Here is a 114035-nt window from a genome sequence, read left to right as displayed (position 1 = left end):
GCTTGCTGTGCAACCTTTGTGAGCGGCGTACTTCGCTCTTTGCGGCCCTTGCCGATGCATTGCACATGCGCACCGCGGCCGAGCATTACCGAATCTCGGTCAAGGTCGATGATCTCCGAGACCCGCAGCCCCGTTTGGGCGGCCAGTAACAGCAGAGTGTAGTCGCGGCGTCCCAGCCACGTGCTTCGATCCGTGCAGTCCAGGATCGCTTCAATCTCGGGCCTAGTTAGAAACTGAAGCTGCCGCTTGTCACATCGCTTGCTGGGGATCGCGAGCACACGCTGAATGTGGGCGCTATGTGCCGGCTCCTCGAACGCCGCATATCGGAAGAAAGAGCGGATGGCTGTAAGGCGGAGATTCCGGGTCCGCACCGAGGCGGATCTCTTCGTCTCAAGATCCTCCAGGAATGCGCCGATGAAGGGAGCGTCCAAATCCCGCAGCGTCAACTCCGATGGGGATCTCCCAAGGCGCGTCTGTGCGAACGCAAACAGGAGCCTGAAGGTGTCGCGATAGGAGGCGATGGTGTTAGAACTTACACCTCGATGCTTCATGAGCCGATCTGTGAACCACCGCTCGATCAGCACGGCCAGGTCTTTCGTGCGTCTCATGACCGTACCTCCCAGCGCTTATTCAATCGCCGTACGGCATGGTTCATCAGTTCCGGCGTGGCGGACAGATACCAATAGGTGTCGCGAACATTCGCATGGCCGAGGAAGGTCGAGAGAACCGGCAGCTCGCGTTCCACATCTTCGCCGGCGCGATGCCAGTTGATCAGGGTCTGGACGGCGAAACGGTGACGAAGATCATGAATCCGTGGGCCATCTCGTTTCCCCTCCTGCCGTAATCCGATTTGCCGAGATAGTCGCCAGAACACGCGGTGCACGTATTGATGCAGCAATCTGCCGCCCTGTTCGGCGACGAAGAAATAGGGACTACGCGGCGTACCAAGGTGTGCATCGCGTCGGGCGGCATAGCCTGAAAGGACAGCAATTGTCGTGGCATGCAGCGGCACCAGCCGTGACTTGCCAAACTTTGTCTCTCGGATGGTGAGGACGCCCTGGTCGAGATCTACATCGGCCCGGAGCAGGCTGAGCGCTTCGGAATGGCGCAGTCCGGCGACCGCTATCAGCCCGAACAGGCAGTGATATGTCCAGCGCCGCAGGGCGTTGGCCGGCGGCAACGACAGTGCTGCCGCCAGAAGTGCCTGAATCTCGACCTCACTATAGATGTAGGGTTTTGTCCGCCGTGCCGGCGCCACAGCGTCGCTCGGTGGCACTTCCGTCAAAGGATCGAAATGACTGAGGTGCTGGGCAAAGCAGCGCACATCAGCCAGTCGGATTGACCAACTCGGCTGCCGGCCCATCGAGGTGACCCACTCCATTGCCAGGTCCGCCGTGATGGTCTCGGCGCCGCGGGCTTCCATGAAAGCGACGAACTCCGACAATCGTTTTGCCGGACCGTCATATTTGTATCCCAGCCCTTGGCGCATGCCGATGTAGCGCTCAAGCGCGGTGCGAAGCCGGCTCATTGGACACCTCCCGGCCAGGGTAGGCTCAGTTCCCGCAGCTTCTCAATATCGAGCTTTGCATAGATTCTTGTACTGTCGATGCTTCGATGGCGGAGCAGTTGACCGATCTCGGCAAAGCTGGCGCCCGACCGCAAAAGGTCGGTCGCAAGGCTGTGGCGGAAAAGATGGGCACCGTGATGCGCATAGCCGTCAATGCCTGCCCGTTCGAGTGCCTGCTTCGCGATCATCGTGATGGCGCAGCCGGAGGCAAAGCCCACATGCGGCGCAAGTGTTCGCAAGAAGACTCGCCGACATGCCGAAGCTGGGCGCCCATGCCGGATATAAGCGACGATCGCTGTTCCGACGTCGTGACGCAGCGGCATAGTCGCTTGTCGTCGTCCCTTTCCGTGTACGAGGATCGTGCCCGACTGCCAGTCGATATCGTCAAGATTGAGGGTGGCCACTTCGCTGGCGCGCAAACCGAGCTTGGCGAGGATCATCAGAACCGCATAGTCCCGACGACCCATTGCCGTCGTCCGATCGCAGGCATCGAGAACCTTCTGGACTTTCTCGGGCGGCAGGAAGGTTGGAAGGCCGGCAAGTCGCCAGCGGCGGATGGACGGCACACAGTCAGCGAGCGGCGTCGAGATGAAGCCCTTCAGATGCAAATAGCGCAGGAAAGCACGCACAACCCCGCACATGGCTTTGCCACTGTCGGCGGAACCGTCGAGCGCATGTCGCTCGACATAACCGATAACGATCTCCGGGGTGAGCGCTGCAAACTCGTCTGCGCCGAAAGGACACACCTCCCGGAGAAATCGAAGCGACAGAAGCTTGTGGCTCCCCACTGTCGCGGCGGCGAGCCCTCTCTCATTCGAGAGATATTGCCCGAATACATCGACGATCATCTCGTGCTCACTGCGCTGAATCGGAAGCGCGGCTGGTATTAAGCCTTTCTCCCGTAACGCCAAAAGCAAGCGGCGGAGCGCCGATCGATCGCCCGAGTCGGGCTTCCAGTGTTTGAAACGATGCTCAAGAAAGCGGTCGGCGTGAACCTCATTCAAATCCTGCGGAGCATGTCCATTGCCAACATGCCAGTCCATCAGATCCCGAAACAGGCTCAGCGACCGCCACGTGCATTGCCGCCCCAAACCTTCGTTCGACATTTTGGCGGCGTAAACGCCCGCAAACTCCCGATACGGACCGTAGACCAGCTTCCGGTATAGGGCGCTGCGATTCAAATAGTCAGTTGCGTTCATGTGTCCTCTCCTTCGCGACAATTGCGACGGAGAGACCCTAAGCTATGCCGACTAGGCGGCCGCTATGGTGCTGGAAACGTTGGCAAAAAGTTGATTAATCGGCATAGTTCGCCGGTCGGCATAAACCTGCTTATGCCGCGCGCGGCATAAACACGTTTCGATCAGTGACAGGATGGCGGCGGCCCGTTCTCCGCCTTTTTCTGATCCGGCGAACAGCCAATTCTTGCGTCCGAGCGCAATGGGTCGGATGGCCCTTTCAGCGGCATTGTTGTCGATCTCGATACTGCCGTCATCAATGAAACGACAAAGCGATGCCCAACGGGAAAGCGCGTAGCGGATTGCCTCAGCTGTCCCGGATTTGTGTGGCAAGCGTTTGAGGTTATCGTCCAGCCACAATCGCAGAGCTTCGACCCTGGGCTTGCTATTTTCCTGTCGTGCAGCTTTCCGTAAGTGCGGCGGAGCACCCCGAATGGTCTTTTCGATGTCGTAGAGTTCGCCCGCCCCGGTCAAAGTGGGAGCCGCATACCGGCCCCCCGCGATACAGCATCGTTTCACGATCCGGGTGATGCGTATCGAGAGGCTGGTTCTCATTTTCGGCGGCTACCGACCAAAGCGCGTGGCCAGTAAATTTTCCCCATTCGATCAAGCATTTCGCTTGATTGCCAAACGACACACTCGGCGTCGCGGAGACCAGGGCTCGGTGACGCAACTGCAAAAGGGTGAACATTATGGACAGACGTTTCTATGTTGGCGTGTCGGCCGCGCTCTTTGCGGCCTTTGCCTTTTCGCTCAACTTCGTCGTGCCCTTCATCATCGGTGACTATTCCACCTTTGATTTTGCCCTCATCCGTCACGTCGTCTCGGCACTCGTCGGGCTTTACATTCTGTTTTCCGAGAAGGGTGTCATGCGCCACCTCACGCTTCGAAACTGCCTGCAAGCCATCTGGCTCGCCTTCGTCGGCTATGTCGGCTACTTCCTGACAGTGACGGGAGCGGCCCTCTTTGCCGGCCCAGTCATCGCTCCGGCCTTTCTCGGGCTGGTACCAATCGTATTGATGGTCATTGGCAATCAGCGTCAGGCATCATTGCCATGGCGATCCCTCATGGTGCCTCTGGCGCTGGTGCTGGTCGGCCTTGGTCTCGTCAATGGCACGGCATTCACGGCCGAAGGACTGGACTCTGTGCAATCATTGTGGATTGGCGTGCCGCTGGCGCTTGCTGCCGTGGGCCTTTGGGTCTGGTTCGCGCTTTCCAATCAGGCAGCACTCGCCGCACGGCCGGACATGCCCTCCGGCGTGTGGTCGGCGCTGATACTGGTTGGCGGCGGCGTCTTGATGCTGGCCTTCTATCCCATCGGTGCCGCGATGGACCTCTTCCGGCTTCCTACATTGGGATTCGGCTGGAGCGCTGCCGGCAACCTCTATGTCTGGGGCACAACGCTCGCGCTGCTGGCCACCGTGGGCGGCGTCTGGGCCTGGAATATTGCCTCACGCAGCCTGCCGGTTGCCTTGGCCGCGCAATTGATCGTCTCAGAGACTGCCTTCGGTGTGATCGGCGGACTTGTTGTGCATGCGCGCTGGCCAACTCCGATCGCAGTCGCCGGGGTTGTTGTCCTGATCGCCGGCGTCGTTCTGTCGGTTCGGATTTTCTATGATCGCCAATTTGCATCTGGAAAGACGGTGCTTGCGAACGAGTGACCCGCTGAATACTGGGCCAAAATAAGATCCGCTTTTACGCAAACATGCCGCCTCGCCAGTCCAATGCGTTGTCCGCTTTCAAGCCGCCGCTTGGCTGGGCTCTACGACTGACATGAGGGCGCAAAGCAGCCTTATCCTTCGACGACGAAAAAGTTCGCTTAGGTCAACCGGCCGCCCTTCACATTCAGCACGGGAGCCGCCTGCCGGCTCCCTGTCCAATACCATGGCGGCGGCGTCCCGCAGCTCGAGCGTTCGACGCTGCGGGTCGCCTCTCAGGCTTCAGATTTCAGCTTGCCACCGACCGCCCAGGAATCCTTGGCGATCTCCGTTATCAGGATTTCCAGCGATTCCGGCGGGCACGCCAGGGTTTCGACGGCGGCCTTGGTCGCTTCGCGCGCGAAGGCGCGCTTCTGATCGTCGGTGCGGCCGGGATGCATCTGCAGGTGAAGAATGGGCATGGTGTCTCCTTGGTCAGGTTGGTGGTGTCCGTCGTCTTGGCGCGGGCATCACGACCATGTTGTAAATTCCCTGGTTGATAAATAAGCTCCCGGTATCGTCATTCGAAACCAAGAGGTAGGCAATCGTGGACAAGCTGGCCGGCATGGCGATGTTCGTCAGGGTCATCGACAATGGCAGTTTCGCGGCCGCCGCGGAGATCGCGCAAGTGTCCCCTGCCATGGTTGCCAAGCACATCAAGACGATTGAGACCCGGCTCGGGGCGAAGCTGATCCATCGCACCACGCGACGCCATCAGCTCACAGAGGTTGGCCAGCTCTATTACGAGCGCTGCAAGCGCGCCCTTTCCGAAGTGGCGCTGGCCGAGGCTGCGGCGAGCGAGCTGCAATCGGCGCCGCGCGGCCGGCTTCGCGTGGTTGCGCCGGTCAGCTTCGGGACGCAAGTCCTGGTGCCGGCGCTGGTCGATTACCAGAACGCCTATCCCGACGTCAGCATCGAGCTATCGCTCGACAACAACGTCCATGATCTCGTCGGCGAGGGGTTCGAGCTCGGTATCCACATCGGTCCGCTCTCGGACAGCAGCCTCGTCGCCCGCCCGCTCACGCCCTACCGGCGGATTCTCGCTGCCTCGCCGGACTATCTTGCCCGCCATGGTCGGCCGGCCTCGCCGGAGGCTCTGGCGAACCATCTCTGCCTCGGCCACTCCTATTGGCGCATGCAGGATCGCTGGCACCTGGTTGGACCGGGGGCTGAAATGCGTGATGTATTGATTTCCGGAAAATTCTCGACCAACCAAGGGGCGGCGTTGCGCATGGCCGCGCTCAGCGGCGCGGGAATTACGCTTCAGCCGGAACTGCTGCTCGCCGCCGATATCGCCGAAGGACGGCTTGAGCAGGTGCTGCCGGAATGGTCCTACAAGCCTGTACCGATGTCCCTCGTCTATGCGCCGAACCGTCGGCCGACAGCGATGTTGCGGACGGCAATCGATTTCCTGGTGGAACGGTTTGGGTAGCGACGCTCGGTCGAGGCCGACATGGCTAAGGGGTTGTCTGCTCATCCATGTGGTTGCTATCCAAGCATACGTCATCGAGGTTTGACGAATTATCGGGTTCAGGCTCAGCGCGGAAACAATATTTATGGTAAAACCAGTAATTCTCGTAAACTGTTGCAAGCGCTTGGCGGCACTTTTGGCCGTCATTTCGCTATGCGGCTGTGACCCTATGCTTTAACATTTTGCCGATTTTGAGTTGAGCGGCGACTATAAAACGATAGCCAGCTGCGCAACGAAGTATCTGCCCAGCAATTTTTGGCTTCGCGAAAACCATGATGATGCGAAACAAGTGAGATTTATTTACCTCCCGCCACACAAAATGCAGACCATCATCGATGTTGTCCAAACGGGAGCTGGGCGGACTCACGTCAGCGTAACGGATTGGTCGATCGGAAACGGTATGGTTGATTTGTATAGGAGCTATTTCACCTACTGTGCGTCGACGATCGCTGGATGATTGCTAAGTCATAGAGACCATTCAGCTATTTGAGCTTAATAGCAATTGTGGTGAGTTTGACGAGAGGAGCAAACTCAATTGTCTGTCAGCGCTGGCAGTGTAGAACCGGCAATCAGCGGCGCGCGACCGGCTTCACGGCGGCGCGGCGCTGGAGTGCGCAACACGCGGCCGAGCAGTTGATGTCGGGGAAGTTGAAAAACTCAGCATTGTTGTTTGCAGCAGGGCCGTGATTCAATCGTCGCATCGATTTGCGGAGAATTGAGTGATGATGGCATGTCAGGAGGCTCCGGCGCAGCTCATCTACGACTTCAGCCTCGATGATCATGTCCCTTCCGACCATCTGCTGCGTGGCATCGTCGATGCCAGCCTGATCGCCGCCGACGCCAACAAGTGATGATCAGGAGTATGGAAATGAAAGAAATTGCATGGAGAAACGATGACGACGGGATGCTTCTTGGGGCCAGAGCCCACGATGCAAGATTGATTTCGTTGGAGTTTGTGAACCGTCACCGACTTCTTTTGACTTTAAGGAGAGTTGATGGAACGGAAGTAAAACTCTCGTATGAGGGAGTTCACGAAATTTCCCTGGGGCAAATTTGGAACGATTCGATAGTCATCGATATTTTCATCTGGAGCGTTGAATATGTGCCGGCTTCGCAGTCGGTAGACGTGGGATGGAACGCTTTGTTTCAGGGGCGGGCAGGCCTCCAATATCTTGAGGAGGATATAAGGAAAATAATCGATCGAGATGGGTCACAGTTTTTGTCCATCATAGGCTTTGTCCATGGCACATCAACGGCGGTGGTTTGCAAGACCCTGCGCATCGCAGAAGCTTGAGGGCGCCTATGGCAACGATGAGCCAGAGGCGGACGAGGACAGATCCCGCTTTGCCCCAAGAACGGTCCCAGATGAGGAGCGCCCGCCCGATCTGCCGGACACGGACGCGCCACTCCTTCTAATCAGGTTGCTTCGAGCACCATGTTGAGCGGGGTCTGGGCTGCGCGCCGGACATGTGTGAACCCGCCTGAGCGGATCACCTCCGTCAATCGCTTCTCTCCCGCCTGAGCGCCGAGCGCGAGTCCTGTCTCCTGCGCCAGGGAGGTGGGAACGCAGATCATCGTCGAGGCCGAGTAGTAGAGCCGCCCGACCGGGTTGATGTTGTCCTCGAGTGTATCCCCGGCGGTGGGCTCGACCACCATCCACGTGCCACCCTCCTTCAGCGCCTTTCTGATATGCGCCGCCGCGGTCTTGGGGTCGCCCATGTCGTGCAGGCAGTCGAAGCAGGTGATCAGATCGAAGTCGCTTCCGTCGAAGTCCTGCGCCCGGCCCACCTTAAAGTCCACGTTCGTCAGGCCATCTGCCCGGGCGTGGGCAGTCGCGGCCGCAATCGAATCCGCATGAAAATCGTAGCCGACGAACCGGGAATTGGGGAAAGCCTGCGCCATGAGGATCGTCGACAGCCCATGTCCGCACCCCACGTCGGCCACGGTCGCGCCCGCCTTTAATCTGTCGACGACGCCATCCAGCGCAGGCAGCCAGTCCTGCACGAGGGCGTTCACATAGCCGGGCCGGAACAGCCTCGCCACGGCGCAGAACATGCAGCCGGCCTGATCCCCCCAAGCCACGCCTCTGCCGGTCTTGAAGGCAGACTGGACCTTCGGTTGGTTTTCGACCATCGCGGCAGCCGTATCGAATGCGCCGATCAGGTTGACCGGGCTGTCGGGTTCAGCAAACACATAGGCCTGTTCGGGCGTGAGCGAGAACCGGCCATTCTCGTAATGCACATAGCCCGAAGCCGCCTGTGCTGCCAGCCACTCGCGTACATAGCGCGGCGCACATCCCGCGGCCTCGGCAAACTCGTCGGTAGTCGCCGGTCCGATGTCCCTGAGGGTCTTGTAGAGGTCGAGCGCGTCTCCGATCCGCACCAGCGGCACGCTGACTGCACCGCCAAGGTCGCCAAGGATGCGGCCCACGAGCTCATTGAGCGTAGTTTCGTTGAGTTGGGTCATGTCGGATTCCTCCTGATTGACGGGCGGCCTTTTGCCGATCGCGGTTCAAGGATGAGACCCGTCGCGCCTGACGGCATGAGACAGTTGTCCCGCGCAGTTGCGGATTCAGGCCCGGCAAAGGGGCGTTTGTCCCAAAGATGTCGGCGATGCAGCTCGCTACCTGGAAAGCGCCATGACGATCGCCTGCGAACGGTTATGCACGCCGAGCTTGCTGAAAATCACCGACAGTTGGTTGCGCACGGTCTTCACGCTCTTGCCAAGGCGGGCTGCGATCGCGCGATTGTCGAGCCCTTCCGCGACGAGGTCGAAAAGCGCCGCCTCGGCGGGCGTCAGACCGGCGTCGCGAACGGCGCGCGGTCGCACCGGTCGATCCTGCCCGAGGAAGGTTGCGAGTTCGGCATGGAAGACGGCCCAGGCCGGTTCGTCTGGCAAGAGCACATGGTTCTTGCTCTCGAGCGGTATGAAGCGTGCTCCGGGAATCGCGGCCGCAAGCTTGCAGCCCTGGTCGAACGGCACGCGCATATCGCCGCGGCTATGCGCAACCAAAGTCGGGACGCGAAGTGTCGTCGCCAGATCAAGCACATCGAGCCCCTGCATCTGCCAGAGCAGTTGCGCGGCAACGTCGGGTGCTGCCGTCACACGCTCCAGATCGCCCCACCATCGATGCTGTTCCGGTGTCCCGTCCGGAATGAAAAGGTTGGTAAAAAACCGACAGAACGCCGGATTGTCGCGGCCCCAGCCGATACGGATGAGGTTGACGAGCGTCTCGGCCTCCAAGCGCTCGGCCTCGGTCTGCGCGCGCGCCCGTGCACCCTGACTATAGGCATTCAGGAGCACCAGGTGTGACACCCGCTCGGGATGCCTCAGGGCGAATGCGATACTGAGGGCGCCGCCTTGCGAAAGACCGAGGAGGACGAAACGCGGTTCCTCGATGGAGGCTGCCACGGCATCGAGGTCCGCATGCCACGCTTCAACCGAAAGATCGGCGACATGCCGATCCGATAGGCCGCAGCCGCGCGGATCGTAGCGCACAAACCGGTTGCCGGCCGAGAGCGCCTGCAGCCATGGCCGCCAGACCGGGCTCTCGACATCATAGTCGACATGACTAAGCCAGTGAGCCGCCCGCAGGATCACTTGTCCCGTCCCGCACGATGCGACGGCTATCCGGGTGCCGTCGGCGGAGGCGCAGAACCGTATGGTCTGGCTGAGTTTCATCGGTCAAGATTAGCGCATCGAGAGGTTGCGCAACAGGTCCGTCGCGACGAACTTCGCGCCATGACGGACGTGTGGTCAATGTTGCCTACGAGGCGACCCTTGCGTTCGAGACCGTGCCGGCGGGAAGTTATTCGTTGGGGAATGTCCGGCTGATGAAGAAGCTCGGCGGCCTGCTCGGCGTTGCCCGAGACGGGAATGCGCTAATTGCGGTCACGGGAACCTATTGCGGCCTGAGGTTGTATTTTGAGATGGGATGATTAAATTAGCGGATAGCCGAAGGAGGATACAGGTGGCGCTATTAAGGTACGTTTCAATCTTTGCAGCGGCCTACTTTCTGGTGGCGCTCATAAGCATGGTGATTTTTGGAGAACCGCGGTGGGGAATTTGCTTTATACTTCTGCTGTTCGCCGAGTTTTCCCGTCTCTTTACCGTGTGGTTCAACTTCGCTCTGCGCGGAAAATAGCACCGACGGTATGGCAGCTTTGGGCCGAAAGCGGCGGATGATCTTGGGCTCCTGCGCAGCCAGCCTAGGCCTCAGGCGACGGACCATCCACCGTCCACCAGCAGGTTCGCGCCGGTGATCAGGCTCGCAGCCGGCGATGCGAGGAAGACCACGGCACCCACCACATCATCGGTTTCACCGATCCGGCCGAGTGGAATGTGACCGAGCGTCGCTTCGCGATTGTCGGCATCGGATAGAAATGGTGCTGTACCATCGGTGTGGATGAACGTCGGCGATACGGTGTTTACGGTGACATTATAACGTGCCCATTCCGCTGCAAGGCAGCGTGTGAGGTGATTAATTGCCGCCTTGCTCATGCAATAGATTGCCTCGCCGCGCAGTGCCACGGTGCCGGCCTGTGAGCTGATGTTGATGATCCGGCCGCCATTGCGCTTGATCATGTGGCGCCCCACGGCCTGCGTCATCAGAAAGGTGCCCTTGATATTGACATCGAGTATCTCGTCAAGGTCCTTCTCCTCGACGAGTTCCGCGAGATTGCCCGGAGCCACGCCGACGTTGTTGACGAGGACGTCGATCCGACCGAACGTCGTAAGCGCCGCGTCGACGGCTTGTGCGATATGGGCCTTGTTGGGAATATCCAGTTCAACAGGGAGAACTTTTCGTCCCGTTCCCTCGAGTTCGGCAACCAGACCCGCCGACGCCGCGACATCGCGGACCCCTAAAACAATATCGGAGCCTGCTCTGGCACAGGCAAGCGCGCAAGCTCGACCGATGCCACGGCTCGCTCCCGTCACCAAAGTCACCTTGCCCTCAAGGCTGAAGTCCGGCGCATTCTTCTGCATCATGATGCCTCCCCTCGATGAAGCTCATTTATGGCAGTGTCGGCGTGCGGATGCCAGATATTCTCAGCGTGCTGAGGAGCGTCCATTCGGGACGCGTGAGGTTTGCTTCGGCTCTGGGCCGGATAGCACCACAAGCAGACCTGCCGTTTTGGCGGTGTGCTAGTTGCGGCGCTTCGATGGGTGTAGACTGCCGATACTATTGCATGTTCATGCAAGGCAACAATGATGGGCACCCTCGCGCTCGACCGAAAGCTGCTCGCGATCCTCGCGGCGGATATGGTCGGCTACTCGAAGGCGATGGAGGCCGATGAGGCCGGCACCATCAAGCGACTGAAGGCCATCCGCGCCGAACTGATCAATCCCGCCATCTCCCAGCGCCATGGCACAATTATCAAGCTGATGGGCGACGGCGCGCTCGTCTCCTTCGATAGCGTGGTTGATGCGGTTGCCTGCGCCGCGGAGTTTCAGAATGTCGTGGCGGCGCGCAACGCCGACCTACCGGAGCCTGAGCGCATGGTATTTCGCGTCGGGATCAATCTGGGCGATGTGGCCTTGGTGGATGGCGATGTCTATGGGGATGGGGTGAATGTCGCCGCGCGGCTGGAGCATTTGGCCGAGCCGGGCGGCGTCGTGGTGTCGGGCACCGCATACGATCATCTCCAGGGCAAACTCGACTGGCCGCTCGATTTCGCCGGCGAGCAGCAGGTCAAGAACATCAGCCGCCCGGTACGGATGTATCGGCTGCGGCTCGACGGCAAACGGGCGCGTCGGCCCCTTCTCAAAATGATGCCGCGCTGGGCCAAGGCGGCTGCCGCGGCGATCGTGGCACTGGCTCTGGCAGGCGGCGGGGTCTGGCGGTTCTCGCAGCCCGAACCTTTGAGCGGCAAGCCGTCGGTGGCGGTGCTGCCCTTCGACAATTATGGCGGCGACGAGGCTAGCGGGCGTCTGGCCGATGGCCTGACCGAGGACATCATCACCGACCTCGCGCGGTTTCCCGAATTTGAGGTGGTGGCGCGGAATTCGACGGACGTTTATAAAGGCAAGCCCGTGGATGCCCGCCAGGTCGCAAGCGCGCTCCATGTAGGCTTTGTTCTGGAAGGCTCGATCCAGCGGCAGAGTGATCGGGTACGGATCACAGCACAGTTGATCGATGCAAAAGCCGGCCACCATCTTTGGTCGGAGAATTGGGACCGGCCCGCCGAGGACGTGTTCGCCGTTCAGACCGAAATCGCAGAGCAGGTCGCCAACCGCCTCGGCGGCGGAGTGGGACTGATTCAAGAGGCCGGGCGGGCGGCAGCCAAACGCAAACGGCCTGAAAACCTGAATGCCTATGATTACTATCTGCTCGGGTCCGAAAAGATTGAAAAGCTCACCAAGGCTGATGACGAGGAGGCCATCACCTTGCTCAACCGCGCCGTCGAGCTCGACCCGGGGCTGGCCCGGGCCTGGGTCGAACTTTACCATGCTCATGATCTGATGGGCGTGTTTGGCGTCGATCCCGAGAGCAACCGCAAGGTGGCCGCCGATGTGGCCGAACGCGCGGTGCGGCTTGATCCGAGCGACGCTGAAGCCCATGCGGTGTTTGGTATGAGCCTTGCCAATAAGGGCGATATGGGCCGCGGCAAGTCCGAATTCGACACGGCCCTTCGCCTGGCTCCGGGTTCGTCCGAAATCCTGACCTTTTACAGCGGCTATGCAGCACGCTTCGGTGAACCAGAACGCGGTGCTCAAATGGTCGACAAGGTCATGCGGCTCGACCCGAACTATCCGATGTGGGCGTCCAACTTCTTCGCACCTGCCTATTTTATGGCGGGGCGGTATGAGGACGCGGTGACGATGCTGGAGCGCATGACGCCTGACAACTACCAAAGGTGGACTTGGGTGGTGCGCAGCAGTTCGCTTGCGGCACTGGGTCGAACCGATGAGGCGCATGCTTCAGCTATGGAAACTCTCAAGCAGCACCCCGAGGTGACTGTCGAGAGCATGATCAGTGAGCCCGGCCTAAGCACCATCGAGCGCAATCGGTTCATAGAGACAATGCCACTCGCTGGCTTCCCGGCATGCGCCAAGCCCGAGGCGCTGGCGAACCTCGCCAAACCTGTGCGACTGCCGGAATGCGAGGCGGAGAAGGCCAAACCCCTCGGGCAGCCATAGAACAGCCCTGTGCAACGCGCGCGCCATATAAGAGGCCTTCTCTCGGCACGCTTTCTCAGCGACTTCCCCCGAACGAGCCTTCAACTGGACCAACCATTCATCTGGGATCAGTAGCCATGGAACGCGCAAAACCTACTCGTTGCGAAGATCGACTGCGTCAGAGGGAGCTTTGATCCGATCTCGCTTCGTCTCGAAGATTTCCGTCATCACGGGGAAGCCGGTTGGGGTGGCTCCAACGAACTGGCGGGTGGTTTTGATGATTTTTGAAGTTGCTGTAGAAATCACGACTTCTGATTTGGCGTTATAGCCATTTCTTGCCCAGTCCACCTGAAAAACCTTCACCGGCACAGCGCCATAGAGGCTGTCGGAAGCGTTCGAGCAATGCCGGAAAACTGCTCCGACACCATCTACAGTCTTGCGTAGCCCACGGTGTCGCAAATGCCATCTACCGAGCCCCTGTCGATCATAAGCGAAATCACCAATGAAGACTCGAATTTCGAGCAGGTCAAAAGCGCCCGTCGGCTGAACGCCGTAAAGCCGGTACGCGAAATTGCCTCCAAAGGTGCGCTCATAAGAACGGTTGACGAAATCACATGAAGGGTCTTCGTCTGGCAGACGGTCGAGCAAGCCGAAAGACCTATGGTCTTCTTGTGCGGCGGACTGCGATACGACCGACAAAATCACTGGGAGAATTAAAGCAACGATGCCGACGCGCATAGTGACCTTCACTTATTTTTGGCATGGCGTTTCCGAGCCGCCAGGAGCGACATTACTCCATCCAGCTTGCTCATCATTCACCGCGTCAGGCGTTTAACAATGGAAGAGAGAAACCTTAAGTAGCTTGCACGGGACTGAATTCGGCAACCGGTTGCCGCGTCTTACTCCCGGTCACCACTTTGATCGTAGCCAAGATTGCAAGCGTCCATGGCGAACGAACTCCGCTGTCACAGGCGCAATTGGGGTCTCAAATTACTGAGCAATCCGCGACGTCGGAGTCTCAATCGGGAAGGTCGACTTTGGCCTCAAGCAGACTACAAGCGCTCCAAAAGTGGACCTGTCGCCAAGGCCTAAAAGGCGTCGACCACGCTCGAACCTCGTGATCGCTGGTGGCTAAGAAGTGAGACAATTTGCCCACTTAACTATTACTCAAAAGTAATACATCCTCCAATTGACTTTTCAGAATCGCGGCTGTAATTGCTGTTCGAGTTTTGAAAATACAAGTTGAGTATATGCATCACCTCGGCGAAGTTGTAATACGACGACAAAAAGAAAAGTTGATTGAAATCGTAAGGAAATTTGTAAGCCGGGGACAGCCTTACGTTATAATGAACTTTCCATCAAATAAAGATCCTGGCCATCATGCGAGTTGGCTTGGATTGTCGATGGTATTGCGCGAAGTAACAGGGCGCCTCCCGGTGCTGACTGGCAGTACCGCTCAAAGTATAGATGAGATAAAAACAACACCAGGCGACGCTCCAATATTCATTTGCGGTTGGACCGACTTTGGAGACGCGCGGACGGGCAGGGATGATGTTCGCTACCGTTTGATGTGGAAATATCCGGATCGAACGATCATTCAGATGCCGCAAACGATTCATTTCGCGAACGAGTCCCTCAAGGAATACGCGAAACGTACGATTGGGAGGCATCGCAATTTTTTTTGCATGACGCGCGATGGTCAGAGTTTCGAGTTAGCGAAAGCCAACTTCGATTGTGATGTCGAGGCTGGCCCGGACACGGCATTCGGCATGGGAACGCTGAAACCGTTCGAAGCCGATCCTCTCAGGGTATTATATGTCATGCAGCCTCTTGGAGAGGACGAGGTTGATATAGCGAAAGCGCGAGCGATCGTTGATGGACCTCTTACCAATTGGATCAACGGTCCAAATAGTTTGTCGCGCATGCGCAAGTCGAGCGTCGTCAAGTCGGCGTTGCGGCATGGCTTTAGCCGCACAGAGATGATCGCCCAACATCGTGAGGATGTCGCGGCTCGATATGTCGATTACGGCGTGAAGATCCTGTCCGGCGCGCAACGGATCATCACCAACCATCTACACGGTCATATTCTCTGTCTTTTGCTGAATAAGCCGCATATCGCGGTTGCGAGGGACGGAAGCAATCTACACGACGTCATCGGTAGCCAGACTGGCGATAGCCCTCTGGTGGAGAAAGCGACAAATGCCGGTGAGCTTTTAGCAGCAATGTCTCGCCTGCCGTATGAGATGGGAGGAACTTGGTACAAGTCGAGCAAACCCATGAATCCAAGTCCCGCTATTCCCGCCCCCGATCTAATACCTCAACCCTCCATAGTCTGATTCCCGGTAGGAGCTCACTTTGTCGGTTTTACAAGACGACGATATTCTATTCAGCCATGTCAGTGAGAACCGATCCGCCGCAGCCGTAACCGGTGCCTTCTGGTCGGCGCTGAGCACGCTTATTCCGACAGTTCTGACCTTCGCTGTTTTTGTGGTGACGTCTCGCGTTCTCCAGCCCCAGGATTTCGGTCTTGTCGCGCTGGCATTCAGCATTGTGTCGTTTGCGGGCAGCTTTGGACCAACGGCATTTGGCGAAGCGATTATACAAAAAGCCGAAATCAGGCGCAGCCATCTGGATACGATATTCCTGCTTTCGCTCGCTTTTTCATTTTTGATCTATGGCGCTTTGTGCATAGCCGCTTCGCCAATCGCGGCCTATGTGGGGCATGAGCAAATCACACCCCTGATTTACATCATGGGATTGAAGGTTTTCTTCGACTTCACGGCCGTCGTTCCGAATGCAATTGTCAATAGGAAGATGTCGTTTCATCTGGTAGCCGTCCGCACTGTGATTGCGACCATCACTTCTGCCTGCATTTGCCTTGTTTTGGTTCTCGCGGGTTTCGGCTTGTGGGGGCTTGCGATTGCACAGATCGCGGCCACAGCGGCATCATGCGGCGCCGCTTTCTGGGGCGCCGGGTGGCGGCCCGGGCTTTACCTGAAGCGAGCAAGCCTCAACGAGCTGCTTCACTATGGGTTCTTTGCATCCGGCACTCGGTTTTTACAGACGATGAGCTTGGACAACTTGCTCATTGGGGTGCTCTTGAGCCCGGCAGCGCTCGGGATCTATAACTTTTCCAAGCGTTTGTTTGATATGATCAACAACGTCATCGCCGGTGGCTTAACATCTGTCACGCACGTCTTGCTTTCTTCATTGCGAGCCGATCCGAAGAAAGTGCGAGAAGCATTTCTCATGGCAACGTTTGGCTGCGCTCTGGTGTCCTACCCCGTATTCATTGGCCTTGCCGCCGTTGCCGATGATGCGATCACGACAATTTTCGGTGCACATTGGATCGCGGCCGTTTGGCCGGTTCGGTTCTACTGCGTCATAGGATTGATGGCTGGGATCGGCTACGTGCAGGCATCCTTGATCAAGAGCCAAGGAGAGATGGATTGGTGGTTTTACTACCAGCTGGCACGAAACCTCCTCACACTCCTGACGATCGCAATTCTCTATCCTTATGGCGTCACGACGATTGTTTTCGCCATAATGATCGAAGTTCTGTTGTTTTGGCCGATCACCAGCTGGAAGGTTTCGCAGCATATAGAGCTGAGTATCCCGGCATATCTGGCGCAATTCCTGCGGCCTACGATAGCCTGTGCAGGAATGGTTGCAGTCATTTTCCTCCTCCACGAATTGCTCATTCATTGGTCCCCGTATCCACGCTTGGCCGCAGAAATCCTTGCAGGCGGCATGGTTTACTGCGGCCTGATATTCGTTCTGTGCAGAGCACGTTTAAATATCTTGATCGGCAGTATAAAGCAGGCACGGCAGCGCAAAAGTAACAGGGGTGCGGTTGCCAACCCTGCATGATTTCCAGGCCCTACCCGCATAGACCAGTGTTGCGATTTGAAGGATCTGGTGCTCAAGCCGTCATCTGAAATTATGAGAACGGCGCTTCGGTGACGTTCTCATTCACCGCGTCCGAACGCCCCTCAGACCAACGCGTAATAGGATAATCCATAAGATGACTAGCCTCGACCGCGGTTATTCGCCACCGGCGATGGACGATGTAGGAGTCTCGGTTGCCGACCGCAACCGTTACTATACGCTCGATGCAATGCGCGGATTTGCCGCTATTTGTGTTGTCGCTACACATTTCCGGGAGAGCTATGCGCCTTCAGCCTATCTGGCAGTCGATTTTTTCTTCGTTCTCAGCGGATTTATTATCGCCGATATTTACGGAAAACGGCTCGCCCGCGGTCTGCTGTTCCAGTCGTTTATGGCGGCCCGCATCAAGCGCCTTTATCCGCTCTATTTGATCGGAATTTTGGTCGGCCTCACACAGATCATTCTGTTAACAAGCTGGGGGCTGAGAAATCAAAGTGTTATCGACCTGCTGGCGTCGACGACTGCGAACACGTTCTTTCTGCCCAGCCCAATGTATTTCCTTCAAGCGAACCCGATGCAAGGAATGTTTCCAATCAACGGTCCAGCATGGTCGATGTTCTGGGAACTGTTGGTGAATATAGTCTTCGCCCTGTGGCTTTTTCGGCTCTCTATCCGAGCCCTCTGCGGAGTTGCATTGGTCTCGGCTGCATTTTTGGTTTTTGTCGGTTTTAAATACGGTATGTTGAATATTGGCTGGGAGTGGCCCTCAGCGGTAGGTGGCCTGCCAAGGGTGATGTTTTCATTTACCGCAGGGGTCGTGATAAGCCGTCTATTCGGCGGCATGCCCGCTTGGAGGAAGGGCTGGGCCGCCATTGTGCCATGCCTTCTTCTGATGATTTGCATTGCGGCGCCGGTTCCTGTCGTGCTGCGGCCTTACTACGACTTGATGTTCGCGATGGCCTTGGCGCCGCTCATCGTAATGCTTGGCCTCTTTTTGGAGATGCCTGCAAAAGCAGAGGCGTTGGCGACGTGGATTGGGTATATCTCCTACCCAATCTACATCCTACATCGAGGTGCGATCGGCGTTTTCAAGCCGGTTGCGGCGTCGATTGGATTGAATAGCCCTCTCGCATTCTCAGTGTTTCTCAGCGCGGTCGTTTGTTTCGCTTATGTGACCGCTCGTCTCGTTGACAAAACGATGGCTACGCGGACCCGTCGAGCTCGATAACTTTTGCGTCGGCTTTCCCAGGTGTACCTACTTAAATGCATGGGGTGCGCTGGGAATAGTCGGTCAACCGCTCGTCTTGCAGCAAACCGCTTCGACGAACTTGTGTCGTCGATCAGCGGCGGGCGGGCGGCTTCGTGGCGGCGCGGCGCTGCAGCGCGAAACGCGCGGCCGAGCAGTTGATGTCGGGGACGAGATCGTAGGTCTGCTGGTAGAGGCTCTGCGCCAGCGTATTGTTGCCGCGATTTTCCGAGGCGAGGGCTGCGAGTGCCGTACGCTTGTAGGCCTCGACGATCGGCTCGGCGGCTTTTGCCAGCGCCGCGTCGTCAGACGGTTCGGCTGCAAGCGAAAGGGCGGCATAGGTTGCGTCGCCATCCCTGCCGACGCGGCCGCCGACAGCGCCGTTAAAGCTTTGCTCGGAAACCTGGCGCATGCGTCGGGCATTCTTGATGCATGTCGGAATGCGGCCGGCTTCCGCATTGATGCGCTCTGCCGTCGGGCCACTTTCCGCGCTGCCGCTGTCGGACAGGATCACGTAGCCGATGATACCGACGATGGCGAGATAGGCGACCCCCATGCCGGCCAGGAAGGCCGGCTGCTTGAGGAGCGACTTTTTCGGCTTGTCGTCACTTGCCTTGGAAGCCTCCTTCTTCGGCGCCTCCTTGGCGGCGGCTTTGACGACGAACTGGAATTCTACATCCTTGCCGAGACGGAAGCTGTCGCCGGCCTTCAGCGACGCCGTCTGCAACAATGCTTCGCCGCGCAGCATGATCGGGTTCAGCCCCATGCGGCGAATGATGAAGCCGCCGTCGCTCTGCCGCTCGATGCGCGCATGGATCGGCGCCAGGAACGGATCGTCGACGACGATATCGGCATTCGAAGCCCGGCCGATCGACATTTCCGGCCGGTCGAGCACATGGCTGCGGCTCTGGCCGCCGGGACCGGTCTGCAGAAGGCTTGGCTTGTTTCCGCGAAAGAAGGAAAAGACCATGATCAGAACATCCCACTCGACATCATCTCGACAATTGCCGGGGCCAGCACCAGAAGCAGGATCGACACGACGATCATCATCGCCGGCATGACGATCTTGGCCTTCAGCTTTTCACTGGCCCTGTCGGCCTTTTCCCAGCGGCGGAAGCGCAGGTCGCGCGCGTGTTCGCGCAGCAGCTCGACGCGGTTGCTGCCCTCGACTTCGCCCTGGATCACGGCGCGGATGACGCGGATGACCTCCTCGGCGGTCATACGGCGTTCCAGCCGCTGCAACGCCTCGATCATGCCGGTGCCGAGCGCCACGTCTTTCAGCGTCTGGTCGATCTCCTCGCTCATAACGGTACCGGGTGCCGCCTCGGCATAAAGCCTCAGGCTTTCCGGCAGGGTCGCCTGCGCCTGCTGCGTCATGACGACGAGATCGAGAAAATAGGGAAATTCGCGCGAGATGCGTTCCTTGCGGTCCTGCGCCTTGTCGTCGGCGACAACCCAGAAATAGATCGCCGGGATCAGGCCGAGGATCAGGCCGGCAACGAGCCCGCCGATCACGCTGCCGCTGGCAATGCCGAACAGCACGCCGAGCACGACGAAGCCGAAGAGGCTCAGAACCACGAGAAGCGCGATATATTCCCGCCCCGTCACGCCGCCGAACGGCCGGCCGCCATAGATCAGCTTCTGCTCCAGCTGCGCCCCGTAATCGGCCAGCAGCGGCTCGAAATGCGTCAGCACGAATTCAACAGGCGTGCGCATGCCGATGCTGTCGACGATATTCGGCGGCGGACCATCGCCGCCCGCAGATCGGCGCACCACCTGGATGCTGCCGAGCAGATCGCCGATCCACCAGACGAACAGTGCAGCGGTGATCCCGGCAAAGACGACGGCGATCGGGGCGAGGGGTATCTCGGACATCATACCGACACCTTCATCATCGAGCGCATCCAGAAGAAACCTGTGGCATAGAGAACGGCGCCGACGATCGCGATGACGATGCCGATGGCGTTGCCGAACACCTTGTCGATCAGTTCCGGCTGGCCGAAGAAGATCATCAGGATCATGAACAGCGCGCCGCCGTTGACGACGCGGAAATTCATGCGCGCCTGCGACGACGAGGTCGTGATCTTCTGATCGAGCTTCCAGATTTCCTTGAAGGATTTCGACATTTCCGTCAGCGGTTCGGAAATATCGCCGCCCTGGCGGGCAAAGAGACCGAGGGCCGCATCGACCATCTTGAAGTGCAGGCTCGGCACATTGCGGCCGTGGCGGTCGAGCGCCTCGACCAGACCGATGCCGAGCTTCTGTTCGCGGGCAATGCGCTCGAACTCGCGCGAGGCCGGCATCTGGCCGGTATCGGCCACCGCATTGACGGCTATGGCGAGCGGCTTGCCGGTGCGCACAGCCGAGACGATCTGGTCGACGGCATAAGGAAGCTGCGATTCGATCTGCAGCCAGCGGCGCTGCAGAAAATAACGGATCACGCCCTTGGGCAGGAAGATGGCGACCGGGATGGCGACGATGATGCCTGGGATAGGACCGAAGATCAGCGAGACCACCACGAAGACGACGATCGCCGTGATGCCGTAGGCGAGGATCATCGTATAAGGCGGAACGGCATCGCGCCCGAAGACCTGCGCCGCCTCGCTGGCGAGCGCGATGTCACGTTCGGTGGCGCGCAGCAGCGGCGCCGGCCATTGCACCGGCGCGCCCCAGACGAGCAGTCCCGCCGTCACCGCGCCGAGGGCGACCGTAAAAATCTGCAGAATGCTGATATCCATGGCTTCCCCCTCAGAGCAATTCCAGGAAAAGTGTGAAGTGCTTTTGCCGGGAATTGCGTAAAAACAAAAGCTTAGAGCGGTTCTGCGCTTCCGCAAAAACCTGAACCGCTCTAGACGAACATATCCAGTTTTTCGATCTCGCCGTCCTCGCCGAACTCGACGAGCTCGGCGACGAAGCTCGGCAGGTAGCCGGTGAAGGCATGCACGGCCTGGCCGCCGGCGCGGCCGACGAGATTGAAGATCGGCTCGACGATGATGAGGCCGGTATCCGGATCGATCCCGATCACCTCTGATATTTCGGTGACGGCACGCCGGCCGTTCGCCAGGCGGTTGAGCTGCACGACGAGCTCGACGGCGGCAACGATCTGCTGGCGGATCGCCATCACAGGCAGCGAGCTCTGGCCCTGCAGCACCATCACCTCCAGGCGGGTCATCATGTCCTGCGGCGTGTTGGCATGCGCCGTCGTCATCGAGCCGGCATGGCCGGTGTTCATCGCCTGCAGCATGTCGATCGCCTCCGCACCACGGCACTCGCCGACAATGATGCGATCAGGCCGCATGCGCAGCGCGTTGCGTACGAGGTCGCGGATGGTGACGCTGGTCTCGGACTCCGCCGTCTTCGGCCGCGATTGCAGATAGACGACATGGATGCCGTCGAGCTGCAGTTCCGACGTGTCCTCGACGGCAACGACACGCTCGCCGACCGGGATGAACTGCGACAGGCTGTTCAACAGCGTCGTCTTGCCGGAGCCGGTGCCGCCCGAGACGACGATGTTCTTGCGCGAGCGGACCGCGGCCTCGAGGAATGCGCGCATCGGCTCGCTGAGCGCGCCGGCGGTCACCAGCTTGCTGATATCGAGCCGCGACTTGCCGCCGAATTTGCGGATGGTGAGGCAGGCGCCCTTGACCGCCAGTGGCGGAATGACGGCGTTGACACGTGAACCATCCGGCATGCGAAAGTCGGCCATCGCCTCGCTCTCATTGATCGAGCGGTTGGAATCGACGGCGATGCGCTCGATCACCTTCATCAGTTGCCGCTCATTGGCGAAGGCGAAAGGGTACCGCTCCAGCAGGCCGAATTTTTCGACATAGATCTCGTCATAACGCGTCACCATGATTTCCGAGATGACGTCGAGATCCATCAGCTCGGAGATCGTCCCCCAGCGATACATCAGCTCCTCGATATTGGAGCGCAGGTGCATATGGGCGATCTCATAGCGGTCGCCGGCGTTGAACAGCGCCTGCCTGGACTGGAAGGCAGCGCTGAACCGGGTATCGAGCTGGGCGAAGTCCGAGCGGGTGGATTCGAAGTTGAGCTTGAGTTGCAGGGCTGAGATCAGCGCCTTGCCGACATCGAACAGGCGGCGATTGTCCTGCTCCTCGCGCGAGAGGCTCGCGGCATTCGACGAGGCATCCCGCCGGCCGGTGCGGGCGATGCGTTTTGCCAGCCACCGATAGACGGCGTTCTTGATGACGAGGATGACGAGATCCTGCGGCGCGCTGTCGAGCGCCTCCTTGATGAACATGTCGAGACGCTCGCGGATGCGGCTGCGCGTCTCCTCGCGGCCGAAATCGGAGGATTTTACCAGCCGGTCATATTGCGTGTCTTTTAGCAGTCGCTCATGGATCTCCATCTGCAGTGCCAGCACACGTTCCTGGTCCGGAAACTGCGTGACCGCGACGGGGGCCGCGGCCGGCTCGACGAGTTCGATCGTAACGTTCGGCACCCAGATCGACATGCCGGCCGAAACCGCAACCGGCGTGCCGGCTCGAAGCGGCTGATCGTCGACGCGCGTCGGGTTTCGCCCATGATGCTGCACCGACCAGCCCTGGCCCGACTTTCGCAGCACGAATTGCGGCGAAGAGACGTGGCTGCCGCGCAGCCGCACGACGCCCGCCCCGGCGGGCAGCGTCAGCGTGCTGCTTTCGCCGACGAAATAGGTCTCGTTCGCCGAGAGCGGGATCACCTCCCGACCGCTGCCGTCCTCATAGGAAATCTTCAACAGCATGGCTCATTCCCCCGCGACGCTCACATGCGCGTCCAGTTGATGCTCGGCAGGTCCTCGACGGTATTGTCGGCCGGATTGCGCAGCACCAGATTGAGGCTGCCGTTCGACTGGCCCATGGCAAAGATCAGCATTTCAGCTTCCGACGGCGTCACTTCGACGGTCACATTGTTGTACGTGCTATTGGCCTTGGTGACTGCACCCTCGGCCGTCGTCGCCGCGCCGACGGCCAGCACTTTGACATTCTGCAGGAAGGTGCGGGTGACGACGCGGGTGCGCGAGCTGATGCCGAGTTTATAATCTTGCGCTTGTTTGCGGTAGGCGTTGACATCGTTCTCGTCGGCCCCTGGATACTGGGTGAGATAATTCTTCAGCATCTGCTCGACCGGCGACTGTGGCTGCGCTGGAGCCTGCGGCTGTCCGGTCGCGGCCGGCGCCTGGCCCGGAACGGCAGGCTGACCTGGCACGGCAGCGGGCTGGCCAGGGACCCCCGGCTGGGTCGCAGCGGCCGGCGCCACGGGCTCGACCGGTTCGTCGACCGTGCCGATGATATCGACATAGCTGCCCGGCTCGACGAAATGCCCGACGGCCGCGGCCGCGTTGACGGGAAGGGTGAGCGCCCGTTTACCCGGCGCGATCATCGTCGTCAGGCGTCCACCGTCGGTATCGTCGAAATACTGGAAGAGCAGCACCGAGCCGGCCGGAATATCGCTCGCAGCCGTCCTGTCCTTCAGCCATTCCTGATAGGCGCTGGCCGCAGGCACCGCGAGCTTGGCGAGCGCCCCGAAGCTTTCCGGCAGCATCACCGGTTCGGCGAGCATGTCGGGCGTGATCGCCTGCCCTCGCGTGACCTTCCTGTCGGGCTGGAGCCGCATGAAGGCATAGGCCACCTGCTCGTTCTTGACGCTCTCGGTCCAGAAGTAGAGCAGAACGCCCGTGATGAGCCCGACGATGACGGCCGCGATGAGCTTCCAGTTCATGGTGTTATTCCTTCGACGAAGGGTTGCCTGATTTGAATGACCTCGACGGTCCGGCCGTCGGTCTTGCTGCTGGTGTAGAGAACATTGGCCTCGACGCTGCCGCGCCGGCCATAAAGCGCGGTGACCCCGCCGCGCTGGGCTGGCGGCGTCTCGATGGTGAAACCGTCGCGGACCAGAAGATCGGCGCGCTGATCCGACCAGCGCGAGGCGGTGAGTGTGCCTTTCGACACGACCGTGCGCGACGTGTGGCCCTTGTCGCGATCGCCGATATCGCTCAGCACTTCGACACCGGCCGGCGGACGCAGCGACATCGGCAGCTTGCTGACATCGGCTGGAGCCGCGAAGGCCGGCAGCGTCGAGGCAACATCGTCGAAGCGGCTCATCAGCACTTCGGTCATCGGCGCATCGGCGGGACGACGGATCATGATCGAGACACCAGGGATCGGCCCGTTTGCCGAAGGATTCTTGGGATCCTGCCGCCTCATATAATCGAGGGCTGCCTCGCCGTCGCCGTCGAAGAACCGAACCACCACCGCAAGATCGTCGCGGATCCGGCTCGTCTTCGGGACGATCAGCATGTTGGCGGCAATGACGGCGGTCAGCTCCTCTCTGTCGTTGCTCCTGGGCAGGGCAGGCCGGGTATTGACGGCCAGCACCCGCAGCCATTCGTCGGTGATATCGGAAATGCTGCGATCGCTCTGGTAGGGCGTGAATTCCAGCGGCTGGCCGTTGATGACAAGATCGCGCGGCGCGCGTTCCGGCGCGCCGACGATACCGGCCAGCATCGAATTTAGCGTCACCCTCAAATCCTTGTAGATCTCGGCGCGGCCCGGTGTGGCGACGGCGGCGGCGAGCCCGATGACGAGCGCCAAACCAAGGAGATGGTCAGCGAAACGGAAAGAGATGCGCGCGCCCTGTCTCATCCTATTTCGCTCCCGGAAAGACGCCGTCGAACAGATCGCCGGAATCGCTGGCTACATCGCGGATTTCCCGACGCAGGGTCGGATCGTAGCCGCGGCGCGTCGTATCGTTGTTGTGGGAGGCAAAGAGTGTTGCGTCGTCTACCGTAAACGCATCCTTCCAGCGGATGCTCCTGATCGTGTCGAGATCGTCGGAATCCCTGAACTTGTAGACGCGGTCGGCCGTCGCGGTGACGAGCTGCGGCTTTTCATTGGCGAGGTCGCCGACCATATCGCCGAAGTCGCGGCCGTCGCTCTTGAGGGTGTTCTGCACGTCGTCCCAGACAAAGGTGCGCTGCGGGTCGCCGTCGCCTTCATGCGACGGTGTGCGCGAACAGCTCATGGCGTCGCCCCCGGGCAGTGCCGGCAGGGTCGGGATCGGAAAGACGTTCGAGAAATCCGACGTGCAGTCCAGTCCATTCGCCTCGGCGAAGGCGGCGTTGCGCATCGCAACCATGGTTCCGACCTTCTTGGTGGAAATCTTGTTCGCGTGGATGACGAAAATCACGATCAGCAAGATGACCGGCGCGGCAAGCACGAATTCGATCGAGGCAAGACCGCGCCTGTCGCGGTGCAGCCGCATCAGCAGCCCGCGGCCCGGAGGACCGCCCATAGGCTCAGTGGGTGTTGACGGCAGCCCAGGCATTGGCTCCTCCCTGGTCGAAGACGCGGGTCAAGCCGGTAAAACTGTCGGCGGCCGGGCTCTGTTTGATGGTGTTCGAAACCTGGCCGATATCATCGGCCAGTGTGGCGGGGGCAAGCGATGCGAGCCAGTCCTGGGTGTAGAGATCGAAGGCCGTGTAATTGTGGACCCAGCTCTGCGCCAGCGCATAGGCGGATGGCGTCTTGTCCTTGAAGATGCGGATCTGCAGCCGGGCGCGAGGCGCGCGTGAAACGACCGCCAGGGTCTGATAGTCGTCCAGTTGCTCGCCGCCAAAGGGCGTGAAGTTGAAAGGGATGCGTCCCTTCAGCCAGTAGGGCTTCGGGAAGGAGACGAGAGGCAGATTGGCACCCGTCACGGAGATCGCGCCGCCCGCCGGGCCGCAGACCTGGTTCCAGATCATGTCGAACTTGCGGGTGAAATCGTTCTCGTCGGACGTCTGCGCATCAGAATACCGCGGCGGCACGTCGATCGGCAGCTGGAAGGGGTTGGTGATGCCGAAGCCGACGCCGAAGACCTTGTCTGCGAGCCAGAAGCTGACATCGAGCGCCAATTCTTCCCAAAAGCCGAGATCGCCGGCATATTGTTCGACAATCGCCTTGAACGGGATCTTGCTCAGGTAGGCCGGGCCGAAGGCTTCATAGAAGATGTAGAACTCCACCAGCGCATCGTCGACGCCGCTTTCGTGGTTGACCCAGTCGCGGATATGGCTGCCATCGACTCCGCCTGCCGTCAGCGGACCCTTGCCGTTGGGGAAGCCGCGGTTGGCAAACTCACCGCGCATGAGGAACGGGTCCTGTCCCTCCGTGCCATTGCTCATGGCGCGGCACATTTCAGCGTAGGCCGAGACGGGATTGATGCCGTCGCGATCCACCGGCAGGTTGCCGCCGGCACCTTCTCCTGCACCGTCGCAGGATTCGCACGGCGGATGGAACACGACGTGGTCCGACTTGTTCAGGCGCACCAAGTGCAGGGCTTCGTTGCCGACGCGCTGTGGGAAGCTCTCGACGAGGTAGTCGTTGAGATCGTTCATCGCATCGATGATGTCGCTGGACTTGTTGATGAGGCCCAAGGGGTCATATTTGATTTGCGCCGCCACCGTATATGCGATCGCTTTGGTGGCTTCCGTCGCCCGGAACCCTTGGAATGCCAGGCAAGCGCCGTAGATGATGCCGCCGACGATCGGGACCTTTTGCCAGCCGGGGCAATAAGGCATCGGCGGAAGCGGCGGCAGAAGCGACGCCGGCCCGAAGCCCTCTGTAAATGAATATTGTGCGAGCTTCGCCAGAATGGCGGTCGAACGCAGGGCCAGTTCCGCCGTCGTCAGCTGGAAGGCGACCGAGGTCGCCATGACGACGGTGGCCTGCGAGGAAGCGACGTTGTTCATCGCCATGATGTTGAGATAGCGGGCTTCCCAGTCCGCATGGACGAGCGCGGCGGCATCCGCCGTGTCCTGCGTGCGCTGCTTGTCATAGATCATCTGTCCCGTATTCAGGATCCAGACGATCATCAGTGCGAGCGCGATCGTCATGTAGAGGATGATCGGCGAAAGGAAGCCACGTTCGTCGCGGTGCAGACGTTTGATGAAGGTCGGTGTCATAGCAGGTTCACCTCCGCCGTCGAAATCGTGTAGTAGCGTCCGTCCTTCCTCTGGCCGCGGGCAAAGACCCAGCCGGCATATTCGAGCAGCAGGAAGCGCGCTTCCACCTTGGCGGTGACCGGCACGTGCGGCGAGCGGTTGATCGCGGCATAGAGCGCCATCGGCGCGCGATCGACGGTCACGGTGACGTTCTGCGGATCGAACATGTAGCGGGCCTGGTTGCGCATCGCGCGCCAGTTCTTCGAAAGGCCCGAGGCGTCGGCAAGGCTTTTCAGCGCCTCTTCCGGCGGCTGGCAGGCGCCGACGCATTTCAGCTGGTCGTAGGGTGCGGCCGGGATCAGCGCCAGGCGGGCGGCAAGATCGGCCTTGCCGGGTGCAGCGTCGTCATCGCAGGTCTTGGCGTCGATTAAGCTCCGGATGGTGATCGGCAGGGCCGGGCAGAAATAGACGCGGGCGCTGCGGGCCGCCGCATAGGCGGCATAGTGAGTGAAGAGGTGGTTCTTTGCCAGGATCGTGAACTGGAAGACCACGAACATGAAGAAGACGAAGACCGGCGTGACAAGCACGAAATCCATCATCGTCGTGCTGCCGGAGATATCGCCGTGAAGCTCCGATATCCGGCGCCGGCGGGCGGAAAGCCGCGGCAGCAGCAGCATCGAGGCAAGCAGCATCATGGCGATCGCAAAGGTACCGAGGAGCGCGCCGTGATCCTCAGGGATCCAGAAGGTCCGTGAGTGCAGGATCGAACTCCAGAAGGCACCGTCGAAGATGGGGCGTTCGAGTTCCGCGCGCATTGCCGTTACCTCACGAGTGAAAGAGGGGTGAAATCAGGCATGAAAAGGCACCAGAGAAGTCCGAGAGCAGCGGCAACGCCGAAGCGGACGGTATGATGGGTTTCGCGCGGCTTCAGCACTGAAGCGGCATCGCGAAAACCGGCGGGCAGAAGCAGGGCGAACAATCCGACCGTTCGGGCTAGCACGCTCCACTGAACACGCCGCGCCATGGAGAAAACAGCGATCACGCCACCGACCATGAGCGATGCAAGGGTGACGTCGATGGCGGGCCAGAGACCGAGAATGGCGCCGAGCGCCGCCATCAGCTTGACGTCGCCGCCGCCGCAGCTTCCGGCTGCGAAGGCGATGAAGAAGATCAAACCGGCTGCAAGGAGACCGGCAAAAGCCAGGCCGATCCCTGCCGGACCGCTTCCGATCGCCGCCAGCGCCAACCCGCCAAGCAAGCAGGGATAGGTGACGGCGTTCGGGATATGACCGTGACGATGGTCGAGCACCGCCGCGGTCATGGTGCAGGCGACGGCAAGAGCCGCCGCTGCAGGCATCAGGGTCAGATCATAGGTCATATCCATGACACTGATCCGCTTATTGACCCGGCTCAGGAATTCTCTCGGCATCCGAGAGCGCCGTGTTCTTTTCGTTGAACCATTCGCCGATCTGTTTGCCGAATGCGAGCAGAAGCAGCATCAGCGGAATGACGATCAGGGCAACGGCCAGGACGATCTGGGCCATGTCGCCGCGTTCGTCCTTGTGAAGTGCAATTGCGAGAGTCTTGAGTTTTCCAAACATCTGCGTATTCCTCGTTCCTAGGTTTGTTTCGGATCGAAGACCTTGGCGAAGATTAAGCAAGCATACGCTATCGATCCGAACCAGCACGTTGCTCGTTCCAATGACATTTTCTGCTTCAGCTTATCTTCCCCGACGGCCAACGCTTGTTGAGCAACACCATTAAGACCCAAGAGTGCGCCCAAGGCCAGCCCTCCGTCAAGCAAACGAAACGAAGGGTTCCAATTGTCTTGGAGGCATCACCGGCACAATCGCAGTTGACGTCACATTTTTTTAACTAACCGCTTGAACAAGTTGCGATTTTAGCTGCGCGGGCTAAGTTTTCGTCAACCGCGCAGGGCATCGTCTACTGCTCCATAATTGGTCAATTCTTTCAAGGCGATAGAAGAAACGGCGTGTTGTGCCCATAATGACTGCCTTCGCGGGGCCTAGCCATGGCGTTGTTTGGCGATCTGGATTAAGCTTTCGTCAAATGGTGGGTATCGCCCGCCAGTCGATCCGGAGAGAAAACGATGGAAACGATGAGCAGCATCTTAATACTTGGATTGGTCCTCATTCCACTGATGATGTTCTTTCCAACCGCGGTTCAAATGATGGCGACACTATTCGGGATGAGTACGGTCCTGGTCGGGATGCCGCTCTGATGAAAGCCGTTTCCGACGACGCTGCCGAACAGGCAACCTTCCAGGTCCTGACCCGGGCGCTGGACAAGCTGCTCGGGCCGATCCGTTTTCTCCTCGATGATCCGAGCGTTTCCGAAATCCTGATCAACGGGACATCTGACATCTTCGTCGAAAGGCGAGGCAAGCTCGAACGCGCCGATACGCGCTTTGCCAGTCGTGAGGACCTGGAATCGGCCGCACGCAGCATCGCGCAGTTCTCAGGCAAGCGGCTGACGCCCGAGGAGCCGAGCATCGAGGCCCGTCTGCCGGATGGTTCGCGCGTACAGATGATTCAGCCGCCGGCCGCCCGTACTGGGCTTTGCATCTCCATTCGCCGTTTCCTGAAAGAACATCGCAGCATCCGCGACCTCGTCACCCAGGGCAGCCTGACCGAGGAATCGCTGTCATTGCTGCAGGCGGCCGTCGGGCTACAGAAAAACGTCATCATCTCCGGCGGCACCGGCACCGGCAAGACGACGATGCTGAACGCGCTGTCGGAAGCCTTTGCCGACCACGAGCGCGTCATCGTCATCGAGGACACGTCCGAACTGCAGATCCGCAAGGAACACGTGGTCTATCTCGAAGTGACCAAGCCCGACCGTTTCGGTCGCGGCGGCGCCACCATCCGAGACCTGTTCCGCTCGTCGCTGCGCATGCGGCCCGACCGGATCATCGTCGGCGAGTGCCGCGGCGGCGAGGCGCTCGATATGATCCAGGCGATGACATCCGGCCACAGCGGCAGCCTTTCGACGGTGCATGCGAACACGCCCTATGATTCCCTGCACCGGCTGGAAACGCTGGCGCTGATGTCGGACATCGACATGCCGCTTCGGCCGCTGCGCGCCCAGATCGCCTCGGCGGTCGACGTCGTCGTGCAGATCGCCCGTTTCAAGCGCACCGGCCGGCGCCGGGTGATCGAGATTTCCGAGATCAAGGGTTTGAACAATGACGGCCAGTATATCGTCGAAAGCATCTACAAGCTCGAGGGCGACGGACATTCCAATCCCGATGGCGCACTGCTGTGGACCGGTGTCGTGCCAAGCTTTGCCGCCGATGCGGTCGAAGAGCTGCAAGGGGCGGAGCGCCCCGAATGGGTCGGTGCTGCCGCGCTGCATACAGCTTAAAAACGATCGAAACCCGGCTCTATCAGACGCTATCCTTTTCAGCGCTCGCCGCCATATGGGTAAGATCGTCCCAGAGGCTTTCGGCAAAGCTGCGCAGCGCCGTAAGCTCGAAGCTGTCATCGCCGGTGCGGACGATCTGCACCGAGAGATGACCGACCATCGTCATTACAGAATGGCCTTCCGGAAAGACGGAAGGATCGAGATCGACGGCAGTTCCCTTTGAAAGAAGCGCCCGCGAAGAGCGGCCGGAAACGCCGATACGCACGCGCCCGTGGCTCTGGTCCATGACGTAGGCCTTTCCCGCAAGCGCTGCGGCGAGAGTATCGAGGCTGGCCGGGACAAGCGGTTCGTCGCCGGCGACGAACCATTGCCGGAAGCCCGCCTTGCGGATCGAACTCTCAGCAAAACCCGCCTTCACCAATTCCGCGGCGAGCGCGGATGGCTCGATGGCGCCCAGCACATGCAGGAGATGGCCCTCCGGCAGGGCTGCCAGCCGGATGCCTGCCTCCGAGATGCCGTTATAGACCGTTCCGGCCAGAACCGGTTTATGTTGCGGAAGATCACGCATGGAGCTTCTCGTTTTCAGGATCGATGAAGACGGGATGGCAGAGCACCGCATCGGTGAATTCATTGCGCAGGCCGTTCCAGACCGTCACCTTTTCACCGATGCGTTCCGGCCCGCGCCTGACGAGCGCCAGGCCGATCGTATGGCCGAGCCCCGGCGAAAAGGCGCTTGATGTCACGTAGCCCTGGTCGTTTTCGAGCGTCGCCGCAACGCCGTCGGCAAGAATATGCGAGCCGGTGCGGAAGCCGGTCGCCGGATTAATCGGCTTGACACCGACGAGGCGCGGCCGCTCGGGATCCTGCAGGCCTTCGCGGGCCAGCATTGCCCTGCCGATGAAATCCGGCTTGGTGGCGGATACCATACGGCCGAAGCCGAGATCGCCTGGTGTTACCGTGCCGTTGATTTCGGCATGAGTGACATGACCCTTTTCGATGCGCATGACGCCGAGCGCTTCGGCGCCATAGGCGCAGATGCCATGTTTCTCGCCCGCCGCCATGATCGCGTCGGCAACGCCTTCGCCATAGCCGGCCGGTACGGCCAGCTCGTAGGCGAGTTCGCCGGAGAAGGAGATCCGGAAGAGCCGGCCCTCGAGCCCGCCGCCGAAGAGCGAGACCTTGCGAGCGCCCATGAAGGGAAAGGCCGCATCCGATATGTCCCCGTCGACGATCTCGGAGAGGATGGCGCGCGACTTCGGCCCGGCGACGGCCATCTGCGCCCATTGATCCGTCGAGGAGGCGAAGCAGACGTCGAGTTCCGGCCAGAGCGTCTGGGCACAGAATTCGAGATGGGTCAGCACACCAGCGGCAAGTGCCGTCGTCGTGGTCATGAAGAAATGGTCGTCACTGAACCGGCTGGTGGTGCCGTCATCGTAGATGAAGCCGTCCTCACGCAGCATGATGCCGTAACGCGCCTTGCCGACGGCGAGCTTGGCGAAACCGTTGCAATAGATGCGATCGAGGAAGGTCGCGGCATCCCTACCGAAGATTTCGATCTTGCCGAGGGTCGAGACGTCGCAAAGGCCGGCATTCTTACGGATATTCAGCACCTCGCGGTCGACGCTTTCGCGCCATGTCGTCTCGCCGGGGCGCGGGAACCAGGAGGAACGGTACCACAGGCCGGTTTCGATGAAGACCGCACCGTTCTTCTCAGCCCAGCCATGCAGCGGCGATTTGCGCGCCGGCTGGAAATGTTTGCCGCGCGACGCCCCGGTCAAGGCGCCGAAGGAAACCGGCGTATAGAAGGGCCGGAAGGTCGTCGTTCCCGCCTCGGCGGGAGACACGCCGCGCGCCTCGGCGAGAATGCCGATGGCGTTGATGTTGGAAAGCTTGCCCTGGTCGGTCGCCATGCCGCTTGTGGTGTAACGCTTGGCGAGCTCGACATGGCCGTAGCCTTCGCGGACGGCGAGACCCAAATCCTTGAGATGCACGTCGTTCTGATAATCGACGAAAGCCTTGCCCTTCGAGCCCTTGATCGACCAGAGCGGCTTTGCCTGTGCAGCCGTCTCGGACGCCGGAGCAAAGGCCGGCTCCGCCGATGCCAGACCGATCGCCTTCAACGCGGCAGCTGCCTTTGCGGCGCCATCCCCGAGGCAGGTCGCGGTTTGCACCATGCCGGCGGCCGAGCCGGCAACGGTCAGACCTTCCTGCTGGACAGGCGCCAGAAACGCCGAGGCCTCGTTCGACCATTGCGGTTTTGCACCGCGATGGCAGGCAAGATGAATGATCGGGCTCCAGCCGCCCGACATGGCAAGCGCATCCGCTTCAATCCGACGGGTGCCGCCTGCTGCCTCAACGCTGACGCCGCGCAGGTGCTTGCCGCCAATCGCATCGATGACCCTGGCGCCCTTCAGCACTTCGGCGCGACCCTGCCAGCTCTCGGCCGCATCGCCTCGGCTGTCGACGATCGCCGCGACCTTGAGACCGGCTGCTTCAAGATCCGCAGCGGTGCGATATCCGGCATCGTTGGTGGTGAAGATAACAGTGCTTCTGCCGGGCGCGACCGCCTGCCGGTTGAGATAGCTGCGCATGGCGCCTGCCATCATCACACCGGGAATATCGTTGCCGCCGAAGACGAGCGGCCGCTCCTCGGCGCCCGTCGCAAGGATCGCCTGGTGGGCGACGATGCGCCACAATCTTTCGACCGGACGATCCGGATCGGGCATCGCCACATGCTTCTGCACCCGTTCAACCGCGCCGAAGACATTGTCGTCGTACCAGCCGAACACCGTCATGCGCGGCAGGCGGCGCACATTCAGAAGTCCCTCCAGCTCGGCAAGCAGCTCGCCGAGAAGCGCGTCCGCCGGCTTGCCGTCGACAGAACCGCTGTCGGAAAGCAGGCTGCCGCCGAGTTCGGCTCCCTCATCGGCGAGGATGACGCGCGCACCGGCGCGGCCCGCGGTCAGCGCTGCGGCAAGACCAGCCGGGCCGGCGCCGATCACCAGCAGGTCGCAATGCGCCCAGCATTTCTCGTAGGTATCGGGATCGGCCTCGTAGGAGGCCCTGCCGAGGCCTGCCGCCTTGCGGATCACCGGCTCGTAGAGCTTTTCCCAGAGGGCCGCCGGCCACATGAAGGTCTTGTAGTAGAAGCCGGCGCTGAGGAAGGGCGAGAGCAGCCCGTTGACGGCGCCGACATCGAAGCCGAGCGAGGGCCAGCGGTTCTGGCTCTTTGCCGTCAGCCCCTGGTAAAGCTCGATCATCGTCGCGCGCGTATTCGGTTCGGTGCGCCCGCCGCTGCCTGTCGTCACCAGCGCGTTCGGTTCGGCGGCCCCCGCCGTCAGGATGCCGCGCGGGCGGTGATATTTGAAGCTGCGGCCGACGAGCTGGACGCCGTTGGCAAGCAGCGCCGAGGCGAGCGTGTCGCCCGGATGGCCTTCGAGCGGTCTGCCGTCGAAGGTGAAGCCGAGTGTTGTGGCGCGCTCGATGCGGCCGCCGGAGGAAAGACGGAAGCTCGTCATGCCGGTTCTCCGCCGAGCTTCGAAAGGGCGGCATCCCTGACGCCGTGGACCGCATGGGTGACGGTATCGCGTTCGACGATCAGCCAGCGGCGGCATCCGGAGGAGTGGTGCCAGTATTCGCTGTGCCGGCCTCTCGGATTGTCACGCAGATAGACATAATCGAACCAGGCCTCCGCACCGGCATCCGGCGCCGGCCTGATAAGGCCGGCATCGCCGCGGATCGAAAATTCCTCCTTGGGTCGGGCGCCGCAATGGGGACAGGAAATCAGGCTTGCCATCGTCGAAAGTCCTCAGTGCAGATTGGGCTGGGCGCCGACGCCCTTTTCGTCGATCGGGTAGCCGCGCGCGAAGCGGTCGAGCCGGAAGGCGCGGGCGGTCTGATGCGGCGCATTGCGGGCAATCAGATGGGCGTAGCAGAAGCCGGAGGCGGGCGTGGCCTTGAAGCCGCCATAACACCAGCCGGTGTTGAGATAGAGATTGTCGATATGGGTGCGGTCGATGATCGGCGAGCCGTCCATGCTCATATCCATGACGCCACCCCAGGAGCGCAGATACCGCACGCGCGACAAGGAAGGGATCATCGCCAGCCCGGCTTCGGCGACATGTTCGACCGAAGCGAGATTGCCGCGCTGGGCATAGGAATTGTAGCCGTCGATATCGCCGCCGAAAACGAGGCCGCCCTTGTCCGACTGGGACACGTAAAAATGCCCGGCGCCGAAGGTAACGACCGTGTCGATGAACGGCTTCAGCCCTTCGGAAACGAAGGCCTGCAGCACATGGCTTTCGATCGGCAGCTGCAGGCCGGCCATGTCGGCGACGACGGTGGAGTTGCCGGCTGCCGCAAGCGCCAGCTTGCCGCAGCCGATGAAGCCCTTGCTGGTCTCGACGCCGGTCACCTGGCCGTTTTCGCTGCGGATGCCGGTCACCTCGCACTGGGTGATGATGTCGACGCCACGCTGATCGGCGCCGCGCGCATAACCCCAGGCGACCGCATCGTGGCGCACCGTGCCGCCGCGCGGGTGGAACAGGCCGCCCATAATGGGGAAACGGGCATTGTCGAAATCGAGGAAGGGTAATTTCTGGCGCACCGCCTGCCTGTCGAGAAGCTCGGCGTCGACGCCGTGCAGCCGCATGGCGTTGCCGCGGCGCGTATAGGCGTCGCGCTGGGCGTCGGAATGGAAGAGGTTGAGCACGCCGCGCTGCGAGACCATGGCGTTGAAGTTGAAGTCCTGCTCCAGCCCCTCCCAGAGTTTCATCGACAGCTCGTAGAAGGGATTGTTGCCCGGCAGCAGATAGTTCGAACGGATGATCGTCGTGTTCCTGCCGATATTGCCCGAGCCGAGATAGCCCTTTTCGAGGACGGCGACATTGGTGACGCCGAATTCCTTGGCAAGATAATAGGCGGTGGCAAGACCATGGCCGCCGCCACCGACGATGATGACGTCGTAATGCGGCCTTGGCGCCGGGTCGCGCCAGGCGGGCGCCCAGCTTTTGTTACCGCGAAGGCCGTTCAGGAAAATCGAAAGAGCGGAATAGCGCATGGGTCAATCCGAAATGAACGGCTGCATGATGCCAGAAAGAAGCGGGTAGACTTGCACGTTAGGGACATAAATCGCTAAGAAAGAGACATGTCCTCACTTGATAGCAGAAATACCCAGACGATCGGCTTCATCCTTATCCCGGGATTTGCGCTGATGTCCTATGCCTCGGCGACCGAACCGCTCAGGGCGGCAAATCTCTTGGCCGGACGTGAGATCTATCGGCTGCAGATCTTCTCGCCCGATGGCGCCCCGGCGCTTTCCTCCTCGGGCGTCAGCGTCCCCGCCGAACCTCTGCCCGTCAGGGGCGCGGGGCTCGGAACGGCCTTCGTCTGCGCCGGCGGGTTGCCCCGCGACTGGCGGTATCCCGGCGTACTTGCCTGCTTGCGGCAGCTGTCGCGCGAAGGTGTGAGGATCGGCGGCATCTCGGGCGGCCCCTATCTGATGGCCGCTGCCGGTCTGCTTGGCGGCCGCGATTTCACCATCCACTGGGAGCATGCCGCAGCCCTTCTTGAAGCCTTCCCGGACCTCACGCCGCGCCAGGCGCGCTTCATGATCGACGGCAACCGGATTACCTGCGGCGGCGGCATCGCACCGCTCGACATGATGCATGTGCTGATCGCCGAGCGCATGGGGCCGGATTTCGCCCGCCGCGTCAGCGACTGGTATCTTCATACAGAGGTCAACGAACCCGCCGCACCCCAGCGCGCCTCGCTGGCGGAGCGTTATGGCGTTTATCATCCCGGCCTGCTCAGCGTTCTCGAGCGGATGGAGGAGACGATCGAGATGCCGCTCGAGCGTGCCGCCATGGCGCGCATCGCCGGCGTCACCACCCGCCATCTCGACCGGCTCTTTGCTGCCCAGCTCAATACCACCTTCCTCGATCAATACCGCAGGATCAGGCTACAGCATGCCCATCGTCTGCTGAAACAGAGCCCGCTTTCCGTCTCGGAAATCGCGGTGGCTACCGGTTTTTCCAGTCTGAGCCATTTTTCCCGGATGTTCCGTGCCCTCTACGGCATCGCTCCGCGCGAAGCGCGGCGGGAATAGGTTTTCTTCACGGTTGAGAAATTTTCACTATGACGATAGGGTTGTCTTGGACAAAAGAAAAGGCGGCAGTGGAAAACCCATGAAATCCAACCGTAAAGCGGCAGAGCAACCGGAACAGGCGCCTAGCGGACGCGCTCCCTTTTCCCAGGACCCGCACGCCGTTCGCGAGCCGAAGGAAAACAACCTCGAAATGGCGATCGGCCATGAGGTGCGCGCCTACCGCAAGAAACTCGGCATCACGGTCACCGATCTGGCCGCCGCCACCGGCATTTCGCTCGGCATGCTGTCGAAGATCGAGAACGGCAACATCTCGCCGTCGTTGACGACGCTGCAATCACTGTCGCGGGCGCTCGGCGTACCGCTGACTGCCTTTTTTCGCCGCTATGAGGAACCGCGCAATGCCGTCTTCGTCAAGGCGGGGCAGGGCATCGAGCTCGAACGGCGCGGCACGCGCGCCGGCCATCAATATAATCTGCTCGGCCATATCGACAACAATACCAGCGGCGTCATTGTCGAGCCCTATCTCATCACACTGACGGCCGATTCCGACACCTTCCCGACCTTTCAGCACGAGGGTATGGAATTTCTCTACATGCTGGAAGGCGTGGTCGTTTACCGCCATGGCGACCAGCTTTTCCAGATGGAGCCGGGCGACAGCCTGTTCTTCGATGCCGATGCACCGCATGGGCCGGAGCAGCTGGTGAAACTGCCTAGCAAGTACCTTTCGATCATCACCTATCCTCAGCGGAGCTCGAAAGGCTGACTTGCCTTAAAAGAAAAAATATTTCTTCCGAGTTGAAATCCCAAAACAGACCTGCTAGTCCTTTCTCAACACGAATGGAGGTCTGGTCATGTGCGGAATTGTGGGTCTCTTCCTCAAGGATAAAAGTCTCGAACCGGAGCTCGGCGCGCTCCTGTCGTCCATGCTGGTGACGATGACGGATCGGGGGCCGGACAGCGCCGGTATCGCGATCTATGGCGACGCCAGCGGCAACAATGCCAAGATCACCATCCAGTCGGCCAATCCGAAGAAGGATTTCGCCGGGCTTGAGGCCGAACTCGGCCAGGCGGTTGGCGCACCGGTCGCCATCCAGGTGAAGAGTACGCATGCCGTCATCACGCTTGCGAAGGACCTGCTCGACGCCGGCAAGGCAGCCGTTGCGGAACTGCGTCCGAACGTTCGCATCATGAGCAGCGGCGACGCCATCGAGATCTATAAGGAAACCGGCCTGCCAAAGGATGTCGTCTCCCGCTTCGCGGTCAATTCAATGGCCGGCACCCACGGCATCGGCCATACCCGCATGGCGACCGAATCGGCCGTCACGACGCTCGGCGCTCATCCTTTTTCCACCGGCTCCGACCAATGCCTGGTGCATAATGGCTCGCTCTCGAACCACAACAATCTGCGCCGCGAGCTGAAGCGCGAAGGCATGACCTTCGAAACGGAAAACGACACCGAGGTCGCCGCCGCCTATCTGACGGCAGAGATGGCCAAGGGCAAGAATCTCGGCCAGGCGCTCGAAGGCGCGGTGGATGACCTCGATGGCTTCTTCACCTTCGTCGTCGGCACGAAATCCGGCTTCGGCGTCGTGCGCGACGCAATTGCCTGCAAGCCCGCTGTCATGGCCGAAACGGACCAGTATGTCGCATTCGGTTCGGAATACCGGGCGCTCGTCAATCTGCCCGGCATCGAGAATGCCCGGGTCTGGGAGCCGGAGCCTGCAACCGTCTATTTCTGGGATCACCAGAAGGTCGCTTGACCGGCACCTCATGCGCATTCTCCAAGGGTTATTGAAACATGCCTGTCATTGATCTTGCCACTACGCCGTTACGCGAACTCAACAGCGCCCTGCACAACATCCAGAACGGATCGAACGATCTTTCCTTCGAAGTCGTCAATCCGCGCGGCAGCCATTCGGTTGCCGTCGGCATCGATGCGCCGGTCACGGTCGACGTGAAGGGGTCCGTCGGCTATTATTGCGCCGGCATGAACGACGGCGGGACCGTCACCGTTCACGGTTCGGCAGGTCCGGGTGTTGCGGAAAACATGATGTCTGGAACAGTCGTCATCGAGGGCGATGCCAGCCAGTATGCCGGCGCAACCGGCCGCGGCGGCCTCCTTGTCATCAAGGGCAATGCGGCATCGCGCTGCGGCATCTCGATGAAGGGCATCGACATTGTCGTTCATGGCAATATCGGCCACATGTCCGCCTTCATGGGCCAGTCCGGCCACCTCGTGGTGCTCGGCGATGCCGGCGATGCGCTTGGGGATTCGCTCTACGAGGCGAAGCTCTTCGTGCGCGGTTCGGTTAAGAGCCTGGGTGCCGATTGCATCGAAAAGGAGCTGCGTCCCGAGCATCTGACCAAGCTGGCCGAACTTCTCGAAAAGGCGGGCGTGACCGAAGTGAGGCCCGAGGAATTCAAGCGTTACGGCTCCGCCCGCAAGCTTTACAATTTCAATATCGACAACGCTGACGCATATTAAGGCGAGGGACCATCATGAGCTATCACAACCCCTATACCCCGCCGCGCAAGTCCGCGACCTTCGACGATTACACGCTGGCGGAAATCCGCCGAGCTGCGGCGACCGGCATTTACGACATCCGTGGCGCCGGCACCAAACGGAAGGTTCCGCATTTCGATGACCTGCTGTTTCTCGGCGCATCGATCTCGCGCTATCCGCTCGAAGGTTACCGTGAGAAGTGCGACACGTCGGTCGTCCTCGGCGCGCGCTTTGCCAAAAAGCCCATTCACCTGAAGACGCCGATCACCATTGCCGGCATGAGCTTCGGCGCCCTGTCCGGCAATGCCAAGGAAGCGCTCGGACGCGGCGCGACGATTGCCGGAACCTCCACCACGACAGGCGACGGCGGGATGACCGATGAAGAGCGCGGCCATTCACAGACGTTGGTCTACCAGTATCTGCCGTCGCGATACGGCATGAATCCCAAGGACCTGCGTCGCGCCGATGCGATCGAAGTGGTTGTCGGTCAAGGCGCAAAGCCCGGCGGCGGCGGCATGCTGCTCGGCCAGAAGATCTCCGATCGCGTCGCCAACATGCGCAACCTGCCGAAGGGCATCGACCAGCGCTCGGCCTGCCGCCATCCGGATTGGACTGGCCCGGACGACCTCGAAATCAAGATCCTGGAACTGCGCGAGATCACCGACTGGGAAAAGCCGATCTATGTGAAGGTCGGCGGCGCGCGTCCCTATTACGACACAGCGCTGGCCGTGAAGGCCGGTGCCGACGTGGTGGTGCTCGATGGCATGCAGGGTGGAACCGCCGCGACGCAGGATGTCTTCATCGAGAATGTCGGCATGCCGACGCTCGCCTGCATCCGCCCCGCGGTCCAGGCGCTGCAGGATCTCGGCATGCATCGCAAGGTGCAACTGATCATCTCGGGCGGCATCCGTTCGGGCGCCGACGTGGCCAAGGCACTGGCGCTGGGTGCCGATGCCGTTGCTATCGGCACGGCGGCGCTCGTTGCGATCGGCGACAACGATCCGCATTGGGAAGAAGAATACCAAAAGCTCGGCACGACGGCCGGCGCCTATGACGACTGGCACGAAGGCAAAGACCCGGCCGGCATCACGACGCAGGACCCGGAACTGATGAAGCGGCTTGATCCAATCGCCGCCGGCCGCCGTCTCGCCAACTATCTGAAGGTTATGACGCTGGAAGCCCAGACCATTGCGCGCGCCTGCGGCAAGAACCACCTGCACAACCTGGAACCGGAAGATCTTTGCGCCCTGACGATGGAGGCCGCCGCCATGGCCCAGATCCCGCTCGCCGGCACAAACTGGTATCCCGGCAAGGGAGGCTACTGATTTCTACCGGCCGGGCAGACGTCCCGGCCGTCTCGCATCCATAACCAAAGTGTCTCCAAGAAATCCAAAGGGGAACGAGAATGACACTGGACCTTGCTGCTTTTGCCAGAGACAAAGGCATCAAATATTTCATGATCAGCTATACCGACCTGTTCGGCGGCCAACGCGCCAAGCTGGTCCCCGCAGAAGCCATCGCCGATATGCAGAAAGATGGCGCCGGCTTCGCGGGCTTCGCAACTTGGCTCGATTTGACGCCTGCCCATCCCGACCTGTTCGCGGTTCCCGATGCTTCCTCGGTCATCCAACTACCCTGGAAGAAAGACGTCGCATGGGTTGCCGCCGACTGCGTCATGGACGATAAGCCTGTCGAACAGGCGCCGCGTGTGCTGCTGAAAAGACTGGTCGCTGAAGCTGCGAAAGAAGGGCTCCGGGTGAAAACCGGCGTGGAGCCCGAGTTCTTTCTCATCTCTTCTGACGGCTCGGTGATTTCAGACCAGTTCGATACAGCCGAGAAGCCTTGCTACGACCAGCAGGCCGTGATGCGTCGGTATGATGTCATTGCCGAGATTTGCGACTACATGCTCGAGCTCGGCTGGAAGCCCTATCAGAACGACCACGAGGACGCGAATGGCCAGTTCGAGATGAACTGGGAATATGACGACGCTCTTCAGACGGCAGACAAGCACTCTTTCTTCAAGTTCATGGTCAAGTCGGTCGCCGAAAAGCACGGCCTTCGCGCCACCTTCATGCCGAAACCCTTCAAAGGCCTGACCGGAAACGGGTGCCATGCCCACATCTCGGTCTGGGACATCGATGGCAAGGTAAACGCCTTCGCGGACAAGGAAATGGCCTTTGGGCTTTCCGCTCAGGGGAAAACCTTTCTCGGCGGCATCATGAAACACGCCTCCGCGCTTGCTGCGATCACCAATCCGACGGTCAATTCCTACAAGCGCATCAACGCGCCGCGCACGACATCGGGCGCGACCTGGTCGCCGAACACCGTGACCTGGACGGGCAACAACCGCACTCACATGGTGCGTGTGCCGGGGCCGGGACGTTTCGAATTGCGCCTGCCGGACGGTGCGGTCAACCCGTACCTGCTGCAGGCGATCATCATCGCCGCCGGCCTCGACGGCATCCGCAGCCAGGCCGATCCCGGCCGGCACTACGATATCGACATGTATGCCGAGGGGCATCTGGTGAAGGACGCGCCGCGCCTGCCGCTCAACCTGCTCGACGCGCTACGTGCCTATGATGCCGACGAAGGCTTGAAGGAGGCGATCGGGGCTGAGTTTTCCGCCGCCTATCTCAAGCTCAAGCATCAGGAATGGAATGCCTATTGCTCGCATTTCACCCAGTGGGAACGCGACAGCACGCTCGACATCTGAGTGGCTGGACGCCTCTGGCGCATACCTCCCGAAAACCGGAATCGATTTTCGGAAAGGATTATGCGCTGATTCAAAGTGATAGAGCGTCCTTGGCGCGTCTGAAAAGACGCGCGGCGCTCTATTGACACGCTGACGCGCGCCGGGGCGAACAGGCTTCGGCGTGATCGGACCTTGCACTTGATATGGCGAAGAAAGTGACAGCATGAAGAACTTCGTACTCACCGTATCCTGCAAATCGACACGTGGCATCGTCGCGGCGATTTCGAGCTATCTGGCCGACAAGGGCTGCAACATCATCGACAGCTCGCAGTTCGACGATCTCGATACCGGAAAGTTCTTCATGCGCGTCAGCTTCATTTCGGAAGAGGGGCTTTCGGGTGCTGATATCGACGCCGGCTTTGCTGCCGTCGCAGCGCCCTTCGAAATGGATTATGATTTTCACGACAGCGAGAAGCGCATGAAGGTGCTCTTAATGGTGTCGCGCTTCGGCCATTGCCTCAACGACCTGCTTTACCGCTGGAAGATCGGCGCACTGCCGATCGATATCGTCGGCGTCGTCTCCAACCATTTCGATTACCAGAAGGTCGTGGTCAACCATGACATTCCCTTCCACCATATTCCCGTCACCAAGGCCAACAAGGTGCAGGCCGAGGCCCGTATCATGGAGGTGGCCGAGCAGACCGGCACGGAGTTGATCGTGCTCGCCCGCTACATGCAGATCCTGTCGGACGAGATGTGCCAGAAGATGTCCGGCCGGATCATCAACATCCACCATTCCTTTCTGCCGAGCTTCAAAGGCGCCAACCCTTACAAGCAGGCCTACGGCCGCGGCGTGAAGCTGATCGGAGCGACGGCGCATTACGTCACCGCCGATCTCGACGAAGGCCCGATCATCGAGCAGGACACGGCGCGCATCACCCATGCGCAGTCGCCCGACGACTATGTCTCGATCGGCCGCGACGTCGAAAGCCAGGTGCTGGCGCGTGCCATCCACGCCCACATCCATCACCGCACCTTCATCAACGGCAATCGCACCGTGGTCTTTCCGGCAAGCCCCGGCAGCTACGCCTCCGAACGCATGGGTTGAGACGTGCATCGACAGTAGTAGCCTCGCCGCATCCGTCATTTAGAGCGTTAAGGTTGCGGCAGGTGCCATCAAAGTTTGGGAAATGCATGCCAGGCGGGCTTGCCACGGCGCGAAAGACTTATATAGTCAGGAAATAAATATTCCGTAGAGGAAACAAAAGGGAACGGACAATGGCTTTATCATGGCGTTTCTCCGTCTTGGCGGATCGGCATCGCGCTCTGGGATCGAAGCTCGAGGACTGGAGCGGCATGGGCACCGCCTGGACCTACGACAAGGACATGTCGGAAGAGCATGTCGCAGTCCGCACCAAGGCCGGCATCATGGATGTCTCGGGCCTGAAGAAGGTGCACCTGGTCGGCCCGCACGCCATCGCCGTGCTCGACTCCATCACCACCCGCGACCTGACGAAGATCTACCCCGGTCGGTCGGTCTATGCGACCATGCTGAACGACCGCGGCCACTTCACCGACGACTGCATCGTCTATCGCACCGGCCCGAATTCCTGGATGCTGGTGCATGGCTCCGGCTCCGGCCACGAGGAGGTCGTCAAGCAGGCGGCGGGCCGCAATTGCGCCGTGCTCTTCGACGATGACCTGCACGACCTGTCGCTGCAGGGTCCGATCGCGGTCGACTATCTCGCCAAATATGTGCCCGGCATCCGCGACCTCAAATATTTCCACCACATGCAGACGACGCTGTTCGGCGCACCGGTGATGATCTCGCGCACCGGCTATACCGGCGAACGCGGCTACGAGATCTTCGTGCGCGGCCAGGACGCTGTCATGGTCTGGGACCGGATCGTCGAGGAAGGCAAGGAAATGGGCATCATCCCCTGCTGTTTCTCCGTTCTCGACATGCTGCGCGTCGAAAGCTACCTGCTCTTCTATCCCTATGACAATTCGCAGATGTATCCCTTCGCCGATCAGCCGCCCGGCGACAGTCTCTGGGAACTCGGCCTCGACTTTACCGTCAGCCCCGGCAAAACGGGCTTCCGTGGCGCCGAGGAACATGCTCGCCTGAAGGGCAAAGAACGCTTCAAGATCTTTGGCATGCTGATCGATGCCGACGGACCGGCCGATCTCGGCGACGAAGTCTTTGCCGACGGAAAAAAGGTCGGCGTCATTACCTGCCCGAGCTATTCGTCGCTGACGCAGAAATCCATGGCGATTGCTCGTCTGGACGTTGACAAGGCGGTGCATGGGACGAAACTTGAAGTCCGCGGCAAGACCGTGATGGCAGGCGCCACCGCCCACACGCTTCCTTTCGACGATCCGGAGAAGAAGAAGAGGACCGCCGTAGGTTAAGGAGCACGCGAATGCTCGTTGCAGGCATCAAGAGCCGACCAGTCTACACGGGCCTGACCATCCAGCCGCGCGCCCGGCGGCACATTTTCGCGCTCGAAGGGGAGGGCGCCAAGGCTCTCCTCGATCAGCAGCCAGCGCTTGACGAAACGGCGCTTGCCCGCAGTGAAATCCTCTATGTCGCCCGCGGCTCTCAAGGGTCCGGCCTGGACGAGGCGCTGCGCCGCCTCGGCGCCGACATGTTCTTCACGGCGCCGACCATCGCAACGCTGCTCTTCCGACTGAAGGGTTCGCTGGCCACCGCACATATGGGCACGCGGCTCTATCTATCGGGCACGGAAGGCTTCATCGGCCAGGCAATGCTGGTGGCGCTCGATTACGGCATGGACCATGCCTCCGTCATCACCGAGCATCGCGGCTCGCTGGCCCGGCGTGTGCAATGCGTCCATTGCAAGGGCATTACCGACGACGTCACCACCAGCCCCTTTGCCTGCAGCCATTGCGGGCTGCCGCTTCTGGTACGCGACCATTATTCGCGCCGGCTCGCTGCCTTCCAGGGCGTCAATATCGACGCCGAAGAACCGGGCAGCGCGCCTGATCCGGAGGATTTGTTCCTTTGAGCGGTGGCACTGAAATTCCTGTCCGCGTGACGCGGATTACGCCGATCGCCGAGCGCGTCAAGCGCTTCCGTTTCGAGCGCCTTGACGGCAAGCCGATGCCCTATTTCTCCGGCGGCGCGCATATCATCGTCTCGATGAACGATGGCGGCCATATGCGCCGCAACGCCTATTCGCTGATGTCGCCGCCGCATGATTGCGCAGCCTATGAGATCAGCGTGCTACATGTCGAGGATTCACGCGGCGGCTCCACCTTCATGCATGAGAAGCTCAGCGAAGGCGATGAGCTGAAGGTCAGCTATCCCGTCAACCTGTTCCAGCCGGACTGGCGCGGACGCAAGCACCTTCTGATCGCCGGCGGCATCGGCATTACCCCCTTCATCGCGATGATGGAGCAGTTTTCCCGCGAGGGCGCCAATTTCGAGCTGCATTATGCCATCCGCACGCGCGACCGCGGCGCCTATTGGCAGCAACTCGTCGAGCGCTACGGCAGACATCGCATCAAGATCTATTGCGACGCCGAAGGCGGCGCTATCCCGTTGACACGCCTGCTCGACAGCCAGCCGCTCGGCACGCATCTTTATGTCTGCGGCCCGTCGGGGATGATCGATGGCGTGCTGAAAACCGGCCTCAACGCCGGCTGGCCGGAACAGAACTTGCATTCGGAACGGTTCCTGTCGTCGCTGCCCGGCAAGCCCTTCGCGATCGAGCTCCTGCGGTCCGGCAAGACCGTGAAGGTCGGCCATCACGAAAGCATGCTGGAGGCAATCGAGGCGGCGGGCGTCGACGCGCCCTTCCTCTGTCGCGGCGGCGCCTGCGGTCAATGCGAGACCGGGGTCGTTACCTGCAACGGCAAGCTGCTGCACCATGACGTCTATTTGACGAGCGAAGAAAAAGCATCCGGTCGCAAGGTGATGATCTGTGTTTCCCGCTTCGAGGGAAACACGCTGCATCTTGATCTCTAGCGGCATCGGAAGCGGAACAAGGAGACCGGACATGGCAATCGTCTTCAAGCAGGAAACCTTCCGGAACGATTTCAGCTATCGGAACAGCCCCGAGAACATCCGGCGTTTCCCGTTTCCCTTCGACCGCGACGAATACATGTATTCGGTCAACATGGAGCCGCATGTGCACGGCCGGGCGGGAACCGTCTACGAAAGTCTGATCGACGTCGACGAGCATTATGTCGCCGAGATGCACGACCGGGCGCTGGTGCTGAAGGAAGATCCGCTACGCTACCAGGCGCTGCCGCACATGATGAGCGCGCAGTGGGACACGCTCGAACTTTTGATGGAAGAGCAGGCGGCAGGGTACCCCGAACACTTCACGCTGATCCGCAACGGCGACCAGTGGCGCTGGATCAACCGCCCGCTCGGCATCGACGATAGCTTCACCTTCGGCGATGCCTCGACGCTGCCCTATGAGCCCTTCGAATATATCACCCGCCAGGCCCAGGGCGATTTCTGCATCGTCGACCAGCGCGACAGCAATCTCTGGATGGATGCCGGCATGGTGACGACGCAGGCCGACTGGTCGCTCGATTTCGATATCGGCATGAATTTCATGGAATGGCACGGACCGGTGCCGCTCGCCCACCAGATCGGCGTCTTCGACCGGGCGCTGAAATTCCTGCTGAACCTGCAGCAGGGCAAGCCGACACGACGCTTCAACTGGACGATGACGATCAATCCGCGGCTCGACACCAGCCCGGAGAACTATCACAAATGGGGTCCGGACCGCACGACGGTGACGCCGGAGAATGTCGGCGAAAAGGTGCATCTGCGCGTCGAATTGCAGAGCCTCTGGCGCCTGCCGCGCTCGAACGCCATCCTCTTCGTCATCCGCTGCTACCTGATGAACATGGAAGAGCTCGTCACCGTGCCGAAATGGGCGCGCCGCTTCCCGCGCGTGCTGAAGACGCTGCCGGCCGAGCTCATTGACTACAAGGGCCTCACCCGCTTCCGCGGGACGACGATCGACTGGCTTTCCAAATATGACGACGGGGCGCCGACCAGCCCCGGCATCTATCCGGACTGAGGCGGCGATGCACCAGATAAAACGACATAATCAAGAGGGGAATGCTTCATGACAAGAGTAGCCGTCATCGGTGCCGGTCCTTCCGGGCTGGCGCAGCTGCGCGCCTTTCAATCGGCTGCCCAGAAGGGCGCCGAGATCCCGGAGATCGTCTGCTTCGAAAAGCAGTCGGACTGGGGCGGGCTCTGGAATTATACCTGGCGCACCGGGCTCGACGAATATGGCGAGCCGGTCCATGGCAGCATGTATCGTTACCTCTGGTCGAACGGCCCGAAGGAATGCCTCGAATTCGCCGATTATTCCTTCGAGGAGCATTTCGGCAAGCCGATCGCTTCCTATCCGCCGCGCGCCGTGCTCTGGGATTACATCAAGGGCCGCGTCGAGAAGGCGAACGTCCGCCATTGGGTACGTTTCAGCACGCCGGTGCGCATGGTTCGCTTCAACGATCAGACGAAGAAATTCACGGTGACGGCGCATAACCGCATCGAGGACCGGATGTATGACGAGGAATTCGACTATGTCGTCGTGGCATCAGGTCATTTCTCGACGCCGAACGTGCCCTATTTCGAGGGCGTGAAGACCTTCAACGGCCGCGTGCTGCATGCCCATGATTTCCGCGACGCGCTGGAGTTCAAGGGCAAGGATATCCTGATCGTCGGCCGCAGCTATTCGGCCGAAGACATCGGCTCGCAATGCTGGAAATATGGCGCGAAATCGGTGACGACCAGCTATCGCTCGAAGCCGATGGGCTTCAAATGGCCGGAGAATTTCGAGGAGCGGCCGCTGTTGACCAAGCTCGAAAACCGCACGGCGCATTTCCTCGACGGCTCGACCAAGGAGGTCGATGCGGTGATCCTCTGCACCGGATACCAGCACCACTTCCCCTTCCTGCCCGACGACCTCCGGCTGAAGACCGCCAACCGCCTCTGGGCCGACAGCCTCTACAAGGGGGTGATCTTCGACAAGAACCCGCAGCTTTTCTATATCGGCATGCAGGACCAGTTCTACACCTTCAACATGTTCGACGTGCAGGCCTGGTGGGCGCGCGACGTGATGATGGGTCGCATCACCCTGCCATCCGAAGAGGAGCTGAAAGCCAATTTCGACATGTGGCGCGCCCGCGAGGAAACGCTCGAGGATGCCGAGCAGATGATCTGGTACCAGGGCGATTACGTGAAGGAACTGCTTGCCGAAACCGACTATCCCAACTTCGACATCGAGGGCACCAACCAGACCTTCATGGAGTGGGAACATCACAAGGCCCACAACATCATGGGCTTCCGCGACCATGCCTACCGGTCGCTGATGACCGGCAACATGTCGCCGACGCACCACACGCCCTGGGTCGAGGCGCTCGACGATTCCATGGAGGAATATCTGCGCAACTGATGAGGCGGACTGCATTGCCGGTGGAGGGTGTTCGTGCTCTCTTCCGGCATTGTGACGTGCGCCTTTTTAAATGAGACGACATAAATCCATCTGCAACTCTTCTCTTCGGATGTGGCCTTCATGGATTTTCAAACGAGCATTCTCGGGCGCATGAGTGGTTTTCTCTATCGCTGCCGTGCCGATGAAAACTATACGATGCTGGAGATGACCAACGGCATCGAGCGCATCTTCGGTTATCCCGCCGAGGAAATCATCGGCAACCGCACGCGGACCTTCACCTCGATCATGTACGAGGAAGACGTGCCTCTGATGGACGAGATCGTCGGACGGGCGCTGGAGAGGCGCACCGACTGGACGATGGAATACCGCATCCGTCACGCCATGGGCCATCTCATCTGGGTCACCGAGACGGGCGGCGGCATCTGGGACGAGAAGGGTGAACTTCTCTATCTCGAAGGCAGCATCATCAATATCGAATCACTCTATCAGCGAATCGATGACCAGACCGCCGATATGCGCGTCACCGCCTCGAAGACCAATGAGATCCTGCAATCACTGCGTTACCTGAAGCTGCTCGCCGTCAATGCCGGCATCGAGGCTGCTCGCGCCGGCACGGCTGGATCGGGCTTTGCCGTGCTTGCCGCCGAGATGCGCACGCTTGCCAACTCCTCGGAAGAGGCCGCACGCGCCATTTCCAACGCACAACGCAAGGCGGAAGGCTGAGCGTTACCCAAGCAGCGGCAGATTTGCGGCTCACCTTCGAAGCCGTATTATTAACCGTTCGGCGCTTCCAGCGATTGCAACGCTTTTCCAATGACTTGCGGTAATTCAGTGTGTGAAGAATCTGCTGTGATTGTCGGTAATGTTAAGGCCGCGTTAACTTTTTGTTAACCATAGCAGCGGTAGACATGGTCAACGATTTCTTCACATAGATGACCAAAGTGCTAACAGACGCTCGCTCTATCCGCATCAAGGGCCGCTCTTTCCTCGCGGTCATGCTGTCCCCGGATCTTCCGATCGATGATTGGTTGACCCGCCTGGACGATCTGGCCGCACGTTCGGCCGGCTTCTTCCTCGGACGGCCTGTCGTGCTCGACCTGACGGACCTGCAAATCGACCGGCCGCAGCTGAAGGACCTGATTGCTGAACTTGCCAAGCGCAATGTCAGCATCATGGGCATCGAGGGCGCGCGGCCTTCCATCCTCGGATCCGGCATGCCGCCGGCGCTCAAGGGCGGTCGGTCGGTTTCCGATATTGAGGTTCAGGCAAAGGAGCCTGTCGATCCGCCCGGCAAACCGGCGGTAGCAGAGACCCGCCCGGCCATGCAATCGATCGTCATCCGGGAGCCTGTGCGCTCGGGGCAATCGGTGATCTTTCCGGAAGGCGACGTCACCGTCATCGGTTCGGTCGCCTCGGGTGCCGAGGTCATCGCCGGCGGCTCCGTCCATATCTATGGCACCTTGCGTGGCCGAGCCATGGCAGGGTCCATCGGAAACGCATCGGCGCGGATCTTTTGCCGCAAGCTCGAGGCCGAGCTGGTTGCAATCGACGGCATCTACAAAATGGCGGAAGACATGGCCCCCAATCTTCGCGGACAGGCTGTTCAGCTCTGGCTCGAGGACGACGCGATCATGGCAGAGAAACTGATCTGACGGCAGCGCCGCGCGTCTCTTCGAGAGCCGCAAGAGGACGCTTTAACACTTTGAATTACTGGGGCCACGGCAAAGGAGAGACAATGATGGGGAAAGTGATCGTCGTCACGTCAGGCAAGGGCGGGGTTGGCAAGACGACCTCGACCGCCGCATTAGGAGCGGCGCTGGCGCAACGCAATGAAAAAGTCGTCGTCGTCGATTTCGACGTGGGCTTACGCAATCTCGACCTCGTGATGGGCGCCGAACGCAGGGTCGTCTACGACCTGATCAATGTCATCCAGGGCGACGCCAAGCTTACCCAGGCACTGATCCGCGACAAGCGGCTGGAGACGCTGTTCCTCTTGCCGGCCTCGCAGACGCGCGACAAGGACAATCTGACGGCCGAGGGCGTCGAGCGCGTCATCAACGACCTGAAGCGCTATTTCGACTGGATCATCTGCGACAGCCCCGCCGGGATCGAGCGCGGTGCAACGCTTGCCATGCGCCACGCCGATGTTGCCGTGGTCGTCACCAATCCCGAGGTCTCGTCGGTGCGCGATTCGGATCGCATCATCGGCCTACTGGATGCCAAGACCGCCAAGGCCGAGCGCGGCGAGCGGATGGAAAAGCACCTGCTGCTCACCCGCTACGACGCCAATCGCGCCGAACGCGGCGACATGCTCAAGGTCGACGACGTCCTGGAGATCCTGTCCATCCCGCTCCTCGGCATCATACCCGAAAGCATGGATGTTCTGCGGGCATCCAACATCGGTGCACCGGTCACGCTGGCAGACAGTCGCAGCGCGGCTGCGATGGCCTATTTCGACGCCGCTCGCCGGCTCGCCGGCGAGACGGTGCCGATCGCGATCCCAGAGGAAAAGAGGAATATTTTCGGCAAGATCTTCGGACGGAGGGCGGCATGAATATTTTCCGTCTTTTCAACAAGCAGAGAACCGCACCGGCCGCCCGCGAACGGCTGCAGGTCCTTCTCGCCCATGAACGTTCCTCGGCGGGGTCGGACCTGGTCTCCCTGCTGCGCGAGGAAATCCTTGCGGTGATCGCAAAGCACGTGCAGCTCGACCACGACAAGGTGCAGGTGACGATCGATCGCAACGAGTACGTCTCGACCCTTGAGATCGACGTCGAAATCCCGCTGAATGCAGCCGTGCAGGCCGCGTGAACGACAGCGCGCTGCCTGTTGCGACAACAGGCAGCGCTGACGGTCAGGACTTTCTGGCTTTGCGATTGGCGTAACGCAGGTCGCGTTCGGCCTTTCGGGCGGCTTCGTCCGCAATCACGCGAGCGATCCTGTCTTTGTCAGCCGCTTCGCGCGCGTCGGCATCGGCGCGTGCTGCGGCTTCGGCGGCGGCCTGACGCTCGGCTTCCGCGGCTTTAGCCCGCTCCAGTTCCTCAAGCTTCAGCCGTTCTCGCGCAGCACGCCGTTCTTCCCTGGCCGCGGCAATGGCTTGACGCTCCGCTTGCTTTGCCAGCCTTGTGGGTTCGGCCGTATCTTTGGCGGTGCGATACGCGTTGAGGAGAGCGGCCTTGGCTTCGGCAGCTGCGCTGCGGCGATCGGAAAGCTCGTTGTTTCTGGCGTTTTTCAAATCTGTTTCCTGACTGTTTGACTTCGACCCTAGAGCATGATGGGCGAAAAGTGTGCGCGGTTTTCGGACGACATCATGCTCTAACTCTTTAATAAGAACAGGATTCAGAGTTTAGGGCGATCCCGGCCTAAAATCATCCTGTTCTAAGGCGCCGCGCGTCTTCAGACGCGCAAAGGACGCTGCAATATTTTGAACTGCCGCATGTTTTATCCTGAAATCGAATCCGATTTAAGGAATTATGCAGCAGGGTCAGATTTTCTTTTTCCGCTTCGCGGCAGGGGCAGTCGTCGCTGCCAAGCGATCCTGCAATTCCTTGGCCTCACGGGCCTCGCGTAACCGCAAGGTTTTTTCCTCGCGGGCCCGCACTGTCGAGTCGATCTCTTCGACCGCGCGGCTTCGCTCCAAGAACTGCGATTGCACGTTTCCGAAGGCAATCTCCGCCTGCTTGCGTGATTTGCTGTGTGTCTCTGTCATATTCATCCCGGATTTTATTAGAGCGCCGCGCGTTTTTCAGACGCGCAAAGGACGCTGTAACACTTTGAATTACTGCATAATTCCTGAAATCGATTCCGCGTTTAAGGAATTACGCAGCAGCCCGCTGGCCGACTCAGCAAAAAGGCCAGGCAACGTGCCTGACCTCAATAGTATCATGCTTTCGACAGTGCCGGTACATCCGCGGTCAAAGGAAAGCTGATGTCAGTTCAGGCAGCTTGGAGATTGCAAGCGGACATTTTGCCCGACTTGTTATCGCGCTCAAGCTCGTAGCCGATCTTCTGGCCTTCGACGATTTCACGCATTCCAGCGCGTTCGACGGCAGAGATATGGACGAAGGCGTCAGCGCCGCCGTCATCAGGCTGAATGAAGCCGAAGCCCTTGGTGGAATTGAACCATTTAACTGTGCCAGTGGTCATAACAAACCCTTTCATAGCAATTGAACGACCGCACGTGCGGAAGCACGACGGATGATGGTCTCGATTTTGAAGAGGGAAGTTCGTCCAGGGCACGTTGCCAGCGTGCGATAACAAAAGTCAAACAAGCAATATCGACTACCAAGATATAGTCATTCAACCCAAATTTGTCAACTTTTAGTTTTTCAGGGCCATGCACTCAATATAAGGTTGCATCTCTATCGCATTGCGTGCCGCCGTTAAAACGTGCGGCTTCATCAACAGTACGAGAAACCGATCACCGTCCTCGACCCCAAAGCAGGCGTTACGAGCGCGGTCGCGTCTTCTGCGGGTCGTAATGCGAAAGCGGCACGATCGTCGCCGGCAGGCGCTTCTGGTGGCCGTCGAGCTTGCCGATCTCGACCTCGGTGCCGGGGCTTGCATGCATCACGTCGATGCGGGCGAGCGCGATCGTCTTGCCGAGGATCGGCGAGCGCGTGGCGCTGGTGATAACGCCGACCTGCGCCCGGCCGATATGGATGCAATCGCCATGGCCGACGGCCTCGTTGGACTTGATGTCGAGGCCGACGAGCAGATGGCGCGGATGCTCCTTGCGCCGGATCAGCGCCTCGCGGCCGATGAAATCGTCCTGCTTGGATTTCAGCGGCACCGTGAAGCCGATCCCGGCCTCGAATGGGTCCGTCTGGTCGGTGAATTCGTGATGGGCGAAGATCAGGCCCGCCTCTATGCGGACCATGTCGAGCGCCTCCAGCCCCATCGGCTTCAACCCGTGCGGCTGCCCGGCCTCCCAGACGGCGTCGAACACTGTCAGCGCATCCTTCGGATGACAGAAGATCTCGTAGCCGAGCTCGCCGGTGTAACCCGTGCGCGAGACGACGATTGGAACACCCTCGAAGCCGCCGATGCGGCCGACGGTGAAGCGGAACCATTCGAGCTCGCCGATCGTCGGTTGGCGCGGCGCCGTCCAGATGATCTCCTTCAGGATATCGCGGCTTTTCGGACCCTGCAGGGCGATATTGTGCATCTGATCGGTCGATGAGCGGACCCAGGCCTTGAAGCCCTTCTTCTCGGCCTGCTGACGCAGCCAGATGCCGCTGAAATCATCGCCGCCGATCCAGCGGAAGTTCTTGTCGCCGAGCCGGAACAGCGTGCCGTCATCGATCATGCCGCCGTTTTCGTAGCACATGGCGGAATAGACGACCTGGCCGGTCGACAGCTTGCGCACGTCGCGCGTCAGGCAATATTGCAGCAGCTCCTCGGCATCCGGCCCCGTCACCTCGAATTTCCGCAAGGGCGAGAGGTCGATGACGGCGGCGCGCTCGCGGCAGGCCCAATATTCCTCGACCGGCCCTTCGCTGGAAAAGCGGTTCGGCAGCCAGTAGCCGCGATATTCGGTGTAGTCCCGCGTCAGCGTGGAGAGGCGGGGATGGAAGGCGGTTTCGCGCGTCAGTTCGGCGTCGGCATCTGGGGTCATGCGATAAGCTACCGCTCGTGAGAATTTCTCTTTTCCGGAAAAGGTGCGGACGTGGATATCCGTCGGATCCCAGCCGTTCGCCGCGTCGATATCGTCAGGGCAGGACGAGGAGACGCAGACGAGGTCGGTCAGTGCCCTCATCAGCACGTAATCGCCGGGGCGCGACCAGGGCTCGTCAAGATAGAGCTGGTTGTTGTGGTCGATGTTGGTGTTGTAGAAATAGTTCAGCGCTTCCCAGCCCTTGCGGCCGGCAATGCCGTAGGGCGCCAGCACCGCGTTGAAATTATCCGTGCAGTTGACGTGGCCGGGATAACCCATGTCGTCGTAATAGCGCGAATTGCAGGCGGTCGCGAAAGCGTCGTGACGCCCGACCGTATCCTGCACGATCTCGACCAGCGGCTCGAAGTCGCGGTCGAAGGCCTTGGAGGGCAGGCCCGGCATCGGATAGCTGCGGCCGAGCAGCGTGCGGGTGACGGTGGAATCGAGCGCGAGCTCGAGACCCTTGTCGACCTTGCGGGCGGCAAAAGCCTGGAAATCGGTGCACTGGCGTCCATAGACATCGATGATCTGGATGAATTCGCCGGCCCGCACGAAGTAGGCCGCGGCGGTCGCCGCCCGGATGCGGATATCCTCGACGGGATCGGCGGCCGGTTCCGGCAGGGCAGAGGCATAATCGCGGATCAGCAGGCTGCGCTTGATCCTGATCTCGATCGGCGTCGCCGTATCCTGCGCCTCCGGCGACATGGCGCTAGCGGGTGCCGCAACGATCAGCAGGCCCTTCATGGAGATCGTGAATTCCGCCCGGCTGCCAGGCGTCGATCCGGCCCCGAAGATGCTGAGCGCGCCGGCCACGGCCAGATCGGCGCCGCGACGCTGAAGTGCTGCACGCGTGCGGGCAGCACTCTCATCCTCTGCCTGAAGTATGGCCTTCAAACCTTCGGCCGAATTGCTGAATGCCGTTCCGAGGCCGGCCGCCAGGAAGCGCCCTTTTTCATCGAGGAAAGAGATCTCGCAGACCTGTCCGCCCTCGCTGTCGATAACGCTGACGCGGTCGCCCGGCTCGACGCGCATAACGACCGATCCGCCGCCCTTTGCCCTGTAGCGCTCGGTTCCCTCCGGCAGGGTGGGAATGCCGGGATAGTGCACGAGGCTCGGAGCCGCCGGTCGCGGGCCAATCATAGCAGGATGAAGTTCTCGCATTGCGCCCTCTTGGGGATCCAGCATGCCCTCGGGCACCCACCCATACAGGTTACAAAATGCGCCACGAAAGTAAAGTCGAGTTGACTAAAAAGAAAAAATCTTCACTATGCATAAAGAGTTGAGACTCGGGGAATCCGTCGGGAACGCGGATCGCCAAAATCATCCGGGCGGGCTTGAGACTGTCAGGGAGACACGTTCAGGGAGACGTACAAAGATACGTCCGGAACAAATAGAATGGGGAATTTCACCGATGACAGACATTGTGGAGGCCGGGATTGCATCCGGCACCGAAGGTAAGCTTGTACGCGCGCTCGACTGGAAGGGCGCATTCTGGGTGGCTGCGGGCGTGCCGCCGCTCGTTCTTTTCTCCATCGGCGGCATTGCGGGCACGACGGGCAAGCTCGCCTTCGTCGTCTGGATCATCTCGATGGTGATGGGTTTCCTGCAATCCTTCACCTATGCCGAGATCGCCGGCATGTTCGCCAATAAGTCCGGCGGCGCTTCGGTCTATGGCGCCACCGCCTGGCTGCGCTATTCGAAATTCATCGCGCCACTGTCGGTCTGGTGCAACTGGTTTGCCTGGTCGCCGGTGCTGTCGCTCGGCTGCGCCATCGCCGCCGGTTACATCCTCAACGCATTCTACCCGATTCCAGCGGCGGATTCGCAGATGGTCCTCGATTGGATCTCCGCGCATGCCGCTTCCGTCACGGCCGATAGCCCCCGCGTCGCCGAATATATTGCAGCCCATGCAGGTACCACCCCGGATGACGCCGTCAAGGCATTGCTCGGCACCGACGGCGTCGCTGCCCTGACGCCAGCGATCCGCAGCTGGTCGCTCTTCAGCTTCAGCATTCCCTTCCTTGCCACCGCCAATATCAACGCCACCTTCTTCATCGGCGGCATCCTGATGCTGATCATCTTCGCGATTCAGCATCGCGGCATTTCGGAAACGGCAAGCGTGCAGAAGTGGCTGGCAATCATCGTGTTGGTGCCGCTGCTCATCATCGGCCTCTATCCGATCGTCAGCGGCCAGATCCTTGCCACCAACGTCACCGGTCTCGTGCCGCCGACGGCCGCCTATGCCGCTGTCGACGGCACCTGGAGCAACGGCGGCTGGACGCTCTTCCTCGGCGGCCTCTATATCGCCGCCTGGTCGACCTACGGCTTCGAGACGGCGGTCTGCTACACCCGCGAACTCAAGAACCCGAAGACCGACACCTTCAAGGCGATCTTCTATTCCGGCCTTGCCTGCTGCCTGTTCTTCTTCCTGGTGCCGTTCGCCTTCCAGGGCGTTCTCGGCCATGCAGGCATGCTGGCCCCCGGCATCGTCGATGGCACGGGTGTTGCCGAAGCGCTCGGCGGCCTCATCGGCGCCGGCCGCGTCGTCACCCAGTTGCTCGTCGTATTGATGATCATGGCACTCTTCCTTGCCATCATGACGGCGATGGCCGGCTCCTCGCGCACGCTCTACCAGGGCTCGAAGGACGGCTGGCTGCCGAAATATCTCGACCACGTCAACGAACACGGCGCCCCGACGCGGGCGATGTGGACCGATTTCGCCTTCAATCTCTTCCTGCTGGCGATCGCCTCGGATGTCGGTGGCTATTTCTTCGTGCTCGCCGTCTCCAATGTCGGCTACATCATCTTCAACTTCCTGAACCTCAATTCCGGCTGGATCCACCGGATGGATTCCGGTCATATCGAACGCCCCTGGAAGGCGCCGACCTGGCTGATCGGCCTCAACACCGTGCTGGCCTTCGTCAACGCGCTGTTTCTCGGCGCCGGTGCCAAGGTCTGGGGTTATTCCAATGCGCTCTGGGTCGGCTTCATCTTCGCCGCCCTGATCCTGCCGGTCTTCGCCTATCGCCACTATGTGCGCGACGGCGGCAAATTCCCAGCCGGCGCGATGGAGGATCTCGGCCTCGTCGGCCAGGATCTCGGCGTCAAGAAAGCCGGCATCCTGCCTTACCTCGCACTCGCCGGCGGCCTGGCGATCGTCCTGATCGCCAACGTGATCTTCCAGCTTCCGGCCTAGAATCGCCTCCCAAGCACAAAGGCCGAAAAGCCGCCATGGAAACATGGCGGCTTTTTCATGGACGGTCGTGGCGTCAGGCGGCCGAAGCCCTGGCGGCCTTGATGGCGGCCGCGTCGACATAGAGGCCGAAGCCGACAGCGATGCGATTCCAGCCATTGATGATGTTGATCATCACGGTGAGCTTAACCTGCTCCTCCTCCATGAACTGGGTGCGGAAATTTTTCGGTCCACGACTCCAGCGGCAGGCAAGATTGTCATGGAAATTGCTTGAAGGCGGGAACGGTCTGTAGGAAGACTATCGAATGGTGCGGATGAAGCAGGATGCGGGACGCATTCGAATCTGGCGCAACGACGCGTTAGCCGGAGTTGAATTGCTGCGCGCGTCGGGAACGCAGCATCACTTTCCGAAGCACTTCCACGACGCTTACGCAATCCATCTCCACGAACGCGGCACAATGGCGTTCCAATATGGTCAGCCTCAGGTGGCCCTGAAACCAGGCAACATCAATGTCCTTGCGCCCGGCGTCGTTCACATGTGCCTGCCGGCCGAAGAACAGGCGTTGAACTACCGCTGCCTGTTCGTTTCGCCTGCGTTTTTGCAGTACGCGGTGCTCGACCCGGGGGCGACGCGCCTAGCGCTGTTCGAGCGGTTGTTATGCCTTGGAGACCTCGAGCTTTTCCAAAGCCTTGGCAATGCGCATCGATATCTCGAAACTGACGATGACGCTTTTGAAGCCGAGACGCTGCTGACGAGCGGGCTCGCGGCGCTGGCCACTTACTCCGGGCAGCAGCCGCACGCAAGGATCGAAGCAGGCAGCGAGCCGCGGCACGTCACGACCATTCGCGAATTTCTGGACGCCAACTACGACAGGCGTATCGCCCTTGCCGATCTTGCCCGGCTGGTCAGGCTCAATCCCGTGTATCTCGTCCGATCCTTCCGCTCGTCTGTCGGGCTGCCGCCGCATGCCTATCAGAGGCAATTGCGACTGAGCCGGGCGCGGCAGTTGCTTCGGTTGGGCACGCCGCCGGCCGAAGTAGCCGAGATGGTCGGCTTCGCCGATCAGAGCCATCTCTCCCGCCTGTTCAAACAGACGACGGGCGTGACGCCCGCCGATTATGCGAAAGGTTTATAGCGTTCAAGACAGCAGGGTTTGCTTATGTGAATACTGTCTACTCTTGCGGTGACGACGGCTGGCTCCGGCGATGCGCCCGCAAGGCGATCGGGAAAACAGGAGCGGGGCGATTATCATGCCAACCCTCGGCAATATCTGGTTGTTTATCGGCGCTTCCTTGGCCCTGCTTCTGATTCCCGGGCCGGCGGTTCTCTACATCTTTGCCCGCTCGGTCGAGCAGGGCCGCCTCGCCGGCTTTGTTTCGATTCTCGGCATCCATGCCGCGACGCTGGTACATGTCATCGTCGCGGCGTTGGGCTTATCGGCAGTCCTGGCTTCATCGGCTCTGGCGTTCAGCGCGGTCAAGTATGCAGGCGCTGCCTATCTGATTTGGCTTGGGCTCAAGAAGATTTTCGGCCGAAGCGAGATTCCCGGCACCGAGACCGGCTTGAAGGCGTTCGGGCACGCGCGCCTTCTCCGCGACGGGTTCGTCGTCAATCTCTTCAATCCCAAGACCGCGCTCTTCTTTCTTGCCTTCCTGCCCCAGTTCGTCGAGGTGGACCGGGGTCACGCAGCGATGCAGATCGCGTTCCTGGGTCTGATCTACACCTGTCTCGGCATCATAACTGACGGCAGCTACGCATTCGCGGCCGGCACTGCGGGCGACTGGTTGAGGCGCAATCGCCGCTATCTCACAGCCGAACGCTATGTCAGCGGGGCCTTGCTGATCGGCCTCGGGTTGACGGCCGCTTTTGCAGGAAACCGAGGCAGCAGTCAGTCGTGACGCGAGCCGGCGCCGGTCGATCATCCTGAACCTGGGACATCCTGTCCGCTTCGGCGAGAAGCGGACAGGGTTCGTTCAATCAGAGCTGAAGGAAGGTTCAGCGGCCGCCTTCGATCTTGCGGTGGCGCTGGTTGATGCCGCCCTTGCCGTAGGGGTAGTCGAGTGGCTGAGGCGCGCTCACCTCATTGAGCCTCGCCATGTCGTCGTCGGAGAGCTTGAGTTTCATGGCGCCGAGATTGTCGGCGAGCTGTTCCGGCGTGCGGGCGCCGAGGATGACTGAGGTGATCGCCGGCTGCGCCGCCGTCCAGGCGAGCGCTACCTGCGCCATGCTGCCGCCATGCGCCTTGGCGATTTCCTCGACGACGCCGATGATCGCCCAGGTTCGCTCCAGCGCATTGCGCGGCGCATAGGATTCACCGCCGCGATTGGGGTTTTCACCGAGGCGGGTGGCGCCCGTCGGCATCTCGTCGCGCTTGTATTTGCCGGTCAGCCAGCCGCCGCCGAGCGGCGACCATGGCAACAGGCCCATGCCGGCATCCTGGCAGGCTGCGACGATCTCGAGCTCGATGTCGCGCACCAGCAGGTTATATTGCGGCTGCAGCGTCACCGGGCGGGTATAACCCCGCGCCTTGGCGATCTCCGAGGCCTTGGCGATGTGCCAGCCGACATAATTGGAAAAGCCGTAATAGCCGATCTTGCCGGAGGAAACCGCATCGTCGAGGAAGCGGAGCGTCTCTTCGATCGGCGTCAGCGCATCCCAGGCATGCATCTGGTAGAGGTCGATCTGCTCGAGGCCGAGGCGGCGGAGCGAATCGTCGAGCGCCTGGCCGAGATGCCGGCGCGACAAGCCGATATCGTTGGGTCCGTTGCCCATCGGAAAGCGCCCCTTGGTGGCGACGATCGCCTGGCGGGCCTCGGTCGGGCGCGCCTTCAGCCAGCCTCCGATGATCTCTTCCGATTTGCCGGCGCTGTAGACATCGGCGGTATCGATGAAATTGCCGCCCCAGGCGAAATAATCGTCGAGCAGCTTGTGCGAGGCGGCCTCGTCGGCCTCCGCGCCGAAGGTCATGGTGCCGAGGCAATAGGCGGTGACGACGGTCCCGCTGGGACCGAGCTTGCGATAGTCCATTTCTTCCTCCTCATGCGGATACCCGCAGCCGACACGCAAACGGTCGGGGTAGAAGCCGGGGCTCCTGCAATCAATGACAATATTGTGCTTGAGGCGGCCGCTTGCCGCCGGATGACGTATAGCGCCCCAGGCTGGGAGCACAGGGGCCGGGGGGAGCATAACCAATCCCGCCCGCGCGACAAGTGAGAAAAAAATATTCCTGCCGTCGCGGCCGGCGAGGATCACGGATTTTGCGAAAACGAGCCGGCGATCAGATCGGCTGCGGCGACGCCGGTCTCGTAGGCGCCGTGCGCCGTCGAATAACGCGACTTCGAACAGGCCTCGCCGGCAAAGAAGATCCGCTCGTCATGCGGCGCGGCGAGACGGCCGCGCAGATCGGAGGCGCCGGGTTCGGCATAGGAATAGGAGCCGCCGATATGGGGCGCTGCGGCCCAGGCCGACATTGCCGCCACCGACAGCTCCTTGCGGATATCCGCGCCAAAATGTGCCGCCAGTTCATCTCCGGCGAAGGAGAAGGCGGCCTCTCTGCCTTGCCCCTCCAGATCATGCGCGAGGTCACCGGCGAAATAGGCCTCGACGACGGGCGCGCCGAACGGCCGGAGCTGATAGGTGCCGGTTGCGCCGCGACCGGTGGAGCCGAGCATATGCGTATCCGCCGGCAGCGCCTGCTGATTTGCGAGCCTCAGGAAGAGCTTGTCGGCGAGCCCTAGGGGCAAACGGGCTGCGGCCTCGATCTTCTCCGGCAAAGGCGGGTCGAAGGCGATCTTGCCGGCGGCAAGCACATTCGTTGAAACGGTCACCACCACCGCGCGGGCACTCAGCACACCCTGGCTCGTCTCGATGCCGATGCGGCCGGCATGACGATGGTCGATGCGCGTCACCGCGGTGCCGAGCTTTGCCCGAACCGGCTTGCCGTAAAGCGAGACCAGCGTTCCATAGCCCTCGCGTACCCGCCAGTCAGGGCCGGGGCCGGGATCGTATCTGTTGTAATCGACGACCGACGACCGCTCCAGTTCGGCACCGGTGATATAGGTGCCGATCGCCCGGATCTGGCCATTCCAGGGGTTGCCGGGCTCGAGCATTTCGGCCATGGCTGCGTCATTCCCCTCATGGCTCTCGAGGCGCTCGAAATAGGCGCCGATCGCATTCCTTGCGGCATGCGCCTCCGCGCCATCCCGCTGAAGCCGCCGTCCGCCATCGTTCCAGGGTGCCGGCGTACGGTCGACCGTCAGTCCGACCTCGCCGGCGATCGCAGTCCAGGCATTGGTCCGCGCGCCATGCAGCCAGCCGCAGCCGAGATCGAGCGCGACATCGGCGTCAGGCAGTCCGACCGTCCAGGCGCGCCCGCCGAGACGATCGCCGGCTTCAAGCAGGAGGATGGAAAGATCCGGGCGGATTGCCTGCAGGCGACGGGCGGCGGCGATGCCGGCGGCACCGGCGCCGATGATGACGACATCCTCTTCGGCGCCCTTGCTGTTGTCACCCGGCATGAATTTTCCTTCGGTCGTGCGACGGTTAAGTGGAAAGGGTCGTCGTCTCAAGCCAGCCCCGCTTCGCTATTGCAGCTGCTCCAGCAGCCGCCGGAGTGCTGTCCGCAAATCGTCCATCTGCTGCTGGCTGGTCAAGGCAGCCCAGCTTTCATCGACGCTCCGGCCCGCCGCCATCGCTATCGGCCTGACCCCCTGGCCTTTTTCCGTCAGAAACACCAGCCGGCCGCGCCGATCGTTCGGATCTGGCCGGCGCTCGACATAACCCAGGCGCTCGAGTTCTTCGACAGCCTGCGTCATCGTCTGCTTACGCACACGGGCGAGCTTGGTCAGCTCGCTGACCTGGATGCCCTCGGGCCGCGCGAAAGTGAAAACGTTGGCATGCGGTGGGCGGATATCGCCGTAGCCTGCCTCATCGAGTGCCGCTTCGACGGCCTGCGTCCAATGCTGATGGACCAGACGCAACAACAGGCCAAGGGAAGAAGACGACATGAAACCCCGCGCAACAATATAGACAGGTAACTGTCTATATGATAAATGGACAGTCGCCTGCCTATATAGCACGAAAGCGCGGAGCTCCATATGCCGACCATCGATATTCTCACCTCGTTCATCTCCTACGAGGAACTGGGGGAGGGCGACCCGATCGTCTTCCTGCACGGCAATCCCACCTCATCGCATCTCTGGCGGAACATCATGCCCGTTATCGGGCCCGGCCGCTGCCTGGCGCCCGATCTCATCGGCATGGGACGATCCGGCAAACCCGATATCGGCTATCGCTATGGCGATCACATCGCCTATCTCGACGCCTGGTTCGATGCGCTTGACCTCGACGACGTCGTGCTCGTCGGCCACGACTGGGGCGGCGCGCTGGCATTCGACTGGGCTTCACGCCACGCCGAACGGGTGCGCGGCATCGCCTTCATGGAAACCATCCTGCGGCCGATGAGCTGGGAGGATCTGCCAGGCGGCGGAAAAGCGCGTTATGAACTGTTGCGGGGTACGGGAACCGGCGAGGCCAAGGTCCTCGACGAAAATTTCTTCATCGAACAGGCCTTGCGCGCGACCACGCTGAAAGGGCTCAGCGATGCCGATTGGGACGTCTACCGCGCCCCCTATCCGGACCGCGACAGCCGGCGCCCGCTGCTGGAATGGCCGCGCGCCATGCCGATCAACGGCGAGCCGGCCGATGTCGTCGCCAGGATCGAGAGTTATGACCGCTGGCTTTCCGCCAGTCCTCAAACTCCCAAGCTGCTGCTGACCTTCGACGGGCCTGCCGAAACGCTGTTGATCGGTAGCGAGATGATTTCGTGGTGCCGCGACACCATCGCCGGCCTGGAAATCAGGGGCTGCGGGCCAGCGCGCCACATTGCCCCCGAGGACCAGCCCGAGGCGATTGCCGCCGAAATCAAAAGCTGGATCGATCGGAATGGGCTCAGAACAGCACAGCGGAAGGTGGCGTCTCAGGCATAAAAATCAGCGTCTGCGTCACAGTGAATGCGACATGACAGACTGTTGCAATGTTGAGCCGGTTCATGGGTGGGATCAATCCGCCACTGTGAAGGTCCAATGCCACGTTTCGATCGACGACGCTTTCTTCTTGCCTGGCTGCGCGCGCCGCTGCGCATCACCTCGATCACGCCATCGGGCCCCCGCCTTGCGGGCCTGATGACCAAGGAAATTTCTGCGCTAACCGGGCCGGTTCTCGAACTCGGCCCGGGCACCGGCGTTTTCAGCTCGGCCCTTTTGGAACGCGGCATTGCAGAGCGCGATCTGACTCTAATCGAATACGAACGGGATATCGCCACGATGCTTCAAGACCGTTTTCCCGATGCCAGGGTGCTGCAGCTGGACGTGCGAGAGATGTGGAAGACGGCGCTTTCCAGAAGTTTCTTCGGCGGCGTCGTCAGCGGGCTTCCGCTTCTTGCCATGCGGCCGGACGATGTGCGGGCGCTGCTCGCGGGCTGCTTTTCCAACCTCAGGCCGCATGGTGCCTTCTATCAATTCACCTACGGCCCAAAATGCCCGGTGCCCATCGAAATCCTCGACTCCCTCGGTCTCGTCTCGAAGAGGATCGGTTGGACCCTGCGCAATATCCCGCCGGCTGCGGTCTATCGCATCAGCCGCAGGTACCAGCCAATGGCCCTGATCGAGCAGCACCGTGCATGATGATGGATAGGATCCTTTGCTACGAGGCGGCGATCTTGAATTCGATGCGCAACCGCTGCTGCGGGCCTCGCTGAGGTGATATGGTCACCTCCTGTGGATCGACGGCCCCCGATAGGAATGTGAGATGCGCATATTATTGATCGAGGACGAACCTCAAATGGCCGTGGCGCTGCGGGGCGCGCTCACCAGGCACGACATGGTGATGGATCATGTTTCGACCCTATGCGACGCCGAGCTGGTGATCGGCGACGGCGCCTACGACGCCGTCCTCCTGGATCGGCAACTGCCCGACGGCGACGGCCTTGAACTCATTCCGAAGATCCGAAATAGGGGGCTGACGCTGCCAATCATCGTCATCACCGCCAAGGGAGAGGTTCCAGACAAGATCACCGGCCTTGAGACCGGCGCCGACGATTACCTCGCCAAACCCTTCGTCTTCGACGAACTTCTGGCGCGGCTGCGTGCCGTCATGCGCCGCTCAGAAACCTTGCGCCCGGCGCTTATCTCGATCGGCCGGCTTTCGTTCGATCCGACCTATTGCGACATCATCGTCTGCGGCCAGCGTCTGGAAATGCCACGCCGGGAGGCGCTGGTGCTCGAATGCCTGGTGCGCCGGGCCGGTCGCATGGTGCCGCGGCCGGCCTTGATGGAGGCGGTCTTCGGATTCGACGACGAAATCCAGTCGAACGCGCTCGATTCCCATATATCGCGGCTGCGGCGCAAGCTGGCAGCGTCGCAAGCGGGCGTGGTCATCAACGTTATCCGGGGCGTGGGTTATCTCCTGCGTGAAGCATCATGAGCAAACGATGCTCCTATTCGCTGCACAAGCGACTGTTCTGGCGGCTTCTTGCCGTACAGTCGGTCGTGCTCATCCTGGTGATGATCGTGCTGATTTCGGTCGGGAAAATATTCGACTACAGGTCGACGGAGGGCACGATCGAGATCCTGCGCCAGGCCGTCTTCCGCCAGCCCACCGGAGAGTTGAGCCTGAGGGAAACGCAGGATCTGCGACAGCTGCGGAAAGATGCGCCCGATCTCTGGTACACCATTCGCGACATGCAGGGACATGTTTTGACCGAGGGCCGGATTCCGGAAGAATATGCCACCATCGGCAATACGCTCGATCATGTCGGCCAGGCGAGGTTCGGCTCGAATCTCGGCGACCGCGACCGTCCGGCTGTCCGAATGAAGTGGATTGCGACGGACGGTGGACAGGTGCAGTTTCTGACGGGCACCGACGGCCCCAACTCGCTCACCTTCATGCTGTACGGCGTTTCGCTGATCCTTGCGAAGCTTGTCATCCCCGTCGTCGCCGTGATGGCGTTGGGTGCGCTGATCGCAACGCCACTCGTCGTGCGAAGGTCGCTGGTTGGGATCGACCAGGCCGCGCTCGAGGCCGATACGATCGATATCGACCAGCGCGGCGGCCGGCTTTCGGCCAACGATATTCCCGAAGAGATCGCGCCGCTGGTGCGCGCCGTCAACCGTGCGCTCGGCCGTCTCGACGAGGGTTACGAGCGGCAGGAACGGTTTCTGACCGACGCCGCCCATGAGCTGCGCACGCCGATCGCCATTCTGAATACGAGAATTGGATCCCTGCCGCACAGTTCGATCAAGACCGACCTGTTGGAAGATGCCGCAAGGCTCGCCGTTCTCACCGAGCAGATGCTCGATCTTCAGCGACTGAAGCAGGGCAAGGTCCAATTCACCAAGGTCGATCTCGGCCAACTGGCGAGGAAGGTCATCATCGAAATGGCGCCGCTGGCCTTTGCCGCCGGCTATACGGTGCAGTTCGATGTCGACGGCGCCGGCCAGATCGACGGCGATCCTCTGGCCCTGCAACGCGCCCTGATGAACATCCTGCAGAACGCGATCAACCACGGCGGCAGGAAAGGCATCATCGCGCTGACCGCCGGCTGCAACTGGATCGAGGTCAGCGACGAGGGACCGGGCATTCCCGCCGATATGCGGGATCGGATATTCGAGCCCTTCTTCAAGCGCCATCACGACGGACGCGGCGCCGGACTCGGCCTCAATCTCGTTCGTGACATCCTGCGCATGCACGGCGGCGAGGTGACGATCGACAACCGCAATCCCGGGGCGGTCTGCCGGCTGAGCTTCCCGCCGGACAAAACGGCAGGCGTTCATACGCCGCCGCGCCTGGCGACTGCATAATACTAAGGGCTACCGCGTCCTTTGTGGCTCGCGAAAAGACGCGCGGCGCTGTCGTGCGATGGATTAAATCGCGTCTCCGTGACATATAGAGTCGATGAGCGTGCACAGAGATTCGCAACTCGACATGTTTGCCAAGGCATCGCCCGCGATTGCCAAGGTGCGCGGTCCAGTGCGCCGGCAACCTTCCCAACCGACCGCCTACTCTGATGAAGACATGGCGCGGACGCTGGAAGAGAGCGGCAACTATCGCATCTTGAGAAAGCTGGCCGCACGGCCGGTTGCGTCAGTCAGGCGGCCCGGGTTTTCACAGCTCGGCGTCATTCTCGATACGGAGACCACAGGTCTCAACCACCGCAGCGACGAGATCATCGAAATCGGCGCCGTCGCCTTCACGTTCAACGATGACGGGGCAATCGGCGATATCATCAGCATTTATGGCGGCCTGCAACAGCCGTCCCGACCGATCCCGCCCGAGGTCACCCGGCTGACGGGTATCACCGATGCGATGGTCGAAGGACAGCTCATCGATATCCAATCTCTGAGAGCGCTGATCGAACCGGCGGATCTAATTATTGCCCGCAATGCCGGGTTCGACCGGCCGTTCTGCGAGGCCTTCTCGACGATTTTCGCCGGCAAGGCCTGGGCATGCTCGGTTTCGGAGATCGACTGGAGCGCCCGCGGCTTCGAGGGCACGAAACTCGGCTATCTCGTCGGCCAGGCCGGGTATTTCCATGAAGGCCATCGCGCCGTGGACGACTGCCACGCGCTCCTGGAAATCCTCGATCGAGAGCAGCGCGACGGTGAAAGCCCGTTCACCGAGCTCTACCGCGCCAGCCAGCGCTCGCGCATCCGCATCTTTGCCGAACACAGCCCGTTCGAGATGAAGGACCACCTGAAAGCGAGGGGTTATCGCTGGTCTGACGGCAGCGACGGCCGTCTGAAGTCCTGGTGGATAGAAGTCGGCGAAGAGGATCTCGGCGACGAGCTTTCCTATCTGCGTTCGGAAATTTACCGGTGGAAAGAAGCGGAGCCGCCGATCGTGCGGCTGACGGCCTTCGATCGTTTCAAACTCTGACCGCGAAGCGGTTCGGATCCTGATCGGGAAATCGCTACCAGATATGACGATCCATGCAATTGCTGCATAGGTGCAGTGATGCATTGGCGCTGTAATAGTCAGAGGTCTCATATTATATACAACTCATCGAAGCGAACGAAGCGCCAAGGACTGGCAGCTGAGCTTCGAAAGCCCACGAAAGGGGATCATCATGAACGTAGCACGCTCTTTCAATAACTGGCGCAAGTACCGTCAGACGGTCGCTGAACTGGGTCGTATGTCCGCACGCGAACTGGACGACCTCGGCATCGGCCGCAGCGAAATCCGCAACGTCGCCCGCGCGGCCATCGCCCGCTAACGGCAAATTAGACCAAGCATCTTCGAGACTATGCCAGCGCCTGCTTCCTCCCGAGCGGGCGCTTTGCTTTTGTGCGTCCGGCGGATGGAGCAGGGTGATCAAGCCGCCCGCTTTTCGCATAGCGCATAGCTGCATTGCAAAGAAATGCCTATCAACTGAGCAAGAAATAAGTATGATTATTTCTATCGAAGCGATGCACCTCCTCCCGCGTCCCTTCGATATACAGGCGCCCCATCCTCCTCCCAGGGTCGTCTGTGGAATGACAGCACTCCTCCTCCCAGCTGTCGTTCGGTTTTTTTCGAAAGCCTGCCGCACCTCCTCCCGCGGCAGGCTTTTTCGTTTTGGCCCAAGAAAATACCGGCCCGTGCCGAAGCGGCCGCTTGCGATCATCGCTTGATGATGGCGTCATCATCTCCGCAAATTCTCCTGTCTATTCCCAGATTTTCTTTCGTGCTCTTGCGGGCCTTGCGTCTCCTCAAGCGAGCGCCGACAAACCTGTTGACACCAAACTTGTCGTACAACTATGTAACCGGATGGATACCGCCGCAGCGGAACAGGCCGGACAAGACCGGCTTCCGCAATAGCGACGACCCCTGGCGACAATGAAGCGGAAGGAAAATTGACATGCAGATCGACGTGAGGCACGCCTCCCATCCGGAGGCCGTGCGTGATTTCGACACGGAGACGCTGCGGCGTCACTTTCTGGTGGAAACCGTTTTCGCGAGCGGCGAGATCCGGCTCACATATTCGCATTACGACCGAATGGTAATCGGCGGCGCGACGCCGCTCGGCTCCGGGCTGACGCTGACGGCGCCGACGGCGATCGGACAGGAAACCTTCCTTGCCGAACGTGAACTCGGCGCCCTGAACATCGGTGGTGCCGGCCGCATCATCGTCGACGGCACGAATTACGATCTTGCCAAATATGATTGCCTGTATGTCGGCAAGGGTGCCAAGGACGTCAGCTTCGAGAGCGCGGATGCTGCCAATCCGGCAAAGTTCTATCTGGTCTCGACGCCAGCGCATCAAGCCCATCCAACCGTGTTGCTCACCCGCGAAAAGGCCCGTCACCTGACGCCGGGCGAAGCCGCCACAGCCAACAAGCGGTCGATCTACCAGTTCATCCACCCGGAAGTCTGCCAATCCTGCCAACTCACCCTGGGCTTCACCATGATCGAACCGGGCAGCGTCTGGAACACCATGCCGGCCCATACGCATGACCGCCGCATGGAAGCCTATCTCTATTTCGATCTCGAAGCGGAACAGCGTGTGTTCCACTTCATGGGCGAGCCGCAGCAGACCCGGCATATGCTTGTCGCCAACGAACAAGCGGTCATCTCGCCGCCCTGGTCGATCCATTCGGGCGCCGGCACCAAGAATTACAGCTTCATCTGGGCGATGGCCGGCGACAATAAGAGCTTTACCGACATGGACCATATCGCCATTGCGGATCTGAGGTGAGCGTCGTGGCAAATCCCTTCGACCTTTCCGGCCGGGTTGCCGTCGTCACCGGCGCCAATACAGGGCTCGGCCAGGCCATCGCGGCCGCACTGGCAGCGGCCGGTGCGTCGATCGTCGCCGTCGGACGCTCCTCAATGGACGAAACCGAGGCGCTGGTGAAGGAAGCGGGAAGCCGCTTTCATGTCGTCAAGGCCGATCTTGCCAGCATCGAACCGGTGAAGGGGATCGTCACTGAGACCATCCAGACCTTCGGCGGCCTCGACATCCTCGTCAACAATGCCGGCATCATCCGCCGCGCCGATGCGCTCGACTTCACCGAGGAAGACTGGGACGCGGTGATCGACGTCAACCTGAAGACTGCCTTCTTCCTGTCGCAGGCCGCCGGCCGCCACATGGTCGACAAGGGCAGGGGTAAGATCATCAACATCGCCTCGCTGCTCTCCTTCCAGGGCGGCATCCGGATCCCGTCCTATACCGCCTCGAAAAGTGGCCTCGCCGGCCTGACCAAGCTGCTGGCCTGCGAATGGGCCGGCAAGGGCGTCAACGTCAACGCCATTGCCCCGGGCTATTTCGTGACCAACAACACCACGGCGCTGCGCGAGGATGCCGACCGCAATGCCGCCATCCTTGCCCGCATCCCGGCCGGGCGCTGGGGAACGCCGTCCGAACTCGGCGGTGCGGCCGTATTCCTGGCATCGTCGGCGTCCGACTACGTGCATGGAACGGTGCTGCCCGTCGATGGCGGTTGGCTGGCGCGCTGATCGGTCTCACGCCGTGCCTCTTTTCAGGCGGGCTAAGGATGCTCTATCGCTTCGACTCTCCGCATAACCCCGAAAATTGATTCCGGTTTTCGGGGTTATGCGCTAGGGCTGCTGCCCACCGTATCGGCGTAGATGCGGAATGCGAACAGGAAACGGGGTCGGCGCAGCCGCCTCGACACCAGGATTTCGAAACAGGATGGCAGATAAGGACAACGCGGTCTTCAATACCATTCAGCAGGCGCCGAACCTGCGCAGCAACCTTGCCGATATGTTGACGGCGCAAATCGAGTCCGGCGACCTGAAGCCCGGCCAGCGCCTGCCGACCGAACAGGCGATCATGACGGCGACCGGCGTCAGCCGGACGATCGTTCGCGAAGCGCTTGCCGCCCTGCGTGCAAAGGGGTTGATCACCACACGGCAAGGCCTTGGGGCTTTCGTCTCGAACGATCCGACACCGAGATCCTTCTCGATCATTCCGAACGACCTGCAGTCGATCGACGAGGTTCTGCGCGTGCTGGAGCTGCGCATGGGGATCGAATACGAAGCCGCCGGCCTTGCCGCGCTGCGGCGCACGCAGGAGGATATCGACCGCATGCAGGATCGTCTCGATGCCCTCGACAAGGCGCTCGAAGAGGGCGGATACGGCGCGCAGGAGGATTACGCCTTCCACAGGTCCATTCTGGTCGCGACACAGAACTCCTATTACGGCCGCCTCTTCGACACGTTCGGCAACATCATGGTGCCGCGGCAGTGGGCGCGCTTGGACAAGATGACATCAGCCGAGCGCAAGCGCCATGCGGCGCGCATGCGCAGGGAACACCATGCCATATTCGCGGCAATCCGCGACCGCGACGAGCCCGCCGCGCGCCGCGCCATCCGAAGCCACCTGTCGAAGAGCGCCGCGCGCTTCGAGGAGTTGCGCGACGCTACGGCATAATCCTTTTCACACCTCAGGCTTCGGTCTCATCAGCCGAAGCCAGGCGGCGTGGTCGGTTTGCAGATCGACCGAGGCGTGGATCGCGGGAAGAAGCGGTTTGCGTTTGCGTCGGCCGAAGCGCCGTTTGAAGCCGAGGATATTTTCGACGACGCTTCTGGTGTAGAGCCCGGGGCCGCTTGAATAGATGCGCCATCCACCGTCGACGGCGATCTCTCCCGCCTTGACCCGCTCCCACTCGGCCGCCGCCTGATAACGATCATGGAAAGCCGCGTCGCTGCTGCTGAAATAGGTATTGCGCTGGCGCAGCGAAGCATGCGGCAGCGCTGATGTGACTGAAATCGGATTGACGACAGCGATCGCCTTCCAGAGTTCGTCCACGTCCGCCTCCAGCGCCAGCGTCTCGCAGTAGCGCAGATGCGCATGTACATACATCAGCCCGATCTCGCGCCCGAAGAAAGAGGAGGATTCGGCGCGGCGAAACAGTGTCTCGGGGCCGCCGGCATAGGTCGCGGGCTTTTCCATCAGCCGCACGCCGTCGGGAAAGAGCAGATGCTCTTCGATCAGCTTCATATGATCGCGTCGCTGAACCGGCGTAAAGAGGCCGCCGAGCATCGCCTGCGTCATCGAGATCAGCGAGTAATGCAGGCCGGTGCGCCGGTCGCTCGGGTGCAGCAGCAATTCGACACCATCATGGCTGGGATCGAAGATACCGTAGCCGGCAACGATACCGTCACGCACGAGATGGCGGTTGAAATCCCGGCGCATCGCCGTTGCGATCTTCCTCAAGCCCTTGGCCTTGTCGCCATGGCCGAGGCGGCGCAGGATCGCGGAATAACGGACGATCTGCTCGTAGAGCAAAGCAACGGTCCAGCTACTGACCATCCAGTCGCGCAGATGCGGATCGGCCGGCTGCAGGGAATCGTTCCAGTCTCCCTCGCCATAGCGGATCAGATGCGTTCCCGGGATGAAAGCTTCGCCAACGGTATCGAGCAGCTTCTCGACATGGATTGCGATGGTGTCGGGCTCCGGTGCCCGGGCCATGGTCTTTTCATCACGCCAGGAGACTTTCTCGTCGAGGATGGCGAGATCGCCGGTCGCTTCGATATAGTCGCAGAGCGCCTTCAGCGGCCAGACGACGATGTCGCCGTGACTATCGCCTGCCCGGATATTGGCATAGGGCTCCAGCATGAACCACTGCGGCCAGTCACCTTTTTCCAGGTATTGTTCGCTGAAGACGGTCTTCAGCACCTCTTTGGCTTCGCGGTCATGCTCGTAGGCGAGCAGGAATTCGATCGGCCCCTGGCAGGCGTCGCGCGTACCCCAGGCAGCACCGGTATATTGCTCGAGGCCGTGCGGCACGCTCAGATGCACAATGGCATCATGCGCGAGCCAGGGAAGCAGGGCCGTCTGCGCGGCAAGGTCGGGCGAGGTGCTGGCGATCGTCACGCCGCGCACGGCGTTCCGCCAGAATTTTGATGCCGGCGCAAGCATGGCATCACCGGTGACGCCGGCCTCATATCGTTGCGCCAGGCGCTCGGCCTCCGCCGCATCGGTCATCGAGCCGACGACGGCAAAGGAAAGCGTCTGCGTCGGTCGCGATCGCAGTGCGACGAAGGCGCCGTTGCGCGCCATCCCGTCGCTATAGAGCAATTCGTCGCCACCGATCTCCTCGATGGCATCGGGCGTCGAACTCACCAGCCAATAGCTGGCATCGGGATAACGCTCGCCCCAGAGCCAGGCCGGGTCCGGCCGGAAAAGAATGCGCTTGGCTAAGGTGTCGAATGCGATCTGCCCGCCCGCGTCATATTCGCGCTCGCCGAGCACGACATGACCAAACACCAGGAAGCGGCATGGCTCGCCCTCGACAGAGACGGTCCACTGCATCGCCGCATCCTCGCCGGAGGCGACTGCCGATACGATGATCGTGCGTTCGGAGAGGCGATAGATCCAACGGCAATCGCTGAGTCCCATTTCGAAAGCCGACGGCACCGCCAGAAGCTGCCAGCCGGCGCCGACATCCGCCATGATGCGCAGCCCGCCGGCGCGCGTCAGATTGTAGGGGTCACGGGAGACGGAAAAGAGCTTGTGAAAAGACGTATTGCCGATCGTCAGCTGCGCCGCAAAAATGCCCTGCATCCAGCAGGTCGCGGCAAGCGTCGCATCGTCGAGCAGCATATTCTCACCGCTTCTGACGATCGCGCCGTGACGGCGCGCCACCATGAGCTCCTTGTCGCGCAGGACCACATGACGGTTCAAAACGCCGTCCGACACGAAAAACGAAAGAAGCTTTCCGTCGACGCGCTCTTCCAGGCTCCGCTCCGGATAGAGCTGGCTGATCGCCTTTTTGTCCAGCGCCTCGGCCTTCAGCAAGGCAGCATCCTGAAGCAGACTGCAGACCGGCGTGACCTCCTCGATATCGGCAGCCGCACTGTTGGTCGCCGCAAGCGCGTCAAGTCGTGAAAGGTCGGCATCGCTCGACGCTTCGGGATGATCGGCGGCGAAGACGGCAAAGAAGGTCGCGGTCACACCGCTTGCCGGCACGGAGAGCGATTTCGACTGGATGGCGGGACACGCCGTCTCTTGCTGCCGCCGTTTGCTCGGCAGGCTGGTGCCGAAAGGGCCGACCAGCCGATCGTCGAGGCGGTCCTTCGCCTGCACCAGCTGAATGGCATCCGTGGCATAGGCAGCCGCCCCATCGCGGCAGCCTTGCACGAGCCAGGGGTTGCGGGCACCCGACTGCTTGAGATTTTGCCGGTTCATCACGACCGGGCCGAATGTCTCATGATCGGTGATATGGTGATCGACATATTGCGATGCATAGGCTTCGCTGTTCATCAGGAAGCCGCGGTCGCCGAGACCGACGTCCTGGATCAGTACCAGATCCACCGGCAGCGCTCCATCCTTCAGATGGCGGATGGAGACACGCCAGAACCAGGCCGTTTCGGAGGGATGAAGCTCGAGGCGGACGGTGTAGCCGATATCGCCTCTCTTGCCGCTCCAGGAGAAGCTCGTCGTATCGTGCCCGAAGCTGCCATTAGCGCGAGGCCCGACAATCTCGACGACATCAGGTGCCGCACCGCCGATGCGCAGATACAGCCGTCCGATGCCGCCGGTGAGCGGCGAGCCCTGGATCTGGTTGATCTGCACCGATCCCTTGTCGTCGGCATATTCGATGGCAAACAGCGTGCCGTTCGGCAGGGCCGCTATCGACAGGCCGGATCCGTTGCTGATCGTGAAGAGGCCAAGCTCTTCGCGTCGGGGCATTTGAAAACTGCGCGTAAGGTCCGTGGCCATTGAGATCTCGTCGATTGGCTTCAGAAGGGAACTGGAAGATGACGCAAAATGATTGAGAGAAATCTTACCGGAGATCGGAAGATCGGCAACTTCTCACCATGGTTTTCACGTTGAGGCCGGTCGCCTGGCGAAGGGCACTGAGAGCAGGGCGCAGCCGGTCAGGATAGCGACGATCATCCAGGCTTCGTTGATCGCCTGGACGCTAGCCGCGGTCTGGACCAGCGGATCGAGCAGCGCCATGGTATCTGCATCGAAGCTGCCGCTATGTGCCGATATGGTCTGCGGAGGCGCGCCGACGAATGTCCCAGCCTCGATGTCGCCGGCTTGAAGACGGGTCCACAGGGCCTGTCCCAGCGGTTCCGAGCGCGTGTAGATGATGGTGTCGATCAGCGCGATGCCGATCGCCCCGCCGAGATTGCGCATCAGGTTGAAAAGTCCACTGGCATCGGGAATGCGATCTGGCGGAAGTGTGCCGAGCGCCAGCCGCGTCGGCGGCAGCAGGCAGAACATGATGGCGACGCCGCGCACGACCTGCGGCCAGAACATCGCGTCATAATCCGTGCGAGGATCCTGAAACGCGCTCATCCCGACGCCGATCGCAAAGAGCGCGAAACCGGCCGCCGACAGCAGCCGCGCATCCATGCGCTTCTCCAGCGCGACCGCGATCGGCGCCGTCACCAACTGCGCGATGCCGGTGACCAGCATCGTCATGCCGATCTCAAGCGCGTCATGCCCCCTGATGAAAGCGAGGAAGACCGGCATGAGATAGACCGAGCCAAAGAGGCCGATGCCGAGCACGAAGCTCAGAACCGATCCGACGAGAAAGTTCCGATCGCCGAAATTGCCGAGATCGACGATCGGCCTGCCTCGGCGCAGCGTTCGCCAGACGAAGACGCCTCCCGAAGCAAGGCAGACGGTGAGCAGGCTGAGCACATAGGCCGAGATCCAGCCGCTCGTCGGCGCCTCCTTCAGGCTGAGTTCCAAAGTCGTCAGCGCGGTCGCCATCAGCAGGAGCGACAGACCATCGAGATGCCTCAGTTCGGACGGATCGGTCGCCTGCCGCGGCAGGGACCGTGCGGCCAGGATTGCCGAGACGATACCGGGGATGATGTTGATCAGGAACAGCCAGTGCCAGGAATAGGTCTGCGTCAGCCATCCGCCGACGATCGGTCCGACGGTTGGAGCAAGCACCGCAAGCACGCCGGCGATCGTCGTCGCAAGCGCCTGCCGCTCGTTCGGGAACAGGATGAACACGGCTGAAAATACCGATGGGATCAGCGTTCCGCCGGAAAAACCCTGAAGCACCCGCCAGGCCACCAACTCGCCGAAGCTGCCGCTCGCCGCACAGCCGGCGGAGGCTGCGACGAACAGGCTGATGGCAATGACGAACAGCCATCGCATCGTCAACAGCCGGGTCAAGAAGCCGGTGAGCGGGATCGCCACCACCTCGGCGATGAGATAGGCCGTCTGTATCCAGCTCATCTGATCCGGATCGATGCCCAGCGCTGACTGGATGGTCGGCAGAGATGTCGCCACCACCTGGACGTCGAGGATCGCCATGAACATGCCGACGCACATCGCCAGGAAGCCGAGCCAGACGATGGCGGGCGTTTCATCAGGACGGGCAGATTCAAGTCGTTCCGACATGCGATGATCCCGCGCGCTGCGTTCTCCGCCCTGGGGTGCGAAGACTAAGGCCGATCGTGGTTGCGATCGAGACGACGGACAGCATGGCTCGGAAGTGAACCGCGATTTCGCCGATCGCGACACCATAGTTCGGATGAGGACAGGAGGGATAGGGACCCGCCGACACAAATTTGCACGAGTGAGTTGAACGCGATCGAGCCTGACCGGGTGGGCCAGGCTCGATCGTGTCACCAACGGATTTGCTCCGAGCGCCCTATATGTCCGGCGCTTAGCTGCGGAAGAGCGACAGGATATTCTGCGACGACGAATTCGCGATCGATAGCGACTGGATCGCAAGCTGCTGTTGTGTTTGCAAGGCAGAGAGTTTGCTCGACTCCTCCTCCATGTCGGCGTCGACCAGCCGGCCCACACCCGAGTCGATCGAATCGGAAAGCGCACTGACGAAGTCTTCCTGCAGATCGATGCGCGTCGAGATCGAACCTAGTTGCGCACCGGCAGAGGTCATTGCCGACAGTGCGGATTCGATGGTCGACAGCGCCGACTGGATCTGACCGGTGGTGAAGTCGGTGATATCAAGCGAATAGACGGAATCGCCGTTTGCATCAGCCGTTCCGAGGATGCCGGACGCGGTATCGATCGTCCCGCTGCTCATGCCGAACAACACATTGCCCGTGGAGCTGGTATCCAGAGCGTATTCCGTCATTTTAACGGAAACGGCGCCGGAGCCGTCGCGAACGAAGGACGATACGACACTTTTCGTGCCATCCGCGCCCGCGACCCAGTTTTCACCCGAGAACGACGCCGACTGGGCAATGCTCAGCAGTTGTTCCTGAAGCTGGCTGATTTCTTCCTGGACCTTGGACTTGTCGACACCGTCCTCGGTCGCTGCGACAAGCTTGGATTTGATCTCGTCGACAACGTCGATCGCATTGTCCATGGCCGTATAGGCAGTATCGACCTTTGCTGCGCCAAGGCCCAGCGCGTCGGACACGGCGGAGAGCGCCTTGTTGTCGGACCGCATCGTGGTTGCGATCGACCAGTAGGCGGCATTGTCGGATGCGGTGTCGACCCGATAGCCGGTAGAAACACTGTTCTGTGTCGTTTCGAGACTGGAGTTGATGTTGCGCAGCGTCTGAAGGGCAGACATCGCTGAATTGTTCGTATTGATGCTCGTCATGGGAAATTCGACCCGCTCTTAGAAGTTGAATGTGTTGCATCCCGGGGAACATCCCGGCCGTGGCGAGCAGCCTCATGCTTATCGACCAATGTTCGAGCCGGTCGATTCGCCATCGTTGAAACAATTATGGTACTTAAAGGTACATTAATTATTAACGCCGGAATTATCCTTACAAAACAACGCAGGTAAGCGGCTCGGAGGCCGTTGCAAAAAGTTTGAAATCGGCAATTGACGTGTCGGCAGGAAACTGACTATCAATATTAAATCAATTTGATTGACTTCAAAAATAAGCAACAAGGGGAACGATTGAATGAGATTGAGCAAGAGTGCAATCCGCAACAATTCCGTGCGCGCTGGCTTTGCGGCGGCAACCGCTCTGACGGCGCTCGTCGTTTTTGGGGCGGGGGGTGCATCCGCAGAGTCAGTGCTGACGATGCATATCGAGGAGCAGAGCAGCTGGGTTCAGAACTTCAATCCGTTCGACCTTGCCGGCCGCCGGCAGAGCACGATGGATTTCATCTACGAGCCCCTGGTCATCTTCAATGCCGAGGATGGCGGCAAGCCGGTGTTTCGCCTGGCGACCGACTATAAGTTCTCCGAGGATATGAAATCAGTCACCTATACGCTGCGGCCTGGTCTGAAGTGGTCCGACGGCCAGCCGCTGACGTCGGCTGACGTGAAGTACACGATCGATCTCATGCTGAAGAACCCCGCGCTCGACACTGTCGGCGTCGGCGAAACCATTGCCTCCGTCGAGGCGCCGTCGGCGACCGAGGTCAGGATCGATCTCAAGGCGGTGAACTCCGATTTCCCGGAAACGCTTGCCGATCTCGCCGTCGTTCCCGAGCATATCTGGAAGGACGTTTCCGATCCGGTCGCCTTCAAGAACGAGAAGCCGGTCGGTTCCGGCCCGATGACGGAGCTGCGCCGTTTCACGCCGCAGGTCTACGAGCAGTGCCGCAACCCGAACTACTGGGATGCCGCCTCGCTGCATGTCGATTGCCTCAGGCTGCCGCAGATCTCAGGCAACGACCAGATGCTTGCCATCCTGCCGGAAGGCAACATGGACTGGATCGGATCCTTCATTCCGCAGATCGACAAGACCTTCGTCCCGCTCGATCCCGACCATAACGGCTATTGGCAGCCGCCGGCCGAAACCGTCGCCTTCCAGATGAACTTCAAGAGCGGCAATGAAGGCAACCTCGAGGCCTACAAGGATCTGAACTTCCGCCATGCCTTCAGCCTCGCCATGGACCGCGCGTCGATGGTCGATATTGCCGGCTTCGGCTATCCTGTCGTCAACGTGCATGCGACCGGCCTGCCGCCGCGTTTTGAGACCTGGCGCAACAAGGGCGCCGAAGGCGACAAGGACGCCTTCATGGGCTTCGATACCGAGGAGGCCAACAAGATCCTCGACGATGCCGGCTACAAGAAGGGTGCCGACGGCTTCCGCACCACGCCGAGCGGTAAGCCGATTGCCTTCCCGATCATCGTTCCGAACGGCTGGACGGACTGGATCGATGCGGTCCAGATTGCGGTCGAAGGCCTGCGTGCAGCCGGCATCAACGCGTCCGTTGCCACGCCGGAATATGAACAATGGCGCAAGCAGATCATCGATGGCAGCTTCGAGGTCGTCATGAACTCCCGCGCCGACGGGGCAACGCCATTCCGCGGCTATTACCAGAGCCTGTCGACCGCTTACGGCGGGCGCATCACCGGCGCGCCCTCGCGCTATTCGAACCCGAAGCTGGACGCGCTTTTCGATCAGTATCTGAAGGCGACGTCGGAGGACGATCACAAGAAGATCTTCAACGACATCCAGCTGCTGATTGCCGACGACTTCCCTGTCGTGCCGGTATTCAACGGGCCGACCTGGTATCAGTTCTCCAGCAAGCGCTTCACCGGCTGGGTCACCGACAAGGATCCCGTCATGAATCCGGAGGACCATGACAACAACCGCATGCGCCTGATGCATCTGCTGCGCCTCAAGCCGGTCCAATAAGCCTCGCGAGGGAGCGGAAATGCGCGTTTCGAGCCGGCGCCTCGGCGTCTATGCGGTCGCCCTGGCGTTCGCCATCGTCATGAACTTCATTCTTCCCCGGCTCATGCCGGGGAGTCCTGTCGATGCCATGGTCGCCCAGCTCGGCCCGCGGGCAACACCTGCCGCCGTCGAGGCGATCAAGGCGCGCTTCGGCGCGGTCGACCAGCCGATGCTCTGGCAGTTCGTCGATTACGTGAAGGGGTTGGCGACCCTCGATCTCGGCGTCTCGGTCAAATATTACCCCCAGACCGTCGTCCAGGTTCTTGGCCGTTCGACGCTCTGGACAGTCTTCCTTGTCACCACCGCGATCATCTTTTCGCTCTGCGTCGGTGTCGTGCTCGGCGCGATCTCGGCCTGGCGTCGCGGCGGACGCTTCGACACGATCGTCTCGCCGCTCTCCGTGATCATGATTTCGGTGCCGCCTGTCATCGTGGCACTGACGACACTTTTCGTCTTCGCGGTCTCACTGCGCTGGTTTCCGGTGGGATATGCCTATGATCCCAACCTCGATCCCGCCTTCGATTTCACCTTCATTGGCAGCGTGTTCGCCCATGCGATCCTGCCGGTCCTGACGCTTTCGCCGTTCCTGATCGGCGAATTCCAGACGACGATGCGCTCGTCGATGATCTCGGTACTCGGCGAGGACTATGTAACCATGGCGCGCGCCAAGGGGCTCAGCCACCTCACCGTCATGTTCGGCTACGGCGCACGCAATGCCATGCTTCCCGTTTTGACCAACCTGGCGCTGATGCTCGGCGCCGTCTTCGGCGGCTCGATCGTCACCGAGATCGTCTTCAACTATCCGGGGTTGGGACTGACACTTTATACTGCGAGCATCGCCCGCGATTATCCTGTCATCCAGGGACAGTTGCTGCTGATGACGCTCGCGACGCTGGGTGCCAACTTCCTCGTCGACATCATCTACGGGCTCGTCGATCCCAGATTGCGGGAGGCCGTATGATGAGCTTTACGCTGCGGCCCATCCTCAGGCAAAAGAAAGCGCTGGCCGGCCTCATCATCATTGTGGCTCTGTGGCTGATGGCGCTGTTTGCGCCGATCGTTGCGCCCGGCGAACCGGGAGCGCGTGTCGGGCGCTCGCATCAACCGCCGTCGATCGAACATGTCATGGGCACGACGAAGATGGGGCGAGATGTCTATCGCCAGTTCGTCTGGGGCGCCCGTAGCTCTCTCTCCGTCGGTTTTGCCACGGGCATTGCCATCACCGTTCTCGGCACGGCCATCGGCCTCGTGGCCGGTTATGCCGGAGGCAGGACCGATGCGGTGCTCGATCTTGCGACCAATGCCGTGCTTGTTGTCCCCAACATGCCGCTGCTGATCCTGCTCGCCTCCTTCGCCGGGACGGTGGGGCCGATGACGATCATGGCGATCATCGCGCTGACCTCCTGGCCCTGGGGCGCCCGCATGACACGCTCGCAGACGATGGCGCTTCGCAATCGTGACTTCGTCACTGCCTCCAAGATGATCGGAGAGCCGGCCTGGCGCATCATCTTCGTGGAAATCCTGCCGAACCTGACGACGCTGATCGGCATCAACCTCGTCGGCAGCATCATCTATGCCATCGTTGCCCAGACGACGCTCGAATATCTGGGCTTTGGCGATCCGCTGAAGGTCTCCTGGGGCACGATGCTCTACAATGCCCAGAATTCCTCGGCGATCATGGTCGGCGCATGGTGGGACATCGGGGTGCCGGCAGTTGGCATCGCGCTGACGGGGCTTGGTCTTGCGCTTTTGAATTTCACCTTCGACGAGATCGCCAATCCGCAGCTGCGCTCCGGCCCGGCGCTGACGCGCTGGTTCCGCCTCAACCGTGCCCGCAACAGGGAACTGGAGCTTGGCCGATGAGCGACAATCTTCTGGAAATCGAAAAGCTCAATGTCGATTACCTCATCGACAAGGGAGAATTCCGCGCCGTGAAGGAGGTCTCCTTCAATATCGGCCGCGGCGAGATCTTCGGGCTGGCGGGTGAATCCGGTTGCGGCAAGAGCACGATTGCCTATGCCATCACGCGTCTTTCCAAGGCGCCTGCCTGGATCAGCGGCGGCAGCATCCGGCTGGACGGACAGGATCTCCTGAGGCTGCCCGAACGCGAGTTGCAGAAAATCCGCTGGAAGCGCATCGGCATGGTCTTCCAGAGCGCGATGAATTCACTCAATCCGCTGATGCGGGTCGAGGCGCAGTTCCATGACGTTCTGCGCCGACACACCGGTTGCTCGCATGAGGAATCAAGGGCTCGCGGCGAGGAGATGTTCCGCCTCGTCGGCATCCCCACACATCGCATCGGCGACTACCCGCACCAGTTCTCCGGCGGCATGCGCCAGCGCATCGTCATCGCCATCTGCCTGGCGCTCAGGCCCGAACTCATCATCATGGACGAGCCGACGACGGCTCTCGACGTGGTCGTGCAGCGGGAGATTCTCGAGCAGGTCGTCGATCTGCAGCGGACCTATGGTTTTTCGGTGCTCTTCATCACCCATGACCTGCATCTGATGGCGCAGCTCTGCCAGCGCATCGGGGTGATGCTGAAGGGCGAACTCGTCGAAGTGGGCGATGTTCGCCAGGTCGCTCAAGCGCCGCGGCACGAATATACCCGCAAGCTTTGGAATGCCATTCCGCAGCTTCCGGGCAATCCGCATCTATCGGGAGTCTTGGCATGAAAGCGGAGGCAAATCCTGTTGTCGCCGACGCGGTGATCCGGCTCGAAGACATCAAGCGTAATTTCGGCCCGGTACATGCGCTGAAAGGTGTGTCCTTCTCGCTCTTTCCCGGGCGGGCATTGGCGCTGGTCGGCGAATCCGGCTGCGGCAAGACGACTTGCGCCCGCATCATCGCCCGCTTGGACAAACCGACGGGCGGCAGGCTGTTTTTCCGCGGGCAGGATCTGACCGCCCGCGGCGAGGCGAAGGATGAGCATCAGTACCGCAGGGAGGTGCAGATGGTCTTCCAGGATCCGTTCTCGTCGCTCAACCCAGCCTTCACGGTCAGCCATCATCTGGCGCGGCCACTGCAATTGCATCGGCAGAGCGGCTCCAGGGCGGATCTTCCCGAAGAGATTGCCCGCCTGCTGGCAAGCGTCGGGCTGGAGCCCGATGTGACCAGGCAGAAATTCCCGCATGAACTCTCGGGCGGGCAGCGGCAGCGTGTGAATATCGCTCGGGCGCTGGCCGTCGCGCCGAGCGTGCTGGTTGCCGATGAGCCGACCTCGATGCTTGATGTCTCCATCCGCAAAGACATTCTCGATCTGCTCGCGAAAGTGAAACGCGAGAATGAGCTCGCCATGCTCTATATCACGCACGACATCGCAACGGCCGCACATGTGGCCGAAGAGATCGTCGTCATGTTCGCCGGCCAGATGGTCGAATGGGGCGACACCGATGCGGTTCTGTCCGATCCGCGCCATCCCTATACAAGATTGCTGCTTTCAGCCGTTCCAGATGGCAGCCGGCCGTTCGTGACGGGCGGAAGCGCGCGTTTCCTCGAACAAGCGGAAAAGGTACGCTCGCTCAGCCGTCCGGAATCGACTGTCGTCGAGCAGGTCGGCTCCAATCATTTCATACGCGCGCTCGGCGTTTCCGGCTGAAGGATGGCAAAGTGGACTACCTGGTAAACCTTTCCACCCTGCCGCAAGATACGCAATCGCCCGAGCGAATGGCCCGCGAGGGTGTGACGATCCGCCGGGCTCTGCCGCCGGAATTCCGGCTGATCACTGGCTGGATCGCAGAACAATTCGGTGAGGGATGGGCGAGCGAGGCATCCGTCGCGATGACCCGCCAGCCGACGACCTGCTTCATCGCCACGCGCGAACAGAAGCTCGTCGGTTTTTCCTGCCATGAAGCGACGGCACGCGGTTTCTTCGGACCGACCGGCGTCGACGAAGGCCTTCGCGGGCTCGGCATCGGCCGGGCATTGCTTTTTGCCAGCCTGAACGACCTGACAGCGATGGGCTATGCCTACGCGATCATCGGCGATGTCGGCCCTTCTGCCTTTTACGAAAAGGCCGTCGGGGCCATGCCTATCCCCAATTCCGCTCCCGGCATTTACGCCGGAATGCTCAAGACCTGATCTTCAGAAGGAAGAGTGACCATGTCCATTTCGCGACCGAAAGCCCTGCGGCTTGAAACCCTTTGGAATCCGCCTGCTGATGGTAAGGAGTTTTCCTATGTCCTGCGCCTCAAGAACCTCGGCACCGAGCCGCTTTCGAATTTCTCCCTCTGCGTGAGCGGCCCGGGCCGTGTCGATCCGGCGGGTCGCGTCGAAGGCGCGACGGTCTCACAACGGCTCTCGAATTTCACCGAATTCCAGCCGCCGGCCAATTTCGTTCTCGGCGCCGGCGAGACGTGGACGATTTCGGTCTACGCGTTGAGCTGGCAGTTCCGCCACTGGACGGACGGCGCGACGAGCGGCTATCTCGCGCTTTCTGATGGCAGCACGATCGTGCTCACCATCGAGCCGACGCGATCTTCGGTCAGCAACGCACCATTGAAGCGTGGCGCCGAGATCTATCCGGTTCCCATCAATGCGCCCGTTCAGGTGTCGATCATCCCCTGGCCGAACCATGTGTCGGTCACTTCCCGCCGGCCGCTGCCGGCCGGTTTTGCGCCGCAGGCGCAGAGCGCTGAAGGGGAGGCGGCAGCACGCAGTTTCGCAGCGCTGGTCGAGCATCTCTTTGCCGTCGAGGGCATCGTACGGAGCGAGGCGGAAGGCGCGGTTCCGGTTGCCCTGAAGGATGCCGCCAGGTTCGGGCCGGAGGCCTATCGACTGAGCTTCGAGGGTGAGGTGATCACGATCGAGGCAAGCAGCCGGACCGGCTTCCTCTACGGTCTCGTCACGCTCGGCCAGATCTGGCGCGGTGCAAGGCTGCATCCCGAGGTCTTCCAGTTTCCGGCCGCCGGCGAGATCGTCGATGAGCCGTCGATGGGTTGGCGCGGGCTGCATCTCGATGTCGCCCGCCAGTTCTACGGCGCCGCCGAGGTCAAGAAGCTGTTGGCGGTGCTTGCCTGGAACAAGCTCAACCGCTTCCACTGGCACCTTTCCGACGACGAAGCATGGCGCGTCGAGATCGACGCCTATCCTGATCTGACCGCGGTCGGCGCCTGGCGCGGCCACGGTCTGGCCGTTCCGCCGCTGCTCGGTTCGAGCCCGGCCCGCACCGGCGGCTATTACACCAAGGCCGCCATCCGCGAGATCGTCGCCCATGGCAAGAGCTTCGGCGTGGAGATCGTGCCGGAGATCGATGTCCCCGGCCATTGCTACGCCATGCTGCAGGCGATACCGGAGCTGCGCGATCCGGCCGAGGTCGGCAGCTATTATTCGGTTCAGGGCTTTCCCGACAATTGCATCAATCCGGCCCGCGAGAAGACCTATGAGATCATCGAGACGATCCTCTCCGAGCTCATCGAACTCTTTCCGTTCAAGATCATCCATCTCGGCGCCGACGAAGTTCCGCTTGGCGCGTGGTCCGGCTCGCCGGAAGCGCTCGAGCGCCTGCGCAGCGCGGCCGGCAACGAGGTTGCCGATGCGCATGCCAAACGGCTGAACGTCGTGACCAATACCCACGGCGCCGACGACATCCACGGCTCGGGTGCCGCCATCCTGCAGGCGGAGTTCCTCAGCCGCGTCCAGCGCTTCCTTGCGAGCAAGGGCTGCATCACCGGCGGCTGGGAAGAGGCAGCCCATGGCGATGTCATCGACAAATCGAAGAGCTATCTCTGCAGCTGGCGCAATGTCGAGGTCTCGGCCGAACTGGCCGAGCGCGGCTACGAAATCGTCGTCTGCCCCGGACAGGTCTACTACCTCGACATGGCGCTCAGGCCCGACTGGGATGAGCCCGGCGCCAGCTGGGCGGGGACTTCGGATGCCGAGAAGCTCTACAATTTCGATCCCATCGGCGGCTGGACGGCGAGCCAGAAACAGAAACTCCTCGGCATCCAGGCCTGCATCTGGTCCGAGCCGATGACGGATCGCGCCGTTTTCGACCGCCTCGTCTTCCCGCGCCTTTCCGCACTTGCCGAAACGGGCTGGACAAAGCCGTCATCCAAGTCGTGGGAGCGTTTCAGGGCGCTCGCAGGACTGATGCCGCTGCTCTACGGACTGCAGCAGTCGTAGCGCTCGGGATCGGCGCCGCGGGCTTTATTTGAGGATCACCCTTGCCATCGCCGGAGGCGGTGATGGCGGGGGATACTGACATCGGCTTCAAGGCGAGTTGTCAGGTGGCCGCTTCATCTGCCCCGGGCGGTTGACATTCGGGTGCTGCGATACGAATAGGACGTGTTCCAATCGGTGCGCCGGTCGCGCGGTCGATGGTGACGGGATCGACCTCCGTTCCGGTTTCGGCGTCGAAGAAACGGGTGACGTCGCCGCCGCCGCGGTACTTGCGGCCCCAGGCACCGATCGCAAACAGCACCGGCAAAAAGTCGCGGCCGGCTTCCGTCAGCACATATTCGTCGCGCGGCGGACGCTCGGAATAGCGACGCTTTTCCAGCAATCCTTCCTCGGTCAGCGATGACAGCCGCCCCGTCAGCATTGTCGGGACGATGCCGAGGCTTTTGCGAAATTCATCGAAGCGGGTCAGCCCCGCATGGGCGTCGCGCATGATCAGCATGCTCCACGCATCGCCGACGAGCGCCAGGCTACGGGCGATCAGGCAGGGCTGTTCCGAAAGATTCTTCATGTCGATATCTTTTTAGTAGTGACTTGCTATCGATTTGATAGTAACAGAATGCGCATAGACATTCCACGACAAAAACGAAGGCAGACGTCAATGAGCAAGAGAGAACGCGGCATTGCCCTGGTCACCGGGGCTTCCTCCGGCATCGGGCTGGTGACGGCGAAGGCGCTGCGGCGCGACGGTTACCGGGTGTTCGGCACCAGCCGAAAGCCGATGGCCGACACCGCCGATGGGATCACCATGCTGGTCTGCGACGTCATCGACGATCGATCCGTGCAGAGCGTCGTCGACGAGATTCTGAAGCGCACGGGACGGATCGATCTTCTGGTCAACAATGCCGGGATCGGCCTGCTCGGCGGCGCCGAGGAATCGACGACGGCGCAGGCCAAAGCCGTATTCGACGTCAACGTCTTCGGCACGATGCGCATGACCAATGCAGTACTGCCGGTGATGCGGCGGCAGCGCAACGGCCGGATCATCAACCTGAGCTCGATCCTTGGGCTGATCCCGGCGCCCTTCAACGCACTCTACGCAGCGACCAAACACGCGATCGAAGGTTATTCGGAATCCCTCGACCATGAAGTGCGCACACAGGGCATCCGCGTCGTGCTCGTCGAACCTGGTATCACCCGCACCTCGTTCGAAGAGAACATCACGCGCCCCGACCGGCCGCTTGCCGTCTATGATGCGGTGCGCGCCGTTGCGGAGAAGCTGATGCGCGAGATCGTCTCAAAAGGAGATGCGCCCGAGGTGGTCGCCGCAACCGTCGTCAGGGCCGCCAATGCGCCATCGCCCAAGAGACGCTATACTGCCGGAAAGGCGGCAGGACAGGTCCGCTTCATCCGCCGATTCCTGCCCGAGTCCTTCGTCGACAAGAGCCTCCGGAAATTCAACAAACTTCCCGGTTGAGCCTGCCTTACCGCATTTCCGGCGCACCACAAAAACGAAAGTTCGCCATCATGAAAGCATTCCTGATTGATCGCTACAAGAAGGGCGGCGCCCTCAGGTTCGGCCAGAGCCCTGAACCGCAGCTGCGCGAGAATGACGTCATGGTCGAGATCCATGCCGCCAGCGTGAACCCACTGGATGGCAAGATCCGGGACGGAGAGTTCAAGCTGATCCTGCCTTACCGGCTTCCATTGGTGCTCGGCAATGATGTCGCTGGTGTCGTGGTTCGGGTGGGCGCCAATGTCCGGCAGTTCAAACCCGGCGACGCGGTCTATGCGCGTCCCGGCCAGGATCGCATCGGCACCTTCGCCGAGTATATCGCCATCGACGCTGGCGATGTCGCGTTGAAACCCGCCAATCTCAGCATGGAAGAAGCCGCATCCATTCCACTTGTGGCGCTGACCGCATGGCAGGCGCTGGTCGAACGCGCCAAACTGCAGAAGGGGCAGAGGGTGCTGATCCATGCGGGCTCCGGCGGCGTCGGCACTATAGCGATCCAGCTTGCCAAACATCTCGGCGCCCACGTGGCGACGACCGTGAGCACGGCAAATATCGATCTGGTGAAAAGCCTCGGCGCCGACGTGGTGGTCGATTACAAGAAGGACGACTTCGACAAGGTGCTGAAGGGCTATGACGTCGTGCTGAACAGCCTCGGCAAGGATACGCTGGAGAAATCGCTCGCCGTCCTGAAGCCCGGCGGCAAGCTGATCTCGATATCAGGTCCGCCCGATCCCGATTTCGCCAGGGAAAACGGCTTCGGCTGGCTGCTGCGGCAGGTCATGCGCTTCTTGAGTTTAAGCATCCGGCGGAAATCGAAACGCCGGGGGATCGGCTATTCCTTCCTCTTCATGACGGCAAATGGCGCGCAGCTCGGCAAGATCACCTCGCTGATCGAGGCGGGCGCCATCCGCCCCGTCATCGACCGGGCCTTCCAATTCGAGAAGACCAACGAGGCGCTGGACTATGTGGAGACAGGCCGCGTTAAGGGCAAGGTCGTCATCGCGGTGAAGTAGACCCGGGAAGGCCGAGGAGCCCTCGGTTTAGCCGAGCGGCTTTTGCAGGACGTCGAAGCGCGGATTGGTTTCGGAAAAGAGAAGGGCGGTCGAGCGAAGGGGCTCTTCACTGTCGTTGCCGATAGGCAGAGGGTGTGACGCCTGTGCCCAACTTGAATGCCCGTGTCATGTGGCTCTGGCTGCTGAAGCCGCAGGCCGAAGCGATCTGCGCGATCGGGTCCATGCCTGATAACATCGATTTGGCGCGCTCGACCCGCCGGTGAGCGACCCAGCCATGCGGGGACACACCATAACTTGCCCGGAACATCCGCTGAAAATGAAAGGCGCTGAGCTGCCCGATCGCCGCCAGATCCTGCAATCGGATTGTCTCACCGAGATGGGCCTCGATATACTCCAGACTCCGGCGCCGCACATGAGGAGCGAGCCCGCCGCTGATCGCGCAGGGACGCATCCCTCCGTAACGGGGATCGACGAAGAAATCATTGATCGTCTGTGCCATCGCTTCTTCAGCCTGCAGATGACCGCCCGCCACCATCGCTTGCGTCATCTGCCAAAGCGTGCGCGCCAAGGCGGGTGCATCTGCGAAGGTCACTTCGGGAAGAGCCATGAGCCGAGCATCGCGGTCAAACGTCTCCGCAAACATCCGCCGCATCTGGTCGTCGGGAACATACAGATGGACGAATTGGGAGAAGTCGGTGATTTCCCATTCGGACGAGTGCTCCTGTGGCATGATGCACAGCACTCCCGGACGGCCGCGAACGGCGGGGCTGCCATCTAGACGACGCGTTCCGGCGCCGCCTTTGAGATAAAGACTGAACGTATGACCGTTCGGCCGCTGATAGCTCATCCTGTCGTGTGCATTGCTCCAGATGGCAGCTGATCGCCCGAACCCCAAATCGATGGACTGTGACATCCGCGCAGTGGGAGATGCTGACAAAAACCCGAAAACCGAGGGGTGACTATATTTCACCAATTCTTCCCCACACCTGACCATGCCGCGCGAACAATACCGGCGGACGACCCGCATGGCGAGCCGGAAGTCCGGGCAAATCGATTTGATAGCAAGAATCTGCAAGAGGCCTGCTCACGGTTCGCCTAATGGTCGGGAAAACGAGGATCACTCCATGGCAAATGCCGCTCTCTTCATCGCAACCGTCCTCATATGGGGGACGACCTGGATCGCCATTGCGATGCAGGTCGGTCCCGTGCCGGTCTTGGTCTCGGTCTTTTACAGATTTGCGGTCGCAGCAGTGATCCTCGTCGCCATCCTGGCTGGCATGCGGCGGCTCAAGCTCCCTGCCTTGCGCGATCAACCTTTCATCCTTGCGCAGGCGCTCTGCCTGTTCAGCCTCAATTTCATCTGTTTCTACAACGCCGCCGCCTCTATCCCGTCCGGGCTAATCTCCGTGATCTTCTCACTCGCAACGATCTACAATGCCGTCAATGCGCGCCTCTTCTTCGGCGACCGCATTACAGGCCGCACGCTTCTCGCAGCGGCGCTCGGAGCAACCGGCCTTCTCCTGCTTTTCGGACAAGACGTTGTCGTCAATTTCGATATGGGCACGTTGAAAGGGATCGGGCTCGCAGCGCTTGGCACGCTGTTCTTCTCGCTGGGCAATATGGCATCGCGTCGAAACAGCGCGGCCGGAATCTCACCGCTGATCGCCAATGCCTGGGGCATGACCTATGGCGCGGTCGTCCTCCTGTTCCTGATTGCCGTGACGCAAACGCCGATCGTGGCGCCGCCCAACATCACCTATCTTGCCGCCCTGCTCTATCTCGCGGCGATCGGATCGGTGGTCGGCTTCACCACCTACCTCATGCTGGTGTCCCGGATCGGCTCCTCACGCGCTGCCTATGCCACCGTCCTGTTCCCGATCGTCGCCCTGTCGTTGTCGACGGTTTTCGAGGGCTACCACTGGAGCGGCCTGGGCCTGATCGGTCTGGCGCTGACGCTTCTCGGGAACGTGGTCATCTTTGCGCGACCTCTAGCCCGCCGCCCGGTGCAGGCAGATGCAAGGCTGCCGGCAGGCTGATGAGGGGCCGGCTCGGCAATCTCCCGTGACGAGGTGTACTAGAGCCTTTCCGTTTTTCTCCGAATCACGGAAATGCTCTATCTCTTTGTTTTCACGCAATTCCGGACGCAAAACCGCTACCCACTTTTGCTGGAATTGCTCTAGCCGAGCGGCTTTTGAAGAACGTCGAAGCGCGGATTGGTTTCCGAAAAGATCGGCAGGGCGGCGGCGCCGAGGATCGCCGTATCCTTGCCGGTCATGCCGATCATGACGCGGGGCAATGTCCGCTTCTGGTTGGGGTCGATCGGGGTGTGCAGCGGCTCCAGCCGCTCGGCAAGCCGAAGCATCAGCGATGTCGAAATGCTGCCTCCAAGCACGATGGTCTGCGGATCGAAGGCCAGTTCCAGAAAGTCGACGGTCTGCCGCAGCGGCTGGACGGCCTGATCCAGCCAGGCGTCGAGACCTTCGCCGCCCTTGGCGATCAGCGCATCGAGATCATCGGGCGAAAGCTCCTCGGCGTTGGCAATGCCCATGAATTCGTAGGCGACCGTCAACGAGATGTAGCGATCCAGACAGCCGCGCTTACCGCAGCTGCAGAGCTTGCCTTGCGGTTCGACGATGATATGGCCGATCTCACCGGCATTGTTGCGGCTACCCTTGTAGAGGTGACCATCGAGGAACATTCCGGCGCCGATGCCGCCTCCGCCGGCGAGGAAGAGATAGACGAAGCTGCCCAAACCGCGGGCGACGCCGTGAAGACGCTCGCCGATCGCTGCTGCCGTCGCATCGTTTTCGACGAGCACCGGCACCTTAACCCGCTGTTCCAGCTCATGCCCGACAGGAAAACCCTGCCAGCCGGGCAGGTTCAACGGGCTGAGAGAGGTGGTGCCGCCATCGGCATAGCGGCCGGGCAGGGCCATCCCGACGCCGAGCAGCCGGTTCCGATCGAAAACGAAGGCCTGCTGAAGATCCTCGACGATGGACTGAAGAGCCGGCATGGCACGTTGCGGATCTGGATGTTCGACATGGCGCTCGATGCGGGCGCAAACCGCGCCGGAGAGATCCGTCAGGACCCCGCTGGCGCGCTGGCGGCCAAGTTCGAGGCCGATCGAATAGGCACCGCGCGGATTGATGGTGTAGGGAATGATCGGCTGGCCGCGCGCCAGCTTCTGCGCCTCGGACGGGACAAGAAGGTGCGATCTCTCCAGTTCCTCGACGATATTCGACACGGTCTGGGCAGTCAGCGCCGTCATCCGGGCGATCGCTGCGCGCGACAAGGGACCGTTCGTGCGGACAGCCTCAATCACCACACGCCGGTTGTGAGACTTGGCCTGCTCGAGATTCGTGCCGGAAATTGCCTTCATGTCGCCTTCAAAGAAATGGTGCGTCACCCTTGTCACAAGACGAACACCGATGAAAGCCACATTCTTCGTCACGTCCCTGGACTAAGCATGTCGCGCAAAACTGTGCCGCGGTTTTGCGACAACGACATGCGTAACAATAAAGACCCAAAGCGCGACAAGCGAATCTGAAAGATCGCGACGCGCTTTAGCGGGCTTTGCCTCTATGCAGGAGGCCGATGATCGCTATCCCCGCCAATCCGGTGACGGCGCTCAGGATCGCGGTTCCCGAATAACCTGTCACGTAGGTGCCGGTGGCAAAGACCAGCGCGCCGATCCCGGCGCTGGCAAAGATATTGACGGAGATCAGTGCACTGCCGAGCCCCGGCCGGTCGGAGATCAGATCCTGCAGATAGGTGATCGGAATGCTGATGATCGCCGACGCTCCCATGCCTGCAAGCAAGGTGAGCGCATAGAGGTGCCACGGCTCGGAGGCAAAGCCGAGCAGGCTGAGGAACACGGCATAGATGATGGTACCAGCGGCAAGCGCCGTCATCTGGCCGGCCTTCCGCGCGATTCGCGACCAGACGATGATGAAGACGACTTCCAGCAATGCGACGATGCCAACGAGAATGCCGACGTCACTCAGCCTGCCATGTGCAGCACCAGTGGCAATCAATGGCAGAAGGGCGTCATTGAGATGCAGCGTGCTGGTGATGAGCGCCACTCCGCAAATATGCGCCGAGATGCGCGGCGAAACCACCTGGCGAAGCGCGCCGAGATAGCTGAGATGATGAGCCGCCGCCATCTCCGTTCCCGCCCGCTTCGGCAGGGCGAAGACGATGATCCCCTGGCAGAGCAGACAGGAAATGCTGGCAAAAAGGTAGGCTGGCAGCATGCTCGATGCGCCAGACAGCAGCAAGCCGGTTACCCCTGGGATCAGCACCCAGGACAGCGAGATCATGGCGCGCACGCCGGAGTTGGCCGTCACCATGTCGCTTCGGTTCATGCCGTGCATCGCCGCGCGCGCATTGGCAAACAGCAGCGAGTTCAGCGCCCCGTAGATCGGCAGCGGCAGCAACCCGCTGATGACGAATATGGCCGCAGTCGGAAAGGCGTAGACCATGCCGTAGCCGACGATGCCGAACAGGCAGGCGCCGATCATCGTCGACCGGTACTCGCCAAGCCGGTCGGCGAGATTGCCGAGCAGAATGCTGATGACGACGTTCACCGCCGCCGAGACGAAACTCAGGAACGAATAGAGGCCGTCGCTCAAGCCCAATTCGCGGATACCCACGACCGAACGGTAAGGTGCGGTCATCGCCCCCGCCATTCCGAAGGTGAAAATGGCGATCATGCTGGCGCGGATCGCCGGAGTGCGGAAGACGTCGGGAAAAAGTCGGCTCATGCGGTCATCGATCAGAAGTAAGCCGGCTTCACAACCTGCTCCTCTCGTCTTCCTCTAGAGAAATTCCAGGAAAAGTGCGAAGCGGTTTTTCGTCCGGAATTGCGTAAAAACAAAAAGTTAGAGCGGTTCTGCGCTTCCATGAAAAGTTGAACCGCTCTAGGTTTCAGTAATGTTCCGATTGCGAGAAGGTTCGCGCGAGCTCGGCCTGGCCGGCCGTGAGGCCGCAATCGACAGGCAGGCAGACGCCGGTGATGGCTGCGGCCTGGGGGCCGGCAAGGAAGGCCACGGCATTGGCAACATCTTTGGGATCGACGACGCGCTGCAGCGGATACCAGCGGCGCGCTTCCTCGAAAACGTTGGGATTGGCTGCCGCGCGTGCTTCCCAGGCCTGCGTCTTCACCGTGCCGGGTGCGACGGCGTTGGACCGGATGCCGAACTTGCCGTATTCAACGGCGACCAGCCGGGTGAAATGCAGAAGGCCGGCCTTGGCGACGCTATAGGCCGGGTGTCCGAAGACATGCATACCGTTGACCGAGGCGATGTTGACGACGGAACCCTTCGAGGCCTTCAGCATGGGCTCGAATGTGCGGAAACACAAAAATGCCGCCTCGAGATTGAGCGCATTGTCCGCCCGCCAGATCTCGGGCGTCGTCTCGTGCAGGCTGGTCGCGCGGGCAGCACCGGCATTGTTGACCAGGGTTCGAACCACGCCGACCTCCGCAGCGCGCCTTGCCAATTCCGCAATGCTCGTCTCGCTGGTCACATCACATCCGACCGCCACGAAGCGATTGTCCGGCCCGAGCCTCGACGCCACGGCAGCCGCAGCCGGAGCATCGATATCGGCGAGCAACACGACATCGTGGTCATCGGCAAGCCGTGCGGCGATCGCCGCGCCGATATCGCCGGCAGCGCCTGTAATGATGGCTATCGACTGCGTCATTTCCTGTCGCTCCCGTTCACAACCGGATTCTCATGGGTCTCAATCTCCAAGCAATTGCCGGTCGTCGCCGTCACGGTGAATGACAAGCTGCTGCTTGATACGCCGAAGCGTGGTCGTCGCCTTGGGCTGAACGGCGTAGGCGACGAGGCTCGACAGGATATCGACCGTCGCGATGTAGGCGATACGCGTCGAGGTCGGGCGATAGATGTTATTGCCCTCGGGAAGGTCGATCGGTACGACGATTTCGGCAGCCTTGGCAACCGGGCTTGCCGTCTGTGTCAGGGCGATCGTCTTCACCTTGGCCTGGCGGGCAAGCTCGAAGGCGCGCACCAGCTCGGTATTGCGTCCCGAGAAGGACGAGCCGATCACGACATCGCCCGGCCGTGCCGCGGCAGCCATCATCAGCTGCATGCTGTGGTCGGAACTTGCGGTGATGCGAAGCCCGAGACGGAAGAGCCGGTTCTGGAGCTCGTCGGCGATCATCGACGAATTGCCGCCCGACCCGAACGCATAGATCATATCGGCCTTGGCGATATGCGAAACGGCGGCTTCGATCGCCGCAAGATCGAGCGAGCGATGCAGGAGAAAGAGCGCGTTCTGGGCCTTGGTGATGATGTCCTGGGCGACATCGGCCGGATCGGTGCTTTTCGATTCCGGTTTCAGATAGCGAACGCCGATATGGGCGGTCCGGGCGAGCTGCACCTTGAAGTCGGAAAAGCTCTCGCAACCGAGCCGCCGGCAAAAGCGGGTGACGGTCGGCGGCGAAACCTCCGCCCGTTCCGCGAGCTCGATGATCGAGGCGTTCACGGCAAACTCGAAATCGTTGACGATGATCTCCGCGATGCGGCTCTCGGAGGGAGAGAGCCTGCTCTTGTCTTCCTGCAGCGTTGAAAAGATATCCAAGCCCGTCCCCCCCAATGGTTCTCTATTTACCCTTCTTCTTATAGGCCACGCAGTCGATCTCAACCTTGCAATCAACCATCATCGACGATTGCACACAGGCGCGCGCCGGTGGATGTTCGCCGAAATACTCCTGATAGATCTTATTGAAGGTCCAGAAGTCGCGCGGATCGTCGAGCCAGACGCCGACGCGCACGATGTCCTCGACGCCGTATCCGGCCTCATCGAGGATCGCCAGAACATTGGCAATCGTCTTGTGGGTCTGGGCAACGATGTTGCCGTCGATGATTTCGCCATCTTCCATCGCAACCTGCCCGGAAACATACAGCCATCCGTCGGCTTCGACCGCACGCGCGAAAGGCAGCGCCTTGCCGCCGGCGCCCGTTTGAACAGTGCCATAGCGCTTGATGGGCATGCTGAAGTCCTTGCAAATTATTTTCTTGATAAGTTGACAAATGACCATAGAAAGCAGAATTTGACCAGTGAAAAACGCGATTTATGAAAAGAATTTCAATCCGGGGCAGATATGCGCGATCCTTTCAAGAACCCTTTCCCCTCCGACAGTGCCCGGCATGCCATCTGGGAAATGCTCGTTCCGCGCGATATCGATGCCTTTCTCGCCGCCGATTGGTCGATGGTGGCTGGTGATTTCGTGGAAGAGGGCTTCATCGGCATCGATGGCCGAAAGGAAGTCAGCCCCGACAAGTGGCGCCTCGCATTTCCGACGCTGTCTGCCTATCGCCAGGAATGGCTGAGGCAGGCGCAGGATTTCGCCCAACAGAGTTTCGCGGAAGATGCGCGCACGGCGATCTTCACCACGACGACGCTGGAAGATATCGAAATCGAAGGCGACACGGCGCTCGTCCGCAAGAAATTCGACGGCGGCATTTCCAAGCCTGACGGCACCCGAGACGTCATGCAATGGCAGACGCTCTATTATTGCAGGCTTCACCAAGGACGCTGGAAAATCTCAGGTTTCACCGGCTACCTGCCGAACCCGATGGGTTGACGCAGGGCCGACAACACGAAGGCCACTTTCTTGCGCATTTTCACGGCAGCACTGGCGACCGAGACCAACACCTTTTCCCCGATCTGCGTGGATCGTCGCGCATTCGAAGCGTCGCTTTATGCCCCGCCCGGCCAACATCCCGAAACACCGACACTCTGCACCGCGCCGATCACCGTCGGAAGGCGCGTCACTGCTGAAAAGGGTTGGGAGCTGATCGAAGGAACCGCCACCTGGGCCGACCCCGCAGGCCTCGTCAACCGGACGACCTACGAGGAATTGCGTGACGAAATTCTCGGTCAACTCCGCGCGGCAATGCCTGTCGACGCGGTTGTCATGGGCCTGCACGGCGCCATGGTGGCGGCCGGATACGAGGATACGGAAGGCGATCTTCTCTCGCGCATCCGCCAGATCGTCGGGCCTGATGTGCTCATCTGCGCCGAACTCGATCCGCACAGCCATCTCACGGCAAAACGGGTCGCTGCACTCGATTTCGCGGTCTATTTCAAGGAGTTTCCGCACACCGACTTCGTCGACCGCGCCGAGGACCTCTGGCGCATCGCGGTCGAAACGCTCGAAGGCCGGATCAAGCCTGTTATGTCGGTGTTCGACTGCAAGATGATCGACGTCTTCCCGACATCGCGCGAGCCCATGCGCTCCTTCGTCGACAAGATCATGCAGATCGAGAAGGATGATCCGGACGTCCTGTCGATCTCCGTGGTCCACGGCTTCATGGTGGGCGACGTTCCTGAAATGGGAACGAAGCTGCTTGTCGTGACTGACAATAAGCCGGAAAAGGGCGCGGCTTTGGCGCGCGAACTCGGCCTCGAGCTGTTTTCGAAGCGCGGCACCTTCATGGTCCCGCAGATCGACGAGAAGGAAGCCGTCTCACGCGCGATGACCGCCACCGCATGGCCTGTTGTCATTACCGACGTCTGGGATAATCCGGGCGGCGGCACGGCAGGCGATGCGACTGTCATTCTCGGGGAGCTCATGGCCCGCGGCGTCACCAGTGCTGCGATTGGCACCATCTGGGATCCGGTCGCCGTCCAGATTTGTTTTGCAGCGGGCGAGGGGGCAGAAATTCCGCTGCGCTTCGGCGCCAAGTCGGCGCCCGGCACTGGCAACCCCATCGACGGCACCGTGAAGGTCGTCAAGCTGGTGAACAATGCCGAGATGCAGTTCGGCGAGAGCCTCGCACCTTTCGGCGATGCCGCACATATCGTCCTCAACGGCATCGACATCATCCTCAATTCGACTCGCGCCCAAAGCTTCGACCCGAGCCTGTTTTCGGTGATGGGTATCGATCCCGCCAGGCAGAAGATCCTGGTGATCAAATCCACCAACCACTTCTTCGCCTCCTTCTCGAAGATTGCGGCGGAAATCCTTTACTGCTCTGCCGGAACGCCCTATCCCAATAATCCGGCGACGACGCCGTACCAGCGGGCACCGAAGACCATATGGCCGATCGTCGCCGATCCACATGGAACAGAACGCGGAGCCGCCTAGATGCCTGATGCCAGGTTTGCCGTCGTCGCCAAGGCAGGAGACAGGATCGCCGATCTCTCGACGCCGCGTCCTGTGATCGACGAAGACCGGCTGGCAGCGAACATAAGCCGCGTTCAATCCTATATGGATCAGCACGGGCTGAATTTTCGCCCGCATATCAAGACCCACAAGATCCCGGCCCTGGCCGTCGCGCAGGTTGCCGCCGGTGCCAAGGGCATCAATTGCCAGAAGGTGACGGAAGCCGAAGTCTTTGCCGCAGCCGGCTTCGAGGACATCCTCATCACCTTCAACATCCTCGGACCGCAGAAGCTCGAGCGCCTGGCCAAGTTGAACGAGAGAATTTCGGCCCTCAAGGTCGTCGCCGACAGCGAAGTGACGGTCGACGGGCTCGCAGCGCATTTCTCCGGCCACAAGCCGCTTACAGTCCTGGTCGAATGCGATACGGGCGGCGGCCGCTGCGGCGTGCAGACATCAGGAGAAGCGGCCTCGCTCGCCAAGCGGATTGCCGCGGCCGACGGTCTGGAGTTTGGCGGCATCGTGACCTACCCGAAGCCGCAATCGGCGGCCGCCGTGGAAGCCTTCATCGCCGAAACGCTGCGACAGCTGACATCGGAAGGCATTGACTGCCCGATCGTCAGCAATGGCGGAACGCCGAGCCTCTTCGAGGCGCATCTCGTCACCTCGGCCACGGAACACCGCGCCGGCACCTATATCTACAACGATCGCCAGATGGTGCGCATGGGCCATTGCACCGAGGACGATTGCGCCATGCATGTGCTGGCAACCGTCGTGTCGCGGCCAAACGCCGACCGCGCCGTTATCGATGCCGGCTCGAAGGCTCTGACATCGGATCTTCAGGGTTTTAGCGATTACGGATTGATCGTCGGTTATCCCCAAGCGCGGATCAGCAGCCTCTCGGAAGAGCATGGCGTCATCGACCTTTCGAACTGCGCCGGCCCCCGACCACAGATCGGCGAGAAGCTCTTCATCATCCCGAACCACACCTGCGTGGTGTCCAACCTGTTCGATACGATGGTCTTCCACCGGGGCGGCATCGTCACCCGCGTCGAAGAGGTCGCGGCCCGCGGCCTCGTCTGGTAGGAGCCGGTTCCGGTTGAGGGTGAAGTGGCCCTGATCGCCGAAGGTATCGGTATTAGCAACGAGTATCAGAACACGTGCGCGCGGCGGGTGACCTCGTTGCGCCTATGGCGGACATAGACTCAACGGACGAGTGTCCGCTTTGGAGTCGTTAGCAGGCGGACCGCTTTCGGAGAGCAGGCGGCTCGAAGGTCCGCTTTTGACCCGCAGCAGACGATTTATTGCTGCTGCCGCCGCGGTGCATAATCTCGGATGACCGGTACACGGCATGAAAAGTTCGGGACGCTTGCGCTACCTGCGCGAGTAGGTTAGATACTGAACTAGATGGTTCAGTATCTAAGTCCTCCCCTCGATCTCTCGTTTGCGGCGCTATCCGATGCGACCCGCCGCGGGATCATCGATCAGCTTGGGCGAGGGGACGCGTCGATTACCAGTCTCGCGGATAAGTTCCAGATGACGCTGACCGGCATGAAGAAGCACATCCAGGTTCTCGAGCGGGCGGGGCTCGTCGTCACACAGAAGGTCGGACGGGTGAGAACCTGCAAGCTCGGGAAACGCGGCCTCAAGGCGGAGGCCGAATGGATCGAGGCGCATCGCAAGCTCTTCGAAGCCCGCTTCAAAGCATTGGACGAAATCATCAGAGAAATGAAACGGGAGGGAAGCGATGACTCAAGTTAACATTGCAGGTGGTGCGCAGAACCGCACGTCAGTCGAGCGCAGAGGGGATCGCGAACTCGTCGTAACGCGGACATTCAATGCGCCGCCGAGCACGGTTTACAGGGCGTGGAGCCAGCCCGAGCTGTTCCAACGTTGGTGGGTGCCAAAATCGGTATCCGGCGTTTCGCTCGTATCGTGCGATATGGACGTCCGTACCGGCGGCAAATATCGGCTGGAATTCGGCTCCGGCGGTTCGGACACCATGGCCTTCTATGGCAAGTATCTCGAGGTGGTGCCGAACGAGCGCATCGTCTGGACCAACGACGAGGGCGAAGAGGGCGCGATCACGACCGTGACCTTCGAGGACCAAGGCGGAAGGACACTACTGAATTTCCACGAGGTCTATCCGTCCAAGGAGGCGCTTGAGGAAGCACTACAGGGCTCGGCGGCCGCATTGCCGGAGCAGCTGGAGCAGCTCGACGAATTGCTTTCCAGCATAGGCGAGTAGCGCGGGTCGGGAGACTCGCCCCGGGGAACGTCTGCACATAGGGATTCGTGAAATTCCCCGGCTGGGTAATATCTGCCGGCCGGCAGCCGTAATTGCCTCGCGTCTCATCGCCCCTGGACTCGACCCTGCAGGACAAACCGCCGACACAGAACCAGTCGGTTCAGGCCGCCGTCGGATTGATCACGTTCATATCGATTTCGGTGAGTTCCACGCGTCGCTCGAAGGCCACGCCCGCCTCGTCGAACAGGTGGCAATCGACGGCATTGATGCCGGTCGCAACCGGCGCGTCCGCGCGGATGCCGACGCTGCCGGGCAGCATGGCGCAGAAATTCTCGGCCTCGCCGTTGAGCGAGGCGTAAGCGACAGTATTGGCCCCGAGGCGCTCGATGACCGTCGGCGTCACGGTAAAGACGATATCGCCGCCGCCGAGCTGGATATGCTCCGGCCGGATGCCGAGCGTCAAAGCCTTACCGGTCATGCCATCGCGCGGCGTCACCGGCAACAGGGCTGTCTGGCCCTGATACTCCACCTCGACGCCATTGGCGCTGACGCTTTTGCAGGTCACGGGAAGAAAATTCATTTTCGGATTGCCGATAAAGCCGGCGACGAACTGGTTTGCGGGCTTGTGATAAAGCTCCAGCGGCGCCCCCGTCTGGGAGATATCGCCGGAATCCAGCACGACGATACGGTCGGCCATAGTCATCGCCTCGACCTGGTCGTGCGTCACATAGATCATCGTCGCCTTCAACTGCCTGTGCAGCTTGGCAAGCTCGATGCGCATGTCGGCGCGAAGTGCTGCGTCGAGGTTGGAGAGCGGCTCGTCGAACAGGAATATCTTCGGTTCGCGCACGATGGCGCGGCCGATCGCCACGCGTTGGCGCTGGCCACCGGACAACATGCCGGGTTTCTGCTGCAGCCGTTGTTCGAGGTGAAGGATGCGCGCTGCATTTTCCACCTTGGCCTTGAGCTTTTCCTCCTCCATCTTTTCGACGCGAAGCGGAAAGGCGATGTTCTCGAAGACTGTCATGTGCGGGTAGAGCGCGTAGGACTGGAACACCATGGCGATGCCGCGCTTGACCGGCGGCAGGTCATTGACCCTGATACCATCGATGACGATGTCGCCCGCGCTCGTCGCGTCGAGACCGGCGATCATGCGCAGCAGGGTGGACTTGCCGCAGCCTGACGGGCCGACGAAGACGACGAACTCGCCGTTCCTCACATCGAGCTGCACGCCCTTCAAAACTTCGTAGTCGCCATAGAACTTCTGAACTTTGTTGAGAAAGAGCTGTCCCAAAAATCTGTCTCCACCGGCGGCCTTCGTCGCACATTCGATCATCGTTCCTGCATATTCCTTAAATCGGATTCGATTTAGAGATAAAACTATGCAGCAATTCAAAGTGTTACAGCGTTCCCTTGCGGCTCTCGAAAAGACGCGCGGCGCTGTAGGGGAGGGATCGCGGGCTGTTGCCGTCCGCGATCCCAAGGTGCCCAAAAGCTTACTTGAACGCCTCGACTTCGCCAGCAGCCTTCTTGAGCGCCGCTTCAGGCTCGGCCTTACCCGTCACCACGGACTGGATCATCTCGATCATCGAGTTCTGGAAGCCCTTATAGTCGGTGAAGAGCGGCTCGGGACCACCATAGCTGATGCCGTCGATCAAGGGCTTCCAGTAAGGATCCTTGGCGACGAACTCGTCGACCTTTGCGGACGGACGCAGGGGAGTGAGGCCGGCGCCGCCCTGCAGTTCGTATTCGGACTGCACATCGGGCGAGGTGATGAACTTGGCAAATTCCGTCGCCTTGTCCTCCACCCCTGAACCCTTGAAGATCGCCAGGCTGTCGGTGATCAGCAGCGTGCCGGGGCCTTTGGCGTCGGGACCGAGCGGCAGTGTCGTGATGCCCCAGCTGATCTTCGTCTTCTTCAGGCGGTCGGCCGCGCCCGAGCCGGCCTGGATCATCGCGACCTTGCCGTCGAGGAAGATGGCGCGGACTTCGTTCTGCTCGTAGGCCGTCGGGCCTTCTTCGGAGTAGGGAACGATATCCTTGTAGGCCTTCAGCGCAGCAAGAATCTCAGGGCTGTCCAGCGTGACCTTGCCGTCGGCATCGATCACCGCACCGTTGTTGGTGTAAACCCAATGCATGAACTGGTGCATCGTATTGTCGAAGGTCTTGGCGGAGAGACCAAAGCCCGGAATGCCGGTCTTTTCCTTGATGGTCTTTGCCATCTCGATTTCTTCAGCCCAGGTCTTCGGAGGCGTCTCGGGATCGAGGCCGGCCTGCTTGAACAGATCCTTGTTCCAATAGAGCGCCTTGGTAGAGAAGGCGATCGGAACGCCCCACTGCGAGCCCTCGAAGGTGACCGTGTCGACGATGTGCGGATAGTAGGTCTTCTTCTCGTCGTCCGTCATCGGCACCGGAACGATGAGGTCGTTCTGCGCGAACTCCTTCAGCGTGCGCGAACCGACATAGGCCATCGCCACCGGCGTGCCGGCGGCGGCGAGCGTCGTTGCCTTGTCCTGGCACTGCGCCCATCCGACGACCTCGGGGGCGATCTTCCAGCCTGTGTTCTTTTCTTCCCACTGCTTGATGTATTTGGTGTGGACCGGGTCGATCGTGTCGCCGCAATAGATCCAGCTGATTTCCTTGTCGGCCGCCTGGACAGTGACTGTGGTCAGTGCCGTCGAACCGAGCAAAGCGAGCCCCATAAGGCCTGTCTTGATGGTAATGCTCACGTCGTGACTCCCATTCTTGTGTTAGCTGTTCACTCGTTTTTTGGTCTTATTGTTTCACCGCACCGGCGGTCAGCCCGCCGACAAGGTAGCGCTGAAGGAAGAAGATAACGACCATCGCCGGCGCGATACCGACGAAGGAAGCCGCCATCAGTTCGTTCCAGATGACCTCCTGCTTGCCGAAGTAAGCAAAGAGCCCCACCGGCAAGGGCATGTATTCGGTCTTCGAGTTGAACGTCAGCGCGAAGATGAATTGCTGGGCGTAAGCGCCGATGAAGGTGGTTATGGCGACGACGATAATCCCCGGCATCGCGATGGGCAGGATGACACGGCGAAGCGTGTAGAAATGGCTGGCGCCATCCATATAGGCCGCTTCGTTCAGCTCCTGCGGAATACGGATCATGTAGGTGCGCAGCAGCCAGATCGCCGAAGGAATCAGGAAGGCGACGCCCGGCACGATCATCGCGAGATAGGTGTTGAGCACACCCATGCTGCGCATCAGCCGGAAGAGCGGGATCAACAGCACGGCGCCGGAGAACATGTTCACGGTCAGGAATGCGCCGAGCAGGATCCCCATGCCCTTGAATTCGAACTTCGCGAAAGCATAGGCGGCCGGAATGACGAGGCAAAGCACGATCAGCGTGACGATGATCGAGATGAAGAAAGAATTGAAGATATAGCGACCGAAACCCGGCACGCTGATCCACATCGTCCGATAGGCTTCGAACGAGCCGTTCTCCGGCCAGAAGCGGTAGGGCGAGGAGAAGAGCTGGCTGAGCGGCTTCAGTGAAACCAGGAAACCTTCAACGAAGGGCGACAGCACGAAGAAAAGAAACACCGCGATGCCGCAATAAATCAGAATGATTTCCCACCAGCGATAACGGTCGATCATGGCTGCATTGCTCATGCGCGCTTCTCCGGATTGAGGCGGCGGGTAACGCGGAAATAGGCGAAGCAGAAGAGCGACAGGAAGATGCAGATCAAAACGGCGCGCGCTGCACCTTCACCGTATTTCTTCGAGCCGATCGCGGTCTGATAGGTATCGATGATCATCGTCGTCGTCTCGCCGCTCGGTCCGCCCTGAGTCAGAATCCAGATGATGTCGAAGGAGTTGAAGGTGGCGATCAGCGAGAGCATCGACATGGTGATGATCGCCGGAACCATCAGAGGCAGCGTGATGCGGCGGAAGCGATACCAACGACCGGCGCCGTCGGTCCAGGCGGCCTCGTAGAGATCCTTCGGAATCGATTGGATCGCCGCCAGGAAGTAGATCGTCACCAGCGGCACGCCGATCCACACGTCGGTGATGATCGTGGCCCAGAAGGCCGTGCTTCCATAGGCGAGGAAGGCGACCGGGCCGTCGACGAGACCGAAGCGCTGCAACATGCCCGATATCATCCCGAACTGGCCATTATACATCCAGCCCCACATGAAGATGCCGATCGCCATCGGCACGATCCATGGCGGCATGGTCAAAAGCCGGAACAATGAGCGGCCGGGCACCGCGGCGTTCAGCATGGTCGCACCGAACGTGCCGATCACCATTTTCAAGGCGACAGAGAAGAACGTCCAGATGAAGGTGCGGATGATGACTTCCGCAAACCGCGCATCGAAGATCTTCTCGTAATTAATCCAGCCGACCCAATTGGTGGTCTTCTTGAGGGAGGCATCGGTGAAGGAGAGAATGAATGTATCGACCAGCGGGTAGGCGACGATCGCCAGAACATAAAGGACAGCCGGAAGAAGAAGGATCCAGGCGAAGATGACCGTGCTTCTTTGAACACTCATCTTGCCGCCCTCCTCAAGCCGCTCTTGCGTGAAGGGCTTCGTCGAAGCGGTCCCAGACGGGTCTGAGATCGACGACCATTTTCTTCATCCTCGCTTCGTCCATCGCCAAGGCGAGGATGCCGGCTTCGAGCGCATTCAGCGTCGAAACAGGAAGCTCGAGCCCGGTGCGCACGCTTTCAAGCAGGTCGCTCGCCATCTGTTCATCGGCGCCGTAATGCTGGGACAGCTCCGTGGCGGCATATTTGTTTTCGACCACCTTGTTGCCGGTCAGCTGTTCGTGCACGTCGAGATAACCGCGAACGAAATCGCCTTCGGCCATGCCGCGCGAGCCCATGATGGCGAAACGGCGGAACTGGTCGGGCACGTTCAGATTGGTGTGGAAATTCATGCCGACGCCATTGGCATATTCGACGATCGCGACCTGATAGTCGATGATATCGGCGTCGCTGTCGAAGACCTTGTCCGACCCCATCCATCCGCTCGGCTTGCGGTGGAAAAGCTCGAGGTCGTTGATACCCTCGCGCGCCGGGTCGTTGTCCGGAATGAAACTCTTGCGGCCGCCGAAACTTGCAACGCGCTCCGGCCTTGCGCCGACGACACCATTGTAAAGATCGAGGTCGTGGCAGCATTTCTCCAGCATGAAGCTGCCGGAATAGCGCTCATAGCGGCGCCAGTCGCGCATGAAAAAGGCGCCATGATAAGGCTCGATATGTTCGGAGGCCTCGATCGACACGATCTGGCCAAGCTTGCCCTCGGCCTGGATGGCGCGCAGATCCTTGTAAAGAGGAGAATAGCGCAGGACGAGACCGACCATCAGCCGCTCGTGGCCGAATTTTGCCATCAGATGGGCAAGCTCGATGCTTTCGGTGATGGTCGTGACGATCGGCTTTTCGCAGAAGACCTTGAGGCCGGCTTGAAGTCCGAGCCTGATATGATCGAGATGCAGGTGATTGGGAGAGCCGATCATCAGCAGATCGAGCTTTTCGGAAGCGAGGAGTTCCTCCGGCGAGCCATAGGCCTTGCCGACTGAAATTCCCTTTTCCGTCAATCCGGGAAGTCCGGCAGGTTCCGGATCCACATAGCCTACGATGTCGAAGCTGCTATCAATTGCCTTGAAAACATAGCCGAGATAGCCGAGCCGGAATCCTAGCCCGATGATTCCCACTTTCATGCCGATCAAGTTCCCATTTAGTAATTTATTTTCTTTAAGTTGGGACAAAAATCGGGAGGCGTCAATAGAAAACGGGCCTCAAAGCGCGAGTATGAAATTAATTTTCATAGATCGGTAGCCGGCGGTCGATTGCTGGCTGCGACCGGCCGGACGCCGATTGCCAAAGGGAACAGTCCGCTTCTCTTGAAGCCGGGGCGGCGAATTCAGCGACTGTTGGCGCAGCCATCGATTGCCCCGGCAAGCTCACGCGGAACTCGCGAAATGTTGAAAAGAGTCGCGAGTTTACCTGTGTAGGATGGTGCGAGAACCGGAGGCAAGGAGGAGCCATCATGACCCGAATGACAGCCAAGGATTTCCCTCAGGAACTTCTCGAACTCTACGATTATTACGCGCACGGGAGAATTACCAAGCGCGAGTTTCTCGACCGCGCCGGCAAATTCGCCGTCGGCGGCGTCACGGCGGCCGCCATTCTTGCATCGCTGAGCCCTGACTATGCGCTGGCGACCCAGGTCGAGTTCACCGATCCCGATATATCAGCCGAATACATCACCTATCCCTCGCCAAAGGGAAATGGAGATGTCCGCGCCTATCTCGTCCGCCCCAAAAACGCGACCGGCAAAATCGCGGCCGTGGTGGTCGTTCACGAGAACAGGGGCCTGAACCCCTATATCGAGGATGTAGCGCGGCGTGTGGCAAAGGCGGGTTTCGTAGCACTTGCGCCGGATGGCCTCACGTCGGTCGGAGGCTACCCCGGCAATGACGAAAAGGGGCGGGAACTCCAGCAGAAGGTCGACCCGGAAAAACTGATGAACGACTTCTTCGCGGCGGTCGAATTTTTGATGCACAGCGATCTCACCACCGGCAAGGTCGGCATCACCGGCTTCTGCTATGGCGGTGGCGTTGCCAACGCTGCGGCGGTTGCCTATCCGGAACTTGCCGCCGCCGTGCCCTTTTACGGCCGACAGCCCCGCGCCGAAGACGTGCCGAAGATCAAGGCGCCGTTGCTTCTCCATTATGCCGGGCTGGACAAGGGCATCAACGAAGGCTGGCCGGCCTATGAAGCTGCGCTGAAGTCATCAGGAAAAACATTCGAGGCTTACATCTATCCTGACGTCAATCACGGCTTCCACAATGATTCCACGCCGCGCTATGACGAGGCGGCTGCCAAGCTCGCCTGGCAGCGAACGGTCGACTGGTTTACGAAATACCTCGCCTGAGAAGGCCGTGGCTTGAACGATGCTGCGGCGGGGAGGCTTCCCCGCCGCCTATCCGTCCCGCGGCTTGTCACGGCGACTGACGGCCTGTGATCAGGTTCCAGAAGCGATCGTCGCCGGACAGGTTTTCCAAATCGGCAAGCCTGCGAAGCTGCAGGAAAGAGGCGCCGGACACATTCCGATTTCCCCAGCGCAAGCAGTCCATCAATTTGACTTCGCGTTCATGCACGCTCATCGGCGCTTCGAGCGATCCTTTCGCATGCAAGCGGGACTTGTTCAAAACGCGCCCGTCGCGCATCGTGACCGTGACGACATGCGGGAGGCGCTCCACGCCTTTTTCCTCATCAGCCGAATAGGACCGCATTTCGATGCGCGGCATGAATTCCCGGATTTCCGGCCGTCCGATCTCCTGCCGTGTAAAGTCCGAAAGGCTAAGGGCGCCTTTGAGGAAAGCTGTCGCCAGGCAATATTGCATCGAGAAGCGGGCCTCCACCTCGTCGGCGGGGTCGGGATAAGCGAGGTTGCGGGCAGCGGATATGCCGACTTTCGTCTCGATCCTGGCAATGTCGCCCGCCAAAAGTCCATGCTCCTGCTTCAGATCCAGAAGCGCGTCGATTGCGCGATGGGTGGAGGCGCAGCAGGGATGGCGCTTGGTCACCACACCCCGGCTTTCGATGATATGCTCTTCGTCAAATGTCAGGCCTTCCCAGCCCTTGGCATCATCGCCTCCGAAAAGGTCGAGGAAGCCTTGCGGCCGCTCGAGGATATCCGGCCGCCCGCTCATGCCCGCAAGCGCCATGCGCGCCGCATCCACGGCATTGCGCGCGGCAATGCCGGCGTGAAGCGGTTTGGCGGTCGTGCCGAATTGCCCTTTCGGGCCACAGGCGAAGCTCGTCGCGAGGCTCATGGCCGCGACCAGGCTTTCTTCGTCGGCACCGAGAAGCCGTGCCACTCCAGCCGCAGCCCCAATGCTGCCGACCGTCGCCGTTGCGTGCCAGCCCCTGTTGTAATGAGAGGGATTGACGCCGAAGCCGACCGCCGCCTGCGCTTCCAGCCCGGCCAGGTAGGCCTCGAGAAACCGTTTTCCGCTTGTCACCTTGCCGCTCGCCAGAACCGCCAGCAGCGCCGGCACCAGCACCGCGGAAGCATGCGCCCTCGCCGGATGGAAATTGTCATCGAAATCGAGCGCATGAGCCGCCGTTGCATTGATGAGTGCGGCGAGCGAGGGTGAGACGGAGCCGCCGGTGACGAGCCGCGCTTCGCCACCTCCGACGATTTCCCCATCGAAAGCGCGAGTGAGCGCGGCAACGCTTTCATCGCCTCTGCCCGCAATCATGCAGCCGATGGCGTCCACCGCTGCATCTCTTGCCCGGTCCATGGCGAGGTTTGAGAACGCCGTTCGCGACAGGACCTGTTCCGCGATCTTCCGGAGAATGGTGGCCATTGACGAAAGTCTTTCCGTGAGTTTGGTTCTCAGCGGAAAATGTTCAAGTTTCCGCTGGTCCGCAATCTTATGCGGTTTGCGGGTAGGGCTATCGACATTGGAGATAGAATGGCGCGAGACACGAGTGCGGCGATCAGCCTGAAGCATATCGAGGCCTATGACGCCATCGCCGCGACGGGCTCGACGATCGCCGCTTCCGTTGAGCTTGGGATCTCGCAATCGAACGCCAGTCGCTTGTTGCAGCAACTGGAAGACTATCTCGGCGTCCGGCTTTTCGACCGGGAAAAGAACCGGCTTCAACCGACCCGCGAGGGGCTGCAGCTCGGCCCGGAAATCCGTGCCATTTCCGACCGGCTACGTGCCTTGAAAACGGCGGCGATGGAGCTCGAGAGCGGTCGATCGCGCGAGATCATGCTGCGGCTCGCCTTTCCCGCCAGCCTTTCCACGACGCGCATTCCGAAGCTGCTGAAGAACTTTCTCGCGGCGAATGGTCCGATGCGCGTCGAAGTCGCATCCGGCAGCTATCTCGCAATTGAACGGATGGTGGCCGACGGCGAGGCCGATCTCGGTTTCGCGCGTCTGCCGCTGATGAGCCCGGGACTGAAACAGGAGAAGATCCTGTCGTCGCGGATCATTTGCGCCCTACACAAGGATCATCCCAAGGCCGGCAGCCGCCTATTGTTGGTCGGCGACCTGAAGGGGCAGGATCTGATCATGCTGAACAGGGAGCGACCGGTTCGCCACGAGCTTGAGGCGTTATTCTACAAGGCCGGCATCCGCCAACGCCCCCTGCTCGAAGCGCATTCGGTGGCGAGTGCCTGCGCGCTGGCCGCCCAGGGGCTCGGCATTGCGCTGGTCGGCGAGATCATCGCCCGCGAATTTGCGACGCTGCCGCTGCAGTTCATTCCGCTCGAACCGGAACTGCCGGTTGCCTATGCGCTGATCAGCGGAGAGAAATTTCCGATGCCCAAGGCAGCCGGCCTCTTCCTTCAAAGCATTTCGGACTGGGCATGATGACGGTGCTTGAACCGTCCCGGGGGATCGAAAACGCATGAATATCAAGCAACTGGAAGTCTTGCGCACGCTTCTGGCGACGGGGTCGACGATTGCCACGGCAAAGACGATGGGGCTCAGTCAATCCGGCGTCAGCCGCCTCCTGCAGCAGCTCGAGGCGGACCTTTCGATGTCGCTTTTCGTCCGCGACAAAGGCCGTCTCGTCCCCACCCCCGAGGCTCTGCTTCTTGCCCGCGATGCCGAGACCATCTTGCTCGCGGTCGATCGGATGTCGGGCCACGCGGAGGATTTAAGAAGCGGCGCCGCCGGCCCGGAGATCGTCCGCATCGGCCTGCCGAGCAGCATGTGGGAGCATTTCGCGCCGGCAATGCTGGCCGATTACATCAGCGATTTCCCCGGTGTGCGGATCGAAACCTTCTTCGAGACGACGACCGCGATCAATAAGCTCGTCGAGCAGAGGGTGATCGATTTCGGCTTTCTGCGCATGGAGGGTGAGAGCGGACCGGGCATCGAGGTCGAGCGCGTCGCCACCGGCGAAAGTGTCTGCGTCGTGCCGAAGGATCATCCTCTCGCGAAGCTGGAGGAAATCACGGTCAGGAATTTGCGCGACGTGCCTCTCATTCTGATTGGTCGCCAGCGGCCGAACCGCATGGCGCTCGACCAGACCTTCCGGCGGGCCGGCGTCAAGCAGATCGTCAAGATCGAGACGCATACCAACAGTTCGGCCTGTTCCTACGTCGCGCATGGCCTTGGGGTCACGATCATCAGCAGCTTTTATGCGAATCTCTATCGCCACCTGCCGGTGGTTCACCGTCCTTTTGTGCCACGCGCGACCCAGGAATTCGGATTGGCGAGGGCGGTCGGGACGCCACTCTCGATTGCCGCCCACGCCCTGAGCGACGCCTTGAAGCGACAGATCAAGCTTTCGCAAAAAGACATTTGAAATCAAATTTTTAGCCTGAATTCCTACACGAAAGCAGCCGCTTTGGTTGCGGTCGTATTCCGCATAGACTTATGACGGAATCGCATAATATTGCGGATATTTCTTCATTCGATCATAGTCTGCGGCAACGAAACCGATGGCGCTGGGCACTGCCCGTCGCCCATCGCGGGGAACAAAAATGCTGAAATTCGTCCTGAACCGCCTGTTGATGGCATTGCCGACGATCGTCCTCGTTTCGGTGACAGTCTTCACGCTGATCCGCTTCATACCCGGCGATCCGGCGGCACTGATGCTGGGTGATATGGCTGAGCCGGCTCAGATCGCGGCGATGCGCTCGGAACTCGGCCTCGACAAATCGCTGCCGGAACAGTTCCTGATCTGGACCGCCAACGTCGTGCAGGGTGACTTCGGCCGTTCGATCGTCAATAACGAGGCGGTTCTGCCGCTCGTCGCATCACGCTTTCTGGTCAGCGCCGAAATCGTCGTCGTCGCCGTTCTTCTGGCGAGCCTCATCGCCGTGCCGGCGGGCGTCATCGCCGCCTGGCGGCAAAACAGTCTGACGGACCTGGCGCTGGTCGGCACGGCCACGATCCTGCTGTCGATCCCGACATTCTGGCTCGGACTTCTGCTTCTGCTTTTCTTCGGCTTGAAACTCGGTTGGTTACCGGTCCTCGGCTATGTCTCGATCGGCAGCAACGTCACCGGTGGCCTGCTCTACCTCGTGCTGCCGATCATGACCCTGGTCATTCACGAAATGGGTGTGTTGATCCGCATGGCACGCGCCTCGACGCTGGAAGTGCTGCGGCTCGACTATATCACCCACGCCCGCGCCAAGGGGCTTTCCGAGAGCGCCGTGCTTTGGCGGCACGCCTTCAAGAATGCCTTCGGCCCAACCTGGACAGTCATCGGTCTGATCCTCGGCAATCTGCTCGGCGGCATTGCCGTCATCGAGACGGTCTTCACCATTCCGGGGCTCGGGCGACTGATGGTCGACAGTATTTTTGCCCGCGACTACCCCGTTATCCAGGGTTGCCTGCTGTTCGTCTCGCTTTCCTATGTGCTGGTCAATTTGGTCGTCGACCTGCTCTATCCCTTGTTCGATCCGCGGGTAGTCGCCGAATGAAAAACGTCACGTTCAACGGCTTCATCGGCAGCATTCTGATTGCCGCATTGCTCATCTCCGCTGCGATCGGCCTTTTCTGGACCCCCTATGATCCGATGAAGCTCGGCTTCACCGCACGGCTGGCGGCGCCAAGCAGCGCCCACTGGCTCGGAACCGACGAATTCGGCCGCGACGTGCTCAGCCGCCTGATCGTCGGCGCCCGGGCGAGCGTCTGGATCGGCACCTTGACGGTCACATTCGCAACGGTGTGCGGCACGCTGATCGGTCTCGTCAGCGGTTACGCCCGTGGTTGGATCGACGCCGTCATCATGGCAGTCAACAATGCGCTTCTCGCCTTCCCGGGCATCCTTCTGGCGCTTGGATTGCTCGCGGTCTTCGGCGCCAACCAATATGGCATCATCTTCGCGCTGGGCATTGCCTATTCGCCCTCGATGGCCCGCGTTGTCCGGGGTGCCGTCCTGTCGCTGCGCGAGCGGGAGTTCATCGAGGCCTCCAAGGTGATGGGCAATGGCGAGCTCTACACCATGTTCCGCCATATCCTCCCCAATTGCATCGCCCCGATCACCGTGCTTGCGACCTCGATGTTCGGCTGGGCGATCCTTTCAGAAAGCGCGCTCAGCTTTCTCGGTCTCGGCGTCCCGCCACCGGCGCCGACCTGGGGCAACATGCTGGCCGCCGGCCGACCATTCATCGAACAGGCTGTCTGGCTGGGTCTGTTCCCAGGCCTGGCGATCGCCCTGACGCTCCTCGGCATCAATCTTCTGGGCGACGCTCTTCGAGACAAGCTTGATCCGCGGATGAGGGGGCTGAAATGACCAATAAAACGCTTTTGAATGTCCGCAACCTGTCGCTTCAGGTCACTGGGACCGGTGTGCAGGTCGTCAAGAACGTGAGCTTCGACATCGCGCCAGGCGAGATCTTCGGCATTGTCGGAGAAAGCGGATCGGGCAAGACGCTGGCAACACGCGCCCTGATCTCGCTGCTGCCGGCGCCCATCAAGGTGATCGGCGGTTCTGTTGCCTACAAGGGACGCGACGTGCTTGCGATGAACGGCGCGCAATTGCGCCAATTGCGTGGAGCAGAAATCGGTGTCGTCTTCCAGGAGCCGATGACCTCGCTCAATCCCTCGATGATCGTCGGCCGCCAACTCGAAGAAGGGTTGCAGCTGCACACGAAACTTTCGCGGGAAGAGCGGCGCAGCCGGATCCTCGACATGCTGAACCGGGTCGGGATCCGCGATCCCGCCGGAGCGCTCACTTCCTATCCGCATGAATTCTCGGGCGGCATGCGCCAGCGCATCATGCTGGCATCGGTCATGCTGCTGAAACCGGCGCTCTTGATCGCCGACGAGCCGACGACGGCGCTCGATGCCGTGATCCAGCGCGACGTCATGGAATTGATGGTGGAACTGACACAGGCGGAAGGCACCGCCGTGCTGCTGATCAGTCACGATCTGCCGATGGTTGCCCGTTACACGAACCGCATCGTCGTCATGGAAAAGGGCGTGATTGTCGAAGAAGGACGCACCGCCGATCTGCTTGACGCGCCGCAGCGTGCCTATACGAAGAAACTGCTCTCCTCCCTGCCGTTTCGCGGAGAGACGCGGACGATCGACAAGACCAAGGCGCCGATGGTCTCGGCGCGGGATATCGTCGTCGACTATGCAGGCCGGCGGTCGCTGATGAAGAAGGCAACGCCGAAACGGGCGCTGCATGGCGTCAGCATCGATATCCACGAGGGCGAAGTCGTGGCCCTGGTCGGCGGTTCGGGTTCCGGCAAGACCACGCTCGGCCGCACCATTGCCGGACTGGTCCGGGAGAGCGAAGGCGATATCCGGTTCAAGGGACGCAGCCGCGACGACGACTGGATGGACTATCGGCTGAATTGCCAGATGGTTTTTCAGGATCCTTATTCCTCGCTCGATCCGCGCATGACCATCGTCGCGCTTGTGGGAGAAGCGCTGCGGCTCGTTCCCGATCTCGACGCTGCGGCAAAGCGCAAGCGCGCCCTGGGGACGCTGGAGGAAGTCGGGCTTGGGGCCGATTATGCCGAGCGCTACCCGCATGAGCTTTCGGGCGGCCAGCGCCAGCGCGTGGCGATTGCCCGGGCCATTGCGCGCCGGCCGAAATTCCTGATCGCCGACGAACCGGTATCGGCGCTTGACGTGACGGTCCGGGCGCAGGTGCTCGAACTCCTGTCCGATCTGCAAAAACGCTACGGCTTTTCCTGCCTGTTCATCAGCCACGATCTCGGCGTGGTCGAACAGGTTGCCGATCGCGTCGTCGTCATGCAGGACGGCCGGATCATCGAGGAGGGCGACCGCAATACGGTTTTCGACAGCCCGAAGGAGGCCTATACGCAAAGGCTTCTCTCGGCCATCCCCGCTCTGGACCACAATGCTCAGGGCGGCGTGATCCTCAAATGGCGCCTGGAGAACTGACATGACGACGATGATTGAATCCACAAAGCTCGCGGAGCGATTGAACGCGATCTGCGATGCCCAGCCTTTCGTGACGCGCTTCATGGTGCGTGCGCTTGGCAGCGGTGAAACGATCGGCAGAGGCGCGGACGAGGAAACGCCCTCCGCCAGCACCCGAAAGACCTCGATCATGATGGCAGCCCTGAAGGCCGCGCATGAAGGCCGCCTCGATCTGGACGAACGGATTACCTACGAAAAGCGCTTCGCCGAGGAAGTGGCGAGCGGGATGTTCCGCTATCTGACGCCCGGTATCGTCATATCGCTGCGCGATGCCATCACCGGCATGATGGTGCTGAGCGACAATGTCTGCACCAAGATGGTCTTCGAAAGGCTGACGCTCGAAGAGGTCGACGGTTATTGCAAGTCGATCGGCATGTCAGGCACCAACCATCGCTTCCTCATCCCTCCCTTGGCGCTGTCGCCCGATCATTCCCTGAAGGCCGTCACCACGACGACGGCGCGGGATCAGGTCTATCTGCTGCAGACCATCCTGGATGCCCAGGATTCGCCGGAAGCCGCGGACCGGCTCGGCTGCTCGCAGGCGCTGTGCGCTTACGCGCTTCAAACCCTGAAGAACCAGATCCTGCGTTATGCCATTCCTTCCCGGCTGCCATTCGGTGTGCTCGTCGCCCACAAGGGCGGCACGGGAAAGCGCGGCCGCATGAATGCCGGTATCGTCTATCGCGACGGGTCCCCCTTCTACATCATCGCCGCCTATACCGACGATGTGCCGCAGGAAATGCCGGACGGCACCCCTGGCTACACGGTCGCGCTTGAAACCATCGGCAGGCTTTCACGCGCCTGCTGGGATGAACTCCGATCCTAACAATCCATAAAAGAGGGTAGAACAATGCATAAGCTTCTTCTTGCAGGGACCATGTTGATGGCGATGACCGGCGTGGTCGACGCCCGCGACATCGTCGTGGCTCAAAGCTCCGATCTGCGCAGCGCCAATCCAGGCGTCAATCGCGACGGCAATACCGATGGCGTCATCCTGCATATCGTCGAAGGACTCGTCGGCTATGCCAACAACGGCGAGGTCAAGCCGCTGCTGGCAAAGAGCTTCGAAGTCTCGGCGGATGGGCTGAGCTACAGCTTCAAACTGCGTGACGACGTCAAATTTCACAACGGCAAGACATTGACCGCCGATGACGTCGTGTGGAACTGGAACCGCTATCTCAAGCCCGAAACGAAATGGACCTGCCTTCCTGATTTCGACGGCAGCGGCAGCGTGCATGTTACGGGGGTCAAGGCAGTCGATGCTTCCACAGTCACCATCACGCTGGAAAAGCCATCCGCGATTTTCCTTGGCCTGATGTCGCGCCCCGAATGCGGTTATACCGGGATGATCTCGCCGGAATCGGTCGGCTCGGACGGCAGCTTCATCA

At 60.8% G+C, this 114035-nt stretch carries 108 protein-coding genes and 1 pseudogene (2 of these 109 cut by a window edge); 61 read left to right on the top strand and 48 right to left on the bottom strand.

Annotated elements, in window-relative coordinates:
* The 4 genes in view from AB8B31_RS31505 to AB8B31_RS31490 are tightly spaced (at most 51 nt apart) and all read right to left on the bottom strand, a layout consistent with a single transcriptional unit that may run on beyond the window.
* Nucleotides 1-608, bottom strand: partial view of a tyrosine-type recombinase/integrase gene (locus AB8B31_RS31505; protein WP_096772358.1) — the 5' portion only. It extends 394 nt beyond the left edge of the window; the window shows 608 of its 1002 coding nt (coding positions 1-608); the start codon lies at nt 606-608; the stop codon falls past the left edge of the window.
* The gene (locus tag AB8B31_RS31500; RefSeq protein ID WP_086083856.1) at nt 605-1528 is read right to left on the bottom strand and encodes a tyrosine-type recombinase/integrase; all 924 of its coding nucleotides are present in this window, start codon (nt 1526-1528) and stop codon (nt 605-607) included. Before AB8B31_RS31500 ends, AB8B31_RS31505 begins: the two co-directional genes overlap by 4 nt.
* Entirely contained in the window at nt 1525-2766 is a 1242-nt protein-coding gene (locus tag AB8B31_RS31495; protein ID WP_096772357.1) for a site-specific integrase, read from the bottom strand. The genes AB8B31_RS31500 and AB8B31_RS31495 overlap by 4 nt, the downstream gene beginning before the upstream one ends.
* A gap of 51 nt (nt 2767-2817) precedes the next feature.
* Nucleotides 2818-3357, bottom strand: a complete 540-nt coding sequence (locus tag AB8B31_RS31490) for an IS66 family transposase (protein WP_439007660.1) — start codon at nt 3355-3357, stop codon at nt 2818-2820.
* Between the two features lie 137 nt (nt 3358-3494).
* Between AB8B31_RS31490 and AB8B31_RS31485 the strand changes: the two genes are divergently transcribed.
* Nucleotides 3495-4463, top strand: a complete 969-nt coding sequence (locus tag AB8B31_RS31485; protein ID WP_130759303.1) for a DMT family transporter — start codon at nt 3495-3497, stop codon at nt 4461-4463.
* A 272-nt stretch (nt 4464-4735) separates the two neighbouring features.
* Here AB8B31_RS31485 and AB8B31_RS31480 read toward each other — a convergent pair whose 3' ends face one another.
* Entirely contained in the window at nt 4736-4921 is a 186-nt protein-coding gene (locus AB8B31_RS31480) for a 4-oxalocrotonate tautomerase (protein WP_003553363.1), read from the bottom strand.
* Nucleotides 4922-5046: 125 nt separating this feature from the next.
* Between AB8B31_RS31480 and AB8B31_RS31475 the strand changes: the two genes are divergently transcribed.
* From AB8B31_RS31475 to AB8B31_RS31465, 3 genes are all read left to right on the top strand, one after another.
* Nucleotides 5047-5931: a LysR family transcriptional regulator gene (locus tag AB8B31_RS31475; protein WP_130759302.1), complete on the top strand. Its 885-nt coding sequence runs from the start codon at nt 5047-5049 to the stop codon at nt 5929-5931.
* A gap of 758 nt (nt 5932-6689) precedes the next feature.
* Nucleotides 6690-6821 (top strand): hypothetical protein, encoded by a 132-nt coding sequence (locus tag AB8B31_RS31470; protein WP_261321132.1) that lies wholly within the window; start codon nt 6690-6692, stop codon nt 6819-6821.
* Between the two features lie 17 nt (nt 6822-6838).
* Nucleotides 6839-7264, top strand: coding sequence for a hypothetical protein (locus tag AB8B31_RS31465; RefSeq protein ID WP_130759300.1), 426 nt, complete (start codon nt 6839-6841; stop codon nt 7262-7264).
* A 122-nt stretch (nt 7265-7386) separates the two neighbouring features.
* On the opposite strand, the gene AB8B31_RS31460 is transcribed toward AB8B31_RS31465, so the two are convergent.
* On the bottom strand, nt 7387-8436 hold the full coding sequence (locus tag AB8B31_RS31460; protein WP_028732513.1) for a class I SAM-dependent methyltransferase: 1050 nt from the start codon (nt 8434-8436) through the stop codon (nt 7387-7389).
* A gap of 156 nt (nt 8437-8592) precedes the next feature.
* Nucleotides 8593-9651: an alpha/beta fold hydrolase gene (locus AB8B31_RS31455; RefSeq protein WP_047618112.1), complete on the bottom strand. Its 1059-nt coding sequence runs from the start codon at nt 9649-9651 to the stop codon at nt 8593-8595.
* Nucleotides 9652-9722: 71 nt separating this feature from the next.
* Here AB8B31_RS31455 and AB8B31_RS31450 point away from each other — a divergent pair, with 71 nt between their 5' ends.
* Complete coding sequence (locus AB8B31_RS31450; protein WP_130759298.1) at nt 9723-9908, top strand: hypothetical protein; 186 nt, start codon at nt 9723-9725, stop codon at nt 9906-9908.
* Nucleotides 9909-10185: 277 nt separating this feature from the next.
* Here AB8B31_RS31450 and AB8B31_RS31445 read toward each other — a convergent pair whose 3' ends face one another.
* Nucleotides 10186-10956, bottom strand: coding sequence for an SDR family NAD(P)-dependent oxidoreductase (locus AB8B31_RS31445; RefSeq protein WP_130759711.1), 771 nt, complete (start codon nt 10954-10956; stop codon nt 10186-10188).
* 225 nt (nt 10957-11181) lie between these two features.
* Between AB8B31_RS31445 and AB8B31_RS31440 the strand changes: the two genes are divergently transcribed.
* On the top strand, nt 11182-13110 hold the full coding sequence (locus AB8B31_RS31440; RefSeq protein WP_130759710.1) for an adenylate/guanylate cyclase domain-containing protein: 1929 nt from the start codon (nt 11182-11184) through the stop codon (nt 13108-13110).
* 132 nt (nt 13111-13242) lie between these two features.
* Here the strand turns inward: AB8B31_RS31440 and AB8B31_RS31435 are convergent, their stop codons facing one another.
* On the bottom strand, nt 13243-13827 hold the full coding sequence (locus tag AB8B31_RS31435) for a hypothetical protein (RefSeq protein ID WP_130759297.1): 585 nt from the start codon (nt 13825-13827) through the stop codon (nt 13243-13245).
* Between the two features lie 512 nt (nt 13828-14339).
* Between AB8B31_RS31435 and AB8B31_RS31430 the strand changes: the two genes are divergently transcribed.
* The 3 genes from AB8B31_RS31430 to AB8B31_RS31420 all read left to right on the top strand — a co-directional run bounded on the left by AB8B31_RS31430 (nt 14340) and on the right by AB8B31_RS31420 (nt 18205).
* Nucleotides 14340-15425 carry a polysaccharide pyruvyl transferase family protein gene (locus tag AB8B31_RS31430; protein WP_047618109.1) on the top strand — a complete coding sequence of 362 codons (1086 nt, stop codon included), beginning with the start codon at nt 14340-14342 and terminating at the stop codon, nt 15423-15425.
* 19 nt (nt 15426-15444) lie between these two features.
* Nucleotides 15445-16959, top strand: a complete 1515-nt coding sequence (locus tag AB8B31_RS31425) for a lipopolysaccharide biosynthesis protein (protein ID WP_047618107.1) — start codon at nt 15445-15447, stop codon at nt 16957-16959.
* 154 nt (nt 16960-17113) lie between these two features.
* Nucleotides 17114-18205: an acyltransferase family protein gene (locus AB8B31_RS31420; RefSeq protein ID WP_439007659.1), complete on the top strand. Its 1092-nt coding sequence runs from the start codon at nt 17114-17116 to the stop codon at nt 18203-18205.
* A gap of 112 nt (nt 18206-18317) precedes the next feature.
* On the opposite strand, the gene AB8B31_RS31415 is transcribed toward AB8B31_RS31420, so the two are convergent.
* The 11 genes from AB8B31_RS31415 to AB8B31_RS31365 all read right to left on the bottom strand — a co-directional run bounded on the left by AB8B31_RS31415 (nt 18318) and on the right by AB8B31_RS31365 (nt 28747).
* On the bottom strand, nt 18318-19193 hold the full coding sequence (locus AB8B31_RS31415) for an FHA domain-containing protein (protein WP_018246162.1): 876 nt from the start codon (nt 19191-19193) through the stop codon (nt 18318-18320).
* 2 nt (nt 19194-19195) lie between these two features.
* Nucleotides 19196-20101, bottom strand: a complete 906-nt coding sequence (locus AB8B31_RS31410; RefSeq protein ID WP_018246161.1) for a type II secretion system F family protein — start codon at nt 20099-20101, stop codon at nt 19196-19198.
* Nucleotides 20098-20961, bottom strand: coding sequence for a type II secretion system F family protein (locus AB8B31_RS31405; RefSeq protein ID WP_018246160.1), 864 nt, complete (start codon nt 20959-20961; stop codon nt 20098-20100). The genes AB8B31_RS31410 and AB8B31_RS31405 overlap by 4 nt, the downstream gene beginning before the upstream one ends.
* Nucleotides 20962-21071: 110 nt before the next feature.
* Nucleotides 21072-22970, bottom strand: a complete 1899-nt coding sequence (locus tag AB8B31_RS31400; RefSeq protein ID WP_018246159.1) for an ATPase, T2SS/T4P/T4SS family — start codon at nt 22968-22970, stop codon at nt 21072-21074.
* A gap of 20 nt (nt 22971-22990) precedes the next feature.
* Nucleotides 22991-23947: a Flp pilus assembly protein CpaB gene (locus AB8B31_RS31395; protein WP_018246158.1), complete on the bottom strand. Its 957-nt coding sequence runs from the start codon at nt 23945-23947 to the stop codon at nt 22991-22993.
* The gene (locus AB8B31_RS31390) at nt 23944-24870 is read right to left on the bottom strand and encodes a hypothetical protein (RefSeq protein WP_439007658.1); all 927 of its coding nucleotides are present in this window, start codon (nt 24868-24870) and stop codon (nt 23944-23946) included. The genes AB8B31_RS31395 and AB8B31_RS31390 overlap by 4 nt, the downstream gene beginning before the upstream one ends.
* A 1-nt stretch (nt 24871) precedes the next feature.
* Nucleotides 24872-25552: a TadE/TadG family type IV pilus assembly protein gene (locus AB8B31_RS31385; RefSeq protein WP_018246156.1), complete on the bottom strand. Its 681-nt coding sequence runs from the start codon at nt 25550-25552 to the stop codon at nt 24872-24874.
* Nucleotides 25524-27167 carry a TadE/TadG family type IV pilus assembly protein gene (locus tag AB8B31_RS31380; RefSeq protein WP_018246155.1) on the bottom strand — a complete coding sequence of 548 codons (1644 nt, stop codon included), beginning with the start codon at nt 27165-27167 and terminating at the stop codon, nt 25524-25526. The genes AB8B31_RS31385 and AB8B31_RS31380 overlap by 29 nt, the downstream gene beginning before the upstream one ends.
* Nucleotides 27164-27961 (bottom strand): TadE/TadG family type IV pilus assembly protein, encoded by a 798-nt coding sequence (locus AB8B31_RS31375; protein WP_018246154.1) that lies wholly within the window; start codon nt 27959-27961, stop codon nt 27164-27166. Before AB8B31_RS31375 ends, AB8B31_RS31380 begins: the two co-directional genes overlap by 4 nt.
* A 5-nt stretch (nt 27962-27966) precedes the next feature.
* On the bottom strand, nt 27967-28530 hold the full coding sequence (locus AB8B31_RS31370; RefSeq protein ID WP_018246153.1) for an A24 family peptidase: 564 nt from the start codon (nt 28528-28530) through the stop codon (nt 27967-27969).
* 13 nt (nt 28531-28543) lie between these two features.
* Nucleotides 28544-28747, bottom strand: a complete 204-nt coding sequence (locus AB8B31_RS31365) for a hypothetical protein (RefSeq protein WP_018246152.1) — start codon at nt 28745-28747, stop codon at nt 28544-28546.
* Between the two features lie 406 nt (nt 28748-29153).
* Here AB8B31_RS31365 and AB8B31_RS31360 point away from each other — a divergent pair, with 406 nt between their 5' ends.
* A complete protein-coding gene (locus AB8B31_RS31360) occupies nt 29154-30530 on the top strand; it encodes a CpaF family protein (protein WP_026188734.1) in 1377 nt (458 codons plus the stop codon).
* Between the two features lie 22 nt (nt 30531-30552).
* On the opposite strand, the gene AB8B31_RS31355 is transcribed toward AB8B31_RS31360, so the two are convergent.
* Genes AB8B31_RS31355 through AB8B31_RS31340 form a run of 4 tightly spaced genes read right to left on the bottom strand, consistent with a single transcriptional unit; the run spans nt 30553 to nt 35589 of the window.
* Complete coding sequence (locus AB8B31_RS31355; RefSeq protein ID WP_018246149.1) at nt 30553-31098, bottom strand: sarcosine oxidase subunit gamma; 546 nt, start codon at nt 31096-31098, stop codon at nt 30553-30555.
* The gene (locus tag AB8B31_RS31350) at nt 31091-34048 is read right to left on the bottom strand and encodes a sarcosine oxidase subunit alpha family protein (RefSeq protein WP_018246148.1); all 2958 of its coding nucleotides are present in this window, start codon (nt 34046-34048) and stop codon (nt 31091-31093) included. Before AB8B31_RS31350 ends, AB8B31_RS31355 begins: the two co-directional genes overlap by 8 nt.
* Nucleotides 34045-34326 (bottom strand): sarcosine oxidase subunit delta, encoded by a 282-nt coding sequence (locus AB8B31_RS31345; protein WP_018246147.1) that lies wholly within the window; start codon nt 34324-34326, stop codon nt 34045-34047. The genes AB8B31_RS31350 and AB8B31_RS31345 overlap by 4 nt, the downstream gene beginning before the upstream one ends.
* Nucleotides 34327-34338: 12 nt before the next feature.
* Nucleotides 34339-35589 (bottom strand): sarcosine oxidase subunit beta family protein, encoded by a 1251-nt coding sequence (locus tag AB8B31_RS31340; protein WP_018246146.1) that lies wholly within the window; start codon nt 35587-35589, stop codon nt 34339-34341.
* 87 nt (nt 35590-35676) lie between these two features.
* Here AB8B31_RS31340 and AB8B31_RS31335 point away from each other — a divergent pair, with 87 nt between their 5' ends.
* From AB8B31_RS31335 to minE, 16 genes are all read left to right on the top strand, one after another.
* Nucleotides 35677-36636, top strand: a complete 960-nt coding sequence (locus AB8B31_RS31335; RefSeq protein WP_018517791.1) for a GlxA family transcriptional regulator — start codon at nt 35677-35679, stop codon at nt 36634-36636.
* A 79-nt stretch (nt 36637-36715) separates the two neighbouring features.
* Nucleotides 36716-37399 (top strand): helix-turn-helix domain-containing protein, encoded by a 684-nt coding sequence (locus tag AB8B31_RS31330; RefSeq protein ID WP_018246144.1) that lies wholly within the window; start codon nt 36716-36718, stop codon nt 37397-37399.
* A gap of 88 nt (nt 37400-37487) precedes the next feature.
* Nucleotides 37488-38396, top strand: a complete 909-nt coding sequence (locus AB8B31_RS31325; protein ID WP_018246143.1) for a class II glutamine amidotransferase — start codon at nt 37488-37490, stop codon at nt 38394-38396.
* Nucleotides 38397-38434: 38 nt separating this feature from the next.
* Nucleotides 38435-39121 (top strand): GXGXG domain-containing protein, encoded by a 687-nt coding sequence (locus AB8B31_RS31320; RefSeq protein ID WP_003548139.1) that lies wholly within the window; start codon nt 38435-38437, stop codon nt 39119-39121.
* A 14-nt stretch (nt 39122-39135) separates the two neighbouring features.
* Nucleotides 39136-40464: an FMN-binding glutamate synthase family protein gene (locus tag AB8B31_RS31315; RefSeq protein WP_003548137.1), complete on the top strand. Its 1329-nt coding sequence runs from the start codon at nt 39136-39138 to the stop codon at nt 40462-40464.
* An 80-nt stretch (nt 40465-40544) separates the two neighbouring features.
* On the top strand, nt 40545-41852 hold the full coding sequence (gene glnT / locus AB8B31_RS31310; protein WP_018246142.1) for a type III glutamate--ammonia ligase: 1308 nt from the start codon (nt 40545-40547) through the stop codon (nt 41850-41852).
* A 202-nt stretch (nt 41853-42054) separates the two neighbouring features.
* Nucleotides 42055-42939 (top strand): formyltetrahydrofolate deformylase, encoded by an 885-nt coding sequence (gene purU, locus AB8B31_RS31305; protein WP_018246141.1) that lies wholly within the window; start codon nt 42055-42057, stop codon nt 42937-42939.
* 170 nt (nt 42940-43109) lie between these two features.
* A complete protein-coding gene (locus AB8B31_RS31300; RefSeq protein WP_018246140.1) occupies nt 43110-44243 on the top strand; it encodes an aminomethyltransferase family protein in 1134 nt (377 codons plus the stop codon).
* 11 nt (nt 44244-44254) lie between these two features.
* Nucleotides 44255-44860 carry a dimethylamine monooxygenase subunit DmmA family protein gene (locus AB8B31_RS31295; RefSeq protein WP_018246139.1) on the top strand — a complete coding sequence of 202 codons (606 nt, stop codon included), beginning with the start codon at nt 44255-44257 and terminating at the stop codon, nt 44858-44860.
* Nucleotides 44857-45822, top strand: coding sequence for a PDR/VanB family oxidoreductase (locus tag AB8B31_RS31290; protein WP_018246138.1), 966 nt, complete (start codon nt 44857-44859; stop codon nt 45820-45822). Before AB8B31_RS31295 ends, AB8B31_RS31290 begins: the two co-directional genes overlap by 4 nt.
* A gap of 31 nt (nt 45823-45853) precedes the next feature.
* The gene (locus tag AB8B31_RS31285) at nt 45854-46894 is read left to right on the top strand and encodes a heme-dependent oxidative N-demethylase family protein (protein WP_018246137.1); all 1041 of its coding nucleotides are present in this window, start codon (nt 45854-45856) and stop codon (nt 46892-46894) included.
* A 48-nt stretch (nt 46895-46942) separates the two neighbouring features.
* Complete coding sequence (locus tag AB8B31_RS31280) at nt 46943-48280, top strand: NAD(P)-binding domain-containing protein (protein WP_018246136.1); 1338 nt, start codon at nt 46943-46945, stop codon at nt 48278-48280.
* Between the two features lie 120 nt (nt 48281-48400).
* Nucleotides 48401-49003, top strand: coding sequence for a methyl-accepting chemotaxis protein (locus AB8B31_RS31275; protein ID WP_018246135.1), 603 nt, complete (start codon nt 48401-48403; stop codon nt 49001-49003).
* A gap of 209 nt (nt 49004-49212) precedes the next feature.
* The gene (gene minC / locus AB8B31_RS31270) at nt 49213-49932 is read left to right on the top strand and encodes a septum site-determining protein MinC (protein ID WP_018246134.1); all 720 of its coding nucleotides are present in this window, start codon (nt 49213-49215) and stop codon (nt 49930-49932) included.
* 86 nt (nt 49933-50018) lie between these two features.
* Nucleotides 50019-50834, top strand: coding sequence for a septum site-determining protein MinD (minD, locus tag AB8B31_RS31265; RefSeq protein WP_018448670.1), 816 nt, complete (start codon nt 50019-50021; stop codon nt 50832-50834).
* Complete coding sequence (gene minE / locus AB8B31_RS31260; RefSeq protein ID WP_003574994.1) at nt 50831-51091, top strand: cell division topological specificity factor MinE; 261 nt, start codon at nt 50831-50833, stop codon at nt 51089-51091. The genes minD and minE overlap by 4 nt, the downstream gene beginning before the upstream one ends.
* A 43-nt stretch (nt 51092-51134) precedes the next feature.
* On the opposite strand, the gene AB8B31_RS31255 is transcribed toward minE, so the two are convergent.
* From AB8B31_RS31255 to AB8B31_RS31240, 4 genes are all read right to left on the bottom strand, one after another.
* On the bottom strand, nt 51135-51515 hold the full coding sequence (locus tag AB8B31_RS31255; RefSeq protein ID WP_018246133.1) for a DUF6481 family protein: 381 nt from the start codon (nt 51513-51515) through the stop codon (nt 51135-51137).
* A 249-nt stretch (nt 51516-51764) separates the two neighbouring features.
* On the bottom strand, nt 51765-51989 hold the full coding sequence (locus AB8B31_RS31250; RefSeq protein WP_026188733.1) for a hypothetical protein: 225 nt from the start codon (nt 51987-51989) through the stop codon (nt 51765-51767).
* Nucleotides 51990-52216: 227 nt separating this feature from the next.
* Nucleotides 52217-52426, bottom strand: a complete 210-nt coding sequence (locus AB8B31_RS31245) for a cold-shock protein (protein ID WP_003548109.1) — start codon at nt 52424-52426, stop codon at nt 52217-52219.
* Nucleotides 52427-52727: 301 nt separating this feature from the next.
* Nucleotides 52728-55097, bottom strand: a complete 2370-nt coding sequence (locus AB8B31_RS31240; protein WP_018246131.1) for a DUF1989 domain-containing protein — start codon at nt 55095-55097, stop codon at nt 52728-52730.
* A gap of 250 nt (nt 55098-55347) precedes the next feature.
* Here AB8B31_RS31240 and AB8B31_RS31235 point away from each other — a divergent pair, with 250 nt between their 5' ends.
* On the top strand, nt 55348-57132 hold the full coding sequence (locus tag AB8B31_RS31235; RefSeq protein ID WP_018246130.1) for an APC family permease: 1785 nt from the start codon (nt 55348-55350) through the stop codon (nt 57130-57132).
* A 73-nt stretch (nt 57133-57205) separates the two neighbouring features.
* Here AB8B31_RS31235 and AB8B31_RS31230 read toward each other — a convergent pair.
* Nucleotides 57206-57346, bottom strand: a pseudogene (locus tag AB8B31_RS31230) (carboxymuconolactone decarboxylase family protein); the annotation flags it as partial.
* 88 nt (nt 57347-57434) lie between these two features.
* Here AB8B31_RS31230 and AB8B31_RS31225 point away from each other — a divergent pair.
* Entirely contained in the window at nt 57435-58265 is an 831-nt protein-coding gene (locus AB8B31_RS31225) for a helix-turn-helix transcriptional regulator (RefSeq protein ID WP_018246128.1), read from the top strand.
* 115 nt (nt 58266-58380) lie between these two features.
* Entirely contained in the window at nt 58381-59028 is a 648-nt protein-coding gene (locus AB8B31_RS31220; protein ID WP_018246127.1) for a LysE family translocator, read from the top strand.
* Nucleotides 59029-59125: 97 nt separating this feature from the next.
* Here the strand turns inward: AB8B31_RS31220 and AB8B31_RS31215 are convergent, their stop codons facing one another.
* The 3 genes from AB8B31_RS31215 to AB8B31_RS31205 all read right to left on the bottom strand — a co-directional run bounded on the left by AB8B31_RS31215 (nt 59126) and on the right by AB8B31_RS31205 (nt 62226).
* On the bottom strand, nt 59126-60157 hold the full coding sequence (locus AB8B31_RS31215; RefSeq protein WP_018246126.1) for an aldo/keto reductase: 1032 nt from the start codon (nt 60155-60157) through the stop codon (nt 59126-59128).
* Between the two features lie 221 nt (nt 60158-60378).
* A complete protein-coding gene (locus tag AB8B31_RS31210; protein WP_018246125.1) occupies nt 60379-61647 on the bottom strand; it encodes a flavin monoamine oxidase family protein in 1269 nt (422 codons plus the stop codon).
* Between the two features lie 66 nt (nt 61648-61713).
* Complete coding sequence (locus AB8B31_RS31205; RefSeq protein ID WP_018246124.1) at nt 61714-62226, bottom strand: MarR family winged helix-turn-helix transcriptional regulator; 513 nt, start codon at nt 62224-62226, stop codon at nt 61714-61716.
* Here AB8B31_RS31205 and AB8B31_RS31200 point away from each other — a divergent pair, their 5' ends adjacent.
* The 9 genes from AB8B31_RS31200 (at nt 62227) to AB8B31_RS31160 (ending at nt 70559) form a co-directional block, all read left to right on the top strand.
* Complete coding sequence (locus AB8B31_RS31200) at nt 62227-63117, top strand: haloalkane dehalogenase (RefSeq protein ID WP_018246123.1); 891 nt, start codon at nt 62227-62229, stop codon at nt 63115-63117.
* 96 nt (nt 63118-63213) lie between these two features.
* The gene (locus AB8B31_RS31195) at nt 63214-63813 is read left to right on the top strand and encodes a class I SAM-dependent methyltransferase (protein WP_018246122.1); all 600 of its coding nucleotides are present in this window, start codon (nt 63214-63216) and stop codon (nt 63811-63813) included.
* 124 nt (nt 63814-63937) lie between these two features.
* Entirely contained in the window at nt 63938-64612 is a 675-nt protein-coding gene (locus AB8B31_RS31190; protein ID WP_018246121.1) for a response regulator transcription factor, read from the top strand.
* The gene (locus AB8B31_RS31185) at nt 64609-65988 is read left to right on the top strand and encodes a sensor histidine kinase (protein ID WP_018246120.1); all 1380 of its coding nucleotides are present in this window, start codon (nt 64609-64611) and stop codon (nt 65986-65988) included. Before AB8B31_RS31190 ends, AB8B31_RS31185 begins: the two co-directional genes overlap by 4 nt.
* A gap of 94 nt (nt 65989-66082) precedes the next feature.
* Entirely contained in the window at nt 66083-67063 is a 981-nt protein-coding gene (locus AB8B31_RS31180; RefSeq protein WP_018246119.1) for a 3'-5' exonuclease, read from the top strand.
* Nucleotides 67064-67253: 190 nt separating this feature from the next.
* Nucleotides 67254-67400, top strand: coding sequence for a DUF1127 domain-containing protein (locus AB8B31_RS31175; protein ID WP_003548073.1), 147 nt, complete (start codon nt 67254-67256; stop codon nt 67398-67400).
* A 624-nt stretch (nt 67401-68024) separates the two neighbouring features.
* Complete coding sequence (gene kduI, locus AB8B31_RS31170) at nt 68025-68861, top strand: 5-dehydro-4-deoxy-D-glucuronate isomerase (RefSeq protein ID WP_018246118.1); 837 nt, start codon at nt 68025-68027, stop codon at nt 68859-68861.
* Complete coding sequence (gene kduD / locus AB8B31_RS31165) at nt 68858-69622, top strand: 2-dehydro-3-deoxy-D-gluconate 5-dehydrogenase KduD (RefSeq protein WP_018246117.1); 765 nt, start codon at nt 68858-68860, stop codon at nt 69620-69622. Before kduI ends, kduD begins: the two co-directional genes overlap by 4 nt.
* Nucleotides 69623-69818: 196 nt before the next feature.
* On the top strand, nt 69819-70559 hold the full coding sequence (locus AB8B31_RS31160; RefSeq protein WP_018246116.1) for a FadR/GntR family transcriptional regulator: 741 nt from the start codon (nt 69819-69821) through the stop codon (nt 70557-70559).
* 6 nt (nt 70560-70565) lie between these two features.
* On the opposite strand, the gene AB8B31_RS31155 is transcribed toward AB8B31_RS31160, so the two are convergent.
* From AB8B31_RS31155 to AB8B31_RS31145, 3 genes are all read right to left on the bottom strand, one after another.
* Entirely contained in the window at nt 70566-73853 is a 3288-nt protein-coding gene (locus tag AB8B31_RS31155) for a GH36-type glycosyl hydrolase domain-containing protein (protein WP_018246115.1), read from the bottom strand.
* Between the two features lie 105 nt (nt 73854-73958).
* On the bottom strand, nt 73959-75500 hold the full coding sequence (locus AB8B31_RS31150) for a DHA2 family efflux MFS transporter permease subunit (protein WP_018246114.1): 1542 nt from the start codon (nt 75498-75500) through the stop codon (nt 73959-73961).
* Between the two features lie 268 nt (nt 75501-75768).
* Nucleotides 75769-76677 carry a flagellin N-terminal helical domain-containing protein gene (locus tag AB8B31_RS31145; RefSeq protein WP_018246113.1) on the bottom strand — a complete coding sequence of 303 codons (909 nt, stop codon included), beginning with the start codon at nt 76675-76677 and terminating at the stop codon, nt 75769-75771.
* Nucleotides 76678-76987: 310 nt separating this feature from the next.
* On the opposite strand from AB8B31_RS31145, the gene AB8B31_RS31140 reads away from it, so the two are divergent.
* Genes AB8B31_RS31140 through AB8B31_RS31110 form a run of 7 tightly spaced genes read left to right on the top strand, consistent with a single transcriptional unit; the run spans nt 76988 to nt 84841 of the window.
* Nucleotides 76988-78679, top strand: a complete 1692-nt coding sequence (locus AB8B31_RS31140) for an ABC transporter substrate-binding protein (RefSeq protein ID WP_018246112.1) — start codon at nt 76988-76990, stop codon at nt 78677-78679.
* A 19-nt stretch (nt 78680-78698) separates the two neighbouring features.
* Complete coding sequence (locus AB8B31_RS31135; RefSeq protein WP_018246111.1) at nt 78699-79679, top strand: ABC transporter permease; 981 nt, start codon at nt 78699-78701, stop codon at nt 79677-79679.
* A complete protein-coding gene (locus AB8B31_RS31130) occupies nt 79679-80581 on the top strand; it encodes an ABC transporter permease (RefSeq protein WP_018246110.1) in 903 nt (300 codons plus the stop codon). The genes AB8B31_RS31135 and AB8B31_RS31130 overlap by 1 nt, the downstream gene beginning before the upstream one ends.
* Complete coding sequence (locus tag AB8B31_RS31125; protein WP_018246109.1) at nt 80578-81393, top strand: ABC transporter ATP-binding protein; 816 nt, start codon at nt 80578-80580, stop codon at nt 81391-81393. Before AB8B31_RS31130 ends, AB8B31_RS31125 begins: the two co-directional genes overlap by 4 nt.
* Nucleotides 81390-82316, top strand: a complete 927-nt coding sequence (locus AB8B31_RS31120) for an ABC transporter ATP-binding protein (protein WP_018246108.1) — start codon at nt 81390-81392, stop codon at nt 82314-82316. Before AB8B31_RS31125 ends, AB8B31_RS31120 begins: the two co-directional genes overlap by 4 nt.
* 11 nt (nt 82317-82327) lie before the next feature.
* Nucleotides 82328-82798, top strand: coding sequence for a GNAT family N-acetyltransferase (locus tag AB8B31_RS31115; RefSeq protein WP_018246107.1), 471 nt, complete (start codon nt 82328-82330; stop codon nt 82796-82798).
* Nucleotides 82799-82819: 21 nt separating this feature from the next.
* Complete coding sequence (locus AB8B31_RS31110) at nt 82820-84841, top strand: beta-N-acetylhexosaminidase (RefSeq protein ID WP_032980956.1); 2022 nt, start codon at nt 82820-82822, stop codon at nt 84839-84841.
* 100 nt (nt 84842-84941) lie between these two features.
* On the opposite strand, the gene AB8B31_RS31105 is transcribed toward AB8B31_RS31110, so the two are convergent.
* Nucleotides 84942-85406 carry a winged helix-turn-helix transcriptional regulator gene (locus tag AB8B31_RS31105; RefSeq protein ID WP_018246105.1) on the bottom strand — a complete coding sequence of 155 codons (465 nt, stop codon included), beginning with the start codon at nt 85404-85406 and terminating at the stop codon, nt 84942-84944.
* A gap of 90 nt (nt 85407-85496) precedes the next feature.
* Here AB8B31_RS31105 and AB8B31_RS31100 point away from each other — a divergent pair, with 90 nt between their 5' ends.
* Both AB8B31_RS31100 and AB8B31_RS31095 read left to right on the top strand, forming a co-directional pair.
* Nucleotides 85497-86312, top strand: coding sequence for an oxidoreductase (locus AB8B31_RS31100; RefSeq protein WP_018246104.1), 816 nt, complete (start codon nt 85497-85499; stop codon nt 86310-86312).
* 50 nt (nt 86313-86362) lie between these two features.
* A complete protein-coding gene (locus AB8B31_RS31095) occupies nt 86363-87364 on the top strand; it encodes an NADP-dependent oxidoreductase (protein WP_026188732.1) in 1002 nt (333 codons plus the stop codon).
* 106 nt (nt 87365-87470) lie between these two features.
* On the opposite strand, the gene AB8B31_RS31090 is transcribed toward AB8B31_RS31095, so the two are convergent.
* Nucleotides 87471-88211 (bottom strand): helix-turn-helix domain-containing protein, encoded by a 741-nt coding sequence (locus tag AB8B31_RS31090; RefSeq protein ID WP_018246102.1) that lies wholly within the window; start codon nt 88209-88211, stop codon nt 87471-87473.
* Between the two features lie 277 nt (nt 88212-88488).
* Here AB8B31_RS31090 and AB8B31_RS31085 point away from each other — a divergent pair, with 277 nt between their 5' ends.
* A complete protein-coding gene (locus AB8B31_RS31085; RefSeq protein WP_018246101.1) occupies nt 88489-89400 on the top strand; it encodes a DMT family transporter in 912 nt (303 codons plus the stop codon).
* 140 nt (nt 89401-89540) lie between these two features.
* Here AB8B31_RS31085 and AB8B31_RS31080 read toward each other — a convergent pair whose 3' ends face one another.
* From AB8B31_RS31080 to AB8B31_RS31060, 5 genes are all read right to left on the bottom strand, one after another.
* Entirely contained in the window at nt 89541-90743 is a 1203-nt protein-coding gene (locus AB8B31_RS31080) for an ROK family transcriptional regulator (protein WP_018246100.1), read from the bottom strand.
* 184 nt (nt 90744-90927) lie between these two features.
* The gene (locus tag AB8B31_RS31075) at nt 90928-92127 is read right to left on the bottom strand and encodes an MFS transporter (RefSeq protein ID WP_018246099.1); all 1200 of its coding nucleotides are present in this window, start codon (nt 92125-92127) and stop codon (nt 90928-90930) included.
* 163 nt (nt 92128-92290) lie between these two features.
* Nucleotides 92291-93067: an SDR family oxidoreductase gene (locus AB8B31_RS31070; RefSeq protein WP_018246098.1), complete on the bottom strand. Its 777-nt coding sequence runs from the start codon at nt 93065-93067 to the stop codon at nt 92291-92293.
* Nucleotides 93068-93106: 39 nt separating this feature from the next.
* Complete coding sequence (locus tag AB8B31_RS31065) at nt 93107-93970, bottom strand: MurR/RpiR family transcriptional regulator (protein WP_018246097.1); 864 nt, start codon at nt 93968-93970, stop codon at nt 93107-93109.
* Nucleotides 93971-93992: 22 nt separating this feature from the next.
* Entirely contained in the window at nt 93993-94382 is a 390-nt protein-coding gene (locus tag AB8B31_RS31060; RefSeq protein WP_018246096.1) for a RidA family protein, read from the bottom strand.
* A gap of 111 nt (nt 94383-94493) precedes the next feature.
* On the opposite strand from AB8B31_RS31060, the gene AB8B31_RS31055 reads away from it, so the two are divergent.
* From AB8B31_RS31055 to AB8B31_RS31035, 5 genes are all read left to right on the top strand, one after another.
* Entirely contained in the window at nt 94494-94976 is a 483-nt protein-coding gene (locus tag AB8B31_RS31055) for a hypothetical protein (protein ID WP_018246095.1), read from the top strand.
* A 30-nt stretch (nt 94977-95006) separates the two neighbouring features.
* Entirely contained in the window at nt 95007-96482 is a 1476-nt protein-coding gene (locus AB8B31_RS31050; RefSeq protein WP_018246094.1) for a M81 family metallopeptidase, read from the top strand.
* On the top strand, nt 96483-97583 hold the full coding sequence (locus AB8B31_RS31045) for a D-TA family PLP-dependent enzyme (protein ID WP_018246093.1): 1101 nt from the start codon (nt 96483-96485) through the stop codon (nt 97581-97583).
* 321 nt (nt 97584-97904) lie between these two features.
* Nucleotides 97905-98258: an ArsR/SmtB family transcription factor gene (locus AB8B31_RS31040; protein ID WP_018246092.1), complete on the top strand. Its 354-nt coding sequence runs from the start codon at nt 97905-97907 to the stop codon at nt 98256-98258.
* On the top strand, nt 98245-98745 hold the full coding sequence (locus tag AB8B31_RS31035; RefSeq protein WP_018246091.1) for an SRPBCC family protein: 501 nt from the start codon (nt 98245-98247) through the stop codon (nt 98743-98745). The genes AB8B31_RS31040 and AB8B31_RS31035 overlap by 14 nt, the downstream gene beginning before the upstream one ends.
* Nucleotides 98746-98905: 160 nt before the next feature.
* On the opposite strand, the gene AB8B31_RS31030 is transcribed toward AB8B31_RS31035, so the two are convergent.
* The 5 genes from AB8B31_RS31030 to AB8B31_RS31010 form a co-directional block, all read right to left on the bottom strand.
* A complete protein-coding gene (locus tag AB8B31_RS31030) occupies nt 98906-100039 on the bottom strand; it encodes an ABC transporter ATP-binding protein (RefSeq protein ID WP_026188731.1) in 1134 nt (377 codons plus the stop codon).
* A 202-nt stretch (nt 100040-100241) separates the two neighbouring features.
* Nucleotides 100242-101447 carry an ABC transporter substrate-binding protein gene (locus AB8B31_RS31025; protein ID WP_018246089.1) on the bottom strand — a complete coding sequence of 402 codons (1206 nt, stop codon included), beginning with the start codon at nt 101445-101447 and terminating at the stop codon, nt 100242-100244.
* A gap of 73 nt (nt 101448-101520) precedes the next feature.
* Nucleotides 101521-102378 (bottom strand): carbohydrate ABC transporter permease, encoded by an 858-nt coding sequence (locus AB8B31_RS31020; RefSeq protein ID WP_018246088.1) that lies wholly within the window; start codon nt 102376-102378, stop codon nt 101521-101523.
* The gene (locus AB8B31_RS31015; RefSeq protein WP_018246087.1) at nt 102375-103259 is read right to left on the bottom strand and encodes a carbohydrate ABC transporter permease; all 885 of its coding nucleotides are present in this window, start codon (nt 103257-103259) and stop codon (nt 102375-102377) included. Before AB8B31_RS31015 ends, AB8B31_RS31020 begins: the two co-directional genes overlap by 4 nt.
* A 13-nt stretch (nt 103260-103272) precedes the next feature.
* Entirely contained in the window at nt 103273-104430 is a 1158-nt protein-coding gene (locus AB8B31_RS31010; RefSeq protein ID WP_018448632.1) for a Gfo/Idh/MocA family protein, read from the bottom strand.
* Nucleotides 104431-104759: 329 nt separating this feature from the next.
* Here AB8B31_RS31010 and yghX point away from each other — a divergent pair, with 329 nt between their 5' ends.
* Nucleotides 104760-105647: a YghX family hydrolase gene (yghX, locus tag AB8B31_RS31005; RefSeq protein WP_018246085.1), complete on the top strand. Its 888-nt coding sequence runs from the start codon at nt 104760-104762 to the stop codon at nt 105645-105647.
* 67 nt (nt 105648-105714) lie between these two features.
* Here the strand turns inward: yghX and AB8B31_RS31000 are convergent, their stop codons facing one another.
* Nucleotides 105715-107088, bottom strand: coding sequence for an MmgE/PrpD family protein (locus AB8B31_RS31000; protein WP_018517212.1), 1374 nt, complete (start codon nt 107086-107088; stop codon nt 105715-105717).
* Nucleotides 107089-107127: 39 nt separating this feature from the next.
* On the opposite strand from AB8B31_RS31000, the gene AB8B31_RS30995 reads away from it, so the two are divergent.
* The 7 genes from AB8B31_RS30995 to AB8B31_RS30965 form a co-directional block, all read left to right on the top strand.
* Entirely contained in the window at nt 107128-108102 is a 975-nt protein-coding gene (locus tag AB8B31_RS30995; RefSeq protein ID WP_018246616.1) for a LysR family transcriptional regulator, read from the top strand.
* Between the two features lie 37 nt (nt 108103-108139).
* Nucleotides 108140-109045: a LysR family transcriptional regulator gene (locus AB8B31_RS30990; protein ID WP_018246615.1), complete on the top strand. Its 906-nt coding sequence runs from the start codon at nt 108140-108142 to the stop codon at nt 109043-109045.
* 178 nt (nt 109046-109223) lie between these two features.
* Complete coding sequence (locus AB8B31_RS30985) at nt 109224-110168, top strand: ABC transporter permease (protein WP_018246614.1); 945 nt, start codon at nt 109224-109226, stop codon at nt 110166-110168.
* Nucleotides 110165-110983, top strand: a complete 819-nt coding sequence (locus AB8B31_RS30980; RefSeq protein ID WP_017992060.1) for an ABC transporter permease — start codon at nt 110165-110167, stop codon at nt 110981-110983. Before AB8B31_RS30985 ends, AB8B31_RS30980 begins: the two co-directional genes overlap by 4 nt.
* A complete protein-coding gene (locus tag AB8B31_RS30975; RefSeq protein WP_018246613.1) occupies nt 110980-112608 on the top strand; it encodes an ABC transporter ATP-binding protein in 1629 nt (542 codons plus the stop codon). Before AB8B31_RS30980 ends, AB8B31_RS30975 begins: the two co-directional genes overlap by 4 nt.
* A gap of 1 nt (nt 112609) precedes the next feature.
* Nucleotides 112610-113473 (top strand): serine hydrolase, encoded by an 864-nt coding sequence (locus AB8B31_RS30970; RefSeq protein WP_018246612.1) that lies wholly within the window; start codon nt 112610-112612, stop codon nt 113471-113473.
* 24 nt (nt 113474-113497) lie between these two features.
* Nucleotides 113498-114035 carry the start of an ABC transporter substrate-binding protein gene (locus AB8B31_RS30965; protein ID WP_018246611.1) on the top strand. Its footprint extends 1007 nt past the window's final position, so only the first 538 of its 1545 coding nucleotides appear in the window; it begins with the start codon at nt 113498-113500; its stop codon lies beyond the right edge, outside the window.

It is taken from the genome of Rhizobium sp. 62_C5_N11_2, from assembly GCF_051811185.1.
Classification (GTDB): Bacteria; Pseudomonadota; Alphaproteobacteria; order Rhizobiales; family Rhizobiaceae; genus Rhizobium; species Rhizobium leguminosarum.
This window is presented reverse-complemented; position numbering and strand designations above follow the sequence as displayed.

Coding starts and splice junctions, on each gene's coding strand:
- AB8B31_RS31500 (WP_086083856.1), bottom strand. CDS start 1,528: ATGAGCCGGCTTCGCACCGCGCTTGAGCGCTACATCGGCATGCGCCAA.
- AB8B31_RS31495 (WP_096772357.1), bottom strand. CDS start 2,766: ATGAACGCAACTGACTATTTGAATCGCAGCGCCCTATACCGGAAGCTG.
- AB8B31_RS31490 (WP_439007660.1), bottom strand. CDS start 3,357: ATGAGAACCAGCCTCTCGATACGCATCACCCGGATCGTGAAACGATGC.
- AB8B31_RS31485 (WP_130759303.1), top strand. CDS start 3,495: ATGGACAGACGTTTCTATGTTGGCGTGTCGGCCGCGCTCTTTGCGGCC.
- AB8B31_RS31480 (WP_003553363.1), bottom strand. CDS start 4,921: ATGCCCATTCTTCACCTGCAGATGCATCCCGGCCGCACCGACGATCAG.
- AB8B31_RS31465 (WP_130759300.1), top strand. CDS start 6,839: ATGAAAGAAATTGCATGGAGAAACGATGACGACGGGATGCTTCTTGGG.
- AB8B31_RS31460 (WP_028732513.1), bottom strand. CDS start 8,436: ATGACCCAACTCAACGAAACTACGCTCAATGAGCTCGTGGGCCGCATC.
- AB8B31_RS31455 (WP_047618112.1), bottom strand. CDS start 9,651: ATGAAACTCAGCCAGACCATACGGTTCTGCGCCTCCGCCGACGGCACC.
- AB8B31_RS31445 (WP_130759711.1), bottom strand. CDS start 10,956: ATGCAGAAGAATGCGCCGGACTTCAGCCTTGAGGGCAAGGTGACTTTG.
- AB8B31_RS31440 (WP_130759710.1), top strand. CDS start 11,182: ATGGGCACCCTCGCGCTCGACCGAAAGCTGCTCGCGATCCTCGCGGCG.
- AB8B31_RS31435 (WP_130759297.1), bottom strand. CDS start 13,827: ATGCGCGTCGGCATCGTTGCTTTAATTCTCCCAGTGATTTTGTCGGTC.
- AB8B31_RS31430 (WP_047618109.1), top strand. CDS start 14,340: ATGCATCACCTCGGCGAAGTTGTAATACGACGACAAAAAGAAAAGTTG.
- AB8B31_RS31420 (WP_439007659.1), top strand. CDS start 17,114: ATGACTAGCCTCGACCGCGGTTATTCGCCACCGGCGATGGACGATGTA.
- AB8B31_RS31415 (WP_018246162.1), bottom strand. CDS start 19,193: ATGGTCTTTTCCTTCTTTCGCGGAAACAAGCCAAGCCTTCTGCAGACC.
- AB8B31_RS31410 (WP_018246161.1), bottom strand. CDS start 20,101: ATGATGTCCGAGATACCCCTCGCCCCGATCGCCGTCGTCTTTGCCGGG.
- AB8B31_RS31405 (WP_018246160.1), bottom strand. CDS start 20,961: ATGGATATCAGCATTCTGCAGATTTTTACGGTCGCCCTCGGCGCGGTG.
- AB8B31_RS31400 (WP_018246159.1), bottom strand. CDS start 22,970: ATGCTGTTGAAGATTTCCTATGAGGACGGCAGCGGTCGGGAGGTGATC.
- AB8B31_RS31395 (WP_018246158.1), bottom strand. CDS start 23,947: ATGAACTGGAAGCTCATCGCGGCCGTCATCGTCGGGCTCATCACGGGC.
- AB8B31_RS31390 (WP_439007658.1), bottom strand. CDS start 24,870: ATGAGACAGGGCGCGCGCATCTCTTTCCGTTTCGCTGACCATCTCCTT.
- AB8B31_RS31385 (WP_018246156.1), bottom strand. CDS start 25,552: ATGCCTGGGCTGCCGTCAACACCCACTGAGCCTATGGGCGGTCCTCCG.
- AB8B31_RS31380 (WP_018246155.1), bottom strand. CDS start 27,167: ATGACACCGACCTTCATCAAACGTCTGCACCGCGACGAACGTGGCTTC.
- AB8B31_RS31375 (WP_018246154.1), bottom strand. CDS start 27,961: ATGCGCGCGGAACTCGAACGCCCCATCTTCGACGGTGCCTTCTGGAGT.
- AB8B31_RS31370 (WP_018246153.1), bottom strand. CDS start 28,530: ATGGATATGACCTATGATCTGACCCTGATGCCTGCAGCGGCGGCTCTT.
- AB8B31_RS31365 (WP_018246152.1), bottom strand. CDS start 28,747: ATGTTTGGAAAACTCAAGACTCTCGCAATTGCACTTCACAAGGACGAA.
- AB8B31_RS31360 (WP_026188734.1), top strand. CDS start 29,154: ATGACTGCCTTCGCGGGGCCTAGCCATGGCGTTGTTTGGCGATCTGGA.
- AB8B31_RS31355 (WP_018246149.1), bottom strand. CDS start 31,098: ATGCGTGATCTTCCGCAACATAAACCGGTTCTGGCCGGAACGGTCTAT.
- AB8B31_RS31350 (WP_018246148.1), bottom strand. CDS start 34,048: ATGACGAGCTTCCGTCTTTCCTCCGGCGGCCGCATCGAGCGCGCCACA.
- AB8B31_RS31345 (WP_018246147.1), bottom strand. CDS start 34,326: ATGGCAAGCCTGATTTCCTGTCCCCATTGCGGCGCCCGACCCAAGGAG.
- AB8B31_RS31340 (WP_018246146.1), bottom strand. CDS start 35,589: ATGCGCTATTCCGCTCTTTCGATTTTCCTGAACGGCCTTCGCGGTAAC.
- AB8B31_RS31335 (WP_018517791.1), top strand. CDS start 35,677: ATGTCCTCACTTGATAGCAGAAATACCCAGACGATCGGCTTCATCCTT.
- AB8B31_RS31330 (WP_018246144.1), top strand. CDS start 36,716: ATGAAATCCAACCGTAAAGCGGCAGAGCAACCGGAACAGGCGCCTAGC.
- AB8B31_RS31325 (WP_018246143.1), top strand. CDS start 37,488: ATGTGCGGAATTGTGGGTCTCTTCCTCAAGGATAAAAGTCTCGAACCG.
- AB8B31_RS31320 (WP_003548139.1), top strand. CDS start 38,435: ATGCCTGTCATTGATCTTGCCACTACGCCGTTACGCGAACTCAACAGC.
- AB8B31_RS31315 (WP_003548137.1), top strand. CDS start 39,136: ATGAGCTATCACAACCCCTATACCCCGCCGCGCAAGTCCGCGACCTTC.
- glnT (WP_018246142.1), top strand. CDS start 40,545: ATGACACTGGACCTTGCTGCTTTTGCCAGAGACAAAGGCATCAAATAT.
- purU (WP_018246141.1), top strand. CDS start 42,055: ATGAAGAACTTCGTACTCACCGTATCCTGCAAATCGACACGTGGCATC.
- AB8B31_RS31300 (WP_018246140.1), top strand. CDS start 43,110: ATGGCTTTATCATGGCGTTTCTCCGTCTTGGCGGATCGGCATCGCGCT.
- AB8B31_RS31295 (WP_018246139.1), top strand. CDS start 44,255: ATGCTCGTTGCAGGCATCAAGAGCCGACCAGTCTACACGGGCCTGACC.
- AB8B31_RS31285 (WP_018246137.1), top strand. CDS start 45,854: ATGGCAATCGTCTTCAAGCAGGAAACCTTCCGGAACGATTTCAGCTAT.
- AB8B31_RS31280 (WP_018246136.1), top strand. CDS start 46,943: ATGACAAGAGTAGCCGTCATCGGTGCCGGTCCTTCCGGGCTGGCGCAG.
- AB8B31_RS31275 (WP_018246135.1), top strand. CDS start 48,401: ATGGATTTTCAAACGAGCATTCTCGGGCGCATGAGTGGTTTTCTCTAT.
- minC (WP_018246134.1), top strand. CDS start 49,213: ATGACCAAAGTGCTAACAGACGCTCGCTCTATCCGCATCAAGGGCCGC.
- minD (WP_018448670.1), top strand. CDS start 50,019: ATGGGGAAAGTGATCGTCGTCACGTCAGGCAAGGGCGGGGTTGGCAAG.
- minE (WP_003574994.1), top strand. CDS start 50,831: ATGAATATTTTCCGTCTTTTCAACAAGCAGAGAACCGCACCGGCCGCC.
- AB8B31_RS31250 (WP_026188733.1), bottom strand. CDS start 51,989: ATGACAGAGACACACAGCAAATCACGCAAGCAGGCGGAGATTGCCTTC.
- AB8B31_RS31245 (WP_003548109.1), bottom strand. CDS start 52,426: ATGACCACTGGCACAGTTAAATGGTTCAATTCCACCAAGGGCTTCGGC.
- AB8B31_RS31240 (WP_018246131.1), bottom strand. CDS start 55,097: ATGCGAGAACTTCATCCTGCTATGATTGGCCCGCGACCGGCGGCTCCG.
- AB8B31_RS31235 (WP_018246130.1), top strand. CDS start 55,348: ATGACAGACATTGTGGAGGCCGGGATTGCATCCGGCACCGAAGGTAAG.
- AB8B31_RS31225 (WP_018246128.1), top strand. CDS start 57,435: ATGGTGCGGATGAAGCAGGATGCGGGACGCATTCGAATCTGGCGCAAC.
- AB8B31_RS31220 (WP_018246127.1), top strand. CDS start 58,381: ATGCCAACCCTCGGCAATATCTGGTTGTTTATCGGCGCTTCCTTGGCC.
- AB8B31_RS31215 (WP_018246126.1), bottom strand. CDS start 60,157: ATGGACTATCGCAAGCTCGGTCCCAGCGGGACCGTCGTCACCGCCTAT.
- AB8B31_RS31210 (WP_018246125.1), bottom strand. CDS start 61,647: ATGCCGGGTGACAACAGCAAGGGCGCCGAAGAGGATGTCGTCATCATC.
- AB8B31_RS31205 (WP_018246124.1), bottom strand. CDS start 62,226: ATGGAGCTCCGCGCTTTCGTGCTATATAGGCAGGCGACTGTCCATTTA.
- AB8B31_RS31200 (WP_018246123.1), top strand. CDS start 62,227: ATGCCGACCATCGATATTCTCACCTCGTTCATCTCCTACGAGGAACTG.
- AB8B31_RS31195 (WP_018246122.1), top strand. CDS start 63,214: ATGCCACGTTTCGATCGACGACGCTTTCTTCTTGCCTGGCTGCGCGCG.
- AB8B31_RS31190 (WP_018246121.1), top strand. CDS start 63,938: ATGCGCATATTATTGATCGAGGACGAACCTCAAATGGCCGTGGCGCTG.
- AB8B31_RS31185 (WP_018246120.1), top strand. CDS start 64,609: ATGAGCAAACGATGCTCCTATTCGCTGCACAAGCGACTGTTCTGGCGG.
- AB8B31_RS31180 (WP_018246119.1), top strand. CDS start 66,083: ATGAGCGTGCACAGAGATTCGCAACTCGACATGTTTGCCAAGGCATCG.
- AB8B31_RS31175 (WP_003548073.1), top strand. CDS start 67,254: ATGAACGTAGCACGCTCTTTCAATAACTGGCGCAAGTACCGTCAGACG.
- kduI (WP_018246118.1), top strand. CDS start 68,025: ATGCAGATCGACGTGAGGCACGCCTCCCATCCGGAGGCCGTGCGTGAT.
- AB8B31_RS31160 (WP_018246116.1), top strand. CDS start 69,819: ATGGCAGATAAGGACAACGCGGTCTTCAATACCATTCAGCAGGCGCCG.
- AB8B31_RS31155 (WP_018246115.1), bottom strand. CDS start 73,853: ATGGCCACGGACCTTACGCGCAGTTTTCAAATGCCCCGACGCGAAGAG.
- AB8B31_RS31150 (WP_018246114.1), bottom strand. CDS start 75,500: ATGTCGGAACGACTTGAATCTGCCCGTCCTGATGAAACGCCCGCCATC.
- AB8B31_RS31145 (WP_018246113.1), bottom strand. CDS start 76,677: ATGACGAGCATCAATACGAACAATTCAGCGATGTCTGCCCTTCAGACG.
- AB8B31_RS31140 (WP_018246112.1), top strand. CDS start 76,988: ATGAGATTGAGCAAGAGTGCAATCCGCAACAATTCCGTGCGCGCTGGC.
- AB8B31_RS31135 (WP_018246111.1), top strand. CDS start 78,699: ATGCGCGTTTCGAGCCGGCGCCTCGGCGTCTATGCGGTCGCCCTGGCG.
- AB8B31_RS31130 (WP_018246110.1), top strand. CDS start 79,679: ATGAGCTTTACGCTGCGGCCCATCCTCAGGCAAAAGAAAGCGCTGGCC.
- AB8B31_RS31125 (WP_018246109.1), top strand. CDS start 80,578: ATGAGCGACAATCTTCTGGAAATCGAAAAGCTCAATGTCGATTACCTC.
- AB8B31_RS31120 (WP_018246108.1), top strand. CDS start 81,390: ATGAAAGCGGAGGCAAATCCTGTTGTCGCCGACGCGGTGATCCGGCTC.
- AB8B31_RS31110 (WP_032980956.1), top strand. CDS start 82,820: ATGTCCATTTCGCGACCGAAAGCCCTGCGGCTTGAAACCCTTTGGAAT.
- AB8B31_RS31105 (WP_018246105.1), bottom strand. CDS start 85,406: ATGAAGAATCTTTCGGAACAGCCCTGCCTGATCGCCCGTAGCCTGGCG.
- AB8B31_RS31100 (WP_018246104.1), top strand. CDS start 85,497: ATGAGCAAGAGAGAACGCGGCATTGCCCTGGTCACCGGGGCTTCCTCC.
- AB8B31_RS31095 (WP_026188732.1), top strand. CDS start 86,363: ATGAAAGCATTCCTGATTGATCGCTACAAGAAGGGCGGCGCCCTCAGG.
- AB8B31_RS31090 (WP_018246102.1), bottom strand. CDS start 88,211: ATGAGCTATCAGCGGCCGAACGGTCATACGTTCAGTCTTTATCTCAAA.
- AB8B31_RS31085 (WP_018246101.1), top strand. CDS start 88,489: ATGGCAAATGCCGCTCTCTTCATCGCAACCGTCCTCATATGGGGGACG.
- AB8B31_RS31080 (WP_018246100.1), bottom strand. CDS start 90,743: ATGAAGGCAATTTCCGGCACGAATCTCGAGCAGGCCAAGTCTCACAAC.
- AB8B31_RS31075 (WP_018246099.1), bottom strand. CDS start 92,127: ATGAGCCGACTTTTTCCCGACGTCTTCCGCACTCCGGCGATCCGCGCC.
- AB8B31_RS31070 (WP_018246098.1), bottom strand. CDS start 93,067: ATGACGCAGTCGATAGCCATCATTACAGGCGCTGCCGGCGATATCGGC.
- AB8B31_RS31060 (WP_018246096.1), bottom strand. CDS start 94,382: ATGCCCATCAAGCGCTATGGCACTGTTCAAACGGGCGCCGGCGGCAAG.
- AB8B31_RS31055 (WP_018246095.1), top strand. CDS start 94,494: ATGCGCGATCCTTTCAAGAACCCTTTCCCCTCCGACAGTGCCCGGCAT.
- AB8B31_RS31045 (WP_018246093.1), top strand. CDS start 96,483: ATGCCTGATGCCAGGTTTGCCGTCGTCGCCAAGGCAGGAGACAGGATC.
- AB8B31_RS31040 (WP_018246092.1), top strand. CDS start 97,905: ATGGTTCAGTATCTAAGTCCTCCCCTCGATCTCTCGTTTGCGGCGCTA.
- AB8B31_RS31035 (WP_018246091.1), top strand. CDS start 98,245: ATGACTCAAGTTAACATTGCAGGTGGTGCGCAGAACCGCACGTCAGTC.
- AB8B31_RS31025 (WP_018246089.1), bottom strand. CDS start 101,447: ATGGGGCTCGCTTTGCTCGGTTCGACGGCACTGACCACAGTCACTGTC.
- AB8B31_RS31020 (WP_018246088.1), bottom strand. CDS start 102,378: ATGAGCAATGCAGCCATGATCGACCGTTATCGCTGGTGGGAAATCATT.
- AB8B31_RS31015 (WP_018246087.1), bottom strand. CDS start 103,259: ATGAGTGTTCAAAGAAGCACGGTCATCTTCGCCTGGATCCTTCTTCTT.
- AB8B31_RS31010 (WP_018448632.1), bottom strand. CDS start 104,430: ATGAAAGTGGGAATCATCGGGCTAGGATTCCGGCTCGGCTATCTCGGC.
- yghX (WP_018246085.1), top strand. CDS start 104,760: ATGACCCGAATGACAGCCAAGGATTTCCCTCAGGAACTTCTCGAACTC.
- AB8B31_RS31000 (WP_018517212.1), bottom strand. CDS start 107,088: ATGGCCACCATTCTCCGGAAGATCGCGGAACAGGTCCTGTCGCGAACG.
- AB8B31_RS30995 (WP_018246616.1), top strand. CDS start 107,128: ATGTTCAAGTTTCCGCTGGTCCGCAATCTTATGCGGTTTGCGGGTAGG.
- AB8B31_RS30990 (WP_018246615.1), top strand. CDS start 108,140: ATGAATATCAAGCAACTGGAAGTCTTGCGCACGCTTCTGGCGACGGGG.
- AB8B31_RS30985 (WP_018246614.1), top strand. CDS start 109,224: ATGCTGAAATTCGTCCTGAACCGCCTGTTGATGGCATTGCCGACGATC.
- AB8B31_RS30980 (WP_017992060.1), top strand. CDS start 110,165: ATGAAAAACGTCACGTTCAACGGCTTCATCGGCAGCATTCTGATTGCC.
- AB8B31_RS30975 (WP_018246613.1), top strand. CDS start 110,980: ATGACCAATAAAACGCTTTTGAATGTCCGCAACCTGTCGCTTCAGGTC.
- AB8B31_RS30970 (WP_018246612.1), top strand. CDS start 112,610: ATGACGACGATGATTGAATCCACAAAGCTCGCGGAGCGATTGAACGCG.